The sequence below is a fragment of the Flavobacterium pokkalii genome, from assembly GCF_014596575.1.
Classification (GTDB): Bacteria; Bacteroidota; Bacteroidia; order Flavobacteriales; family Flavobacteriaceae; genus Flavobacterium; species Flavobacterium pokkalii.
In genome coordinates, this window is the sequence record NZ_NASZ01000003.1 from 1 (window position 1) to 115,343 (window position 115,343).

Here is a 115,343-nt window from a genome sequence, read left to right on the forward strand (position 1 = left end):
CAGTTGTAAATCAACGACTAAATATACGAAATAACTTATGTTAAACCAAATATAAAGCACAAAAAAAACCGCCTCAGTTTTGAGACGGCTTCTTTTTTTGTTTTATGTTTCTTTCTTAAGAAAGCGCCTGCTCTAAATCGGCTATAACATCTTTTACTGTTTCTAAACCAACAGAAACACGAACTAAACCTTCGGTAATTCCAACCGCTAGTTTCTCTTCCGTTGATAATTTACTGTGTGTTGTAGAAGCCGGATGCGTCACAATCGTTTTAGCATCTCCAATATTTGCTGAAAGCGAACATAATTTAATTTTGTCCAAAAACGCTCTTCCAGCCTCAATACCACCTTTAATTTCAAAAGCAATAATATTTCCACCTAAAAGCATTTGTTTTTTAGCCACTTCATATTTAGGGTGCGATTTCAGGAAAGGATATTTCACACTGTTTACATTCGGGTGATTTTCTAAAAACTCAGCCACTTTCATTGCATTTTCACAATGTCTTTCTACTCTCAAAGCTAAAGTTTCGATACTTTTTGACAATACCCAGGCATTAAATGGTGACATTGCCGGACCTGTATTTCGAGAGAAAAGATAAATCTGACGTATCAAATCAGCGTTACCCACAGCAATTCCACCTAAAACACGTCCTTGTCCGTCCATTAATTTCGTTGCCGAATGAATCACAATATGTGCGCCGTATTTCATCGGTTGTTGAATATATGGCGTTGCAAAACAGTTATCCACAATTAAAATCAAATTGTGCTTTTTAGCAATCTGTCCCAACAATTCCAAATCAATCACATCCACACCCGGATTCGTTGGCGTTTCAACGTATAAAATTTTAGTATTTGGCTGAATGAAACTTTCAATGGTATCCGGCTCATTAATATCAAAATACGAAGTTGTGATATTCCATTTTGGAAAATAAGTCATAAACAACGCATGCGTAGAACCAAAAACACTTCCTGCCGAAACAATATGATCTCCTGAACTCAACAAAGCCGCCAAAGAAGAATAAATCGCCGCCATTCCGGTTGCAAAGGCATAACCTGCCTCAGCTCCTTCCATAGCACAAACTTTATCTACAAACTCCGTTGTATTAGGATTCGAAAATCGGCTGTAAATATTACGTACTTTTTCCTCTGTAAACGAAGCCCTCATATCCTCAGCATCTTCAAACACAAAGCTTGAAGATAAAAACAAAGGCGTTGAATGTTCCTGATAAGACGTTCTGTCGATATGTGTACGAATGGCTTGAGTTTCAAAACCAAATTCTTGTTCTTCCATTTTAATTTAATTTAAAGTTTAAAGTTTACCGTAATCACGATACAACTTAAACTAATTATTTTTAATCTCTTATAATAATCAGTGATTATTTCGCTAATTCTACTCCGTTCAAAATTACTTTGTAATGAATAGTCGCAGTAGGCTCTACCGTTTTAGAAACGGAACAATATTTTTCAAAAGACAATTGAGCTGCTTTAGCCGCTTTGTCCTCTTTAATGTTTCCTTCTAATGAGAAAACCACATAAATATTTTTAAACGGTTTTGCTTCTCCCACCTGAACTCTTTCTCCTTCAACCTCAGCTTTGAAAGAAGTAATTTCCTGACGTTGTTTTTTCAAAATCGAAATCATATCAATTCCGCTGCATCCCGCAACACCCATCAAAACCAATTCCATCGGACTTGGCCCCATATCATTTCCTCCAAAATCCGGACGTGCATCTACATTTACTATATGTCCTCTTTCGTTTTTTAATTGAAAGTGGAAGTTTTCGTTTACTCTGTCTAATGTTATTTTCATAATACTTTTTTTTTAATCTGAAATCAATCCCGATAACTATCGGGACGTTAATCTGCAATCTAAAATCCTAACCTTTATCTGACAATCTTAAAATATCACCAAAAACACCTCTAGCTGTTACTGCCGAACCTGCCCCGGCTCCCTGAATTACAATTGGTCGGTCACCGTAAGATTCGGTGTAAATTTCAAAGAAAGAATCCGAACCTTTCAATCCGCCTAAAGCCGTATCTGAAGAAACTGAAACTAATTTCACTTCTAAAATCCCTTTGTCATTTTGTAAATCACCTGATAATTCTCCAATGTAACGCAACACATGATTTGGCTTTTGTTCTTCTTTTATTTTAGCATAAATCGGATCAAATTCTTTTAATTTGGTTAAGAAATCCGCAGCACTTCCTTCACGTAAATGCTCCGGAATTAAATTCTGAATAGCTACTTCTTCGAATTCGTTTTGCAAATCCAATTCTCTTGCCAAAATCAATAATTTTCTACCTACATCGTTTCCACATAAATCCTCACGCGGATCCGGCTCCGTATAACCATTATCAATTGCTTCTTTCAAAATTTCGCTAAACGGAACCTCTTTAGCAGAAAAATTATTGAATAAATAACTCAATGTACCCGAAAACACTCCTTTAATTTTAGTGATATTTTCACCTGAAAGATGTAATAATTTAATCGTATCAATCAATGGTAAACCGGCACCAACATTGGTTTCATACAAATAGTTCTTTTGATTTTCTGCCAGTACTTTTCGTAATTCTTTATAAAAACCATAACTTAACGTATTAGCTACTTTATTAGAAGAAATCAAATCAAAACCATTTTCAACCAATGGAATATAATTTTCCACAAAGGCTGCGCTGGCAGTATTATCAACCGCAATTAAGTTTTCTAAATGATTCTCATTTGCATAAGTGATAATATCCTTAATGTCATAAGCAAATCCGTTAGTCTGGATTTCGTTTACCCAATTAGGCGACACACCGTCTTTGTTTAGCAACACATTTTTAGAATTAGCAATAGCAAAAATATTCAGTTTGATATCTTTTCTTTTTTCAATTGCCTTAGCGGATTCTAAAATCTGATTAATCAAAGTTCCTCCCACTAATCCGTGACCAAAAACAGCAATATTTATTTTTTTAGAAACCCCGAAAATCTCCCCGTGAATTACATTCAGAGCTTTGTGAAGTTCGTGCTTTTTAACAACCAAACTCACGTTTTTCCCCGTAACGGTATTATTGAATAAAATCGGGATGATTTTATTGCGAATTAAAGCCGTATAAGGTTTATGAAAGGTACTCAAATCCTGACCGATAATCGAAATTACCGAAACATCATCGGTTACCGAAATCTTATTGACATCTTTAGAATAGAAATCATTTTCAAATTCTTTTTCTAATTCAATCATCGCTTTAGTAGCCTGAGATTCGGCCACAACCAAACCTATTCCTCTTTCGGAAGATCCCTGAGAAATAATACTCACACTGATATTATTATCGCCCATTACTTTAAAAATTCGGGCGTCAACTCCGGTTTTACCAAGTAACCCTCTTCCTTCTAAATTCACCAAAGCCAAATCTTCCAAAACAGAAAGCGTTTTAATACCTCCTGAAGTTGAAGTAGCCGTAATTAAAGTTCCTTCATTTTCGTGATTGAAAGTATTTAATATTCGCAACGGAATATTTTTTTCCAACAACGGAATAATGGTTTTAGCATGCAAAATAGTCGCTCCAAAATTAGCCAACTCATTTGCTTCATTAAAAGTCAAATGATCGATTTTCTTAGCATCGGCTACCAAATCAGGATTGGCCGTATAAATACCATCTACGTGCGTATAATTCTGAAGTTCGGCTGCATTTAAATAATTAGCTAACAAAGAAGCCGTATAATTACTACCGTTACGTCCCAAAGTTGTGGTAACATTATTAATATTAGAACCAATAAAACCGGTAACTATATTGACATATACCGCATTATCTTTAAAATACTGAATCACATTTTTCTTTGAAACCTGTTCTAAAGGCTGTGCATCGCCAAATTTTGAATCGGTTTTTAGAAAAATTCTGGAATCAGCAAACTTGGCATTGATTCCTTTTTCAACTAAAATTGCTGTTAATAATTTTGCCGAAAGCAATTCGCCAACAGACAAAATCTGATCTTTAATTTTAGAACTATAATCGCCTATTAAACTTACTCCTTCATATAATTTATCCAAAACAGCAAATTCTTCCGACAAATCAACCGCGCTATAATCATTCTGCTGATACTGTTTGAATTTTTCGAGCAACGATTTATAATCGCCATTTTTAGCCGCTACAGCAAGAATTGCTTCTAATTCATCCGTCGCACTTCCACGAGCCGAAACCACAACGGCAATTTGCTCTCCCTGATTCACTTTATCAGTAATTATGGAAACCACTTTATTGATGCCTTCTCCATTCGATAAAGATTTTCCTCCAAATTTTAATATTTTCATCTCAAATATATTTTGTATTGCTGCTAAAAAATAGGAGCAAGTAAATTGTTTAATTGTTCATACTCAATCAAAAAAGCATCATGGCCATGAATAGATTTTATTTCTTTATAAGAAACATTTACATGATGCTTTTTTAACTCTTCATAAGTATCTTTATTTTCCTGTGCGGTAAAAAACAAATCTGAATTTATACCAATAATATGTATCGTAGCTTCAATCTTAGAAGCAAAAACTTCAAACGAATCGCTATTTCGGGTAACATCTATGGTTTTCAATAACTGATTCATCATTTTATATGAAGCTAACTGAAACCGTTTTTGCAATTTTTTCCCATGATGCAACAACCAGCTTTCGATATTAAATATAGCTAATTCTTCATTAATGGTTCTGTCAAATTTCAATTTAAAAGATTCCGGCGTTCTGTAACACAGCATGGCATGAATACGGGCATCTTCAATTGGATTAGACGAATTTTTTAAAATTTGTTCCTGCAAAAAACAATTTGCAATCAACCAATCGGTCGATTTCCAGTCGGTTGCAATAGGGATTAGATTTAGTGTCAATTTAGGTTCCAAAGCAATCATTTCCCAGGCAATTCCTCCACCTACTGAGCCACCAATAATAGCATACAATTGCTGAATTTTCAAAAATTTGACTCCTTCAACAAAAAGTCGGGCAATGTCTCTGGCTGTAAAATCAGCATAGTTTTCTATAATTACTTCATCAAAACCATTTCCCGGAACATTAAAAGCCAGAATAGAATATTTATGGGTATCAATCGTTTTATTTTCACCAATTAAATCATTCCACCATCCATTCTCTCCAATAACCTGAGCGTTGCCCGTTAAAGCATGATTAACTAAAACAACAGGAGCCGTATGAAGCTCCGGACCAAAAATCTGGTAACTTAAATTGATAACAGGATAAAATGCACCACTCTCGGTAGTGAAATTTTTTATGATAATAGGATTGGGATTATTTTCCAATTTCAAATCTTTAAATAGGTTTGATGATGGAAACATTAAAAAGAAGGCTCAATAAACTAGAAGAATTTGCGTTGTTATCTTTCCACATTTTTTTGTGGTAGAATGCAGCACCTTCTTCGACAAATCGAAGGGTTGCTAAGGCATCATCGGGTCTAATCCCTCGTCCTTTCTTTATAACATTTCAATACGTTTATGAACTTAAAGCCACAAAGTAACTACTATTTTTTCAAACAAACAAATTTTGCCGACCCAGTTTTAAATCAGCAACTATATATCAAACAAACGCAAGTCATCACTGAACACAAAATCCAGAAATCACCTGCGTTTGAGCCCTATATTCAAAATACTACAATTAGATAAACAGTGCTTCATTTTCCTTAGAATACATCATAAACGTTAATGAATTAGATGCTTTTTTTTGATCTTTCAAATCTGCATCCGTATTAATACCAAATCTGCTGTCGGTTAATTCTATCCTATTTTCTTTTTCTGCATTGTTAGTAGCCCTTATTTCTCTTATAAAGTCTAATGCCCTTGTGATCATTCTTTTTGTGTTCATGATGTTTAAATTTAATTTATTTGACTTATTTATTGTTTGTTATATTATTTTTTGTGTTATAAAAAAACCCTTTTGATACTGTACCAAAAGGGTTTATATAATTTTATAAACGAATCTTTTGGATATCAACAGACCAGCTTTTGCACACAAAGTACAGCCGCCGAAAATTGCTTATTCATCTTAATGTTATTCTTAATACTAATCATCTGTTGTAATCTTGAAATCTTATTATTTGTGCTTTAAACAAAAAACCTCCTAAATTTCTTTAGGAGGCTTTTGCTATATTTTTATCTTATTTGAATAAAAAGAATTAAGCTACTGCACTCCTGCAGACCTCCTTTGCTTTAACCATCGATTTTTTACAAATAATAAAATTCATTTTTTCTTTTTCTTTAGTGACACAAAGATATAAAAAAATCTTTATCACCAATTACATTTTTAAAAATTTTACAACCAAATAAACTAATTAACAGTTTATTATGGATTTTTATATCTATTTTAAGACTCTGTCTGCAAAAACAAATCAAAAAAGAGCTTTTTCGCTCGGAAAATTCACTAAATCATCCTTATTCCACTCTCCTGATTTGATGTATCAAAGATACACACAAACTCCTGTTGTCATGTTAACTTAATTTTAAATTAAGATTATCAAAAAAATTCAAATCTTTAGCTATTACAACCCAAAACCACACATCAATTCTTTATAGAAAACCAAACTGCATCACCTCAAAAATTTAATATTAAAATTTTAGCTAAGTTTAATTTACAATTCAAAAATGGTTTTATACCTTTGCACCACAAAATACAAGAGGAAAAATTTGAACTGATTGCAACCTCTTCGTAACGAAAGCTCTTCGTTATGAGTACTGAAAAAATTCAGTAGAAAAAAAAATGCTAAAGCAGAAACCCTCCTTTAGTCTTTTTCGGCAGTCTGTTTTCCTCGCTTAATTTTAAAAAAATTTTATTATGGCTTATTTATTTACGTCAGAATCTGTGAGCGAAGGACATCCGGATAAAGTAGCAGATCAAATTTCAGATGCACTAATTGATAATTTCCTGGCATTTGACGCAGACTCAAAAGTTGCTTGCGAAACATTAGTAACTACGGGTCAGGTTATTTTAGCCGGTGAGGTAAAATCAAACACTTATTTAGATGTACAACAAATTGCCCGCGATGTAATCAAAAAAATTGGATACACGAAAAGCGAGTATATGTTTGAAGCTAATTCCTGCGGTGTTCTTTCAGCTATCCACGAACAATCGGCTGATATTAACCAGGGAGTTGACCGAAAAACTCCTGAAGAGCAAGGTGCCGGAGATCAGGGAATGATGTTTGGTTATGCCACTAACGAGACTGAAAATTATATGCCATTGGCACTTGATTTATCACACAAACTTTTAAAAGAATTAGCTGCTTTAAGACGCGAAAATACAGCAATCACGTATTTACGTCCTGATGCGAAATCTCAGGTAACTCTTGAGTATAGCGATGACAACGTACCAGTACGTATCGATGCTATTGTTATTTCTACTCAGCACGATGACTTTGATGAAGAAACAGCTATGCTGGCTAAAATCAAAAAAGATATTATCGAAATTTTGATTCCTAGAATCATAGCTAAAAACCCGGAACACGCACATTTATTCAACGATAAAATCAACTACCACATTAACCCAACAGGAAAATTCGTAATTGGAGGACCTCACGGTGATACTGGTTTAACAGGAAGAAAAATTATTGTGGATACTTATGGTGGAAAAGGAGCTCACGGTGGTGGTGCTTTCTCCGGAAAAGATCCAAGTAAAGTAGACCGAAGTGCTGCTTATGCAACCCGCCATATTGCTAAAAACTTAGTTGCTGCCGGTGTTGCCGATGAAATCTTAGTTCAGGTTTCTTACGCAATTGGTGTAGCTGAGCCAATGGGAATTTTTATAGAAACTTACGGAACTTCAAAAGTAAATTTAACTAATGGAGAAATCGCTAAAAAAGTAGCCGCTATTTTTGATATGCGTCCTTATTTTATCGAACAACGTTTGAAATTAAGAAATCCTATCTATAGCGAAACTGCTGCTTACGGGCACATGGGACGTACTCCTGAAGTAGTTACTAAAACTTTCTCTGCTCCTGGTGGCGAAGAAAAAACAGTAACCGTAGAATTATTCACTTGGGAAAAATTAGATTACGTTGACCAAATCAAAACTGCTTTTGGTTTATAATCACTCTTCAATAATTTCAGAAGGCCATTCGCAAAAACGAATGGCTTTTTTATTTCACAAACCTCCGCGATAAAATTCAAAATCAATCTAATTTCTCCAGACAAAGACTATTTTTTTTTCTATTTTTACAACTTAAGTTAAATACAAATTATAAAACGCTAACAACATAATGCACATAGCAGTAGCAGGAAATATAGGTTCAGGAAAAACAACATTAACCGCTTTACTATCCAAACATTTTAAATGGGAACCTCATTATGAGGACGTAGTAGACAATCCTTATTTAGATGATTTTTACCATCAAATGGAGCGTTGGTCATTTAATCTTCAAATTTACTTCTTAAACAGTCGATTTCGTCAGGTGATGCAAATTCGAGAAAGCGGTAAAAAAGTAATTCAGGACAGAACCATTTATGAAGATGCTCATATTTTCGCTCCCAATCTTTATGCAATGGGCTTAATGACTACACGTGATTTTCAAAACTATTCTTCTCTTTTTGAATTGATGGAGTCTACAGTTAAAGCCCCTGATCTATTAATATACCTAAGAAGTTCCATTCCAAATTTGGTTGGACAAATTCATAAGCGAGGACGTGAATATGAAAATTCGATTTCAATTGACTACTTAAGTCGATTAAACGAACGCTACGAAGCTTGGGTTCAAACCTACAACAGAGGCAAATTATTAGTAATCGATGTTGACAAAATTAACTTTGTCGACAATCCGGAAGACCTTGGAAATATAATTGAGAGAATCAATGCCGAATTAAACGGATTGTTTTAATCAAAAAAATAATTACAAAAGAAATACCCCGAAATTTCGGGGCATTTCTATTTTTATTATCAACTTACTTTTTATGAACACAACAATTCTTCTTTAAAGACGAAGCCGAACCAACAAACTTACCATTCACATCATAATGAGACAAACAAACTTCTTTTTGCTCTGGTGTACAACGCAAACTATCACACATTTTCGCGCATTCTTCCTTAGTCATCGTTATCATTTTAGACATATCACAATGCAACATTTTAGCTGAATGCATTTCAGTTTTTTCACAACAGGAAGCCAGTGCTCCTGATTCACTTCCACTACCTAAAATTGGCGCAATAACCAAACCAATTAAACAAGTCAGTTTAATTAAAATATTCATCGAAGGCCCTGAAGTATCTTTAAACGGATCTCCTACCGTATCTCCAGTAACAGCTGCCTTATGCGCATCAGATCCTTTATAAGTCATTTCTCCATTTATCATAACACCAGCTTCAAATGATTTCTTCGCATTATCCCAGGCTCCTCCGGCATTATTTTGAAAAACAGCCCAAAGCACACCTGAAACCGTAACTCCGGCCATATACCCACCTAACATTTCCGCTATCAACTGATTGTTATCTGCATAAACCAATTTACCGATTAAAACTATAGCTATTGGAAAACCAATAGTCAGAATCCCCGGCAACATCATTTCACGCAAAGCTGCCTTGGTCGAAATGGCTACACATTTACCATATTCCGGTTTTACCGAACCTTCCATAATTCCAGGAATTTCCTTAAACTGACGACGCACTTCGTATACCATATCCATCGCTGCTTTACCCACTGAATTCATCGCCAGAGCCGAAAAAACCACTGGGATCATTCCACCAACAAACAACATCGCTAAAACAGGTGCTTTGAAAATATTGATCCCGTCAATTCCGGTAAAAGTTACATAAGCCGCAAATAACCCCAAAGAAGTCAAAGCTGCCGAAGCAATAGCAAAACCTTTTCCGGTTGCGGCAGTTGTATTCCCTACAGAATCCAAAATATCAGTACGCGTACGAACTTCTTTAGGCAATTCACTCATCTCAGCAATTCCACCGGCATTATCCGAAATTGGTCCAAAAGCATCAATGGCCAACTGCATAGCTGTAGTTGCCATCATTGCCGACGCCGACAAAGCTACTCCGTAAAAACCGGCCAAACTATAGGAAATCCAAATTGCACCTGCAAATAATAAAACCGTTGGAAAAGTAGAAACCATCCCTGTTGCCAAACCGGCAATCACATTCGTCCCAGCTCCGGTTGACGATTTTTGAACAATTTCCAGCACTGGTTTCGTCCCTAAACCGGTATAATATTCCGTAACCGACGAAATTACCCCGCCTACAATCAATCCAACGATAGTTGCATAAAAAACACGCATCGATGAAACTTCCTGACTTCCTTCACCAAAAAATTCCATTTGCATGGTTGAAGGCAACATATATTGCACTAAAAAGAAACAACTAACAGCAGTTAAAATAATCGCAATCCAGTTCCCTTTATTCAAGGCTTTCTGAACCTGTGCTTCCTTTGCATTATCATCAGTAATTTTCACCAATAATGTTCCGATAATTGAAAATAAAATCCCAAAACCAGCAATAGACATGGGTAACAAAATTGGCCCAACACCATTAAAAGCATCATTAATATTTCCTCCCATATCTTTAATGACATAATTTCCCAAAACCATTGCCGCTAAAACGGTAGCCACGTAAGAACCAAATAAATCAGCCCCCATTCCCGCTACGTCACCCACGTTATCACCTACGTTATCAGCAATAGTTGCCGGATTTCGAGGATCATCTTCCGGAATTCCGGCCTCCACTTTTCCTACTAAATCAGCACCTACATCGGCAGCTTTAGTATAAATTCCGCCTCCAACGCGAGCAAATAACGCAATAGATTCAGCACCTAACGAAAAACCGGCCAGTGTTTCTAAAACTACAGTCATGTCTTCGGTAGAAGTCCAGGAACCATTCATAAAAAAATGAAAAAAGAAAATAAAAAAAGAAGTCAAACCTAAAACCGCCAAACCAGCCACTCCTAAACCCATCACTGTTCCTCCGCCAAAAGAAACTTTTAAAGCCTGGGGCAAACTACTTCGGGCAGCCTGCGTGGTTCGGACATTAGTTTTCGTGGCAATTTTCATTCCCATATTTCCGGCTAAAGCAGAAAAGAAGGCTCCAACTATAAAAGCAACTACAATTAATAAATGTGTTTTAACTCCTGGCAAAAAAGTGATTCCGGCTAAAACAATACTGGCAAAAAGGACAAAAACTGCCAATAATCGGTATTCCGCTTTCAGAAAAGCTAAGGCTCCTTCGTAAATATAATCCGAAATGGCCGCCATTTTTCCGTCTCCGGCATCTTGTTTTAAAACCCAGGCTCTTTTTAAGAACATAAAAGCCAATCCTATTAATGCCATGATTACAGGCACCCAAATCATAATTGTATTCATAAATTCGTTTTTGGTTAAGGTTAATAATCAACAGTATACAAACGAATTTAAACAAAAAAAGCAATACTCTTACAGAATATTGCTTTTTTTACATTTTTATAAACTTGAATTATTTGATACTAAATAATCCTGCTGGTTTGTTTTCAATTTGCTCGAAACGCTCTGTACATTGTCTTAAAATCTCAAGAGCTTCGTTAACATCTCCCCAACCTTCAACATCTACCTGTTTGTTTTCAAGGTCTTTGTACACTTGGAAAAAGTGTTCAATTTCTTTTAATAAGTGAGGATTAACATCTGATAAATCATTTAATTTATTCCAAATTGGATCTGAAACCGGTACACAAACAATTTTTTCATCCGGACCTTTATCATCTGCCATGTGGAAAACACCAATTGGTTTAACTTCCATAACACATCCAGGGAAAGTTGGCTCATTTACTAAAACCAAAACATCTAACGGATCTCCGTCTAATGCTAAAGTTTCAGGAATAAATCCGTAATCAGCAGGATACATCATTGAAGAGAATAACATTCTGTCAAAACGCATTCTTTTGATTTCGAAATCATATTCGTATTTATTTCTACTTCCTCTAGGAATTTCGATCAAAACATCGAAAGTGTTTATTTTGTCTGCAGTCATTTTTTAATTATCTTAAGTTGAATTTATTTGGGCACAAAAGTAATTTAATTCCTCATTTATAGCAAAACATTTGTACTGAAAAAGAAGAACAAAACTTTTATTTAATGTTTTAGAAATAAAAACCAAATGAACCTTTTACAGAAAATTTCTGTGCATCAGGAGCGTTCAAATAATTCCCTCTCCAGGTAAAATCGATTCGGAAGACTTTAAAAATATTTCCAATTCCGGCACTGTACTCCCAATATCCACTTTCAGGCGACTGATAAATTAAGCCGGAAGCATTAATAGCTCTGTTAGCATCCGAAATAGTTCCAAAAACACCTCTGGCACCAACAATCTCCCTCCAGTTTAACTTTCTCATAAAAGGAATTCTGGAAAACAAACGTCCTCCAAAATTATGCTCCCATTGCAAAGTAGCATATTGATCTGCTACAAACTCATAGAAATTAAGGTTTGTAAAAGTATTTTCAATGGTAAAATACGACTGATTCCCCGGAATCACACTCATCAAGCCTAAGGGAATAGTTCCAAATGTTTTTCCTAATTCCAAAGTCAAATTAGTACGTCCGAGAGGCCCGATAATAATAGGCTGCTTATAATACAATTGCAGTTTATCGTAATCAAAATCGCTATTAAACAAGCCTTTAAATCCATGACTGTAATTGATATAAAAACGACTAAACGGACTATCTACCACATTTCTTTCCACACCAAAACCTATCATTTTTCGATTTGGCGCCAATTCGACCTGAAAATTCACTTCGGATTGTTTTACATCGCTTCTTGTTGTAGTTTGAGTTGCATCTGTATAATAATCTAATTTGAAAGTATCTGAAGCCGATTCTAAAGTTCTATAGGAAAACCCTGCCTGAAACATCAGGTTTTTAACCGGCTCGATTTCAACTGCCAAATTCGACAAATTAATATTCGTCAATTTTCCGTTACTACTAGTTGAAACCAATGAAGACGAAGCAAAACTTCTTCCTAAAACATCATTTGTTGTAGTTAAGCTCGCCCCGATTTGTTCTACATCCCGACGGTTTCCTCCCGAAATAATGATTCGGTTTTTCTTATCCACCATCCATTTTCCGGAAATACCGTATTTGAATTTATTATCATCAAATCCATAAGCCGTATAACCTTGCAATCTCCACAGATCATTTGGACCAAAATAAGTTCGTCCACCTGTTCGGATTCGGATTCCTTCCACCTCATTGTATCCAAAGGTGGAAAATATTGGTCCATAATCAAAATGCCCAAATTGAACATAACCACTTCCAAGAATCGAAACCAGATTGTACAAACGCTTGAATTTCTTCACCGTTTGTAACGTATCCAGCATTTTATAAATCCCTTTTTCGTCTTTATTCAGATTTTCAAAACGGTTTTCTTCCCAATATTTATCCGATTTATTATAAACGTCATTATCGATATAATTCACCTCCTCTTTATAAAAAGAAGCCGGTTTCTCGATATTAAATTTATGATTTTGATACAAAGTAGTACGTTTTCCATAAACTCCTCTGGATTCATCTTTTTTTCTCAAAGCAAAATCCGACATCATATAATCACGAGTTAACAAGAAAACCGAATCATTTTCTACCTCAAATTCCTGCTCGATGTAAATATCTTTCACCCAGTTAATATTAGCACTTTTAGTAACAGCCATATTAATTTTCTTAATGGCAAAAGTGGTATCATTTACCCAAAAATCACCTTTAAAAGTCAGCTCATTTTTTCTTCTCGGATAAAAAATAATGTTGTAACACCATTTTTTATCAATAAAAGCACTATCTCTTAAAACATAATTATAAACATCAATACCTGTTTTAGATAATGGACTAGTAAAACTTTTATCAAAAAAAGTCATGTGATTATTGTAAATATCATAATCGGAATACAAGTCTTTTACAAAAGATAAAATCTGCTGATTATCACTAAATCCGGAGTTTTTATTAGCCTTAAGTTTCTCTTTTACCTTTTTAAGTTTATTATTTCCATAAACATCCATTAAAGACTCATTGATAAAAATAGGCAAATAGGTTTTTCCGGTAACTCTCGAAGTATCAACATGTTTAAAAACAAATTCCATCCCTTTGAAAAGTTTGCTTTTCATAAAAGCACTATCGATAGTATTCATATCGAATTCTACTTTTTCGTACTTCTCCATTTGGTATTGATCAAACTGATACAAGCCGTTTTTCCGTTTTCTTTCCCAAATTTTTCGAAGAATATCTAAAGCCGGATTATTCTTTTTAGAAGTTTTTCCGGCATAAATAACTACTTCTTTGAGTTCTTCAACATCCTTTAAAATCACTTTAAAATTGTAATTCACTGCTTTCTCCAAAGTAATTTCCCTATCCGAAAAACCTACCGAAGAAACCAATAAAGTAGTATATGTATTAGGTGATTCGATATAAAAACGTCCGTCTTCATTAGACATCACTCCCCGATTAGAACCTTTCAAAACAACATTCGCAAAAGGAACCGGCTGATTGTTTTTATCTACAACCATCCCGCTCACTTTAGTTTGGGCAAAAAGTGTTGTAAAAACAGAAAAAATAAAAACCAATGCTAAAAACAAGTACTTCTTACTCATATAGTAAATTTAAAAAAAAAGCTTCATCAAACTAACGTAAGATGAAGCCTTCATAGTATTTATGATGTATTATTTATACATTACTTTCTTTACCGCTTTTACAACATCAGCTGCATTAGGCAACCATTCTTTTAATAATACCGGAGAATATGGCGCCGGAGTATCAGCTGTTGTGATTCTTTGAATAGGTGCATCCAAGAAATCAAAAGCCTGCTCCTGAACGATATACGTAATCTCAGAAGAAATACTTGCTACTGGCCAGGCTTCTTCAAGAATTACTAAACGATTTGTTTTCTTCACTGATTTCAAGATAGCTTCCTGATCCATTGGACGAACGGTTCTCAAGTCGATAATCTCACAAGAGATTCCTTCTTTAGCCAATTCATCAGCAGCAATAAAAGCTTCTTTGATAATTTTTCCAAAAGAAACGATAGTTACATCTGTTCCTTCTCTTTTGATATCCGCAACTCCAATTGGAATTACATATTCTCCTTCAGGAACTTCACCTTTGTCACCGTACATTTGCTCAGATTCCATGAAAATAACAGGATCGTTATCACGAATAGCTGCTTTTAAAAGACCTTTTGCATCATAAGGTGTAGAAGGCACAATCACTTTAAGCCCCGGAGTATTTGCAAACCAGTTTTCTAAAGCTTGCGAGTGTGTTGCTCCTAACTGACCAGCAGAAGCTGTTGGTCCACGAAAAACGATAGGCACGTTAAATTGTCCACCTGTCATTTGACGCATTTTAGCAGCATTATTTATAATTTGATCAATACCAACTAAACAGAAATTGAAAGTCATGTATTCAACAATAGGTCTGCAACCATTCATTGCTGAACCTACAGCAATACCTGAAAAACCTAACTCTGCAATTGGAGTATCAATAACTCTTTTATCTCCAAATTCAGCAAGCATCCCTTTAGACGCTTTATAAGCTCCATTGTACTCTGCAACTTCTTCACCCATTAAATATATGGACTCATCACGACGCATTTCCTCACTCATCGCTTCGCAAATGGCCTCTCTAAATTGTATCGTTCTCATATTAGATATAGTATGTATATAATTTTCAAAGCAGCAAAAATAAATATTTTAAACCATTTAAGCATCAATTAAGCTAAATATTCCGCTTTAAATTCTAACATCTTATTATCGGTATGTGAATATCTTCTGTTTATCGCTCAATTTCGCAGCTAAAAAACAAACAAAAACAATTTTCAAAACCGCTAAGTAGTTATTAATAACAAATTATTCGAAATATTGTTCTAATTTTGTGACTCAATCTACGAAATATATAAAATATTCAAACATGAAAATACTAGTTTGCATCAGTCATGTTCCTGATACTACCTCAAAAATTAATTTTACCAACAACGATACTGAATTTGACACCAATGGTGTACAATATGTTATCAATCCTAATGATGAATTCGGATTAACCCGTGCCATTTGGTTCCAAGAACAACAAGGCGCAACTGTAACCGTAGTAAATGTAGGCGGTCCGGAAACCGAACCAACTTTAAGAAAAGCTTTAGCCATTGGAGCAAATGAGGCTATTCGCATCAACGCAACTCCTACAGATGGTTTTTTTGTAGCCAAACAATTAGCGGAAGTAGTTAAAAACGGCGTATACGATTTAGTAATTGCTGGTAAAGAATCATTAGATTATAATGGAGGAATGGTTCCGGGAATGACCGCAGCGCTTTCAGGATATAACTTTTTAAATTCATGTATTGATATTGCAGTTGACGGAAACAATGTAAAAGCCGTTCGCGAAATTGACGGAGGAAAAGAAACTGTTTCTACTTCATTACCATTAATTATCGGTACTCAAAAAGGAATCGTTGAAGAAAAAGATTTACGTATTCCAAACATGAGAGGAATTATGACTGCCAGAACGAAACCTTTAAATATTACAGAAGCTGTTGATGCTCCTGCAAATACCAAAGCAGTAAAATTTGAAAAACCGGCTCCAAAATCAGCGATCAAAATGATTTCTCCTGATAATTTAGACGAGCTAATCGACTTATTACACAACGAAGCGAAAGTAATTTAGTATTCCGTTAGCAGTTGCAGTAATCAGTTTTTCATTGCGACAAAAGACCGAATAAACAAATAACCGAATAAACATAAAGAATATGTCAATATTAATATATACCGAATCAGCTGAAGGAAAATTTAAAAAAGTAGCTTTTGAAATTGCTTCTTACGCAAAAAAAGTAGCTGATTCTTTAGGTACAACTGTAACCGCCTTAACTATAAACAATGACAATGTTGCTGATTTAGCAAAATACGGAGTTGACAAAGTTTTAAAAGTAACCAATGACAAACTTGCCTCTTTCAATGCTAAAGCTTATGCCGATGTAATTAAGCAAGCTTCAGAACAAGAAAACACAAAACTTGTAATTTTATCTTCAAGTACTGACAGCATTTACCTTTCGTCTTTAGTTGCAGTAAATCTTGAAGCTGGTTTTGCTTCAAATGTAGTAGGCTTACCAATAAGTACTTCACCTTTTCAAGTAAAAAGAAATGCTTTTTCTAACAAAGCTTTCAACATTACCGAAATTAATACGGACGTAAAAGTAATTGGACTAGCCAAAAACTCTTATGGCCTTTTTGAAAATGCCTCAACATTAACCGAAGAAGCTTTTAATCCAAATCTTGGAGACAATGATTTCGGAATCAAAGTAGAATCTGTTGAAAAAACATCCGGAAAAGTTTCCATTGCCGATGCTGACATTGTGGTTTCAGGAGGACGTGGATTAAAAGGACCTGAAAACTGGGGATTAATCGAAGATTTAGCCGCTGTTCTTGGCGCTGCTACCGCCTGTTCTAAACCCGTTTCCGACTTAGGATGGAGACCGCACGGAGAGCACGTAGGGCAAACAGGAAAACCGGTTGCAACCAATTTATACATTGCTATTGGAATTTCGGGAGCAATCCAGCACATCGCCGGGATCAACGCTTCTAAAGTAAAAGTAGTTATCAACACTGATCCGGAAGCACCTTTCTTTAAAGTTGCCGATTACGGAATTGTAGGCGATGCTTTTGATGTAGTTCCAAGACTAATTGAAAAACTAAAAACATTTAAAGCACAAAACGCATAATAGTATTTTCCAATTGAAAATTCTGCCTAATAAAATAAGATAATCGTATCTTTGTTTATTGGCAGATTTTTTAGTTAATATTGCAACCCAAATCAGTTTAAAGTAAAATCCAAAATAAAAAACGATACTTTTCATTTCAACAATTATGAGCTTAGTTAAATTATCCATAAAAGGAATTTCATACAGCCAAACACAAAATGGAGCCTACGCTTTGATTTTGAATGAAGTAGATGGCGAACGAAAACTACCTATCGTAATAGGTGCTTTCGAAGCTCAGTCTATTGCTATTGCTTTAGAAAAAGAAATAAAACCACCGCGTCCGTTAACTCACGATTTATTTAAAAATTTTGCCGAACGATTCGACATTGTGGTCAAACAAGTTATTATCCACAAATTAGTTGACGGTGTGTTTTACTCAAGTATTATTTGCGAAAGAGATAAAATTGAAGAAATAATAGACGCCAGAACCTCTGACGCCATTGCTTTGGCATTACGTTTTAATGCACCAATTTTCACCTATAAAAACATTCTTGATAAAGCCGGTATTTACCTAAAAACAAATCCTTCCGAGTCTGAAAAAGAAGAACCGGTAGACGATGTTATTTCTAATCCCGAATCTTTTTCAACCGAAGCTGAAAGCGGCAGAGCCTATATCAAATACAGCTTACAGGAATTAAACGATTTATTAATTCAGGCTGTGGAGCAGGAAGATTACGAAAAAGCCGCAAAAATAAGAGACGAAATTTCAAAGAGAGAATCATAAAACAATGTTTAAACGTGGATTTGTTTATTCGATTAATCGATAAAAACTCCACATTAAGCAATTAAACGGCTAAACACGTTATGAAGCAATACCTAGATTTAGTAAAACATGTAATGGAAAACGGCTGCCAAAAAGGCGACCGAACAGGAACAGGAACTAAAAGTGTTTTTGGTTACCAAATGCGTTTTGATTTAAGCGAAGGATTTCCAATGGTTACCACCAAAAAATTACATTTAAAATCTATTATCTACGAATTGCTTTGGTTTTTGAAAGGCGAAACCAACATTGGTTACCTTAAAGAACACAACGTAAAAATATGGGATGCCTGGGCTGATAAAAATGGAGACTTAGGCCCGGTTTACGGACACCAATGGCGTAATTGGAACAGTGAAGAAATTGACCAAATCTCTGATTTAATCAAGGAATTAAAAACCAATCCAAACAGCCGCAGAATGCTGGTTTCGGCTTGGAATCCTTCGGTACTACCGGACACTACAAAATCATTCGAAGAAAATGTAGCTAATAATAAAGCCGCTTTACCGCCTTGCCACGCTTTCTTCCAATTTTATGTTGCCGATGGCAAACTTTCCTGTCAGCTCTACCAAAGAAGTGCCGACATCTTTTTAGGTGTTCCGTTCAATATTGCATCTTATGCACTATTAACCATGATGATTGCTCAGGTGTGCGACTTAGAACCTGGAGAATTTATTCACACTTTTGGTGATGCACACATCTACAACAATCATTTTGAGCAATTGGAACTGCAATTATCGCGCGAACCAAGACCATTACCGAAAATGATTTTAAATCCGGAGATAAAAAACATCTTCGATTTTGACTACAACGATTTTACACTCGTAGGCTACGAACCACACGAGACTATCAAAGGAAATGTTGCCGTATAAACAAATAAAAAAAAGCGTTTTAGATTAAACCTCTAAAACGCTGTTTTCTGCTCCTGCAAATTCGTTCCATTTATAAGAATCTGCTTCGCTTTCGTTAATATATTCTCCGTCAACCAGATATTTAAATTCGTAGGCAGCATCTTTATCTAAATCAAAAACACCTTTAAAAGTACCATTTTTTAATTTATTTAAAGCTCCTTCTTCCGGATTCCAATTATTAAAATCTCCAACTACTGAAGCCTGAGCAGCTTCTTTAGCTTCAATAGAAAATGTAACTTTACAAACCGGTTTTGATTTTACAAACTGTTTTTTAATTGACATAACTGTTTCATTTTTAGTTGTTATAAAACAAAGTAAGTCATTTTATTCGAACTAAGAACATCCGAAAGACACTTTTAGCAAAAACTTAATAAAACGTTAAAATTAAAGCAATTCAACAAATTAACTTTCGTATTTTTTACAATAAACAAAAACCTAATCCAACCTTTTTATTATTTTTTTAAGCATAAATAAGGATTTCAAAATTAAATTTTATCTTTATAAACAAAAAAAACTAACCTATGAAATCCGAACAACATGAATTATACGAATATGCCAGAAGACGTATAAAACAAAAAAAAAGGGTTTATTTTCATTTTGTTTTATTGTTTTTAGCCGGTATATTTTTATTTATTGCTACTAAAGTTTTTAATTTCAACCAAGATGCCCATTGGCACATTTGGCTCATAACAGCCTGGCTCTTTTTATTTATTTTACATTTTATCAAAGTTTTCATCACCGATCGCTTTATGGACAAAAATTGGGAAAGAGAACAAATCGACCGCTTAGTTGCACTACAGGAAAAGAAAATAGCCGAATTAAGCGACCAAATCAACGAAGAACCTCCTACTAAATAAACACGAATGATTACAATGATTGCTGCTGCTGCCGAAAACAGAGCACTAGGAAAAGACAACCAATTAGTTTGGCATCTGCCAAATGATTTTAAAAGATTCAAAAACTTAACCACCGATCATCATATAATTATGGGAAGAAAAACCTTTGAAAGCTTCCCAAAACCATTACCTAACCGCACTCACATTATTATTACCCGACAAACTAGCTATCAGGCCGAAGGCTGCATAGTTGTTGGCAGCATTGAAGAAGCCATTGAAAAATGTCCAAAAAACGAAGATGCGTTTATTATTGGCGGAGGTGAAATTTACAATCTGGCAATGCCTTTTGCCGATAAAATAGAACTAACCGTAGTTCATCACCTTTTTGAAGCCGATGCATTTTTTCCGGAAATAAAAACAGAAGACTGGGAACTCATCAACAGTGATTTTCAGGCAAAAGATGACAAACACCTTTATGATTACACCTTTGAAACTTACATAAAGAAACAAAAAACACCTCAATAAAAGAGGTGTTTTTTTTGACTCATTGCAATACTTTTTAGAACTGCTGTTCTATTCCTGAAAAATAATTTGACACATCAATACCAAATTCACAAATAATAAACTCATTCCCGAAACGAGAATAATAATATTTGCAATTTTTCGAGAAAACATCTCGAAATAACCTTTTATACCAAATACCACAAAGGTGCAAAAGGCAATGAAAATTAAAATTTCCAAAAACAAATTTAATCCTAAGAACGTGTTTTGCGCCTGAACCCTAACACCACTTTTAATCAAAGCGGCACCGTCAAAATAACCCACAAGAACAAATGAGATTGCCAACGCAAAAAACAACCATTTGAGCTGAACAAGTAATTCTTTATTATGTATTGCAAAGAAATTCATTTGGTAAATTTAGAGACAAAGCATTTGTCATACAATACCCACTTTTAGTGATATTTCAAAAAACCAAAAATTGCTATTTCAGTCAAATTGAAACTCAATTTAAAGACCAACTTAAAAGGCATTGTACTATATTTGTCAAAATTTAAAAAATGGCAAAAAATATCACTCCTTATAAAGATTCCACTTTAGGCAAAAAAGAACAGGTTACAAAAATGTTTGACACGATTTCCGGAAATTACGACAATTTAAACCGTGTAATTTCTTTTGGAATTGATGTTAAATGGAGAAAGAAAGTTCTCAAAATAGTTGCCAACACCCAACCAGAAACCATTTTGGATATCGCAACCGGAACCGGCGACCTGGCAATTTTAATGGCAAACAGCAGCGCAAAAAAAATTACCGGTTTAGATATTTCTTCAGGAATGCTGGAAGTTGGAGTAAAAAAAATTGCTCAAAAAAACTTATCCGACCGAATCGAAATGATTTTAGGAGACTCGGAAAAAATTCCTTTTGACGACAATCATTTTGACGCTATAACTGTAGCCTTTGGTGTTCGAAATTTTGAAAATCTGGAAAAAGGTTTAGCGGAAATATTGCGCGTTCTAAAACCAAACGGCACATTTGTAATCTTAGAAACTTCAGTTCCTGAAAAAACACCTTACAAGCAAGGCTACCACTTTTACAGTAAAAACATCCTTCCAATCATTGGAAAATTATTCTCAAAAGACAATGTTGCCTACGGTTATCTTTCAGAATCAGCAGCAGCATTTCCTTATGGTGAAGCCTTAAACAATATTTTAAGAAAAATTGGGTTTATAGAGGTGAAAGCATTACCACAAACATTTGGTGTCGCCACGATATATACAGCTTCCAAAAAATAACCTAAGTTACTTTAAAATGAAAAAAATAGTTGTCTTTCTTCTACTCCTACTTTGTTTTAGCGCTCATTCGCAATCTAAAGGTATGTTTAGCAAAGACCCTATTATCAATTTGGAGAACTTTCAAAAACAACGCCTGTATTTTGGCTACTACTTAGGATTTAGCTCTTTTGATTTTAAAATAGACTACAAAACCGTAGGACCTGATATTCAAACACAAAAATCCACCGGTTTTAATGTGGGTGTAGTAGCCGATTTAAAATTGCAGGAATACATCAATCTTCGTTTTGAACCCGGATTGTATTACACCAAAAGAACACTGCATTATCCTAATTTCACCAACGAAAATGACGCTTTGAGAGAAGTAAGCAGTACTTATATTCATTTTCCGCTGTTATTAAAATTTTCTGCGCTGCGAACAGGAAACATCCGTCCTTACATTGTGGGCGGATTATCGACAACTTTAAATTTATCCGGAAATTCTAAATCTATAGACGATAATCAACAGCAAAAATTCAGAGTAAAACCCTGGAGTACAAATTACGAATTGGGGTTTGGAATTGATTTTTTCTCCGAATATTTTATTTTCTCGCCTTCTATTCGAGGTTGTTTTAGCTTAAAAGACGAACTTATCCGGGACAACGACCCTAACAGTCCCTGGACAGGAAATATCGAATCGATGAAAAGCAGAGCTATTTTCATCAACTTTACTTTCCACTAAAAACTAAGCTAATTTTCGTTTAAATTCACTCAGAATAATAGCCGTTGCAGTGGCTACATTTAAACTTTCGGTTTTTTGTAAATCTCCAAATCGGGGAATTGAAATTCTTTTTTGAACCAAATTCTCAATGGATGCAGAAATACCATTAGCTTCATTTCCCATAACCACAACTCCCTCCTGAGGCAAACTACTTTTATAGATATTTTCACCATCCATAAAAGTTCCAAAAACCGGCAATTTAGTTTGAGACAGATAATCTTCTAAATCCGTATAAGCAATAGTAACTCTACTTATAGAACCCATCGTTGCCTGGACCACTTTTGGATTATAAACATCCACCGTTTCTTTCGAACAAATCAGCTGTTTCACTCCAAACCAATCGCACAAACGCAAAATAGTTCCTAAATTTCCGGGGTCTCTGATATCATCCAGAGCGATAACCAAACCGGAATCGATAATATTTTTTTCCTCGGGAATTTTAAACACTGCCAGACAACTATTGGCTGTTGCCAAAGCACTGATTTTTTTTAAATCATTTTCGTGGATTAATGATTTTTTATGGGATGAAACTTCCTCAAAATCGTCCTGAGTCGTGTACAAATGTTCTAATTCAAAATTAGACTGCAAAAGTTCCTGAATCACCTTGACACCTTCTGCAAAAAACAAATGATGCTGGTTTCTATACTTTTTTTGCTGTAAACTAGTTATAAGTTTTATTTGGTTTTTACTAACCATAAAAATATGTACTTTTGAATTAAATTTTTTAGACCTCTTGAGAAAAGTTTCGACAAAAATATCACTATTTATTCTAATAGGAATAATAATATCCGCCTGTAACGCCGAAAAAAGAGTTCCGGACGGAAAACAACTCCTTGCCAGCAACCAAATTATTGTAAATGGCAAAAAAATCAATGATGAAGACGTTCATAATCAATTGTACCAAAAACCAAACGGCACTTTTTTAGGTTATCGTTTGCGATTAAATTTATACAATTTAGCCAATTTAAATCCCGATTCTACTTATCAGGCAAAATTTACCAATCATCCCGGGAAATACGAACGCAAAGCCAAATGGCTTTCGGCAAAACAGGTGGATCGCCTTGGAAAATCATTTTGGTATCACGGCATTCACGATTTCCTGAAAAAAACAGGAGAAGCGCCGGTAATTATCGATTCTGTCAAAACACAAAAATCGGTTTCCCGATTACAATATTATTATTTCAACAATGGTTTTTTTGATGTAAAAGTCAACTCTCAACACGACACAATCCGTCCCAAAAGAGGAAAAATAAAATACGAAATCACCACAAATGAACCTTATATTCTGGATTCGATAAAAGCCACCATTAGTTCGGTTGCCTTAGATTCTTTGTACCAAAAAACTAAAGAAGACGCACTAATTAAATCAGGAGACCAATACAAAACAGTTGATTTCTCGGATGAAAAAAATCGCCTTTCGGCCTATTTCAGAAATCACGGCGCTTATTATTTCCAACCGACTTCGATTGTTTTTGATATTGACACCATTGGCAAAAAACACAAAGCCGATGTCAATGTTAACATTGGTAATTATAGTTATCAGGACAAAGATTCTACAAAAACAGAACCTTTTAAACTATACAAAATCAGCAGCGTCGATATTTATACCGATTATGCACCGAATACCAGCAAACAAAATATCACCGACAGTGTTTCCTATCAAAATTTCAATCTCTACAGTCGTGAAAAATTAAAATACAAACCGCATGCAATAACGGATGCTATTTTTATTACCAAAGGAACTTCCTTTGCCGATTACAAAACTGTTTTAACGTCGCGCTATTTAACCAATCTTAAAATATTCAATCCACCAAGTATTCAATATGAAGTAGACAAAAAAGATACGCTGAACAATTCGCTTATCGCAAAAATTTACCTGACACCAAGAAAAAAATACAGTTTTCAGGCTTCATTTGACCTTACACACTCTAATATTCAAGATATTGGAATTTCGTTTAGTCCGTCGCTTACCATCCGAAATATTTTTAACGGAGCTGAAACTTTGGAAATTTCGACCAGAGCCAATCTTGGATCTTCCAAAGATTTGGCTAATCCGAACAATCAGTTTTTTAATGTTTCGGAATACGGACTAAATTTCAAACTGAATTTTCCCAGAATATTTCTGCCTTTTTCTACCGAAAAAATCATCCCGAAAAGTATGATTCCTTCAACCCAAATCAGCGTGGGTTATGCTACTCAAAAAAATATCGGATTGGACAAAGAAAACTTCACCGGAATTTTCTCTTACAACTGGAATCCAAAAAGAAACAACACGGCTCGTTTTGACCTTTTTAACATCCAATTTGTCCGCAACTTAAATTCACAAAATTACTTTAACGTTTACGGCTCTTCCTATAATGCACTCAACGAAATTGGACAATTATACAACACTAATCCGGATTATTTTAACAGCAACAACAATTTGATTATTGAATCCGGAACTTCAGGATTTACCAAAGACGTTTTAAACGGAACCATAAACGTACCGCAAAGCAGTTATAATGATGTAAAAAGTATCGAAGAAAGACGAGTGCGTCTAACTGAAAACGATTTTATTTTAGCGACTAATTTTACTTTTAGCAAAACCACCAAAACCGATTTAGCCGATAATAATTTTTATTTATTCAAAACCAAAATCGAATCGGCGGGTTCTTTATTATCGCTTATTTCTAATTTGAGTAATCAAAAATTAAATTCTAACGGACATCATGAATTCTTTAATTTAGAATATTCCGAATACATTAAAACCGAATTTGATTTTATCAAACACTGGGATTTAAGCAAGGAAAAAATTCTGGCGGTACGCAGCTTTTTTGGTATTGCCATTCCGTTTGGCAACTCTGATTACATTCCTTTTTCCCGAAGTTATTTCTCAGGAGGTTCCAATGATAATCGTGCCTGGCAGCCCTATAGTCTGGGGCCTGGGCGCACCGGAGCGACAAACGATTTTAATGAAGCCAATATGAAAATTGCTCTTAGCGCCGAATTTAGATTTAAAATTCTGGGCGATTTAAAAGGAGCTTTTTTCGCCGATGCCGGTAATATTTGGAATGTATTTGACAATGTCACCGATGAAAAGGCAACTTTCAAAAATTTTTCCAGTTTAAAAGATATTGCTTTGGGTTCGGGATTTGGTCTTAGATACGATTTAAATTTCTTTGTAGTCCGCTTTGATTTTGGTTTTAAAACCTATAATCCGGCTGAAGAAACTGGCAAAAAATGGTTTAGAGATTACAATTTCGGACACTCCGTTTTAAATTTTGGAATAAATTATCCGTTCTAATCCTAATAAATTCTTATTTTTGCGGTCTTAATCTAAAAACAAAAAATCTAACTAAAAACAAAAAACAAAATGGGACACAACATTAAGCCTGGTGTAGCAACTGGAGACCAAGTACAGGAAATATTTAACTATGCTAAAGAAAAAGGCTTTGCACTTCCTGCTGTAAACGTTACAGGTTCTGACACTATCAATGGTGTACTTGAAACAGCTGCAAAATTAAATGCGCCTGTTATCATCCAATTTTCAAACGGAGGAGCGCAGTTTAATGCAGGAAAAGGACTTTCAAATGCAGGTGAAAAAGCAGCTATCGCCGGAGCTATTGCCGGAGCAAAAAGCATCCACACTTTAGCAGAAGCTTACGGAGCTACTGTAATTTTACATACTGACCACTGTGCAAAAAAATTATTACCTTGGATTGACGGTTTATTAGACGCTTCTGAAGCACATTTTGCTGCTACCGGAAAATCTTTGTTCAGTTCTCATATGATTGACTTATCAGAAGAACCAATCGAGGAAAACATCGAAATTTGCAAAACTTACCTAGAAAGAATGAGCAAAATCGGGATGACATTAGAAATCGAACTTGGAATCACCGGAGGTGAGGAAGACGGAGTTGATAACTCTGATGTTGACAGCTCAAAATTATACACACAACCAGAAGAAGTAGCTTATGCTTATGAAGAACTTTCTAAAGTAAGCCCAAGATTCACTATCGCTGCTGCTTTTGGAAACGTCCACGGAGTTTACAAACCTGGAAACGTAAAATTGACTCCAAAAATCTTAAAAAACTCTCAGGATTTCGTTCAACAAAAATTCAACACAGGACACAATCCGGTTGATTTTGTATTCCACGGAGGTTCTGGTTCTACATTAGAAGAAATCAGAGAAGGAATTAGCTACGGAGTAATCAAAATGAACATTGATACCGATTTACAATTTGCTTTCACTGAAGGAATTCGTGATTTCATGGTAAACAACATTGAATACTTAAAAACCCAAATTGGTAACCCAACTGGTCCTGATGCTCCAAACAAAAAGTATTATGACCCAAGAAAATGGCTACGTGAAGGAGAAGTAACTTTCAACGCAAGATTAGAGCAAGCATTTGCTGACTTGAACAACGTAAACACACTATAATTTTAGATTTTAGATTTTAGATTTTAGATTCCTTTGCGAATTCTAAAATCTGAAATCTGAAATCTGCAATCTGAAATAAAAATGGCCTGGTTTAAAAGACAAGAAAAAGGGATCACAACTCCTACCGATCAAAAAATGGATGTTCCAAAGGGACTTTGGTACAAATCTCCAACCGGAAAAATTATTGATGCAGAAGAATTGGAACGCAACCTGTTTGTGAGTCCGGAAGATGGTTTCCACGTGAGAATAGGTAGTGCTACTTATTTTGAAATCTTATTCGATAACAATGAGTTTACCGAATTGGATCCAAACCTGACTTCAAAAGACAGCTTGAATTTTGTGGATACCAAAAAGTATTCTGATCGTTTGAAAGATGTAATGGACAAAACCAAGCTCAAAGATGCCGTACGAACAGCTGTTGGTAAATCCAAAGGAAAAGACTTGGTAGTTTGCGCGATGGATTTTGCCTTTATCGGAGGATCTATGGGAGCAGTTGTGGGAGAAAAAATTTCCAGAGGAATTGATTATGCCATCAAAAACAAATTACCTTTTGTGATGATTTCAAAATCAGGTGGTGCCCGTATGATGGAAGCTGCTTATTCTTTGATGCAATTGGCTAAAACTTCGGTTAAATTAGCCCAACTTTCTGAAGCTAAATTGCCTTACATCTCTTTGTGTACCGATCCAACAACTGGAGGGACAACGGCTTCTTACGCCATGTTGGGAGACATCAACATCGCTGAGCCGGGAGCCTTAATTGGTTTTGCGGGACCACGTGTGGTAAAAGATACAACTGGTAAAGATTTACCAGAAGGTTTCCAAACTGCTGAATTCCTTTTAGAGCACGGTTTCTTAGACTTTATTACCGCCAGAAAAGAATTGAAAGACAAGATTAACTTGTACTTAGATTTGATTCAGAATAACGAAATTAGATAGTTTTATACTTCTAGATACATCAAATCCCGTTTGCATGGCAAGCGGGATTTTTTTTTTTGCAGCCAACTTTCCAAAAAAAACCTTTATTTTTTTTAGAAGCAGAACAGCTACCTTTCTTCAATAAACATCCCTCCTGCTCTGCGCTATATCTTTGTCTCGTTAAAAAAACGAGACAAAGGATGCCGCTTCGATCAGGGCTATCCAATTCGTTTTGATTCCCAAAACACATTTGTAAGAATATTTTAATATATTTAAAAACAAATAAAACTAAACAAACGAATTACCTGCAAGTTTCATTAACATTCGATTAAAAATGGAAAAAATACAAGAAATATTTTCAAACCGCGAAATTGCATTAATAATTTGGTCTGCGTTGTTTCTGCTTTTCTTTATATTAAAAGGCATCGGGAATTCATTGAAAGGATTAATTAAATCATTTTTCACTTCTCAACTTTCAATAATTTATCTATTGATGGTTTTATTTACCATTGGTATAATTTACATTCTGCACAACATAAATCTTTGGAACAAAAATTTAATCAAAGATTCTTTAATTTGGCTCGTGACTTTTGCATTTGCGAATCTTTTAAAAGCAATTAACAAAAGAACTTTGAATGAATTTCTCGGAACAGTCAATGAAATTTTCAAACTAACGCTTTTTACAGAATTTATAATAAATTTCGAAAGTTTCGGTTTATTAACTGAGCTAATTATGTTACCGCTAATTACATTTATCGACCTTGCGCAATTTCTATCTAAAACAGAGAATAACAAAAGTGCAGAGAATTTCTTTGCAAAAATTTTATCACTAATTGGTATTTTTTACTTAGCTTTTTCATTATATAAAACTATCAAAGAACATGCAATATTCTTTTCCGTTGAAAACTTAAATTCTTTAGTCCTACCTGTAATACTAAGTTTTCTTAGCCTACCTTTCTTTTATCTTTTAACAGTGTATTCAGAATATGAACAATTATTCATGAGAGTTAAATTCATGTCTCGCGACAAAAAAAATCAACGTAAAATAAAATGGCAAATATTCAAAACTGCTAAACTAAATTTAAATATGATTTCAAAACTTAGAGACAAACTTATTTCATTTGATTTATATGAAACAAACGATATAAAAATTTATCTCAAAAAAATTAAAGAAACCAGCAGGTAAAACCTGATAGCGTGGATTTGTAATCCGTGCCCGCAAAGAGAAATCTCTTTGTCGAGTTACTTGTTGAGATCCTTCCTCCGTCAGAATGACAAGTTTGTGTTAAATTACTAACCCATCGTGAGCGAAACCCTTCGTGTTCGAAACAGTAAATTTTCACGCAGATTTTGCAGATTTGAGCAGAAAAACCATTCAGTGATCTGCGAAAATCTACAAAATCTGCGTGCTATTTTCTAATACCAAATTTGACAACTTTCTAAAAGTTGTCAAATTGCCTCCATGCTACCGCACGCATCTTACTTATGTCTACAAAAAAAATCAAAACTAAACGGAATTTAATAATGAGATTGCTACGTTCCGATAGCTATCGGAACTCGCAATGACTCAGAACACTGAACGCGAAAAAACTACATTCCTGTTCTAATCGCTTCCACAGGATCTAATTTGGAAGCTGAAATAGCCGGTACGATACCGGAAATCAAACCAATGATTCCTGCCAGTCCGGCACCTAAAAGAATATTATCCAATCCCAATACAAACTGAAAATCTAAAGCTTTGGTCAGGCCAACAGCAATTCCCCAAACCATCAGTAAACCAACCACTCCGCCAATTACAGATAGAATAATCGCTTCAAACAAAAACTGAAATAAAATAAATCGGTTTTTAGCACCTAATGATTTTTGAATTCCTATTAAATGGGTTCGTTCTTTTACCGAAACAAACATGATATTAGCAATTCCGAAACCACCTACCAACAACGAAAATCCGCTTATCACCCAGCCTCCTAATTTCATACTCCCGATGATTCCATCTATAAAATCCGTAAATCCGGAAAAAACATTGATAAAGAAATTGTCAATTTCACCGGCTTTAATTCCGCGAAAGGCTCGCAGTTTTTGAGAAATCTCCGCTTTATAAGCTTCCATATCTACGCCATCTTCGGGTTTAAAAATAATCACATTGGTTAACGAATCATTATTATCGCCAAATTTCTGCCGAACAAAATTCACCGGAATAAAAACTGCCGAATCATTACTATCTCCAAAAAGCCCCGCTCCTTTTTTCTTCAAAACACCTATAACCGTAAAACGCTGCCCGTAAAGTCGAACATCTTTACCTATTGGATTAAAATCATCAAAAAGATTAGTCGCAATATCATTTCCCAACACAATCACCTTGGCTCCGGAATTTGATTCCGATTCATTATAAAAACGTCCTTTTTCAAATTCCAATCCCTGAATATCGATAAATTCATGCGAAACCGGAACAATATTCACATCACTTACCACCTTAGAATCGTACTTAATATTCTCCGTTTTGGTGAAAATTTGATAGCCTAATTCGGCAGTATGCGTCATTGCTCCTTTTAAATACACATACTCGTCATATTTCACATTTGGAAATTGTTCTCTTTTCCATTTTGGAATCTCCGAAGGACCAAAAGAAAATTTCATCAAATAAATGGTATTCTTATCCAAACCACTCAAATCGCCGGCTATTTTCCGATCCAAAGAATCCACGGCAGCCAAAACCGCAATGATTGAAAAGATTCCAATAGTTACACCAAGCAAAGAAAGTAAGGTGCGTAATTTATTATTTCGCAAGGCATTAAGCGCAAAAGCAAAACTTTCTTTGAGTAATCGAAGATATAACAACATAAAAAAATGATTTTTAATAAGGTAAAATTCTGTAAATAATATTCAATTTCCTAATAAAAAATTCTTTTAACACAATAAAACACAGCGTTTTCAAGAAGTTTTAATAAAAATAAATTAATTAAAAATTATCTCATTTTTTGATAGCCAATTTTAACATTAAAAAACTATTTTTGCATTTTATAATTTAAACTATTCATGAGCACATCAAAAACAATTCAATCTGCATTAATTTCGGTTTTTTCGAAAGAGGGTCTTGAGCCTATTGTTAAATTATTACACAGTCAAAATGTTACTCTTTATTCTACAGGAGGAACTGAAGAATTTATCAAAAATCTAGGCATACCTGTTGTTGCTGTTGAAGACATAACTGCATTTCCTGAAATTTTAGGCGGAAGAGTAAAAACATTACACCCAAAAATTTTTGGAGGAATTTTGAACCGTCAGGACAATGAGAGTGATGTGCAACAAATGACGGAATTCAACATTCCGCAGATTGACTTAGTTATTGTAGATTTATATCCATTTGAAAAAACAGTAGCTTCCGGAGCCAGCGAACAGGATATTATTGAAAAAATTGACATCGGTGGAATCTCATTAATCCGTGCCGCTGCTAAAAACTTTAAAGACACTGTAATTGTACCTTCTATGAACGAATATGCTTTGTTCTTAGACATGATTACTAAACAAAACGGAGCTACCACTCTTGAAGACCGAAAATTATTAGCTACCAAAGCGTTCCACGTTTCTTCTCACTATGACGGAGCTATTTTTGGTTATTTCAATACTGACGAAACGATTTACAAAGCAAGTATTGCCAACGGACAAGTATTGCGTTACGGAGAAAATCCACACCAAAAAGGATTTTTCTTTGGAGATTTTGACGCAATGTTCCAAAAATTACACGGAAAAGAATTATCATACAACAACTTATTAGATGTAGATGCTGCAGTGAATTTGATTAACGAATTCAAAACTGACGGGCCTACATTTGCAATCTTAAAACACAACAACGCTTGCGGATTAGCTTCGAGAAATACGATTGCAGAAGCTTACTTAGCAGCTTTAGCTTGTGATCCAACTTCGGCTTTTGGAGGCGTTTTAATTTCGAATACTAAAATTGACGTTGCTACTGCAACTGAAATCAATAAATTATTCTGTGAAGTGGTGATTGCTCCTTCTTATGATGATGAAGCTGTAACAATTTTACAGGAAAAGAAAAACAGAATTATTTTAGTTCAAAATGATGTTGAATTACCACAAAAACAAGTACGAACTTGTCTTAACGGATTGTTAATTCAGGAAAGAAACAACATCACAGACAATAAAAAAGATTTAACTACCGTTACCATAACAAGTCCAACAGAGCAAGAAATTGAAGATTTGATTTTTGCTTCTAAAATTTGTAAAAACACTAAATCAAACACAATTGTTTTTGCTAAAAACGGAACTTTAATTTCCTCAGGTACAGGTCAGACTTCAAGAGTAGATGCTTTACAACAGGCTGTTGAAAAAGCAAAACATTTTGGATTTGATTTAAAAGGTGCTTCCATGGCAAGTGATGCTTTCTTCCCTTTCCCTGATTGTGTTGCCTTAGCAAAAGAAGCCGGAATTACAGCTGTAATCCAACCAGGCGGATCTATTAAAGACCAATTAAGCATTGACTATTGCAACGAAAATAATTTGGCAATGGTATTTACAGGGACCCGTCATTTCAAACATTAATTTGTTTAACTTTGTGTGCTCCTAATTTTTAACTTTTAAACCCCTAAAAATCGTATGGGATTTTTTGATTTCATGACCGAGGATATTGCAATTGACCTTGGTACCGCTAATACACTAATCATTCACAATGACAAGGTAGTTATTGATAGTCCGTCAATCGTTGCCAGAAACCGAATAACGGGAAAAATCATTGCTGTTGGTAAAGAAGCCAACCTAATGCAAGGTAAAACTCATGAAAACATTAAAACCATAAGGCCTTTAAAAGACGGTGTAATCGCTGATTTTGATGCTTCGGAACAAATGATAAAAATGTTTATCAACAGCATTCCTGCATTGAAAAAAAGAATGTTTACTCCGGCTTTAAGAATGGTGGTTTGTATTCCATCCGGAATTACCGAAGTAGAGATGAGAGCCGTAAAAGAATCCTGTGAACGCGTAAACGGAAAAGAAGTTTATTTGATTCACGAACCAATGGCAGCCGCAATCGGTATTGGAATTGACATCATGCAACCAAAAGGGAACATGATTGTAGATATCGGAGGGGGTACTACTGAAATTGCTGTAATTGCTTTAGGCGGAATTGTGTGTGACAAATCGGTAAAAATTGCCGGTGACGTTTTCACTAACGATATTGTGTATTACATGCGTACACAACACAACTTATTTGTTGGAGAAAGTACTGCTGAGAAAATTAAAATTCAAATTGGTGCCGCCATTGAAGATCTGGAAACACCTCCTGAAGATATGTCTGTACAAGGTAGAGACTTGTTGACGGGAAAACCAAAACAGGTTGATGTTTCATACAGAGAAATTGCTAAAGCTTTAGACAAATCAATTCAACGAATTGAAGATGCTGTAATGGAAACTTTGTCTCAAACTCCTCCTGAATTAGCAGCCGATATCTACAACACAGGTATTTACCTTGCCGGTGGAGGTTCGATGTTAAGAGGATTAGACAAACGTATTTCTCAAAAAACAGATTTACCAGTTTACATTGCCGAAGATCCGTTAAGAGCTGTAGTAAGAGGAACAGGAATGGCTTTGAAAAACATTGGGAAATTCAAAAGCATATTAATAAAATAAGCTTAAAAAATGTGTTTAATTCTTAAGCTGTACTGGTTTTAAGAATTAAACACATTACAGCATACCCTTAAATTTATAACCTAATAAGAGAATGCAGCAAATATTTAATTTTATATTCAAAAACAGTAGTCGATTACTGTTTTTGCTGTTATTAAGCGTTTCGCTTTTGCTTACCATACAGTCTCATTCTTACCATAAAAGCAGAATTATCAGTTCGGCTAACTTTTTAACGGGCGGTGTTTATGAAAAAATAAACAACATCACCGAATATTTAAATCTTAAAACAGAAAATGATGCTTTGGCTCTTGAAAATGCAAGGCTCAAAAGCATCCTTTTCAACATGAAAGATACCGCCTCTGTCAAAAAAGTTGAAAATCTTAAAGGTGTTGCTCCCGAAGACATTGTTGTTTCAAAAGTAATTCACAACACTTACAACACACACGAAAACTTCCTGACTTTAAATTCCGGAGCTAATGACGGAGTAAAACCGGATATGGGAGTAATTAATAGTTTAGGAATCATTGGAATCGTTGACAAAACTTCTCCTAAATATTCGACAGTGGTAAGTATCCTGAATGTAAAATCTCAGATTAATGCCAAAATCAAAAAGTCCAATCATTTTGGTTCGCTGACCTGGAATGGAAAAAGCACCGGTTTTGTTCAGTTAATCGATGTACCAAGATTAGCTTCAGTTAGAAAAGGCGATACCATTGTAACCGGTGGACAATCGGTGATTTTCCCGGAAAATATTAATATTGGAACTATCGATAAAATTTACATCGACAACAAAACCAATTATTACACTTTAAACATCAAATTGTTTAATGATATGACTAATTTAGGTCACGTTTATATCATTAAAAGTAAAGACAGAGACGAAGTTAACAACCTGGAAAAAGAAAGCAAATCAAATGAATAGCACGCTGTTAGTTAATATTTTAAGATTTATCTTATTGCTAGCCCTTCAAATTGGCGTATTCAACAATATGACTTTTTTAGGCTATATCATGCCGTTGCCTTATATGTTGTTTATCATCTTATATCCAGTAAACTCTAATCGTTCGGCTTTGTTAATCAGCAGTTTTTTTCTTGGATTAATAATGGATTTATTTTCTAATTCAGGAGGAATTCACGCTACTGCCTGCCTTCTTTTAGCCTTTTACCGACCTTATTTGTTTAAATTTGCATTTGGTGTGAGTTACGAATACCAAACCATTAAATTAAATGAAGCACTAACCCCTGAAAGATTTACATTTATTCTTCTGGCTGTGGTAATTCATCATTTTACCTTATTCATTCTGGAAGCCTTTCAGGTTAGTTTTATTTGGGACATTTTACTCAGAACAGTATTAAGTACCATATTTACAATCATTAGTTGTATTATCATAATATACCTTATTAAGCCAAACAAACGATGAGAAAACTTCTGCTGCCTTCTATTATTATTGTTGCAGCATCCCTGCTCCTGATTCGGATTTTTTACTTGCAGGTTATCAATGATACTTTCAAATTAAAATCGGAAAACAACGCTATTAAAATAAAATACGAATATCCGGAAAGAGGTTATATCTACGACAGAAACGGTAAACTTTTAGTAGCTAATCAGGCTTCTTATGACATTATGGTTATCCCGAGAGAAATTAAAAATCTGGATACCGTAGAATTTTGTCAGTTATTAGACATTACCAAAGACGATTTTTTAAAGAAAATTGCCAAAGCAAAAATTTTTAGCCCGCGATTGCCTTCTGTTTTCTTAGCCCAATTAAACAAAAGCGAATATGCCGCTTTTCAGGAAAAAATCAGAAAATTTGAAGGTTTCTATGTCCAAAAACGTTCCCTTCGTGATTATGAAGTCGATTTTGGCGCGAACATCTTTGGATTCATTACTCAGGTTAACGAAGGAATTATCGAAAAAAATCCGTACTACAAAAGCGGAGATTTAATTGGGAAACAAGGAGTTGAAGAATATTACGAAGAAATTCTACGAGGAATCAAAGGAGTAAAATACATCCAAAAAGACAAATACAATCGTGAAATAGGTTCGTACAAAAACGGAAGATACGATACAATTGCCGTTCAGGGAGAAGACATCAACCTGACTATTGACGCCGAAATTCAGCGTTACGGAGAACAATTAATGATTAACAAACGAGGCGGAATTGTAGCTATCGAACCTAAAACAGGAGAAATTCTGGCATTAGTAACAGCTCCTTCTTATGATCCATCTATTTTAGTAGGAAGACAACGCTCTAAGAACTACACACTGCTTTATCACGATTCGATTGCCAAACCTCTTTACGACCGTGGATTATTAGCCGAGTATCCTCCTGGGTCTCCTTTTAAAATAATGACCGGATTAGTAGCTTTGCAGGAAGGGGCAATTGATGAAAACACAACTGTATTTTGCCATCACGGTTTCAGTTACGCCAGAGGTCGCTTTATGCGTTGTCACTGTCATGGAGGTGCTTTACAATTGCATCGCGGAATTTATGAATCCTGTAATGCTTATTTTGGAACCGCTTATATGCGAACTATCAATAAATATGTAAAACCATCTTATGCGGTGGATGTTTGGAGTAAGCATGTTAAAAGTTTTGGTCTAGGACAATTCATGGGTTACGATTTGCCTACCGGAAGAAGAGGAAATATTCCGGATTCTAAAACCTACAAGCGCATCTACCCGAATGGTGGCTGGAGAAGTACCGCGATAGTTTCTAACGGTATCGGGCAAGGAGAAGTTTTAATGACGCCAATTCAACTGGCTAATATGATGGCTACGGTTGCTAATGAAGGTTATTACTACACACCTCATATCATTAAGAAAATAAAAGGCGGCACAATTGATCCTAAATTTAAAGAAAAACACGTAACAACCATCAACAAAGAATTATTCAAACCCATTATAAGTGGATTATTTGATGTATATAATTTAGGAACGGCTCGCGGCGTTCGTGTGGAAGGAATTGACATCTGCGGAAAAACCGGAACCGCTGAAAATTATACTAAAATTGACGGTAAAAGAGTCAAACTTCAAGACCACTCTATTTTCGTGGCTTTTGCTCCAAAAGATAATCCTAAAATTGCTATTGCTGTTTTAGTTGAAAACGGAGGTTTTGGTTCGACCATCGCAGGACCAATTGCCAGCTTGATGATTGAGAAATATTTGAGAAAAAAAATCACCAGAACCGATTTAGAAAAAAGAATTTTAGAAACAAGTCTTAGAGACCGTTATGCGATTTTAGGAGGAATGAAGGAAGCCAGCGCAATCGAAAGTTCTCCAAAAGACAGTGTGCTTAAAAAAAGAGTTTTCCAACCCAAAACCGTAAGCACAACGGCAACTAAAGACAGTACACCAAAAATTAATTAAGCCATTCTTTTACAAATGAAAAATCAAAGTGTAAAGAAAAATATCGATTGGATATGTGTTATTATTTACAGCGTTTTAGTTATAATGGGCTGGCTTAACATTTATTCTTCCTCTTTATCTTCAATGGAAGGAACTTCAAACAAACAATTGATGTTTATTGTTCTGACTATTCCCTTGATTTTTATTTTACTATTTGTCGATGGAAAATTCTACGAAAAATATGCCAGCGTCATCTATGTCATAGGACTGCTCTCTTTGGCCGGTTTATTCGTTTTTGGAAAAACGATTAAAGGTCAGGCCAACTGGTATTCCTTTGGTTCTTTTGGTATTCAGCCTTCTGAGTTTGTTAAATCAGCTACAGCTCTGGCTTTGGCTAAATATCTGAGTGATTCACAAATTAACTTAAAAGATGTTAACCGACAGTTTCAGGTATTAAGCATATTAGGATTACCTATTTTGCTGATTGTTTTTCACGATCCGGGAAGTGCTTTAATCTATTGTTTTCTTATTATTGTCCTTTACCGCGAAGGTCTGCCTGCCTGGTATATCTGGACAGTATTTATAGCCATATTACTCTTTGTACTCACACTCATACTCCAGCCGCAATATGTTATTTTATTGGCGTTTATTACTACTGTAATTGTTTATTGGAGATCGCGTTTAGCTAACAGAAATATCATAGCCAGCACCCTTTTGTTTACTTTGATGTCCGGATTTGTTTTTTCGGTAAATTATGTTTTTGAAAACGTGTTCAAGCAACACCATAGAGACCGTTTCAATATTTTATTAGGTAAAACTGTTGATTTAAAAGGAATCGGATACAACACCAACCAATCTGAAATCGCGATTGGTTCCGGTGGTTGGTTTGGTAAAGGATTTTTAGAAGGCACGCAAACCAAAGGCGGTTTCGTCCCTGAACAACACACCGATTATATCTTTACCACTGTGGGTGAAGAATGGGGTTTTGTGGGTTCGGTTGTGGTAGTTGCACTCTTTGTAACTCTTTTTCTAAGAATTATTTATCTGGCCGAAAGACAAAAAACCAAATTCAGCCGCGTGTATGGCTACTGTACTGCCGCCATCTTATTCATTCATTTCTTTGTAAACATTGCGATGGTTATTGGAATTTTCCCAACTATCGGAGTACCATTACCTTTCTTTTCTTATGGAGGTTCCGGACTTTGGGGATTTACCATTTTGCTGTTTATCTTCCTTAAAATGGATGCTAATAAAGTAAACGAATGGTAGTTTTTATTAATTCCTGATTTATTTCACAAACCAGGAATTAACATTAACACTCTTTTCCAGACTATTTTCAATTTTGTCATTTAGTTTAGGAAAAAAATCAATTCCGGTTTTTGACTCAATTTCATCAACCGAAACCACATAATCAAAAATAGATTTACTGCTTTTTTTATTGGGAACTAAAAAAGCAATGACTTTATAATTCCCTTTGGTATAATTCAAAGCTATTTTATAAAAATACTCAGGCACTTTTACATTTTCGCTGCCAATTGTTTTCAAATTTCCTTTCAAAACACCGCCGGTAACCACAATCAGCCCGTCATATTTAACGGCCCAAAAACGAATTTTCTGTTCCAATCGGTTCCAGATTCCGGAATTAAAATCGTGGTTTTGCGGACTGATATTCGAAGTAAAAAAAGTGTCGTTATAAGCCGAAAGATTAAATTCCATGTCGGCCGCCGGACACAAATGCCCTTTATCATAGCCCGAATTTTTATAATTTCTCCAATCTGCCGATTGCGAACTCACTTTGGGATCTTCGATAAAAAAAGGACGTTTAAAATCACTATTTTTCACATAATCTTTCTTCAGTTCATAAGCGACCCATTCGGCCTGTTCGGCTTTTTCATTATACGACAAAGTATAATAAGAATGTTTTACAATTTGAGCATTAGCCGATTTGGGCAAATAAAAATTTAAATCCTGCGCGGATTGCTTCCCTTCTATATCAACTACTTTTATCTTTTTATCTGAAAAATTTAGGGTTTCCTTCTGCTTACAGGCTAAAAAAACAAACCCCAAAACGACGAACAGTACACCAAACTTTTTATTCATAGTCTTTTTTTAAATAAAAACGCTCTGAAAACCGAATCAATTTCCAGAGCGTTCCTCATTATTCAATATTTTATTATGATTTCGCTAAATTAGCTTTTTTCAGTTTATTAGACGGAATCGTATTGTTTTTCAAATTTACTTTGGTTTGTAAATCATCTAAAATATTTAAGGCTTCTTCAACATAAATATCTTTAGACAAACTTTCGTGCCAACGATCTCTTTTCTCTTTCAAAATATTGTCTTTACTCATTTGCTCTGTTTCATAAGGCAGAGAAGTAAATTTCAAATTATTTTTATATTCAAAAATTGGCTTAAATTTCTTAGCTTTTTCCTCAATGGCACTCTGAGCTTTTCTAAACTTATCAATGTTTAAACTATACTCATTTTCTTCGCTACGGGCATCAATCCATTTGGCATTCTCCTCAATCAGCTTAAATTGTGGATTAGCCTCAATTCGCTCTTTACTGTGTGAAATAGCCTTGCTGAAATTAGCATTGTTATTCCAAACACTATAATCAGCAGCATCAATCTTATCCCAAGGCATTGCATTTTCTACATCGCGCTCTCCCATTTTTAAATAAGAATAACGATCCGGCATCACCACATCACTGCTCACACCTTCTAACTGAGTTGAACCTCCGTTGATTCTGTAAAACTTCTGTGTCGTAGTTTTTAGCGCCCCTAAATCGCCCACCGCACTGTTACGAACAAACTGGTTTAAATCAATCACATTCTGCACCGTTCCTTTACCATAAGTTTGCTTACTACCAATGATAACGCCACGTTTATAATCCTGAATAGCAGCCGCCAAAATCTCTGAAGCTGAAGCCGAAAAACTGTTTACCATAACCACCAGCGGTCCGTCCCATTCGATTTTCTTATCTCTGTCATACAAAACTTCTTTTTTTCTTCCGGAAGATTTGATTTGAACAATTGGTCCCTGCTCGATAAACAATCCGGCGATGTCCACAACTGTAGATAACGAACCTCCACCATCATCACGAACGTCCAGTACAATTCCGTCTACTTTAGCCTGTTTCAGTCTTTCAACCTCTAAAGCAATATCCTTACCGGCATCTCTTCCGTCTTTGTTTTCAAAATTGATATAGAATTTAGGCAAATAAATCACCCCGTATTTCAATCCGTTTTTGTTTACGATACTTGATTTAGCATAAGTTTCTTCAATCTCAACAATATCTCTGATAATCGAAATTACTTTAATCGTACCATCAACTTTTTTAACGGTTAAACGAACTTCAGTTCCTTTTGGACCTTTGATTTTTTTCACTACATCGTCTAAACGCATCCCAACAACATCAACCGGCTGACCTTCGCCCTGAGCCACTTTCATCACAAGATCTCCGGCTTCCAGCTCTTTTCCTCTCCAAGCCGGTCCACCAGAAATCAATTCGGAGATTTCAGTATAATCGTTTTTCTTTTGTAAACGGGCACCAATTCCTTCCAGAGTTCCACTCATACTTACATCAAAACGCTCTTTTTCTTCCGGTGCAAAATAATTGGTGTGCGGATCAAAACGAGCTGTAATAGAATTGATATAAACCGAAAACCAGTCGTTACGGTTTAAATCTTTCATAAAACCAAAATATTCGTCCAAAGATTTAGAAGTACTCTCTCTGGTTTCTTTTTCTAATTCGGCAAAAGATTTAGGTTTGCTGTCTGCAACAATGTCTTTTTTAGTTTCAGTTGGAACAACGGTCTCGCCGTCATTTTCTAAAGGATTAGAAAGCAAATCCGTTTCTTCTTTAGAAAGTTTTCCTTTATTTTCCTGCATTTTCAAGCGATCAGTCAAAGAAGAAAGCGCTGTTAATTTCAACTGTTTTCTCCAACGCTCTTTAAGCTCCGCTTCATTTTTTGCGTAAGGCGCTTTTTCATAATCCGTATTAAAACTTTCATCGACATTAAAATCAAAAGGAGCTTTTAAAATTTCCTTATACAATCCCTGACTTTCTTTCATACGTTGCATCAAACGTTCGTAAGTCAACGTAAAGAACGTTAAATCTCTGTTCATCAACTCATCATCCAATTCTAATTCGTACTTAGAAAATTCGTCAATATCCGATTGTAAAAAGAAACGTTTGGAAGGATCCAACGCCTGAATGTAATCTTTATAAACGCCTTTAGAAAAATTATCATCTATAGCTGCCGGACTATAATGTCCTTTTTCAATAACAAAAGTCAATAATTCTAAAAGTAATTTATCTTTATCCGGATCGACATCTGAGGCCGATTTTATTTTAAATGCAAATAGCGCTACCGATAAAAAAACAACGGTAAGAAGTAATTTATAATTTCTCTTCATAAGACTAATAATAGTATTCATTCATTTTTTTAAACTAAGTTAAGGGAAAAACCAAGTCAAGAATGATAAGGCTTCCATAATTTTTTGTTAAAGATATAAAATTGTTTTTTTCTTAATCCCAATAATCCGCCAACTGAATAAAATTTGTTTACTTTGTTTCAAATATGACTTTTTATCTGTCAAAAGTTCACAAAAATCATTCCTAAAAATGAAACAAAACAAACCCTTAATTTTAATCACAAACGATGATGGTGTTTCGGCTCCGGGAATCAAAGCTCTAATTGAAGTAATGGCCGAAATTGGCGAAATTGTAGTTGTTGCCCCTGATAAACCACAAAGCGGCATGGGACACGCTATCACGACCAACGAGACTTTGTACCTGAATCCTATTTCGACCGAAAACGATCCGATTCGCATTTACAGCTGTTCCGGAACTCCCGCCGATTGTGTGAAAATTGCGGTTAACGAAGTTTTAAAACGAAAGCCGGATTTGTGTGTTTCAGGTGTAAATCACGGTTCCAATTCGTCGATAAATATCATTTATTCGGGAACAATGAGCGCTGCCATTGAAGCCGGAATTGAAGGAATTCCAGCGATTGGTTTCTCACTTTTGGATTTTGACTGGAATGCTAATTTTGAAGAAATCAAACCGTACATCAAAAAAATAACTCTGGAAGCTTTAGAAAACAAACTTCCGAAAGATGTAGTTTTAAATGTAAATTTCCCAAAATTAAAAAAAGAAGAAATCAAAGGAATTAAAATTTGCCGTCAGGCTAAGGCTTTTTGGAAAGAATTATTCCATAAACGAAAAACGCCGCAGGGACGTGATTATTACTGGCTTTCAGGCGAATTTGTAAATCAGGATCACGGCGAAGATACTGACGAGTGGGCATTGAAAAACGGATACATTTCGGTTGTTCCTGTACAATTTGACCTGACCGCTTATCATGCCACACAACAACTCAACAGCTGGAATTGGAACGAATAATTCCAGTATTTTTACGATTTTAAATTAAACAATAACAATGAAATACTACATTATAGCCGGAGAAGCCTCGGGTGATTTACACGGTTCTAACTTAATGAAAGCGCTGCTTAAACAGGATTCCAATGCCGAAATTCGTTTTTGGGGCGGCGACTTGATGCAGGCTGCCGGCGGAACTTTGGTCAAACATTATCGGGATTTGGCTTTTATGGGATTTGCAGAAGTATTGTTTAATTTGAAAACCATTTTAAACAATATCAAATTTTGCAAAGAAGACATTCTTCAATTCCAACCTGATGTCATTATTTTCATTGATTATCCGGGTTTCAACATGCGTATTGCGCAATGGGCTAAAGAAAAGGGTATTAAAACCCATTATTATATTTCGCCACAAATTTGGGCATGGAAAGAAAACCGCATCAAAGCCATCAAAAGAGATGTGGACAAAATGTATGTGATTTTACCTTTTGAAAAAAACTTTTACGAAGACAAACACCATTATCCGGTGGAATTTGTGGGACATCCGCTAATTGATGCGATTCAGAATCAAAAACCAATTGATAGTACCACTTTTAAAGCAGAAAATAATCTAAACGAAAAACCTATCATTGCCTTACTTCCCGGTAGCCGAAAACAGGAAATTACCAAAATGCTTTCGCTAATGTTGAGTGTAGTAGACGATTTTCCTGATTACCAATTTGTCATTGCGGGAGCTCCCAGTCAGGAATATGATTTTTACAAAAGCTTTATTACCAAAAACAACATCAAATTCATTTCGAACAAAACTTATGATTTGTTAAAAATAGCTCATGCTGCCTTAGTTACTTCGGGAACAGCGACTTTAGAAACAGCACTTTTTAAGGTTCCGGAAGTGGTTTGTTACCGTGGAAACTGGATTTCGTACCAAATTGCCAAACGCATTATTACCTTAAAATACATTTCTTTAGTCAACTTGATTATGGACAAAGAAGTCGTAACCGAATTAATTCAGGATGCCTGCAATACTAAAAACATAAAAAAAGAGTTAACTAAAATATTGAATCCGGAATACCGAAAGAATCTTTTGACTAACTATGATGCTTTAGAACAAAAATTAGGAGGAACCGGAGCCAGCGAAAAAACAGCCCAATTAATTATTGCCGATTTGAATGCGTAACACCAGTCTCTTAAAACCGTTATTTACTTTAATTTTTATTTCAATTCTTTTTGCTTCCTGTAAATCAGCTTCGGGAATAAACAGCAACACCAGAAACCGCAATCATCTGGCGGATGAAATCATCCACTCGGCTTCGGAAAACATTGGCGTTCCTTATAAATATGCCGGAACTACCAAAGCCGGATTTGACTGTTCGGGATTGGTATTTACAACCTTTAATCAATTTGACATTAAACTACCCAGAAGTTCATATGAACAGGCAAAAATTGGCACTGACTTAGGAAAAAATGTTTCAAAAGCACAAAAAGGCGATTTGATTTTTTTCAAAACCAATAACCGAAATCGGATTAATCACGTAGGAATTATTGTTAACACCAAAGATGACGAACTGCAATTTATCCATGCTTCAACTTCCAGAGGCGTTATCATTTCCTCAACCAAAGAAGCTTATTACGAAAAAGCTTTTGCTCAACTAAACAGAATTCTGCCTTAAAAAAACTTTCTATTGCCGAAAATTCGTACTTTAGAATTATGAAAGTACTACAATATCCTTTGGCAAAAATCACAATGGGTTTCTTATCAGGAATCCTGATTGCTTTTTATTGGCAAGCGGATATTTATTTGGTCTTTGGCACATTATTGTTGCTATTAATGGTAGCAGCTATTTTATTTTTTGGAGCACGATATATCAAAAAAAGTAAACTCTTTTTTTCACTCCTCACCTACGCGATTTCTTTTTTAACAGGAATGAGCAGCTTGATTATTCAAACTGAGGCTTTCCGGAAAGACAATTACAGCAATTTAAAATCGGTTTTTGAAAAAGAATCCAAAATAAATCTGGTAATCAGAGAAAAACTAAAAAGTTCTCCGTACCATCAGCGCTATATCGCTGTAATTCAAGCCATCGATCGCAAAAAATACAGCGGTCGCATTTTACTGAATCTTCCTAAAGAAACGATACCAAATCCATTCCGGGTGGGAACAATTATGGAAATTGAGGGTCATTTGCAAAAAAACCGAAAACCGGACAATCCCATGCAGTTTGATTATAGCAACTACCTGAACAAGAAACAAATTTACGCCCAACTATACAGCACTCCGGAACATCTTAAAATTGGAATCCATCTTCAAAAAGACATTTGGTTTTACATTGCTCAAATCAGAACCGGAATAATTTCCAACTTAGAGCAGAGCGCTTTTAATACAAATGCTCTTGCGGTTGCATCAGCACTCATTTTAGGACAACGACAGGAACTTTCTTCTGAAATTATTCAGGATTACCAATATGCCGGCGCTATTCATATTTTATCGGTTTCAGGTTTACATGTGGGATTTATTTTCCTGTTCCTTAATTTTATACTCAAACCCATTCCAAATCATCGAAAAGGTGCCACCATCAAACTGACAATAGTTCTGACAAGTTTATTTTTATTTGCGTTGCTTGCCGGATTATCCCCTTCAATCGTTCGTTCAGTCACAATGTTTTCCTTTATGGCAATCGGTTTATACCTACGGAGAGGCGTCAATATTTTTCACACTTTGTTAGTTTCAATGCTGATAATATTGCTTTTTGAACCTTACTTTTTATTCGATGTTGGGTTCCAACTGAGTTATCTTGCCGTATTTTTTATTGTTTGGTTTCAACCGGTTTTAGCTTCTTTTTGGAAACCTGAAAATAAAATCACAAAATACTTTTGGGATATCCTGAGTGTTTCAATTGCGGCTCAACTGGGTACACTTCCTCTGAGTTTGTATTATTTTCATCAATTCCCGGGATTGTTTTTTGTTACCAATTTGATTGTTATCCCTTTACTCAGCCTGATTATGTTTGTTGGAATTATAGTAATGTTTCTGGCAGCATTAGGACTCACTCCTTTTTGGCTTCTAAAAGCTTTTGAATGGAGTATTCTTTCCCTGAATAAAATTATTAACGGAATTGCTTCCTTAGAAAATTTTATCATCAAGGACATTCCTTTCAACTTTTACCTGGTTATTAGTAGTTATCTGCTTATTTGTGCGATTATCATCTGGCTCACAAAACCTCATTTTAAAAGACTTTCGATGCTTTTATCTGCAATACTCTTTTTCCAGCTCATGCTATTATTCAATCATTGGCAGATTCAAAATCAGAACGAATGGATTGTTTTGAATGCAAAAAGAAAAACAATCCTTGTAGAACGACATGGACAGGAAGTCTTTCTGTATTCCAATGACAGTTTGATTAAAAACCACAAACTCCTGAAAAACTATTTAACGGGGAACTTTAGCCATTTGGTAAAACAACAAAAACTGAGACATACCGCTTATTTTAAAGGCGCTAAGATTTTGATTTTGGACAGTCTTGGACTTTTTCCAAAAAATTGCAAGCCTGACATTATCCTGCTTACACAAACTCCAAAAATCAATATTGACCGAATGTTACGCACCTTAAAACCTAAATTGCTTATTGCCGACGGCTCTAATTACAAATCCGTTTTAAAGCATTGGGAAAGCAGTTGCCGAAAACAAAAAATCCCTTTTCATGCTACTGCCGAAAAGGGATATTTCCAATTAAAGTAAATTTACTTTTTATTTCTGATTTAAAATTCCATTAGCCACTTCCAACCAGGCTACCGGACCTCCGGGAACATAACCTGTTTTTCCAAGTCCCTGAAAATTTATTTTACCATCTTCACGAGTGGAAGCTGTAGCAAAATAAACGGTTGGGTAACCCTGCACACCAAAGGCATTTTGCAATTCGTAATTTTGTCTTTTAACCTCTTGGGTTTGAGGTACGCTTCTTGGATAATCCAATTCAACCAAAACTACTTTCTCTTTAGCCCATTTAGTGAACTCCGGCGTTAACAAAACTTCTTTTTGCAAACGAATACACCAACCACACCAGTCACTTCCTGTAAAAAACAACAATAAAGGTTTATGCTCTTTGTTCCCAATAGCAATTGCTTCCTTAACATCAGTATGCCATTTGAGTTCCTGAGCCTGAGTTACAACCAGACCTAAAAAGAAAACAGCAATTAAATATATTTTTTTCATAATTATTCTTTTAAATAACAAGAACAATATTAGTAAAATAAAATCAATTCACACCATGCATTAACTTTTTCATCACAGGTGTTAACAACAACATGATTACTCCTAATCCTATTGGAATAATCGTAAAAATCAAAAAGAATGTTGACAAGCTGTACTCCTGACTAATCGTTTCTATTAAACCTCCCATAGAACCGGCTAATTTATTCCCCATTCCTAAAAACAGATAATACACTCCAAACATAATGCCAATCCAGCTGGCCGGAATTAATTTACTGATATATGACAAACTCACCGGAGAAATACACAATTCTCCCAAAGTATGGAATAAATAAGCCGCAATAAGCCAAACCATACTTACACGCACCACAGAATCAGTGCTAATACCCATACTTCCGTAAGCCAAAAATCCGAAACCTAGCCCTAACAAAGTTAAACCAAGTCCAAATTTCATTGGTCCGGAAATATTATACTTGCTTTCCCACCATTTTGAGAAAAAAGGAGCAAAACAAATAATGAATAAAGAGTTTAAAATTCCAAACCAGGAAGCCGGCACTTCAGCTTCTGTTGCTGAGAAATCCCTGTTGATTTTCCAAATTACAATTCCCCAGATAATAATAAAACTCAATGCCAGAATACTGTTTCCTAATGCGTATTCTTTTACAGTTTTGGAGAACAATTTCACTAAAACATAACTAATAACCAATAACGGCATAATAGTTAATAAAGCATCCACAATCTTGAAAGTCCAGGCAGCATTCCCAAACAATTCTCTTTGAGTAAATTTTTCTGCAAAAATAGTCATCGAACCTCCGGCCTGTTCAAAAGAAGCCCAGAAGAAAACCGAGAAAACCGAAAAAATAACCACTGCGATGATTCGGTCACGAATAATATGTGGCGCATCATTTTCTTCTGCTTCCTTATCTTTAATCGCCTTTTTGGTTTCGGCTGTTGGCGGCAATCCAATATTTCCAAAAATATTTTGTGTAAAATAAAATTGTAACATTCCAAAAAACATAAAAATTCCGGCTAAACCAAAACCTAAACTCCAGGAAACTTTTTCGCCAATGTATCCGCAAAGCATAATTCCTAAAAAGGCTCCGGCATTTACTCCCATATAAAACAACGAATAAGCTCCGTCTTTTTTCTCCGGATGTTTAGCATAAGCATTTGAAATAATAGAAGTCATATTAGGCTTAAAAAAACCATTTCCTATCATCAAACAAACGATACCAATATATAAAAACGTAGGGGTTTCAATTGCCATCGAAGCATGTCCTAAGGTCATAATCAAAGCTCCAATAACTACAGCACGACGGTACCCCAAAAAGCGATCGGCTAGATAACCTCCAATAATTGGTGTAAAATAAACCACCATGGTGTAGGTTCCGTACAAAGCCATAGCGTTTTCTACATTCCATGCCCAACCTCCATCTGCGATTGAAGTTGTTAAGAATAAAACCAACAAGGCACGCATTCCGTAATAAGAAAAACGCTCCCACATTTCGGTAAAGAAAAGCACAAATAAACCTGCAGGATGTCCCAGAACAGATTTTTTAAAAAAATCATTTTGATTGTCTTGATTCATAAACTTCAATATTAAATTTTCTCCTTCTTTCTATTTTTATCGCAAATATTTTAAAACTAAACGTTTTTAGCTAGCTATAAATTTTCATGAATAAAATTGGTTATCTTATTAAACAACTGAATGCGCGTCATTCCCCCGTAAATCCCATGATTACAATCCGGATAAATTTGAGATTCAAATTGTTTATTAGCCTGAATTAAAGCCGACATCATTTGCATTGTATTTTGCAAATGCACATTATCATCGGCGCTACCATGAATCAAAAGATATTTTCCCTTTAATTGTTTGGCAAAATTAATCGGCGAATTATCGTCATAACCTCCCGCATTTTCCTGGGGTGTGTGCATGTATCTTTCGGTATAAACCGAATCATAAAAACGCCAATTAGTCACCGGAGCCACCGCAATAGCCATTTTAAAAATATCATTTCCTTTCAAAATACAATTAGAAGCCATAAAACCGCCATAAGACCATCCGAAAATTCCAATTCTGTTTTTGTCCACATAAGTATAATTCCCTATTGTTTTAGCAGCATCAATCTGATCTTCCACTTCGTATTTACCTAATTGTAACTGTGTTACTTTTTTAAAAGCAGCCCCCTTAAAACCGGTTCCGCGTCCATCCACACAAACGACAATATAACCCTGCTGCGCCAACATCATGTACCAATAATCATCGATTGTGTTCCATGTATTAGCCACCTGTTGCGAACCAGGTCCCGAATACTGCGTCATGAAAACCGAATATTTTTTGTTGGCATCAAAATCTTTAGGTTTTAAAATCCAGGCGTTTAATTCGTTTCCTTTCTCCGTTTTTAACACAAAGAATTCTTTTTGAGGCAAATTAAAGCTTTTTAAACTGGAACTAAGTGCCGTATTATTCTCAATAACTTTTAATTCTTTCCCGGATTTAGTTTCATTTAAAGTATAAGTTGTAGGCTGACTAGCACTTGAAAAGGTCTGAATAAAATAACTAAAATCAGTACTAAAAGTAGCTTCATACGTTCCTGTTCCATTTGACAAAGCTACTTTATTATTTCCTTTTAATCCTATTTTATAGATGGCTCTGTTTATCGAACCATTTTCGGTTGACTGATAAAAAAGCGTATTGGTTTTTTCATCCAATCCGTAAAAAGAAGTTATTTCCCAGTTTCCTTTGGTTACTTGATTTTTCAATTTGCCGTTTTTATCATAATAATAAATATGATTAAAACCGTCTTTTTCGCTGGTCCAAATAAAGCTATTGTCTTTTAAAAAGGTTAAATTATCGGTTACATCAATATAAGCTTTGTCTTTTTCGTTCAAAACAACTTTTGCACCGGCTGTTGTCCCGTCAATAAAAAGTAAATCCAAATTATCCTGATGGCGGTTTAAAACCTGAGCCGATAAAACATTGGCATCATTAGTCCATTGCATTCTGGCAATATAAAAATCGGAGTAATTACTCAGATTGACTTTTTGCGTTTGCTGGGAATTAATATCAAAAATATGAAGAGAAACTTCTGAGTTTTTTTCTCCGGCTTTTGGATACTTAAAAGTTAGCATTTGTGGATACAAACTTTCTCCATAAACCGGCATAGAAACTTCCGGAACTTGAGATTCATCAAATCGGATGTACGCAATTTTCTTGCTGTCTTTGGACCAGTCAAAAGCTCTGACAAATGCAAACTCCTCTTCGTAAACCCAATCACAAATCCCGTTGATTACAGCATTTTTAACTCCGTCTTTGGTAATTTGAATCGTATTTTTAGAGGCAATATCATATACAAATAAATTATTATCACGAGCAAAAGCTATCTTTTTGCCGTCAGGAGAAAAAGTAGGTTCCTGAATTTGAAAATCAAATAATTTGGTTATTTGCTTATTTGAAAGATCATACAAATAGTAATCGGCAGTAAAAGAGTGACGATACACCTGACTGGAATTACAAGCCAACAACAACATCTTTTCATTCGAATCAAAAACATAACTATCAATCATCGGCATACCTATATGATCTTTAGTATCGATAATCGTGGCTTTTTTTTGCAAAGTAGCAAAATCATACAAGTTAATCTGCGTGGTCAGAGCCGAGCCATTGTAATTCAAAACGGTATATTGATTGCTTTTCTTCAGCGCCTGCAATTCATCCATATCCTGAGTTCTAAATCGTCCTCTGTAAATGGATTCGACGGTGATATTTTGTTGTGCTGCAACAACCAAACTCATCAAAAAGAAAACAAATGGATACAATTTATACTTCATAAACTTATACTCTAATTAAAATCTATTCAATTTTAATAAAAAAATAACAATAACACTTCATTTAACACCTAAAAATACATTTGGTAAATTACTACAATCTCATTATTGACACTAAATTAATGGCAAATAAAGGCTGTAAAACGTATATTTGCCGCACATTACTTTATAATTCATTGAAAATGAACAAAGCCGTAACAGGATTCTCAAAACTATCAAAAGAAGAAAAAATAAGCTGGATTGCCTCTACCTATTTTTCTAATCCCGGAAACACTATTCAATTATTAAAAAAATACTGGAACAGTGACGAAAAACTTCAAAAACTACACGATGAATTCATAGAAAACACCATCAGTAACTTCTATATTCCGCTGGGAGTAGCTCCAAATTTCGTCATTAACGAAAAAAATTATACCATTCCAATGGCTATTGAGGAAAGTTCGGTAGTAGCTGCCGCTTCCAAATCGGCTAAATTTTGGGCAACAAGAGGAGGCTTTAAAGCAACTGTTCTGAACACCGAAAAAATCGGTCAGGTTCATTTTATTTACAAAGGAGACATTTCGAAATTAGAGCTATTCTTTGCTCAAACCAAGTCCAAGTTTTTCTCAGAAACCGAAAGTCTGACCAAAAACATGCAACAGCGTGGCGGCGGAATTCTGGACATCACTCTGGAAGACAAAACCCAATTGTTGCCAAATTATTTCCAACTGCATGCTACTTTTGAAACCAAAGACAGCATGGGAGCTAATTTTATCAACTCCTGTTTGGAACAATTTGCAACAATTTTAAAAATCGAAGCACAGGCTTACGAACTTTTTTCGGAAGAAGAAAAAAACATCGAAGTAGTGATGAGTATTCTTTCGAATTATGTTCCAAACTGCATTGTCAGAGCTGAAGTTTCCTGCCCGGTTGAAGCCCTAGCCGAAAAACATATTCCAGATCCGCAGGCATTTGCCGAACGTTTTGTTCAGGCGGTTCAAATTGCCGAAGTTGAACCTTTTCGCGCTGTAACTCACAACAAAGGAATCATGAACGGTATTGACGCCGTTATCCTGGCTACCGGAAATGATTTCAGAGCTGTAGAAGCCGGTGTTCATGCTTATGCCGCTAAAAAGGGACAATACAGCAGTTTGTCACATGCTAAAATAGAGAACGGCATTTTTAGCTTTTGGCTCGAAGTTCCTTTAGCCTTAGGAACCGTAGGCGGATTGACAACGTTGCATCCTTTGGTGAAATTATCATTAGAAATGTTAGAAAACCCTTCTGCCAAAGAACTCATGGAAATTGTAGCCGTAGCAGGACTGGCACAAAACTTTGCCGCTTTGCGTTCGTTGACCACTACAGGCATTCAGGACGGACACATGAAAATGCACCTGAACAACATTTTAAACCAATTAGAAGCCACCAACGAAGAACGTCATTTGGTACAAAAACACTTTAAAAATCATGTAGTTTCACACAGTGGCGTGGTAAATTTTGTGAATGATTTAAGGAAAAAATAAGTTCCACCAAAGAATAACCCAATTCGTAAATGGATACAAAACAAACTTTTTACAGCAACGGAAAATTATTAATTACTGCCGAATACCTGGTTTTAGACGGTGCAAAAGCATTGGCTTTGCCTACAAAATTTGGTCAAAATTTAATTGTAGAAAAAAATAACACTGCACAAATCAGTTGGAAAAGCTACGATGCTGATGGCAGTATTTGGTTTGAAGACAATATTAGCTTTACTGAAATAGAAAACCCCAGCACGACCGATGAGGAATCGGTTAGAAAAACTTTAATCAAAATTTTGCACGAAGCTTTTCTTTTAAATCCGGATTTTATAAAAGAAAACACGGGTTACCAAATCACCACCGAATTGACTTTTCCAAAAAAATGGGGATTAGGCACTTCGTCAACGCTTATCAACAATATTGCCCAATGGCTCCAAATTGACGCTTTTACTTTATTAGAAAATAGTTTTGGCGGCAGCGGATACGATATTGCCTGTGCGCAGAATAACAGCCCGATTATCTACCAACGGAAATCAGGAAAACCAAAAGTAGAAACCATACATTTCCACCCTAATTTTACGGACAGTATTTATTTTGTGTATTTGAATAAAAAGCAAAGCAGCAAAACAGCCATTGCCAATTATCAAAGAAACAAAACCTCAGATAATGAAAAAAACATTGCTAAAATAGACAAACTAACTCAGGAAATCATTCACGCAAAAACAACTCATGCTATGGCAGCTTCCATCGCCAAACACGAAGCTATTATGAGCACCATTTTAGAAACCAATACAGTTAAAGAAGATTTGTTTTCTGATTTTATTGGCGAAATAAAAAGCCTTGGTGCCTGGGGTGGCGATTTTGTGATGGTACTATCCGAAATTAATCCAAAAACCTATTTTATTTCCAAAGGATACCAAACTGTCATTCCCTACAAAGACATGATTTTAGAATAATTTAAAATCCACCAAACATAAAAAAAATGTCCCGATAGTTATCGGGACATTTTTTTATGAAATTAAAATTAATCTATACTATAAAAATTCTAGAAATTAAATTGCTTTCTGTTATCTTTAATATCAGCAATATCTTTAAGAGCAGGTAAAACTCTGTTTACATCAGCCGCAGATTGCGCTTTTACTTTTGCCACATAAGGAGCAACATCTTTAACAGCAGGAGCTTTCACAATACTAATTGTTTTCACTACATAAACACCTGTATTTCCTTCGATAGGCGCCGACATTTTGTTAGCTGCCAAAGCAAATGCATTTCCAACTACTCTTGGTTCCTGACCTACTCCTCCATTTAATACCGGATTATCTAAGGTAATATTCGTAGCCTGTTCTACTTTACTTCCTGTTGCTTTAGCGATAGCCTCTAAAGAAGAAGCTGTCATTTTAGCTTTCAACATTTCAGCTTTTTTCGCTTTTTTCAATTTTGACTCAATAAACGGTCTTACCTGTTCTATCGGAGCTAAACCTGAATCGTCAATGTTTTTCACCGTAGCAATTACATGACCTAAATTAGCTACTTCAAAACGTTTTACTGAACCTATTTTAGTATCGTCATCAAAAGCCCATCTTACAATAGCTCTTTGATTTCCTAACGGACCAAAATTTTCATCCAAAGCCCCTACAGTTACAGCCGGAGCAACTGTTAACTTCATTTCTTTAGCTACTTTTTTGAAATCATTATCAGCAGCTTCCATTTCAAATTTAGTTGCCTGAGTAAACACTTTATCAGAAGTAGCTTCTGAAGCTTCTAATTTTTGAGCCACAGTTGCCAAACGAATACCATCTTGTTTATCGGTAATTTTAATAATATGGAATCCAAAAGGAGTTTCTACCATCCCAATTTTTCCAATTCCGTTATTAAAAACAAAATCATTGAAGTTCTTCACCATTTGACCAGGTCCGAAATAACCTAAATCACCACCTTGTTGTGCAGATGAATCATCAGAATATTGGAAAGCCAACATCATAAAACTATCCGGATTAGCCATTACCTGAGCTAATACTTCTTCGGCTTTTGCTTTTGCTTCTTCTTTCGTTCTTTTCTCTCTTTGGTTAGGAACCTGAGCTCCTTCATAACTAATTAAGATATGACTTGCTTTAGCATTCACCCCTAATTTTTTACCCAAAGATCTTGAAATACAGTAGTAGTTACCAAAAACATAAGGTCCGTAAACCTGTCCCGGAGCTAAGTTAAATAACTGATCAGCATCAACAGCAGGCAAATCTTTCTTAGCTACATAAGTAGAATCATAAGGAATATCCGAATTCGCATTTACAAATTCTATTGGGTTAGCTGTAGTTCTAAAACCAGCCAAAGTATCGTTTTTACCCGTTGCCTGATTGTAAACCACACTTCCTGATAACAAACTGCTGATTTTAGCTTTTACCTCAGCAATATCTTCTTTTGAAGCTTTGTCTTCTACTAAAACATATTCAATAGAACGAGATTCCTCCGCTTTATATCTTTTTTCGTCTTTCTTCATGTAATCTAAAATCTCAGCATCAGTAACTTTTACATCACTGTCTTTGATAGAAGAATACATAGCTCCAACGTAAGAGAAATTAGCTTTGTTAGCTTCCATTTCGTATTTCAATTTCCCTTCGGCTTTTGTAGTATATGAAGCCGCTCTTACCAAAGTACTGTAAATTTGGTATTTAGCATTCAATTCAGCGTCTTTTTCTCTTTCTTTAAGGAATTCAGCCTGAGCAGGATTAGCTTTGAAGTATTCTTTAAATTTAGCCAAATCAAACATTCCCGCAGCATTAAGGAACATAGGATTTTGACCAATATTTTGATCAGCTTTTAAGATTTCAATAATGTGTTTTTCACCCACTCTCAATCCTAATTTATCAAATTCAGAAGTTAATAAAGCTACAGAAACTTCCTGTTCCCATACTCTATTTGCCGCAGCTGTTGCAGTGATTCCCTGACCACTTTTTTCAACATTGCTTACTTTAATTCTAAAATCCTCAAACGAAATATCTTTTCCGTTGATGCTTCCTACATCTTTCGAAGTACTGCTAAAGCTACCGCTTTTGAACAAATCTCCGATGATGAATGCAAATAAAGCTAGCGCAATAACTGCAATCATTAAAGCAGATCGTTGTCTAATTTTTGATAAAACTGCCATTTTTATTATTGTTAATTTTATATTCAGTTTGCGAAAATACAATTATCTCGCTAATAACAATACAAGTAACGTTTTATTTTAAAAGATTTTTCACTTTTCTAAAAAAATCACTCTTTTACTGTCATTTTTACTAATTCGATTTTTTTGTTGGTCGCCTCTTCTATCACAAAATGATAGTTCCCAATGGTGATTACATCTCCTTTTTGCGGGATTTCTTTGGTAAAATCGACAATAAATCCTCCTAAAGTTCCGTAAGAATCACTTTCCGGAATTTGAAATTTATAGGTTTGATTTAAATATTCCACATCAAAACGGGTTGAAAAGAGATATACATTTTCTTCCAATTCTTTCTCTATCAATTCCTCATCCGAATCGTGTTCGTCTTCAATTTCACCAAAAAGCTCTTCCACAATATCTTCAACGGTAATAATTCCCGAAGTTCCGCCGTATTCATCCAAAACCACCGCGACACTTTTTCGCTTTTTAATTAGCAAATCCATCACATCTTTGATAAAAATAGTTTCCGGAACAAATTCTACAGGAATTACGACCTTTTTTATATTTTTTGGTTTTTTGAACAAATCAAAAGAATGCACGTAACCTACCATCTCATCCAAAGAATTTTCGTAAACCATAATTTTAGAATAACCGGTTTCTACAAATAATTCTTTTAATTCCGAAACCGAATCAAACAAATCCACAGCCACAATTTCCGTACGCGGCGTCATAATATCACGGGCTTTCACTCCTGAAAATTCTAAGGCATTTTGAAAAATCTGGATTTCCGAATCCACTTCTTCATCATCTTCCACCGTACTCATTTGTTCGGTAATGTAATTCCCTAATTCTACTTTAGAAAAATACAATTGCACCTGATCGCCTTCGGTTTTAAAAAATCGTTTTAAAACAAAATCGGAAACCCACATGAAGAAAGACGAAATAAAATAAAACAACAGATAAAAAAAGTAAGCCGGAACGGCAAAAAACTTAATTAAGGTATTGGAATAAATTTGAAAAAAAACCTTGGGAAAAAACTCCGCCGTAATCAAAACAATCAAAGTGGAAAGTGAGGTTTGAACAAACAAACTCACCACATCAGAAAATGGATAACTAAACGATTTTATCCATTCCATCAAAAGATCGCCCATAAAAAAACCATACACAACCAGGGCAATATTATTCCCGATGAGCATGGCCGCGATAAACTTAGAAGGTTTCTCGGTAAGTTTAGTTAAAATTTTAGAAACAAATCCTTCCTGTTTTTTTTCAATTTCAAGATAAATCCGGTTCGAGGAGACGAAAGCAATTTCCATCCCCGAAAAAAAAGCAGACAGTATTAGGCATAATATGATAATCCCAATTTCCATACATTAGGATTTTGGGTTACGGTTTTGCATTTTTTTAGCAAAATTTCTTCGGAAGAAAAACATAAAAACACCTAAAGCCGCAATGAAAAGACTCAAATAAGGCGTTTCATTAGGCATGTTCCATTTTTCGTAAGCATCGTAAACAAAAAAAGCGGCAAAAACTAAATAAAAATAAGGGGTATATTTTAAATAACTCATAGTCTAATAAATTAAAATTATTCGGCGGTAAGTACTTCACCGGTTATTCTTTGCGAATTAATCACTTTAAAGTCTTTACTAAAGTCAATTCCCTGACCGTTAGAACCTCCTTTTAAATCGGTAAATTTATATTTTCTCTCAGTAAAAAACCATTCGTTTTTCTGGTCAAAATACAATTGTTCCGTTTCCAGCATCTGTCCGTCCTGAGAAACAATTTTTACTTTTCCCTGCAAATCGATGATATGGGTAAACTTGTACGAAATCGCATAATTAGCGGTGATGTGCGTTTTTTTAGCTTTGCTATCATACACCGTCACATCAATTCCATTTGGAAATTCGGTGAACGGAAAATCTACCGCAGCATAATCTAACATTTTAGAACTTACCAAAACCGCTTTAATCAAACCCGAATCGGTATATTTCAGATTCACATTATCAGCATCACCTGTTGGGGTAAATTCGGTAAAATTATTTTGCTGAACTTTTTTAAAATTACTTTCGCACCCAAAAAAGAGAGTCACGGCTATCGCCATGACTGCTATAAAAAATTTATCTTTTTTTAATAAAAACATAAACAAGTACTACTAATTACAACTATTAGCACGGATTGATTAATCATACTTTCTCTTCACAAACCATCTGTCGTTTAATGAAAGTCCTACGCTAAATTTAGCATAATTTTCCTGAATTAAACCTGCCGAAGTTGTTCCGCGTTTTCCAAATTCAAATCCAAAATTCACATTAGAAAAACTTCCTGTAATTGGCAATCCTAATCCTAAACTAAAACCTTTATCCTTAATTGATTCTGAATTCACAACCAATCCTGTTTCTTCATATTTCAAACCGGCTCTGTAAACCACTCTCTTGAAATATCCGGAAAAAGCACCGTAATTAGGAATAAAATAACCCCCAACACTATATTTCATCGCTTTTTCATACGACACATTTGGAGCTGCGTTATAGGTGTTTTCTAAATCACCTTTACTTGCTGAGATAACCTGAGCACCTACCAACCATTTTTTTGACTCTCCAATTCCCAAACCAAATTTCAATTCGCCAGGCAACGTCAGGTTTTTTCTGGAACTATCATCACCTTCTGTTTGTACAATTGAATAATCATAACCTGAACTATAACTGATTGTAGCAATATTTCGGGTATTACGAGAAGCTAATTTACTTTCAAATCGGTAACTCAAACTACTAAAAAGCGTTAACTTCTTAGCTAATTTAGCCTGATACATCGCCCCGAAAGTAAAGTTCACTCCGGATAAATCGGCTTTATTCAATTCGCGACTTCCGGTAGATACTCCGTTTACAAACTGTAAATTCGTCGTTTCAATTGTTCCGAAATTATAATCTACGCTGGCACCAAAATTAAGTTGAGGCAACAACTTATAAGATGCTGCAAAAAATGCCTTATTCATTCCTCCGCTTCCATAATCACGAGAACTAACATCTCCAGGTTCAGTAGTGTAGGAATTAATTTTATAACCTACGGAAGAATACGGAACCAAACCAAATCCAACGCCTAATTTACCCATTGGCAAACCTACCGCCAAATAATCAAAAGTGGTTCTCTTTGCTTTTTCAGAACTGCTTTCGTTTTTCAAAGTAGTTAAATTATAAGTCCCTCCTACGGTAAAAGTAGTCAACTTCAAATTAGAGAAACTCGCCGGATTATCCAAATTGATATGAATACTATCCTGCTCTACCTGAATTCCGGCCATCGAACGACTTTCTATAGTTCCTTTAAACCGGACATCTCCAATTCCGTAAAAAGAATAAGGAGACGACGTTCCTTCCTGAGCAAAAGACACTACCGAAAAAAGCAAGCAAAGACCTGATATAATTTTTTTAATCATTGTTGATTGTGTATTGAAATGTTTGGTTCAAACTCTCCAAAAGGAAATTTGAATTGGCAAATATGGTATTTTTTAATCGTTTAGCCAAAAAATCTGCATCACCACCCGTTAAAATTATGATAATTTTCGGATAGACCGCCTTATATTCCTCTATAAAACCATCAATCTCATAGACCAAGCCGTTTACCACACCCGAATGCATCGACGAAGCTGTCGATTTTCCGATATAACTTTCAGGACTTTCTAAATTCAGTAACGGAAGTTTTGCTGTATAATGATGCATCGATTCGTATCGCAAACGCAATCCCGGAGAAATAGCTCCACCCTGATACACATTATGTTCATCAACAAAATCATAGGTAACACAGGTACCAGCATCTATCACTAACCGATTTTGACCCGGATACAACAAAGTTGCTCCGGCAGCCAGCACCATCCGGTCAATCCCCAGTGTTTTAGGTGTTCCGTAATTATTTACAAAAGGAAATACATCTTCGTGAGAAACAAAATGAACTTTTAGTTTATTCTCGAATTTCCGAAAAGCTTGCTTTTCGACCTCTCCCACCGAAGAGACCACTAAAGTTGCAACCAATGGAAAATCTGCTATGATTTTTTGAACACTTTCCTGAAGCCTCTCTTTTTCAAAAATAAAGCTTTTCAAAATAGTATCTCCCTCAAAAACAACAGCTTTAATTCGGGTATTCCCCACATCAATGGCTAGTATCATATTTCTCATTTTGAAGTCACGAAGATACAAATAGATTTTTTCTTAAAATTGTTTTGCATATATTAAAAATGGTTCTATATTTGCACCCGCAACAAGCACGGTACCTTAGCTCAGATGGTAGAGCAATGGACTGAAAATCCATGTGTCCCTGGTTCGATCCCTGGAGGTACCACAAAACCCGAATTCTTTGAGTTCGGGTTTTTTGTTTTATAAATTTTTGAAAAAATTGAACTTCTAAAAACAAAAAAACCTCCCGTTTCCAGGAGGTTTCTTTAACTACAATTTAAAACTATTTCATCAAACGCACTTCGTAAATACCCGTAATGGACGAATTAGATTTCGCCTGAAATTTTACTTCCAGCAATTTTGAATTCGATTTTAAAACCTCAGCAGGAATTGCAATTATCTTATCAATAAACTGATTCCCTTCTTTTCCATCCATTGCTATCGAAGCAACCAAAACAGAATTTAAATAAACATCAAAATTCCTGTTCTTATCCGAACCAAGATAAGTGATTCTTAAATTGCGCGCTTCCTGTTTTGGGTTTTTCAATTCGTAACTAAAAAATCCGGTTCCATTTCTATAATGACGCTCTTTATAAATACCCGTATCGGTTTTTTCACCCTTAAAATTATGATCATTCTCCGGTTGCTGTTCCCCGGCAGTAATCATATCGACAGTCTGGGCTTCCAATTGCATTTTAGCCACTTCTCTTTCTTTTATTGCTGCCTGTAATTCCGGTAATTTTTCTTTTGTGGTATAAGGCCAATATAACATATATCGGGCATCGTGAATTTGGAAAAAAGGAACTAATTTTAAATTTTTAAACTGATCCTGATACGTAATATCCGAAACCGAAAAACTAAACGGCTGGTTTTTTATTTCTTTCAATGATTGCGCTAAATCATTTTTATTTGAAACTAACATTGGTGCTTCTTCAATTGGATAAAGAGGTCCGCTGGCTATATGTCCCATTCGGCTGCCGTCGGCTATTAAACCTTTTAAATCCGCGGTATCGGTTACGGCTGCTAAAACAATTGGTCCATGCACAAAGGAAACCCAGGCTGATTGATCCGGTAATTGTTCTGCGGAATTATGCATAGGCAACTGTATCGAAATCACATCTCCCGATTTCCATTTTCGATTAATCGAAACATACGAATTCGCATCTTTCTCAATCGCTACTTCCTTTCCATTGACTTTAATTTTTAATGCTCCGTTAGTTACCCAGGAAGGGTATCTGAATTTAACAGCAAACTTTTGTGCTTTTTTCAAATCCAAAGTAAAAACAGATTGTTCTTCAAAAGGAAACTTGGTATTTTGTATCACTTTCAAACCTTTTTCTTTCCATTCTAGGGTAGAAGGAATAAAAAGATTCACATACAAATCGCTTGCATCGTGAGCATAAATCATTTCGCCATATTTTCCGTGATTTTCCAATCCGGAACCTACACAACACCAAAAAGATTCCTGCGGTTCAGAATACACACGGTAATGACGCGGACGAATAGGTGTAAAATACACAAATCCGCCATCCGGATGCTGCGATGATAAAATATGATTGTAAGTGGTACGCTCGTAATAATCCATGTACTTTGCCTGCGGATGTGCCAGAAACAAATGCTTACTCAACTTGAGCATATTGTAGCTGTTACAGGTTTCCGGACCTTCCCGGGATTCTAACATGGACGAGAAATCATTGGTAGGGTTAAAATGCTCTCTTACACTATTCCCTCCAATAGAAATTGTTCGGTTTTCGACTACGGTATTCCAAAAAAAGTTGGCTGCATCCGCCCATTTCGCATCACCACCTGCTTCGGCAACCCGCATGAAACCAATTACTTTAGGAATTTGCGTATTGGCATGCATTCCGTTCAACTTATCCTCATCCTTTAATAAGGGATCTAAAATAACCTTATGTGAAAATTTTTCAGCTAAAACCAAATATTTTTTGTCTCCTGTAAAATCGGCTACGTCAGCCAACACTTCGTTCATTCCGCCATGTTCGCTTTTTAGCATCGTCTGGATTTGTTCATCAGACAAATTCGCCGTCAATTTCAAACACCAATCTGATAAATGAATCAGCATTTTTTTAGCTTTTTCATTCCCTGTCAAGCGATAAGCATCGTCCAATCCGGCAAAAATTTTGTGAATATTATACCAAGGCACCCATTTTCCATTCAACGAAAAACCACCCGCATCAATTTTGCCTTTAGCAATATCAGCCCATAAAGCTTTGCTTCCCGGCACACCTCCAATGTAACCATCTCCATTTTTTATCTGGCACTTTTCCAGCCAGTCCAACATATAATCGAGACGATCTTTTATTTGTGGATTTCCCGTTGCAGCATACATCTCCGACAAAGCCGACACATAATGTCCGCCAATATGCCCATCGAGCCCTGTATTTTCCCAGTTGCCGTAATTGTCTTTTAAAGACGTAATCCCTGCCTCTTTTAAATACGGTGCCAATAATCGGTCGACATCAAGTTCTAAAATATATTTCATATCGGTTTGTTGTGCCTTTTGAAAAGGACTTTCTAACAAACGAACCGAGGACAATGGAAAACTTTGCAATTGCCCTTGTTGCCCATAAGCAGCAACACTTAAAGTAACTAAAACAACCGACCACAGATTGTTTTTCGTTTTTTTTAATATCATAATTTTTGGTTTAGGTTAATTTTAAGAAAAACAAATACTCCCTTAGCTATTTTTCAAATTCCGATTATACAATTAAATCTTAACTCCTTATCAAAAAAACAAAAAGCCTGAATTAACAAATGTAAAAAAAACATTTATTAATTCAAGCTTTACAAAAAAATAAAATGCTTGTGCCCATGCCTTCTAAAAGAATACATGAGCACAAAAACACTCTAACCAAAAAAGAAACTATTTTAATATCCAGGATTCTGAGGATATTCTCCACTATCCAGCGATATAACTGCCAAAGGAATAGGACGTAAAATTTTCAATTGCCCACCAACACCTACAAACGGATTTGTCCCTCCATCAAAAAGAGCTTTAATATCCGGATTTCTCACCTTAGTATAATCAACCAATTTTCCTGTACGCTTTAGATCCAACCATCTGAAACCTTCACCAGCCAATTCTCTAGCTCTTTCATCTAAAATAAAATCAAGAGTAACATTAGCTACAATAGAAGCCCCAGCTCTCTGTCTAACGGTATTCACACGAGCAACAGCGTTAACCGGATTATTAGATTGCAAATAAGCTTCAGCAGCAATTAAATAAGTTTCACCTAATCTGGCCAAATAAATATCATGTGTATATTGCACTGAAGGAGTAGCTGTTTGAACTCTGTCAAATTTCTTCAAAGCAGGATAATCTACCTGATTCAATCCATCCCACCAATGCGCACCAATAGGCGAAATAATAGTATTTATTCTATTTACCGGATCAGCTGCTCTCCAGGCTGGTACTGCTGCAATCTGCGTCGCAGTTCTTGGATAATAGTATTCAACAGGTGTAGTTGTCGGGTTCAAAATATAACCACTATAAGGAGCCGTTTTTATATTTAAAAAAGTTCCCTCAAAACGTGTATCATTATCTTCAAATAAAGTAAACAAATACTCTGTTGGATGTAAAGCATTTTTCTTCACAACTCCATCATTAGCTCCTTGAACTAAAGGCCCCCAAGGATAATCCCAATTATGAGAAATCTCTCCGGACAAAGACTTATTATACTGAACTGACCATAAAATTTCCTCATTTTTATCATTCTTATATTTAAACAAATCTCCAAATGGCAAATTAAGCCCTTGTCCATTTATTGCTGTATCCGCCAAAGAAGCTGCCATCTCAAAATCTTCGGTTCCATTTCCATAAGTTTCATAAGCTCTTGTCAAATATACTTTTGCCAAAATGTGTTGTGCAGCGCGTTTAGTAACTCTTCCAAAATTAGTTTGAGCAGGTGGCAATATTGCTATAGCTTCATTCAATTGATCAATAATAAACTGATAAACTTCACTAGCTGGTTTTCTCTCAAAATGTGTAATTGGTTCATTTACTAAATTTTCAACAATAGAAACGTCACCAAATTGCTGAACCAGCATAAAATAATAATAAGCTCTCAAAGTTTTAACCTCAGCAATTCTGCTCTCCAATTCAGGAAAATCCTCTGTTTTATCAGCATGATACAAAGCTAAATTGGTAATTTGAATACTTTGATACAAGCTTCTGAACAATCTTTCAACATTAGACTCTCCAGGAGTCAAAGTTTGATAAGAAGCTAATCCCAGAGGCACTTCAGCATGAGCAGCGAAAAACAAATCAGTACCTGCACAAAAAACATAAGGTGTTGGTTCATAAACATCACGTAAAGTAGCATAGGTAGCATTTACCAAACCTTCATAACCATTTTTTGTTCCATAAAAATTTTCTGCCGTTGTATTTCCTAAATTCTCTTCATCTAAATACCCTGAACAACTTATAATAGATAACCCTAAGAGGATTGCATATATTTTTGATTTTATACTTTTCATAATCTTAAAATTTAATATTTACACCCAGTTGATAAATAGCATAACCTGTATTACTAGCATCAACACCTGACATATCTGCTCCTGCCCATTCCGGGTCAAAACCATCGTATTTAGTAAATGTAAATGGATTTAAAGCATTCACATACAAACGTATGCTAGCCAAACCTATTTTTGACAACAACTCCTGATTAAAATTATAACCCAATGTTATATTTTGAATACGTACAAAAGAAGCATCTTTACTAAATCCAGGGTACCCATAAGCATCAGCATCCTCTCCCCAATATTGTCCCATATAAGAAGCCTGAGGATAGGTATTCGATTTTCGGGCTGGTGTAATAGGGTTTTCCCTTACATAGTAAGGCACATCTAAAATCACCTTACTATTAAAATCGGTAAATTCTTTATGAAACGGACTGTACTGAAAAACGCCTTGTTTTGTAAATACTGTAGCCGAAAGATCCCAATTTTTATAAGTAAAGGTTGTTGAAAAAGTCCCTATCCAATCTGGATTTGGCGACCCTAACACTTTCATGTCATGATCAATATCAATTTTACCATCTCCATTTAAATCTTTCACTTTAGCCGTTCCTTCTAATGCCTGCTGGTCTGCAGGAGCTAATTCGTCTTTTTGCCAAATTCCATCAAAAACCATTGAGTAAACTACATTTACAGGTTGACCAATAAACCATCTGTTAGGCACATCATCTTCTTTTTTACCGTACAAATCAACAATCTTATTTTTGTTAGATGAGAAAATAAAACTAGTCTCCCACTTAAAATCCCCTTTGTCGATATTTACCGTTTTCAACTGAACTTCAACCCCTTTATTACTAATCGAAGCTACATTATCAAACATAGAAGTCCAACCTGTTGGCACAGCCAGCTTTCTATTCAAAATAGTTCCTTTTGACAATCGATCGTAAAGGTTAATTTCTCCTGTTATTCTGTTACCAAAAAAACCAAAATCAGCACCAAAATTCCATTCTCTTGTACGCTCCCAAGTCAAATTAGTATTAGCTAATTCACTTGGCACAAATCCATTTGCTGTAGTGCCATCCCAATCATAATACTTTTGTTTGTTTAATGACGACTGTGTTGCATATGCCCCTATTGGCCCATAACCTCCTGTATAACCATAACTTAAACGTAATTTTAAATTATCGATTTGAGAAACATCTTTTAAGAAGTTTTCCTCATTCATATTCCAAGCGGCAGCTCCCGAAGGAAAGGAAGCCCATTTATTGCCTTCTGCTAATCTTGAAGCACCATCCCATCTTATCGTTCCGGTTAACAAATACTTTCCTTTATAAGAATAATTTACACGATTTGTATAAGACAAAATAGTACTCTTGCTATATCCTGTTTCAGCATCACGTTGTGGTGCACTTTGAACGTTATAAAAGGAAGAGTTGAAAGGAACATCCCTACCATATGAAAAAGAACGTTCCATACGGTCAAAAGTAGCCGACTGAACAAAATCATAAGAAATATTATGATCTCCAAATTCCTTAGTAAAATTCACCTGATTATCCCATACATAAGAAAGTCTGTTATTTGTCCAGAATCGGGCAATAGAAATAGACCTTGTAGCAAAGCGGTCTTTATACTCTCCATCTCTTTGCATCCTTGCATTTGGAGAGAAAGTAGATTTAAAAGTCAAACTTTTTACAGGATTGAATTTTAAATAAAAATTAGAAATAATATTAAACTGCTCCACATTCCACCCAGACTTACCATCTGCAAAGGTGTATGGACTTACATTACTAGATATTCCTAACATTGGAGACTGAATCACACTTCCATCAGCATTAAACGAAGGAGCAAATGTTGGCATTCTAAACAATTGTTGTGTATAGCCTTGTCTTGAAACCAATTCCTGCTCTGAAAATGCTAAATTAATATTGGTACCAATTGAAAATTTATCATTTACCTTAGCATCTACACTCGCTTTAAAGTTGTATTTTTTATACCACTGCCCTACAGCATTTCCGTTATCTCCTTGATAACCAAACCCTACTACATAATTAACCATATCTGAACCGCCATTTGCAGAAATAAAATGATTTTGTTGTGTACTATTTTTCAAAAATGCATCCAACCAGTTTGTTCCGTTTCTCTCAGCTAAATTTTTTGCCCAATAATTTTCTCCATTAACTAAAACATTTGGAAATCCGTATGTTGGTGAATCAACAATTGGCACACCCTGAACCAAATCTCGGGCTACCTGTCTGTCTTTTTGCCATAAAACACTCTCATCATAACTGTTTAAAAAATCCGGCATGTTAACTACTTTTCTAACTCCTACATAACCTGAATAAATAATAGATGGCTTTCTGTTTTTAACACTTTCCCCCGATTTAGTAGTTACAATCACTACACCATTAGATCCTCGGGAACCATAAATAGCTGTTGAAGAAGCGTCTTTCAAAATATCAATTTGCTGAATATCCTGAGGATTTAAAAAATCGATACTCTCTGTAACAATCCCATCAACCACAAATAATGGTTGCTGGCCAGCAAAAGAATTAATTCCACGAATATTAATATCAAAACCAGCTCCTACTGAACCCGTTTTTTGAGAAATATTCACCCCGGCAGCGTTAGCCTGTAAAGCCTGCATTGGACTTGTGGCTCCAACTTTATTAATATCTTTATTCCCTATCGAAACAATAGAACCTGTAATATCTTTTTTCTTTACAGTACCATACCCTACAACCACTACCTCATTTAATGTTTGTGAAGATTCTTTTAATGTAATTTTAAAATCTGTTATAGTTCCAATAGGCACTTCTACCGTATTATAACCAATAAAAGAAGCCACTAAAACTCTAGCGGCATCATCCACTCTAATACTAAATTTCCCATCAAAATCGGCAGAAGCACTATTAGTAGTTCCTTTTACTAATATACTGGCACCCGGTAAAGAAAGCCCATTTTCATCAAGTACCACCCCAGTTAATACTTTTTGCTGTTGTGCTACGACTACATTTTCTGTGACTTTTGAATTTATCTTTTGCAAGACAATTTGATTACTCACCAGTGTATAGGTAATATTAAGTGGTTTTAATATTCTGGAAAGTACAGCCGACAACACTTCATTATTTGCTTCAACACTTACTTTTTGATCAAAAGAAACCATTCTGGAATTATACGAAAACTTAACATCGGCTGTTTTTGATAATTCTGTCAAAGCCTTATTTAAATTCACATCATTTATAGAAATAGTCACTTTAGTGTCTAATTTCCCCTGCCCATTTAAGCTATTTGCAAAAGTAACAGTCGAAAAAATTAGCGCCAGTACAAATTGATACAATGTCATCTTCATGAGTCGGATTAGTAATCGTTGTTTAACTACGGTTTTTTTCATAATTTTGGTCTGTTTTGATTAATACTATTTTGAGGGTATTTAAGAAACATTTCAAACCCACTTTGCAGAGTGAGAATGAAGCTTCAGGCGTCGATTATGTTGCAGCATAACGACGCTTTTTTTTAATTTCATAGGCAATTAATTACATCCTTTTGTGGATATGGTTATTTGGTTTCCATTCATTGTATAAGTTGTATTATTTCCAATACACTTACAAATAATTTTTAATTTTTCAGGTAATGGCTGATCACTCAAAGAAGTTGTTAAATGACAATTTTCTAATTTTTTTACCGGAAAATCAACCTCAACGGAATAAGCCTGCTCAATAGTTTTAAAGATCTGACTTACAGGAATATCGGTAAATTCAAAACTTAACTGTTCAATACTTCGCACCGAATTACTTATTGATTTTTCGGTGGTTATATCGGTAATTTTATCAAAAGTTCGCTCCTTACGCATAAAACGCAAAGCCTGATTAGGCAATAACACAATTTCTTTTTGACTAGTTTTATCAACATTTTTTTCCGAATTTACTTTTACTTTTCCTGTTCGGACTAACACTTCTACATCTGATTGATTTGCATAAGCCTTAATTCTAAAACTAGTTCCCACCACCTTAGTTACAATCTCATTAGCATGTACAAAAAAAGGCTTTTTGGGATTTTTGCTAATTTCAAAAAAAGCTTCTCCGGACAAATACACCTTTCTTTCGTTTCCGGTAAAAACTTTAGGATAACTCAATTTACTCTTAGGCTGTAACAACACCGAACTTCCATCAGAAAGAGTCACAATCTGAGGCCTGTTAGAATTATTAATTTGTTCCAACAAACCATCTTCATCAAGACCTTTTACAATTTGACTGTAATCATAATACAATTGCTCTGCAGTAAAATACTTTGTATAAGCATAAAAAGAAAGCAACCCAATAACAAAAATGGCAGCTATTTTTCTGAACCAGCCCGTATGCCATAATTGGATAAGTTGAATTTCCATTTTACTTTCCCGTTCTCTTTTCTCAATTTTCATCCAGGCATTTTGCAAAGCAACATCTACCTCTTCCTGAGACAAATCATCATTTGGCACTTTCATAGCAAGCAACCACAAACGGGCTTCTTCTACCAATTTGGCTCTTTTGGGATGTTCTAAGGTCCATTCTTCCCAACCATCAACATCTTTTTTAGAACGCATCCACAATCGGAATGACTCATCTTCCAAAAAATCTTCTATTTCTCTATATTGACTACGTTTTTTCATTTTCTTAAAAAATTACAACTATCTTAATAAAGGACAATTATCTTATTACATACTCACCAACAAATCCTTTATTCAAATCCAATTGGCCAATAAAATCATTATTAAAGCCAAATTTCCTTTCCATTCTTTTCGAATATTAATCAAAGCACGATGCAATAAATTACTAGCCGATTGATAATTAACATTCAAAATTCCCGCTATTTGATCAACACTCAATCCATGATGATACCTTAAATACAAAGCTTCTTTTTGTCTGGCCGACAAATCATTCAATAATTTATTTAAATGCTTCACTTTTCCCGCTGTCAATTCATCAGAAATCAACTGCTGCTCTACCGAAAAATCAAATAAAAAAGTCACTGAATCCATAGAAGTCGATTTATTAAAAATACGATCACGTTGCTGCAAACGAACTATTCGTTTCCGAACACTCGACAACAAATATGCTTTTACAACTACCGAATCACTCAGACTATGACGATATACCCATATATCCGTAAAAACATCCTGAACACAATCCTGTACTTTTTCAGCAAATGGCAAAAACGAATTCCCATACTGAATTAAATAACCATAATATTTTTTAAAGAGTATCGAAAAAGCCTTTTCATCTCCCGCCTTCAATTGACTCCACAACTCATTATCCTCCTGAACCAGCTTTTGTAAAGTTTGATTTTCCAAATTCGTTTTTTTAATTCATTAATTTATTCTCTTGCAAATTTCATCATCTGTGATGTATTATAAAGAAGAGTTACTACCTAAGCAGCAACTCTTTTTACGAAACACAACTAATATGACTAACCAAAATCACATTTTTAAAAAGAACTCTTTTATACATAAAGGACAAGTTTTTTATTATATACTCATTAAATTATAATTTTTTTTTAATAAAATTAAAAAATACCAAATATCCATTTCGTAACACATAAAAAAACGGCGATTTTCCAAAAACAAATTCAAAAAAAAGCATAAAAAAACAAGTCTCAAAAAACTTATTTGCTAAATTAGTATATTTATGCAAAAATTATATACATGGAATCCATCAGCTGTCCCAAATGCCAAGGCAATAAAATTGTAAAAAGCGGCATTATCAACGAAAAACAAAGGTATTTATGCAAAAACTGCAACTACTTTTTTACCGTAGCTAAAATTGGAAAAAAAATAGACGACTACTATGTTACCAAAGCTTTACAGCTATACCTTGAAGGATTAAGCTATCGGGAAATCGAACGTATTATTGGCGTTTCCCATGTAAGTATCAGTAACTGGATCAAATCCTTTAACATAAAAAAACCAGCCAACACCAATTACCACCCAACTTACAAAATTCTAAACCATTTAGAATTAATAGAATACATCCGGGTTAAAGACACCCTTTCGGGAGCCGGAATGATTATAACCGAATTAGGAGACAAATTCATGGTCATTAAATGGGAACGTTTTAAAAAATAACTATAGCATTAACACATATATATATCCTATTTTTTTTTATTAACAAAAAAACTGAATTTGGTATTCTATTTAAAAAACCATTAATTGAATATTAATTTTTAAAACCAAAATCAACCTTAACATTTTAACCCCTTATGGAACAAATTTTTAAAGACACGACAGCTAATCCGGCACCGCTGGGCCTTTTTGGATTCGGAATGACTACTATGTTATTAAACATTCACAATGCCGGATTCTTCGAACTCAATTCGATGATTATGGGAATGGGAATCTTTTTTGGAGGAACTCAACAAGTGATTGCCGGAATTATGGAGTGGAAAAAAGGCAATGGTTTTGCTATGGCTGCATTTACCTCTTATGGCTTTTTCTGGATTTCACTCGTAACACTATGGCTGCTTCCTTTAATTGGAGTAACTAAACCGGACGGCGCTTCTATGGGATGCTATTTAGGAATTTGGGGATTATTCACTCTGGCTTTTTTCATTGGCACATTGAACGGAAATACCATTGGAAAATTGATATTTGGGTCATTAGTGATTCTTTTTGGATTGCTATCGGCAGCCAGTTTTACAGGAAGCGAAAGTATTCATACTTTGGCAGGTTACGAAGGAATTTTATGCGGATTTTTTGCCTTTTATGAAGCTGCCGCAATTGTTATCAATGAAAAATTAGGCAAACAAGTTTTACCTTTATAATACAATGATGAAAAAATACACAATAGCTGATTCTTAAAGGCTATTGTGTATCATATTTAAATGAAAAAGAGACACGAACAGAAACTAATTATTCTGTCAATGCTGATGATTTTAGCATTGAACATTCCTCTTATTCTCTTATTTGACAGTTCCAAACCATTATTTGGCTTCCCGATTATCTACATTTACTTTTTTTCGGTCTGGCTATTTTCAATTGGTATAACCTACTTAATTATCAAAAAATATTATGAGTAGTTTAGGGCTGTTGTTTATTTTAGTCGTCTATGTGGTCATTCTGTTTTACATTGCCCACTGGTCAGAAAAAAGAAGCCATTCTAAATGGACGAACAATCCCTACATCTACTCTTTTTCTTTAGCCGTTTATTGTACCGCCTGGACCTATTACGGAAGTATCGGAATGGCAGCTAAATCCGGATTGGATTATTTACCCATTTATTTAGGGCCAATAATCATCATCCCGACCTGGATTATTATTCTTAAAAGAATTATTCGAATAACGCGAATTAACAAAATAACCAGCATTGCTGATTTTATTTCGCTTCGCTATGGCAACAGCCGCTCACTGGGAGCACTGGTAACATTAATCTCAATTTTCGGGATTGTACCTTATATTGCTCTACAGTTAAAAGCCATTTCTGACACTTACCATATTGTCACTAAAACCCAACCGCATTCTGATATTTTTACCGATAACACCACTTATATTTGTATTGCTCTGGCTTTATTTGCTTCTTATTACGGCAATAAATATGTAGATGCTTCCGAAAAAAGACGCGGAATTGTAACCGCAATTGCTATAGAATCAATTTTAAAACTCGTTTTCTTTTCTATCATCGGGATTTATGTTACCTATTTTGTTTTTGACGGTTTTGATGATATTTATACCAAAGCTTCCGTCTTGGAAGACTTTAATCAAAAAAACACCATTGGGTCTTTAAGCAACGGAATCAACTGGTTCTTTTTGTGCCTTATTTCTATGTTTGCCATTTTTATTTTACCAAGACAATTTCACACTGCCATCGTAGAAAACAATCAGGAAAAACACATCCGAACAGCCATTTGGCTCTTTCCGCTTTATTTATTACTGTTTAATGTTTTTGTTTTCCCAATAGCCTGGGGAGGCAACATTCTTTTTGGGTCGCAAGGACTGAATTCGGACACTTATTCCCTATTAATTCCGCAGCATTTCAATAATAACTTCCTGACTGTTATTGTATTTCTGGGTGGATTTTCGGCTGCGATTTCTATGATTATCGTTTCATCAATCGCACTGGCCACTATGCTAAGTAATAACCTTTTAATTCCGTATGGTTTTATTGGTTCTCTAAAAAATATTTCTCCTGAAAAAAATACCAAAAGAATTGTTCTCAGCAGAAAAATTGGAATCTTTTCGCTCATTATTTTAGCTTACATTATTTATCGCGTTTTTATTTTAGATTACACTTTGGTCTCCATCGGATTACTTTCGTTTGTTATCATCGCCCAATTAGCACCCTCATTTTTTGGTGCTTTATTTTGGAAACGCGGTTCTAAAAAAGGCGCTATGACCGGAATTATTCTCGGATTCTTAGTTTGCTTCTACACATTATTAGTTCCTTATGCTATTGGCACCACAAAATCAGCCAGTACTTTTGTGCAGGAAGGTCCCTGGGGAATGGAATTATTAAAGCCTTTTCAGCTTTTCGGATTGGATTATTTGGATCCAATTCCGCAGGCGGTTTTTTGGAGTTTATTAGTCAATGTTTTGAGTTATTTAGCTATTTCTGTTAGTTTCAGCGGTAATTACAGAGAACGAAATTATGCCGAAATGTTTGTGGATATTGACAAATACATCACCAATCATGAAAATGCTTATGTATGGAAAGGAACCGCTAACATCTCTGATATTACAAAAATCCTGGAACGCTTTTTAGGAACTGAAAGAACCCAACGTGCGCTTACTATTTTTAACCTCAAATACAATATTGACAAAAACAACAATATTGCCGATGCCCGTTTTATCAAATTTGCCGAAAATTTACTCACAGGACATATCGGAACGGCTTCTGCCAAAATTGTAATTTCCAGCGTAGCCAAAGAAGACAAAATCAGTTTGCCGGAAGTACTGCGAATTTTGGAAGAATCCAAAGAAAATATTATCATCAATAAAATGCTGGTTGAAAATTCGAACGAATTAAAAACCTTATCCGAAAAACTACAAAGAGCCAATCAGGAACTCATTAACAAAGACATTCAAAAAGACGAATTTCTGGATACCGTAACCCATGAATTACGAACTCCGATTACAGCCATTAGAGCCGCAACCGAAATTTTGCACGATGATGAAAACATTCCGACCGAAGTGCGTCAAAAATTCCTCCAAAACATCATTACTGAATCAGACCGACTGAATCGTTTGATTGACAAAATATTAGATTTAGAAAAATTTGAAACCGGAAAACAAAAAATTTATCTGTCTAAAAATAACATTTGTCAAACGATTAACAACACTTTAGAATCTTTACAACAATTAATCGTTAACAAAAAAATCAAGGTAGATTTTGAGGCAAAAGCCTTTGAAATAAAAGCCATTTATGATGAAGAACGTATTATTCAGGTGTTAAATAATTTATTTTCAAATGCTATCAAATTTAGTTCTGAAACTGAAGGGAAAATAAAAATTACCATTACAGAAAACCATGATTTTACGGCGGTGAGCATTCATAACAACGGTAAAGCAATCAATCCGGAAGACTTGGAAGCTATTTTTGATAAATTTTATCAGGCCAGAAATCAAAATATCAAAAAACCAATTGGAAGCGGCTTAGGATTAGCCATTTGCAAAAAAATAATAGAACATCATAAAGGAAAGATTTGGGCCGAAAGCAACGAAAGTGCCGGAACAACCATTACCTTTACATTACCCAATTACAATACTAGTGAAACATGAAAAAAATACTAATTGTAGATGACGAACCTAACATTGTCATGTCGCTGGAATACACCTTCAAAAAAAATAATTTTGAAGTCTTTATTGCCCGCGATGGACAGGAAGCGCTGGATACTTTAGAGCATCAGCATCCTGACCTCATCATTCTTGATGTGATGATGCCAATGGTTGACGGTTACAGCACTTTGGAACAAATTAAACAAAACCCGGAACTGGAAAACTGTAAAGTCATTTTTCTTTCGGCAAAAAACAAAGAACAGGATATTGAAAAAGGGCTTTCATTGGGCGCCAATCTCTATATTACCAAACCCTTTTCAATAAAAAAACTGGTTGAACAAGTACAGAATTTATTAAACTAACAAAAACTATATAAACACAAAATCATGAGTCGTTACAAAATAAGCAATTTTGAAGAGTACTTTAAAGAATACAAAAAATCAATAAAAGACCCTAAAAAATTCTGGGATAAGATTGCATCCGAAAACTTTACCTGGTACCAGGAATGGGACAAAGTTGTCGATTTCAACATGGCCGACGCCCAAATTAAATGGTTTGTTGATGCTAAAGTAAACATCACTAAAAACTGTATTGATCGTCATTTGGCTAAAAAAGGAGATAAAACAGCCATCATTTTCGAACCTAACAATCCGGACGAAGCAACACAATCCTTTACTTACAATGAATTACACCAACAAGTAAGCAAAATGGCCAATGTACTGTTAAGTGAGGGCATTCAAAAAGGGGACCGCGTATGTATTTACCTGCCTATGATTCCCGAGCTAGCAATTACCACATTAGCCTGCGCCCGAATTGGAGCTATTCACTCGGTTGTTTTTGCCGGTTTTTCTGCCTCAGCACTTGCGGCCCGAATTAACGACAGCGAATGTAAAATGGTCGTTACTTCTGACGGAGCTTACCGTGGTAATAAAACCATCGACTTAAAAGGCATTGTGGACGAAGCATTAACCAACTGCCCTTCGGTAGCAAAAACATTAGTAGTAAAAAGAACCAATGCTGATATCCAAATGAAAGAAGGTCGTGACCAATGGTTAGCCCCACTTTTCGATCAGGCTTCAGACAACAATACTGCCGAAATTATGGATGCCGAAGATCCATTGTTTATTCTATATACTTCCGGTTCAACGGGAAAACCAAAAGGAATGGTACACACCACAGCAGGTTACATGGTTTACACCGCTTATACTTTCCAAAATGTATTTAATTACGAAGAAAATGACATCTTTTGGTGTACAGCCGATATTGGTTGGATTACTGGGCACTCCTACATTCTATACGGACCTCTGTTAAACGGAGCAACTACTGTGATTTTTGAAGGTGTTCCTTCTTATCCGGATTTCAGTCGTTTTTGGCAAATTATCGAAAAACACAAAGTAAACCAATTCTATACAGCACCAACAGCCATTAGAGCTTTGGCTAAAGAAAGTTTAGATTATGTCCAAAAATATCCGCTAAGTTCTTTAAAAGTTATCGGATCGGTAGGAGAACCAATCAACGAGGAAGCCTGGCACTGGTACAACGACCACGTAGGAGGCAAACGTTGTCCGGTTGTAGATACCTGGTGGCAAACAGAAACCGGAGGGATTTTGATTTCTCCAATTCCATTTATCACACCAACGAAACCAACTTATGCCACCCTTCCATTACCGGGAATTCAGGCAGTTTTAATGGATGAAAAACGCAACGAAATCGAAGACAATCAAGTAGTAGGAAGCTTGTGTATTAAATATCCTTGGCCTGGAATTGCCAGAACTATCTGGGGAGACCACCAACGTTATAAAGACACTTACTTCTCTACTTTCCCGGGAAAATATTTCAGTGGTGACGGTGCTTTACGTGACGAAGTAGGTTACTACCGTATTACCGGACGTGTGGATGATGTCATTATTGTATCCGGACATAACTTAGGAACAGCACCTATCGAAGATGCCATCAATGAGCATCCTGCAGTTGCTGAAAGTGCCATCGTAGGTTTCCCTCACGATATTAAAGGAAATGCCTTGTATGGTTTTGTGATCCTAAAAGAAACAGGAGAGAAACGAGACAAAACAAACCTTGCAAAAGAAATCAATCAGCACATTTCGGAACACATTGGGCCTATTGCCAAATTAGACAAAATCCAGTTTGTTGCCGGTTTACCCAAAACCCGTTCCGGAAAGATTATGAGACGTATTCTTCGCAAAATTGCCGAAGGAGATTTTTCTAATTTCGGAGACACAACCACCCTTTTAAATCCGGAAATTGTTGAAGAAATTAAAGAGGGACGTCTTTAAAAATCAATAACTAAAACCTAAAGCTGCTCGTGATCGGGCAGCTTTTTTTGTTTTAAAAAAAGCTTCTCCAAATAATAACACGGTAAAAAAAATATTTTTAGTAAATTCGTTTACAACAATACCATTATTTGGGAAACAACCAAGAATCAGGTCGGATTATGAAAACAGCCTCCAAAAACCTTATCCAGAGAATCGAACCTCCTTTTTGGTTTTCCGATATGCACAATCCGGAACTTCAAATTCTTTTTTATGGTAAAAATATCTCGCAATGTCAAATTACGATTGAAAACAGTTCAGCTATAACCAACGTAAAACGAACTGACAACCCCAATTTTATTTTTGTAACAATTAACACCAGAATAATACAAAACAAAATATTTGAATTCATTTTTAAGCTCAAAAACAAAATTGTATTCATTCAAAAATATGAATTAAAAGAGCGAAGGAAAAACTCCGCAACACGCAAAAGTTTTGATGCTTCAGATGTAATTTACCTCCTCATGCCGGATCGGTTTGCTAACGGTAACGACAACAACCAAAACGATAGTCATTTAAACGAAAAATACAATCGGGAACTCCCCGGAGGACGACATGGCGGAGATATCGAAGGAATCATTCAACATTTAGACTACATTCAATCCCTAGGAGCAACGGCTATTTGGTGTACACCACTTTGCGAAGACAACGAAAAAGAATTCTCCTATCACAGTTATGCCCAATCAGATGTTTATAAAATAGACCCCCGCTTTGGAACTAATGAAGATTACCTTCGTCTAGCCGAAGAAATACATCGCCGGGGTTTAAAATTAATCATGGATTATGTTACCAATCACTGGGGACTGGAACACTGGATGGTTAAAGATTCACCCACTCCGGACTGGATTCACCGCTTTGAAAACTACACCCAAACCAACCATAAACGCAGCACTATCAGCGACATCAACGCCGCTGAAATTGACCGTTTCGTTTGTCTTAACGGCTGGTTTGTGCCCACCATGCCCGACCTCAATATTAGCAATCCGTTAGTCTTTACTTACCTTTGTCAAAATGCCATCTGGTGGATTGAATATGCGAATCTGGACGGTTTTAGAGTGGACACTTACAATTATTCCGAACCCGAATATATAGCCCAATGGACCAAAGCAATTACCGACGAATATCCAAATTTCAATCTGGTGGGCGAAATTACCATGCGTAATCAGGGACTGCTTTCCTATTGGCAAAAAGACAGTCCTATTGGAAAAATCCAAAATTACAATTCCAATTTACCTTCGGTCATGGATTTTGCACTTTCAGACGCCTTGCAAATTGTTTTTAACGAAGATGATGATAGCTGGGATCAGGGAATTACCAAAATTTATGATTTGTTATCCAAAGATTTTTTATTTCCAAATGTCAATAATTTATTAATTTTTGGCGAAAACCACGACAGCAAACGACTGAATCAGATTTACAATAACGATATTCGAAAATACAAATTAGCCATGACCATGCTGGCTACTTTACGCGGCATTCCGCAACTCTATTACGGCTCCGAAATTGGCATGGCCGGCGATCAAAACTTAGGCGATGCCGATATTCGCAGGGATTTCCCCGGAGGGTCGAAAGGAGACGAAAACAATGCTTTTAATCCGGAAACACGAACCGAATGTCAAAATGCATATTTTAATTTTACTTCCAAATTATTCCACTGGCGTAAAACAAATCAAGCAGTTCATTTTGGAAAAACCACCCATTACATTCCGGAGAATAATATTTATGTTTACTTTAGGCACAACAGCAACCAAACCGTCATGGTTATCATTAATAATCATCCCGAAAATCAAGAATTTGACACAAAACGATTTGAAGAAAATATAAAAAATTTCACCGTCGGAAAAGAAGTTCTAAATCATCTCACTTTCAAATTATCAGCTCCTATTTCCATTGAAGGAAAATCGGCTTTGATTTTAGAATTAGAATAAACCTTAATTCCCCTATTTATTATCTTTGCAAAAAACACAATTTATGTTCAAAATAGGTCATCGTGGTGCTAAAGGTTACGAACCCGAAAACACCTTGAGAAGTTTTCAAAAAGCTATTGATTTACATGTTGACCGAATCGAACTGGATGTCCATCTAAGTTCCGACAAAGAAATCATCGTCATTCACGATGAGACAGTTGACAGAGTTACAAACAAAACAGGATTGATAAAAGAATTAACTCTCCCCCAAATAAAACGATTACGAATTGAAAAAAAATATCAAATTCCAACTTTGACACAGGTCTTAAACCTTATCAATCAAAGATGTGAAGTTAATATTGAAATAAAATCTTTTGAAGCCACTAAAAAAGTAGTGACACTGATTGAAAAATATATTGAAGAAAAAAAATGGAATTACAGTCAATTTATCATTTCCAGTTTTGATTGGAATGCTTTGCGAGAAGTCCATTTTTTGAATCAGAATATCCGTATTGGGGTATTAACAGAAAGCGATTTAGATTTGGCTTTTTCTTTTGCTCAAAGCATTCATGCCAAATCCATTCATCCTTATTTTCACTTACTGACTGCCGAAACTACACAAAAAATGCAGCAAGCCGGCTTTGAAGTATATCCCTGGACGGTAAATGAACCGGAAGATATACAACAAATGAAATCTTTTAACGTAAACGGAATTATCTCTGATTTTCCAGACAGAATATGACACAAAACTTTGATATAATTATTGTAGGCGGCGGTGCAGCAGGTTTTTTTACAGCCATCAATATTGCCGAAAAAAATCCGAAATTAAAAATAGCGATTTTGGAACGCGCTGCCGATGTTTTGCAAAAAGTGCGCATTTCGGGCGGTGGTCGCTGCAATGTAACCCATGCCTGTTTTGAACCGAATGAATTAGTCAAATTTTACCCTCGGGGCGAAAAAGAATTACGCGGTCCTTTTCATCAGTTTTGTTCCGGAGACACCATTGAATGGTTTGAAAAACACGGGGTTGAACTCAAAATTGAAGAAGACGGCAGAATGTTTCCGGTTTCCAATGCATCCCAAACCATCATTGATTGTTTCCTCAAAGCGACTCAAAAACCGGGTATTCAGGTACTTACCGGACAAAGCGTTCAATCTATTTTTAAAAAAGATTCTATTTGGAAAATTGATACCCGAAACCAACAATTCATTTGCGAAAAATTGGTTTTGGCCACAGGCAGTAACCCAAAAATTTGGGATATGCTGCAACAACAAGGTCATGCAATTATAGCTCCGGTTCCTTCACTATTTACTTTTAACATCAAAGATAGCCGCATCAAGGAATTACCGGGCGTTTCTGCACAGGTTTCGGTAAAAGTAAAAGATAGCAAATTAGCATCAACAGGCCCTTTATTAATAACGCATTGGGGTATGAGTGGCCCGGCTATTTTAAAACTTTCGGCTTGGGGCGCTCGAATTTTACATGATAAAAATTATCAGTTTACAATTTATATCAATTGGTTGAACGATGTAGACACCGAAGAAGCCGAACAACTTTTGAAAGATTTAAAACAAGATCAAGCAAAGAAAATGGTTTCTAAAAAATCACCTTTTGAACTAACCAATAGACTTTGGGAAAGTTTAGTATTGTCTTCTGGAATTTCATCAGAAACCAAATGGGCTGATTTGTCTAAAATCCAAATTCAAAATTTATCCAAACAACTTACCAATGCAAGTTTTCAGGTTAATGGGAAAAGCACTTTCAAAGAAGAATTTGTTACTGCGGGCGGAATCGATTTAAAAGAAATCAACTTTAAAACCATGGAAAGTAAAATTCACGAAAACCTCTATTTTGCTGGAGAAATTATGAATATCGACGCTATAACCGGAGGTTTCAACTTTCAAAATGCCTGGACGAGTGGTTTTATAGTGGCTAATGCAATTTAATCAGATTTAGCATTATTAACATAAATTTACAGTCAAGACCGCTTTATTTTGGCACAAATCCAGTAACTTGTACTTACAAATCTAATTCTCATGAAATCAAAATTGTTCTTACTTCTGTTTGCCTGTTTAAGTCAGTTTACGTTTGCACAAACGCATAAATTACTTCGGGGAAAAGTAATGTCGGATCATTTTGTATTAGAAAATGTAGATGTGATTAATAAAAACACTGAAATGGTTACCAAAACCAATGAAAAGGGAGAATTCATTCTGGCTGCAAGTGTAAATGACAGTATTTTATTTTACGATAAGGATTACCATTTGAAAGGTATCAAATTGAGTTTGGAAGATTTAGAAGCTAACAATATGATTGTTACTATTGATCAAAAACCGGAAGAATTAAAAGAAATTGTGATTCGGAAAGTAAGCGTTGATTGGGAATTTGACAAAAAGTGGGAACAACTCAAAAGAGACGAAGTAGCGGTTTACAGACAGTCCAATCAATTAAAAAATCCCGGTGTAAATGACGGAACTATTACTAACGGAATGGATTTTGTAAAAATTGGAAAATTACTTTTTGGCGACAAACTGAAACGAAAAAAGAATGCGGTTGCCAATGTTGAATTTAAAAATGTCGCTGCCAATAATTTTGACGAAAAATTCTTTACCGAAACCCTGCAACTCAAAAAAGAAGAAATTGACGCTTTCTTAACTTTCTGCGATTTTGATCCGGAATCAAAAAAAATTTTAGAAGACAAAAATTCCAATTCGCTTGTATTAATGGATTATTTGTACCAAAAAAGCCTGGAATATAAAAAGGCAAATACTATTGAATAATTCCATATCAGAAACCAAACTCAAAATAAAATTAACAAGATTTTACATATTTACTAAGTTTTCATTAAGAAGAATCTAATAATTTTACTTTCAAGTTATTAGACCTAAACCTATGAAAATAAAACTACTAAGCACCTTAGTTTTTTTCAGCTCGCAAATTAGTTTCTCACAAATAATAGGAGGAAAAGTTGTATCCAACAATTACACAATTCCAAAAGTAGATATTATCAATGCAAACTCAAAAGCACTAACTGTTTCTGATGCAAATGGTCGTTTTTCAATAGCAGCAAAAATGGATGATACTCTTACTTTTATAGCCAAAAACTATGAGCTAAAAAAAATTGTGATCAATCCATTCATAACAGATGATACAGATTTAACTATTGAATTAACGTTAAAAGCCGAAGAATTAAAAGAAGTGATAGTTCCTAAAATTGAACACAAAATGACTTGGCTTACCAAAGAAGAAATTGAACAAATAAAATTAAATTCTTCCCGTCCAAAACAGGACTTAAGAATTATTGATTATAAAGAATCACCTCAACTTTTTGGCATCGATTTTATTCGCATTGGAAGACAATTCAATAAATTATTTAAAAAAGACAAAGCAACTAAATCAAAATCTCAAAATTCAAATTTTAAAAACTTCACTAAAGAAAATTGCAGTCAAACTTATTTTTTAGAAACCCTAAAATTAAAATCGGAGGAAATAGAAATATTCCTTATTTTTTGCGAAACCGATCCTAAGTCCAAAACAATCGCAGAAGAAAAAAACATTTTAAGCATAATGGATTTTTTATTCAACAAGAATCAGGAATTCAAAAAATTACAGATTTCAGAATAAATCACCCCTCATTAAAATTCTTATTGAAATTGTCATTGCTATTGATTTTTTAACGGTTCAACCACCAAATACTGGCATTCAAAACCGCCGCAAAACTCACCCAAGTCAAATAAGGAATAAACAGATAACCCGAAATTTTATTGATTTTAGAAAATTGTAAATAAGTTTCATAAATTATCAACCATAAAAGAATAATTTCTAATCCGGCTAACATCGGATTATGCAAGCCAAAAAACAAATACGACCAAAGGGCATTTAAAGCTAACTGAATTGCAAAAACAATCAGGGCTTTTTTAACTATTTCTTTTTCAAAATCTATTCGGTTCCAAACCAATCCGGCAGCTACTCCCATCATAATATACAACAGCGTCCAAACCGGAGCAAAAACCCAATTGGGCGGATTAAAACTTGGTTTTATCAAAGTGGGATACCAATCTACAATAGCCGAACGGGTTACAATTCCGGAAAAATAACCAACAGCCAGACAAGTGACCACAACCGTGAGGATTTTTGTAATTTTATTCATTATCAAAATTATTTTTGACAAAAATAAGAAAACCGAACACTTTTCAGCTTACACAACATTATTTTAAAAACACTAATTATTTCGGAGTAAACGAGTAAAAAATCTGTGAATCTGCAGTTAGAAAAAAGTATCTTTGCGACAAATTTTAGCACAAATGTTTACAGCAAACGATTTTATTCCTTCCGCATATTCGCAAACTATCGAAAACGGTTCTTTTGAATGGAGCGCACCCAGCAACATTGCGCTGGTAAAATATTGGGGAAAAAAAGCAAACCAAATTCCGGCCAATCCATCGGTGAGTTTTACTTTGAAAAATTGTAAAACCATTACCAAATTAGTTTTTACTAAAAAAAACAATTCTGAGAATTTCTCCTTTGACTTGTTATTTGAAGGAAAACCCAAAGAAGATTTCAAACCTAAAATTCAGAAATTCTTTGAACGAATTGAACAATATTTACCTTTTTTAAAAGAGTATCATTTTACGATTGACACTCAAAATACTTTCCCGCACAGCTCCGGAATTGCTTCTTCGGCTTCGGGAATGGCAGCTTTGGCAATGAATTTAATGAGTTTGGAAAAAGCTTTAAACCCTGAAATGAGCGAAAAGTATTTTTATCAAAAAGCTTCTTTTTTGGCGCGTTTGGGTTCCGGCAGCGCTTGTCGAAGTGTAAAAGGTCAAATCGTTGCCTGGGGAAATCACGCTAATATTGAAGGAAGTTCGGATGAATTCGGCCTTGAATTCCCGTATTCGATTCACGAAAATTTCAAAAAATATCAGGATACTATTTTATTGGTTGACAAAGGCGAAAAGCAGGTTTCCAGCACTGTTGGTCATGATTTAATGCACAACCATCCTTTTGCCGAAAAGCGATTTGCGCAAGCGCATAAAAACTTAGATAAATTAATAAACATTTTCGAAAACGGAAATCTGGAAGCATTTATCGAAATTGTAGAAAGCGAAGCCTTGATTTTACATGCCATGATGATGACTTCGATGCCTTATTTTATCCTGATGAAACCCAACACACTGGAAATCATCAATGCGATTTGGAAATTCCGAAAAGCAACCCAAATTCCGGTTTGTTTTACACTGGATGCCGGAGCTAACGTACATGTTTTGTATCCGGAAAATGTAAAAGACGAAGTGTTGCAATTTATTCAGAAAGAATTAGTTGGCTATTGTCAAAATGCGCAGTACATTTGTGACGAAATTGGAGAAGGTGCTACTAAAATCAATTCATTTATTTAGTATCTTTAATGAAAAATTAGATTATGGATATTCAATTAGAAAAATTAGAACTAATAAAATTATTGGCCGAAACCAATGATGAGTCTATTATTCGGTCTATCAAATCTATTTTCAACAAGAAACAAAAAGATTTTTGGAACGATTTAACAGAGGAACAAAAATTTGAAATAGAGGAAGGAGAAAGACAAATAGAGCACGGAGAATTTATACTTTTTGAAGATTTAATTAAAAAGTACAAATAATGAGAAGAGAGATAATCTTTTCAAAAAATGCAGAAAAAAGATTAATTGATTTATTGGATTTTTTAGAATCAAAATGGTCTTCAAAAGTTAGAGAAAAATTCATTTCAAAACTGGAAAAGTCAATTTACCTGATTAAAAATGAACCGGAAACATTTCCTAAATCAGCTATAAATACAAAAATTCATAAATGTGTTATTACAAAACAAACTACTTTATTTTACAGCTACACAACTAAAAGAATAAATGTAGTTTCAGTTTTTGATACCAGACAAAACCCAAATAAACTAAAAGATTTAAAATAAATATGAAAGGACCTTTATTTTATTCAAAAATATTACTCTTTGGTGAATATGGAATTATCCGTGATTCGAAAGGGCTTTCTATTCCGTATAATTTTTATAACGGAGCCTTGAAAAAAAATGAAAATCCTTCGGCAGAGGCTTTAGCTTCGAACGCCAGTTTAAAGCGTTTTGCTGATTATTTAGAAAAATTGGAAAACGAAAAAACCAATTTGGTTTCTTTTGATTTACCATCTTTAAAAAACGACATTGATACGGGAATGTATTTTGATTCCAGTATCCCGCAGGGTTACGGAGTTGGAAGCAGCGGCGCTTTGGTTGCTGCTATTTACGACAAATATGCGTTGAACAAAATCACCGTTTTAGAAAATTTAACCCGTGAAAAATTATTAGAGTTAAAAAATATATTTTCTCAAATGGAGAGTTTTTTCCACGGAAAAAGCTCCGGATTGGATCCTTTAAACAGCTATTTGAGTATTCCAATTTTAATTAACTCCAAAGATCACATTGAAGCAACAGGAATTCCTACCCAAAGTTTCGATGGCAAAGCTGCCGTTTTCCTTTTAGATTCCGGAATTATTGGCGAAACAGCCCCAATGATTAACATTTTTATGGAAAACCTGAAAGACAAAGGATTCCGCGCTATGTTAAAAAATCAGTTTGTTAAATATACCGATGCCTGTGTGGAAAATTTCCTTGGAGGCGATATGAAATCATTGTTCAGCAATACCAAAAAATTGTCCCGTGTGGTTTTGAATCATTTCAAACCAATGATTCCGGAACAGTTTCATGAAATTTGGCAAAAAGGAATTGAAACTAATGACTACTATTTAAAACTTTGCGGTTCCGGAGGCGGCGGTTACATCCTTGGTTTTACCGAAGATTTAGAACGTGCCAAAGCTTCTCTAAAAGATTATAAACTGGAAGTTGTTTATCAGTTTTAAAAAAACTTCATTCTGACACCAATAAAGCATTAGATAACTGATGCTTTATTGGTGTTTTCATTTAACTAAGGAAAAACATTTCCACTTCTAATCAATAGTTTTTATTTCACTAAACAAATTGATAAATTCTTACATTTCAATCAAAAAAACGATGTATCTTTAAGTTACAGTTTTCATTTGTTAAACTAAAATAAAAACGATATGCTTAACAATACGCTCCTCAAAAAAATTAAGCTAGGCAATGTTTTCATTCCGTTACTAATCGTTACTCTTTCCTGCACTTTACTAATAATAAGTAATTATTTTACCATAAAAATTCTGTCAGCTTCCAGAGCCTATATTAATGGAGAATCACATTATTCCAAAGGACAAAATAATGCAACACGTCACTTAACCACTTATCTTTTTACCAAAGATGTTACCGAATGGAAATCTTTCAATAGAGAACTTAATGTTCCTTATGGAGACCAAATTGCCCGAATGGGTTTACTCAAAAATGCACCAATAGAAACAGTGGAAGCCGGCCTTAGAGCAGGACGAAACAATCCTAAAGACTTTGACGACTTAATTTGGCTTTTTAAAAATTTCAAATCGGTTTCTTTTTTTGAAAAAGCAATAAAAGAATGGAAAAAAGGAGATTTATTAATTGAAGAATTAAATCTTTTAGGACAGGAAGTGCATCAAAAAACAACCACAAACAATTTAAGTAGTACTGACCAACAAGACATTCTAAAAAAAATTAGCCGATTAAGTATTAAAATTAATCAACACGAAAGAGCTTTTTCGGAAAAACTGAGTTCAGGCTCACGTGCTATCAAAAGCCTTCTTTTAATAATCAATATTTTTTTTTCACTAATTATTATTGGAAGTGTCAGTATTTATTATCTGGTAATAGTTAACCGACTGAAACGTTCCAAAACAGAAACCGAGGAAACTAACAAAAACCTGACTATCGTCAACACCGAACTGGACAAATTTGTGTACAGTGCCTCACATGATTTAAGATCGCCAATTTCTTCTTTAAAAGGATTAATCGAAATCATGAATACCGAAAACAACATTACTCAATTGCGTGCATATTTGGCACTTATGAATCAAAATCTGGATAAACAAGACCAATTTATAAAAGACATCATTAATTATTCCAGAAATAAAAAAGCCAAAATGACTATAACCAATGTAAGTCTAGTGCAAATAATAGAAGATGCCATCAGCCTAAATCAATACAGACAGGAAACCCAGCAAATAAAAATTAACAAAACACTGCATATTGACAACATTCTTAGCGATGAATTGAAACTAAAAACCATCATCAACAATTTACTGACTAATGCTATCAAATATTCGGATAACGGAAAAGAAAATCGCTACATAACCATCAACACTTATGAAGACCATCAGAGTAATAAAATTGTAATTTCTGATAACGGCATTGGAATAAAACCGGAATACCAACAAAAAATATTTGATATGTTTTTTGTAACCAATAATAACAACAAAGGCACCGGTTTGGGACTTTATCTGGTAAAAGACGCTATCAAAGCACTTAACGGAACTATCGAAATCTCTTCAAAAATTGACATTGGCACAAAATTCACCATAAATTTGCCTAAAAAATACGATTCTCTCATCTTGTAATCCCAATAATGGAACTCATAATTATTAGTTATTTTATTCAATTGAAGTGTATTTTAAAAAACAAACCCTTAAATTTGATTTAAAAATTACTCTTTCGGTAAATCACGACAAATCAATTGACTAAAAAACAGTAATGTTTAGTAGAAAAAACAGACTCTTAGCGTTAAAAATTATCAGTTTGTTCTCTGTAGTTAGAGGCTACAATATTCCAATTATCATTCTGGCGCAATACTTATCGGCCATATTTATTCTGGCTCCCGAAATAAGGGCTTTGGATATTTTACTGGATTTCAACCTGTTTTTAATTGTTTTTACTTCCTCGTTAACCATTGCTTCAGGCTACATCATCAATAACTTTTACGACAGTAAAAAAGATTTAATCAATCGTCCTAATAAATCGATGCTGGATCGATTGGTAAGTCAGTCAACCAAACTTAAAGTTTATTTTAGCCTAAACTTTATTGTAGCTATCATTGCCTGGTTTATTTCCTGGCGGGCTTTATTATTTTTTTCTGTGTATATTTTTTTGATTTGGTTTTATTCCCATAAAATCAAAAGATACCCTTTAATTGGAAATCTCATAGCCGCATTAATGGCAGTATTGCCTTTTTTTGCCATTTTGCTGTATTATTACACGAAACTGCCTTTGTACGAAATTGAAAGTTACAAAAGCCAGTTCATGGTTATTTTTGCCCACGCCACATTTTTATTTTTATTGTTACTCATTAGGGAGATGATTAAAGATTTAGAAAACATCAAAGGTGATATTGCCGACAATTACCAAACCATTCCGGTACTTTACGGCGAGCAGACTTCTAAAAAAATAATTACTTTATTAACCTTTTTAACATTATTCCCTATTTACATTTTAATCGAAATTTACGATGTAGGCTACATGGACATCTATTTTTATTCCAGCCTGATTATCCTGATTTTTTTCCTGATGTATTTATGGAAATCCTCGACTAAAATCCAGTTCTTGATACTTCATAACGTACTGAAATTTCTAATCGTATCGGGAGTTTTTTGTATCGTATTGATTGACCCGAACGTTTTATGGCATGGTAAAAAATTACTATTGTCGTTTTAAAAAAAGTCATAATTAACAAAAACCACTTTTTCTAAACACACTTTCAGTTTTATAATTTCCTTTTATCACTTAGCAATCATATAAATAGTATCTTTGCAAAAATTATCTACGATTATGAATAATAAGGAAGGCAATAATAAAAGAGGTGGTTCCAGACCAAATAGTTCCAGACCAAGCTCTAACAAGCCGAAAGCTGCGTTGCCAAAAAGAGCACAAAGCCCTAAAAAAGCAAAAACACATACAAAAGCTACTGAAGTTTCTTCAAATAAAGTTGAGAAAAAACCAAATCCAACTGCTAAAAGACCAAAAGCAAAAGACGAAATTCGTTTAAACAAATACATCTCAAATTCAGGAGTTTGTTCCCGACGTGATGCCGATATTTACATCCAGTCAGGAAATGTAAAAGTCAATGGAGTTCCGGTAACCGAAATGGGTTATTTAGTAAAACCAGGCGATGTAGTAAACTTTGACGGCGTAACCTTAACCCCTGAAAAGAAAGTTTATATTTTATTGAACAAACCTAAAAACTTCACCACTGCTCTTGACGAAGGTCAGGAATACCGCAATGTATTAGAATTAGTAAAAGGTTCTACCACTTCTAAAATTGCAGCTGTGGGAAGAATGGACAAAAATACAACCGGTCTTTTATTGTTCACAAATGACACCGATTTGATTCGTAAATTTTCGCTTCCTAATCAAAAATCATCCAAAATATATCAGGTTTCTTTAGATAAAAATCTAAAATTTGAAGATTTGGAAAAAATCACCAAAGGTTTGTTTATTGATGGTCATCGTGTTTTTGTAGAAGAAGTAAGCTACATTGAAGGAGAAGCCAAAAGCGAAATTGGACTTAAACTAAAAACTTCCAATATCAAAGTTGTTCGTAACATTTTTGAACATTTAGATTATGATGTTTTAAGAGTAGATCGCGTTGCCTTTGCTGGATTGACCAAAAAGAATTTACCACGCGGTAACTGGAGACTCCTTACCGATCAGGAAATCATTAATATCAAGAACGCTTAAAGTTCTTCCTAATATTTTTAAAAAAAGGCTGCTTTAGAATAATTCTGAAGCGGCCTTTTTTTTGGTTAGTCTGAGATTAAAATAAAGGTTTAATAGTCAAAATAAAAAAACCGCTCCAATACAGGAACGGTCTTTTACTACTATATTATTATTATTTAAATTTTACCAGTTAAAAGGTAAATACCAGTTATTTGGATTCATTAATTTAGTACGAACATCAGCTGCATTTGCATTACCTTCTTTACTTAATTTATCATAAATTTTATCAGCCAAGAAAGAAGGGTCATTTCTACGTCTGGCAATACGTACTAAGTCTTCCCATCGGTTTCCTTCATAAGCCAATTCTAAAGCTGCCTCATCAATAAGATTGTTTTCTATAGAAATCAAACTATCACCTACAACTTCTTTTCTTAGTAAATTTGCTCTACCTCTAACACCTAATGAAGCACGATACCAATCATCTCTGTAATAAGGAAACTGACCTTCACGACATTTAAAATCATAAGGAAATGGCTTATGAGTTTGCATCTCATTCGTAACATCATCTGAACCAGTATTCAGACCTGGACGCGTAAAAGCTCCCCTAATTCCACCTCTATTATATATCCCATCAGCAATTCTATGCTCATTATCTCTATTAGCCGCTTCAGCATAACGCAAATGCAATTTGGCTGCACGGTATAAAAACCAATCTCCTTCTGTTTTAAAAGGATCAGCAGCCGATTCATATTTATACAAATACTTCATGATAACCGGTTCGCCACCAACCATTTTATAAGTATATTTAGGACCACGTGCATCATATGGAAATCCATTAGTCTGAGTTTCTGAATCCCATCTATCCATAGCACTTTGTGATGGTTTTGCCTGATAATCCCCGGAAGTTTTCGAGAAAAAAGAAATAAAAGGATTAGTAGGAGCAAATTCACTATCAAAAGGAAGAGACCAAATCCATTCGTAACTCCATTGCGCGTCATTTGGTCTGGAAAAAATAGACCTCCATCCCTCAGTATCAGAATTTAACAAGCCATTAGTATCTAATTCTCGTCCACTTATATAACTAACCATTATATTCGCAGCAGACCAACTTAAACGGTATTTATCATATAAATATGCAGAAGATGCGGCTCCAGTAGATGTTTCCATCACTTTTTTATAATAAGAGGCAGCCATAAGATAGTCACCTTTCCATAAATTCAAATCTCCTAATAAACATTCTTTATTGACAAAGAAATATTCGGTACTGTAGCCATCAACAGAAGTTCTTAAATTCGTACCTTCAGGATAAGGTTTTTTAAAAGGCAAGGCTTCAGTAAAATCAACCAAATTTTCAATCAATTGGGTAAATGAAATTCTTGGATATTTAGAAATATTCTTTACATCATCAATATTTTCAATCGGCTCGGTAATATAAGGAACACTACCATATTGAATTCCTAACTGTAAATACACCCAGGAACGAATACATCCAATATCTGAATAACGTTGATTATACTCTTCCTGCTTAAATCTTTTTTCAGCTAGCATAATATCGAAATTCTTTAAAGCATCATTACAATTAAGAATCAATTCATAAAAATCCTTAGGACTAACATAAGGATTATCAGCAGTTTCATTATGTTCTGATAATTGTTTCAAATAAGGGCTGGAATTAGCAGTAGTCGTCATCAAATCGGCACGCATTTCATTCAAAATAACGTATTTTTTAGCCAATCCCATAAATTTCCCATAAATCCCTATTACGGCCGCATCGGCATCATTAACATTACGATACATCTGCTCCTCTGCTAACTTATCTTCCGGTTGAACATCCAAAAAATCCTGACAGGAACCAAGGCTTAACAGTAGTGTCATTGCTGACACCACTGATATAATTCCCTTAGTAGTTTTTGTTTTAATTGTTGTTATCATCTGTAAATTGTTTCTTGAATTAAAAAATTATAGTCCTAAACGTAATCCTAACTGAAGTGTTCTGAACTGTGGAGCTAAACCAATATCTGTTCCCTGTCCAAAAATTGATGAAGTAGGACTAAACTCAGGGTCATAACCTAAATACTTCGTAAAAGTTAGCAGGTTATTAGCCGTTGCATAAAGTTTAATGTACTTAACATAATTAGCATCATTCACTTTAAAGTCATAACCTAAAACTAAGGTTTTTAGTCTTAAGTAAGAACCGTCTTCAATCCAACGACTTGAGAAATCTGCATTCCCCATTGGATCTCCCCAGGTTGCTCTAGGAATATCCGTTTGTTGACCTTCGGCTCTCCATCGATTAGCTACAGCAACAGTTTGATTTTCGTAACCACTCATTTTCTCTAAATTATTACGTAAGCCATTGTAGATATCATTTCCTACTGAGAAATTAAACAAAGCCTGTAAACTAAAACGCTTATAAGTAAAATTAGCCGAAACATTACCTGTTAAATCCGGATTTGGATTTCCAATTACCATGCGGTCATTTTCGTCAATAATATTATTACCATCAACATCTGCATAATGCATATCCCCTGCTTCAAATGGAACTAAATTACCGTTTTCCAAACGCTTATTTAAACCTGCAGCATTTGCTTCTGCAGTAGTACTAAACACACCCAAAGATTTCAATCCATAGAATAAATTAGCATCCTTACCCACTGAAGTCAAATAAGTAGCACCAGCAAACTGAGTCAAGATATCACCATCAGGTAAGCCTTGTATTTCATTTTTATAACGACTCAGATTAATACCCAAATCAAAAGTAAAATCAGTAGATTTGATAACACGGGCGTTCAATGCTAATTCAGCACCAGTTGTACGCATTGCTCCACTATTAACAGGCATAAAATCAAAACCTGTAGCATTTGGGATTGATTTATAAACAATCATATTACGAGTTCTGTTAGTAAAATAATCCATGGAAGCATTTAATCTTTCGTTAAAAATCCCAAAATCGACACCTACATTAAATTTCTTTACTGTTTCCCATTCTAAGTCTGGATTTGCAATATTGCCTCTTACTAAACCTTGCATTCCAAGAAAATTTTGAGACACATAATATTGTTGAGCTGCAAAATTCCCTATATCATTATTTCCACTGTAACCATAACTAGCTCTCAATTTTAAATAATCAACAGCCTTCATATTTTTCATAAATCCTTCTGAAGAAACCATCCAGGCTCCTGACAATGAGGACATCAAAGCATATTTATTAGCTCCATTCATTTTATCTCCAAAACGGCTGGAACCATCTACTGCATAATTAGTAGTCAGGAAATATTTATTTCGATAATTATAATCGGCATTAGCATAAATATTTAACCAGTTCCACTCATTTAAAGCTCCCCCAACCTGACGCAATAAGCTGGAACTTGCCCCAACTGTAGTAAAATCATCAGTAGAAGAATTAAAACCTAAACCTAAATCACTTTCCGATTTATTACTTTGGGTTCTAACCCCAAAACGGGCATTAAAATTATGATCATTATTGATATGCTTGATATAATTAGCATAAGTATCGGTATAAATACTTTTGTAAAGCTGAACCTCACTACCGGATTGATTAGTGCCAATAGCTGTTGGTAAAACAAAAGAAGCTATACCATAGTCCGGAATAAAGAAAGTTTCTCTCTCTTTATTATAAGTCAAACCTAAAATGGTGCTGATATCCCAATCTTTATTTATGGCATAAGTAAATTTCAAATCACCAAAGAAACGATAGTTCTTATTCAATCCAAAACCATTTTCCAAAATGGCATTAGGATTTCCAATGTTAAAATAATCTACATCAGCTAAATTAGGAGAAACCTCACCTACATCATCAACTAATTGCTTAGTAAGCAAAGGTGATTTTGTCAAGGATAAATATAACGGGCTTGTAAAAGAAGCGCCCTGATTCCACTGATTTTGTTGATTTTGAACAAAAGATAAATTAGCATCTACAGTTAATTTATTGGTCAATTTTAATGCAGCATTCAAACGGGTACTGTAACGCTTACTCTCTGTTTTATCGATAGTACCTTTACTATCCAAATAACCTACCGATAATCCGAATTTTGCAATATCATCTCCACCACGAATCTTAACATAATAATTTTGATTTACACTGGATTTCAAGACTTCATTCTGCCAGTTCGTATTATTATGATAAGCATAATAACCAGTTGAACCTACCTCATCATTCATATAAGGCAAAGCAGCAATTTGCGACTGTGTCAAACCTCTACTTGCTTCTAATTGTGACATATAAGTACGATACCCATTAGCTCCCAATAATGGCAATTGATCCGGAGCCTGATTCACTCCGCCATACATCGTAAAATCAATTTTGGTAGTCAACTCTGTTGGGCGTATTGTAGTAATCTTGATCACTCCATTAGCTCCTTTAGTTCCATATAATGAAGATCCATCTTTAATTACGGTAATATCTTCAATATCTTTTACATCAATATTAGCTAATGGTGATGAAGAAGTATTTTGAATAATTCCTGAACCATAATCCTCATCATCATAGATCATCCCATCTACAACAATCAACGGTTTATTAGTTCCATACAAGGAGGTCATTCCACGAAGTGATAAATAACTACCTGTACCAGGAGTTCCGGAATTACGCACTGTATTTAAACCTGCTACTTTCCCCTGAAGAAAACCTCCTACGGACTCATTAAGCGGATTAGACCATTGGTCTTTATCAAAATCAACTACAGTGGCAGCATGGGTATTGTTGTATTGCATTTTAGAACCCTGTGCCATATCTGCGATTTGGTAAGCAGCTGCATAATTTGGCTCACTTAAATAAATTTCAATTCCGTCTTTCTGATTACGCAAAGGATGAACTTCAGTTTGGTAATTCTCCCCACTAATTTTAAGCAAGGCTTCCAAATTAGGTACTTTAATTTCAAAACTTCCATCGTCATTGGTAATTGCTGAAGAAAACCCTTCTACAGCAACATTGATTCCGGATAAAGCTTTATTATTGGCAGCACTTTTAACCACCCCTTTTACCAAAATCCCTTTTGTTTTATTATTTATAGTTGTATTTGCTGTAGTTTTTGGCTTTTGAGTTTCCTGCGCATACATTGGTAGATAAAGACCACCGGCAAAAAAAAGACCCGCTAAGCAGCTTATTTTTATATTTTTTAGCATAACTGTTTTTTTATAGATGTTATTTAATAACAGGAACAAATTTCAAATAATCCAATGTAAGCGAGTTATTTCCGTTTGTGGTTGTATTTGCAGCGATAAGTGAAATTGCATTTAAATCACGTGCTGAATCCAATGTAAACTCACCAATATAAACCTCTGTATAAACATTGGGTTGAACAGCTATTGGTCCAAAATCACCGACTTTATCTGAAACTGTCCTTGTGTCCCCTTCAATCAAAAAATCTCCAGCTACTCTTAAACTTTGATTGATAACATTAGTCTGAAAATCATTGATTGCTCTCCAATACACTTTATAAGTTGTACTGTATAAATCTTTTGCACTATAGTCTAGCATAAACAAAGCGGTCCCTGGATTAGTCACAATTACATCATAAAATAATGTTGGTTCTGGATAAAAAGCTAATGAATTATCCTTCTTATCACGATATTTAATTGCACTTCGAGCACCATTAGCATAACTTATATTCTTTTCTCCTTCAATCTGTCTTGTTAATAAACGACTGCTAAGAGGTACTTCCACCTGATCCATAATGTAAACAATTCCGTTACTTAAATGAATTTCTTCAATAATTTTAGTTTGATCAATTGGTACTTCAACTCCAAATCGCGATACTAAGGAAGCCGGTAATTCACTCTTTTTATATTTTTTGGCATAAGCCAAATCTCTAGCAGTAAAATAATTGGCATAAATTGCTGTTGAATCTCTATCTACATCATTAGAAGTTTTTATCGTATAAGGTTTCATCTTATCAACTTCTGTAGAATAACCAGCATCTTTCATTAAGAAAAGCGTATAATTATTTCTTTCATTATTCAAATTATACACATTCTTTAAATAAGAATTAGTCAATGAATCGGCACGATAACCCGCGCCTTGCTCTTCGGAAAGAGCTTTAGCAATACTATCAGATTTATAAATACTAAACTCTTTTAAACTCAGCAAATAATCAGCCATAGCCGAGTTACCTGCCTGAGAATTTACATATTCCCAAATATTTAATTTTGGGGTTAAGGCATGATCAATAATATGAAACACTCCATTTGCTGCATAATGATCCGCAGTAATAATAGTAGCTCCGTCTATATCAGAAGTTCCTTCAAAATCCAAATATTTATTGCTCAACATTCTTACACGAACATCTTCAGAGCGCACCGAAGAATAAGCCGTTAAAGCAATATGATTGGCTACAAATTGTTTCAATGCATCAGCATCATCCAATATCGCAGTATCTACTTCAGCCATAGCTGCATTTGTTGGTACAAAAACAGTATACGTCTTAGATGCAGCTAATACTTTATCGTAACCTGTTTCTTTTAATAAAGCTGCGAATTGCGAAATTTCGGAACTATTAGAAATTGCTTCTGTTAAAGTAACATTCAGGTTTGCATCGCCATTGTTTTCACGATCATCCCAAGGGTTAGAACAGGAGATTACTGCCAGTGCTAAAACACCGGCAAATAATCTTTTATAGTTATTTTTTAATGATATCATTTGTTGTTGATTAGTTTGTACTTATATTCTATTATAATTTTAATAACCACTATTTCCATTATCACCTCTGTCAGCCTCTTCTCTGGAAATCAAATAATCTCCATTTAAGTCGTTCCCACTTGCCTGACCTGGCTGATTCTTGTATCCTGATCGAAATTTCGGCCATATTTGGTCCATATCTACAGGACGGAATTCAACAACATCCCATCTGTCTGCATCATTCCCTCCACTACCTGAACCTGTGGTGGTAACAAATTTAATTTTATGTCTTCCGGTTGTTTCCACTTCTACGATACCTGCTAATCTGGAATACAATCTGCTGGATTGAACATGTGGAAAGATATAACGTTTATACCCCTGCGATTCCAATACTCTGTCTGCCAAACCTCTTGTAAGATCAGCAGGGTCATTTGGAGACTCACGCTGATTAATAAGTCTGGAGGTTTGTACTCCATTAAAAAACACCTTGGTATCAATAGAAGCTCTAGGATTTTGACAATAAGAAACCCAAATTTTATAACGTCCTTTGATAATTACCGGAGTAGTAAACTCAATGTCATTTAATCCTCCAGAACCTACACGGAAACGAAAAGCTCTACAAAGATCTCCATTAGTTGCAGTTCCATAAGGATTCCAATCTAAAGTATAACTACTACTTCCTGTCCAGATTACGTCGGTCATTTGTCCCTTAGCAAATCCAAAACTCGATCCTCCGTCCTTTCGGTAATTAGCGGTATTGTTTGCATATTCCGGCTGGTCACACAAATCAAAATAAACAGGAGATGGTAAACGTTTTTTAATAGAGAAATTTTCATCTACATAATGCAACACCCCGTTAGAACAGGTCTCATCGCTTAATGTTCTTATCATTCCAACTCCTTCTTCAAGAACACCATTAAAAACATCCTCATTCAATAAAATATTTTGTCCTTTTAACTTAGAACTGATTACTTCCAGAGGAGCTTTTGTTAAAAATACGGGAGTAGTAGCAAAATCAGCCAGATAATTTAAGCCTGGTATAATACGGTATTGCACATATAAATTCAAACTATCAGCAGGATTAGTTGGATCTGCCGGATTATCTCCTATAGGTTTACTATATCTTAATTTTAAATTCTCTAAAGTATTCAACGTTATTGTTTGATTATTAGCCGGATTTTTCCATGTAGTAGTATTATACACTTCATTAGACTGAGCCAAAACAGTTAAAAAACTACTTATATTATTCTCATCCGAAGTAATAGGTTTATTTAATTTTTCATACCATCCGGTAGCTTTTAAAACCTCTGTAAATAATGAAAGATTTGGATCGGCTTCAATACGCTCTGCTAAAGTTTTAGTAGCTACATGTAAAACCTGATCAATCACATGGATAATTCCATTACCTGTTTCAATATTCGAAACAACAATATTTGCTGTTTTATTAACCGTTGTACTGGAAACATTATTATTATTTGCAGCTCCGGTAATTAAATATTGTCCATACATACTAGGAGTGGCCAGCTTTCCATCAGTAAACTCAGTAGTATTTATCTTTTGTTCCAGGATATGTAATTTAACTAAAGCCTGTAAATCATCTAATGGAATTTGTGATAAAGAATTTACTCCCAAATCACTCATATACTCCTCTACAGCCTCATTGGTAGGCAAAAACATCGTATAAGTCCCATAGGTATTCATAAAGGAGGCATAATTAGTAATATCCAAAATTTCTAAAAAAAGAGAATAATCCGGATTAGCTCTTATAAACTCGGTAATATTTGGAGTTTCATCGGTACTTTCTTTTATTTTTTGCTCTGAACAACTTTGAATAACTAAAGTGATCAAAAACAATAAAGTAAGTCTCCACACACTAGGTAATCTTAATAATCTTTTCATGACTTATTTTTTTATTATTTATAAAACGGGTTTTGCTCAAGAGCTTTATTGGTATAAAGTTCATATGTATTAATTGGTAAATAATGACTGTTATAATCTCTTAATTTAGCAATAATAGACTGTTGCTGATTAGGTGGAGCTGTTTTTACCGCTAAATCAATTAACAAATTCAAACGGGCATAATTATTAGCACGGGCAATACGCAACACATCAAACCAACGTTTCCCTTCAAAAGCCAATTCTCTAGCACGTTCAGCCAAAATGTAATCAATAATAGCTTCTGCTTCCGCTGCACTTACATTCTGTTCTGTTTGAGGAAGTGCTTTACGTTTTAGTCTAAGATCAGCAATAATATCAAGAGCCTCTTGTCCCTTACCTTCTTGACCTTGACCTTGTAATCTCGCCAAAGCTTCAGCCTGCATTAACAATACATCAGCATAACGATACACAAACCAATGCGTATCTGAATCCTGTAAAGCTTTACGCTCTTCATTATTCAATCCAGTAAATTTATAGATCTCTCCGGTAGCACCCACCAATGACGCTCTATCTCCACGAATATCCTTTGTGTTTACCGGATCATCAAAATCGATTCCAAAAACCTCTTCCATTACTAAAGCCCCAGCTCTAAATTGTGGTCTTTGGAGAAAAATATTGTAAAAAGGAGGTAAATTTGAGGTGGTATATTGAAACTCAAAAATACTTTCAGAAGAATTACCTACAGCAAAAACACTGTTAAACCAGGTTGAGGCTGAAGCTTCTATCAAAGCAAATTCTCCTGAATCTGTCACTTTTTTAGTAGCATCATAAGCTTCCTGATAGCTTTCTGTCCATAAATACGCATCAGCTAACATAGCATTAATAGCATAAGTAGTAATACGTCCTTTGTTTGAAGCATTATCTCCGTAATCTGCAACAGCATATTCATCAGCTAATTTTAAATCTTTAATTACCTGAGCAAAAACCTCTGCCTGAGTACTTACAGGAATTTGATAATTATCCTGATCTGTCAAAGTAGCTTTTAATTTCAGAGGTACATCCTTAAAAGTACGCGCCAAAGTAAAATACAAATACCCTCTTATCGCCAAAGCTTCAGAAAGAAAATGATTCAACTGTGTTTGGGTTAATGTTGGGTCTTCATTACGTACTCCGGGAGCCAAATCGATTACCGTGTTACAATAGTTAATAGTTCTGTAAAAAGCGGCCCAGGATGTTAATTCATTAGAGGCGATAATATTCGCGTTCATAATATCTCTTTGATCCTCACTTATATTAGGACCTGCAAGTAACATATCTCCTCTTAATTCCCCGTACATAAAAAGATATTCAGTCAATGTTAAATCACTAACATCTGGTGGTGAATTCAACATTGAGGAATAAATTCCTATTACTGCTGCCTGTATGTCCTCTTTTGTTTTCCAAAATTCATCTCGTACAATGCCATTCTCAGGGCGTAAATCCAGATAATTATCACAGGAACTTGCCGAAACAAACAGGATAAATAAGACTATTATTGTTTTTATTTTAGTTCGCATAAATCAAATATTTTGTATTAAAAACGTGTTGTTAAACCAAATGTGAAACGTTTAGTAGGTGGTGTAGCTTCTCCATCGATTGCAATTCCAAAAGGATCTCCACCCTTCATACTTACTTCAGGATCCTGACCGGTATATTTCGTAAATGTGTATAAATTATCAGCAGTTACCCAAAAACGAAGATCCTCTAAATTTAACTTTTTCAACAATTTTTTCCCTAAATTATAACTAAGTGTTACCGAACGTAAACGACAGAAAGAAGCATCTTCAACATAACGGTCAGAACCTAACCAGTTATATCCTGAACCAAAAACAGCTCTGGGCATATTAGTTACATCGCCAGGATTACGCCATCTGGCTAAAACGGCTGTACTTTGATTACTCCATCCGTACATATTAGTAGTATTCATTTCAGTTCCATTTACAATATCATAATTCAAACGATAGGTAAAATACATCAACAATTTAAATTTATCATAACTTATTGACGGTCCAAAACCTCCGGCTAATTTAGGATTACTGTTTCCTAAATAAACCACATCACGGCTATCTATATTTCCATCTTTATTAATGTCTTCATAAATAGCATCCCCTGGTTGGAAAGTATAATCAACTGCTGGATAATTAAAACGCATAAATACTTCCTGACCATTTGGCCCTGTAATAATATTTCCGGCAGCATCTCTGGCTTTTGTAGCCTCTAAATCAGTATAAACTCCTTTGAAACGGTATCCATAAAACGACCCAAAAGGATTATCAACTTGTAGAAAACGCTTGAACTGCCCATTTCTATCGGTATTCCCGCTTTCGCTTGGATAATATTCAGAAATCTCTTTAATTGTATTCTGATTAGCAGAAATATTAAAATTAAAATCTACTCTCCATTTTTTTGATTTATAAGGAGTACTGTTTAAACCAATCTCCCATCCCTGATTTTGCATACTACCAACATTTTGATCAGAAATACTAGAATAACCAGAAACCGAACTAATATCAAGATCTCTAAACAACATATCTTTAGTCGTATTACGATAAATCTCAGCATCGATAGACAAACGCTTATTAAACATTTGCAAGTTAAAACCTAAGTTAGTACCTATTAATTTTTCCCAACGCAAATTACTTAACTCCATATTACCGGGAACAACTCCGTTTAGTCCTAAATATTGAGTATTGTAATTATCATATACATTAAAAAAACGATAATCATAACGCGGTGCTCTACCCGAATGACCATAACTCAATCTCATACTTAAATCATCAATACTGGTAAATTTTTCCATAAATTTCTCTCCTGAAATTCTCCAACGGGTAGAAATAGATGGAAACAATCCATATCGGTTATTCGCAGCAAATTTTGAATTCCCATCCCCACGTAAACCTACGTTAACAATATAACGATCTAACAATCCATATTGTAAGCTTACTAAAGCACCTACATCTCTTGATTGTCCATTTCCGTTTGACAAAGCGGTTCCTGAACCAGATGTCCTTCCAGGAACAGAAGGATCAGTTAATAAAGACGAAGCTGTATTGGTAACCATTGCATAATGACCAGAACTGCGATAATCATTAGACTGTAAAGACAATAAGGCCTGTAAGGTCTGATTCTTTCCAATACTTGGTGTATAAACAAAATTAGTTTTGGTTGTAATACCAACACCATCAGAATCAGAATCCCCCGCTTGGTTTACTACTGATTCTGTAAATGGCCTACCGGTTGCACTCTGAGGTAAAAAGTTGTGTACTTTTAATCCCCTGAAATCAAATTGTATGTCAAAAGTTGAAATTAATCTATCCGGAATAAGATCCACTTTTACATTAAAGTGAGGTACGATACGATCTTCTGTTTGGGTATTTAAAGCATACTCACCCATCGCTACCGGGTTATAAGTCCCTGAATAAGTTCCCTGTACATTGGAAGCTGGTGTAAAATAATTAGGCGTTAAATTTCCCATTTCATCGTATTCATAAATGCTCATGTTTGGCATTTTTGTATAAGCTACCCCTCTTAATCGGTCTCTATCTGTAGTACCATAACTATTTACATAATTACGTAAGGTTTCCGAATGGGTATAAGCAATATCGGTTCGAAAACGAATACGGTCTGATACTACATAATCTAAATTTAAACGGGCATTCAATCTCTCTAAACCAGTTCCAATAGTAACTCCTCTACCTTTATAATAACCTACAGAGGTAAAATATCTGGCTTTTTCACCTCCTCCTTGAAGCGAAAGGTTATGATCTCCTGTTAAAGCAGTTTGCGTAATAGCGTCTATCCAATTGGTATTTTGGCTGTAATTTTTATAATAATATACATCTTGCGGATCGTATTGAAACTCTTTAACCGTAAGTGTATTCAAAGGCACTCCGTTTCTGTTCATATATGCTTCCGGAATTAACTGTGAATATTGATCTCCTGTTAACATTGGAATAGTAGGAGGCAATTTAGAATAAGACCCTCTAAAACTATAGGAAATTTTAGGTGCAGAAACCCCTCCTCGTTTGGTAGTAATCAACAAAACCCCACTGGCAGCACGAGCTCCCCAAACTGCCGTTGCAGCGGCATCTTTCAAAATGGTAATCGTTTCAATATCTGAAGGAGCAATGTTCAATAAAGCCGCATAACCCTGTTCATCAGCCGACCCAAAGTTAAAATCATCCGGAACAGATGTTTCATAAGGCATTCCATCCACCACAATTAATGGATCAGAAGAACCTGTAATAGAAGAAGTACCACGAATACGAATTTGCATCCCTGCTCCGGGATCCCCGCTATTCGCAACGATATCCACCCCTGGCATACGTCCTTGCAGAGCTTCATCAATAGAAGCTGCCTGAGTATTTTCCAAGTCGGCAGCGTTAATAGAAACCGCAGCGGTAGTACGGTTACGATCGGCAATACTCATCAAACCATTATCTGACATTTTTTCTGATCTTACCACAATTTCTTTTAATTGTTCTGTACTGGATACTAAAGAAATTTTAATAGAGGTCTTACCATTGATAGCTACCGTTTTAGTTTTATAACCGATAGTTGATATTTGTAATTTATTATTTGGATTCTTTACACGAATGGCGAAGTTTCCATCAAAATCGGTTACAACACCCCCTACGGTTCTATTATCTGAATCCTGCTCAGCAATAGTAGCCCCCGGAATCGTTTGATTGTCAGAAGCATCAATTACCTGACCGCGAACCAACAAAGTTGCAGGCTGTTGTTGCGCAATTACCGGTAAGGCTGCCAAAAATAATATAGCAAATGTAATTTTATAAATATATTGTTTCATTTTATTGCTGAGGTTTAGGGAATTTAAGATAGTTATCTACTAAATGAATTAAGGATCTATCTGCTAAGTTATTACTACTGGCCAAAATAAAATTAGCCGCTGGATTTCCACCTGAAGTAGCTTCAGGTGTACCATCTTTAAAAGACAATGAACCTCCTGAACTCGCTATATTCACATAAGTTTTTTCTCCAAATTCATCTTTCCTTAAGGTTTCACGTAATCCGGTAACCAATCCGTCATTTGAAGCTGTTGCGTTAACAATAATATGGTAACGGATAAAATCAGCCACAACATCTCTTTCTCCTGCAGTTCCGGGATTATTAGAAGCCGGAAGTTCCCCATCTAAGACTGCTCTGGCAATAGCTGCGTTATTAGGAACTACAAAAGTACAGGATGTACCTAGTTCAATTCCCTCAATTTTCCCTGTAGAACTGTTATAGACTGAAGAATTTCTTAAATACTGAAAAAAACTATTAAACTCCGTATTTGAAGTTGCCAAACGCTCAATTACTTTACCTTGTAAACCAGGATAATCAATAGAAAATTGTGGTACATTATCAATGTAATAAGCCGTTCCATTTTCCTGAACATCACTACCTACAATAGTAGCATAAGTACCTTTCTCAATATTACCTGCTGCCTGAATTCTATTATTGTCATATCTAATGTATTCTCCCGGAAGATCATAATCTCCTGTGCGAATTACTCCTGAAGAATTCGCAATATTATCCAATTCCCCATTAGGCGTATAAACAATACAGTTATATAATAATCTTACCAATCGGTTTCTTGCTGCTGTAGCTCCGTCAGCTGTTCCATTAGAAGGATTCACATAAACCCATTCCTGACGAAGTGAATTATACTCAAAACCTAAACCTCTTAAAACATTATCCGAAGGCAAGAAAATAGTGAATTTTTGATGAATATTACTAATCATATCTCTATATCCCGAACCATCATTAAAAATTCTGGTCGCAAAAGAATATTTAGGATCTAAATAAGCCGAAGTATAAACACTATAAAACAAATCGGAATGTTGAACCTTACTTGAACCATAAAAGAATCCGTTACTCAACACTTTTTTATCGGTAATATCAGTATTGATATTGAATCTTAAATCTTCTTTTAAATAATTATTATAATCTCCGAATTTGGAAGGCCATGCAACCCCCTGAACCATATGAGCATTTATGAAATCCTGAAAAACATAAATTGGCAACTGAGCTACGTTATCAAAATGCTTCAACAACACTGTATCTATAAATTCTTGTAAAGCATTATTTTCAGGAACTATCATCGTATAAGCTTCCGATTGACCATCATTATCTTCCGCTTTTAAATAATTCTCATTATTAGGAGCAAAAGCAAGGGTTGGATCATAAACTTTCACAAAGACATCATCTGACTTTCCTGTATAATTACGATAAGCCGTTGTTGCTGACTGATCAAAAACATACTTAACTAAGTAATCTTCCATTATACTTCGAAAGGTGCTATAATTAGAATTTCCTTCTAAGTATTGGTCTAAATTTAGTTTTGGAAGATTAACTTTGTCCACCTCATGAATCACTCCATTTTCGGCAACAATGTCTGCCTCAGTAACCTTTCCATCAAAAAGATTCAAACCGGTATATTCTGCACCAGGATAAAAGAAATTGAAATCATTTGCAGTCAAACCTCGCTCTGTAAAGTAATCCTCAGCAAAATAGGTTACATACTTATTATTATTATCACCTGGAATATAATAAGTTACTCCGTTTCTGTTAGAACCAACAATTACTTTAGGTAATCCATTAATCGTTTTTGAAACAAAACCGTCATAAAAAGCAGTTCTTCTTCTGAATCCGGTATTTTCAACCCATCCTCTTGAGGATTGATAATCTGAAAGCTGATCTTCTCTAAACTTATTGTAAACTAAGGCATATTTTACAATTTTAGAAGCGGTAGCGTCATCAACCTCACTTACATCAGATATTCCGTTATCCTGAAAATACTGTTCAAAAGCAGCATCATTAGGAGCAAACATAGTCCAATACCCTGCTTTCCCTAAAATATCCTTATAACCGGCTTTTTCAATTAAAGTAGTTAAATTTTTAAAATTCCCTCTGGCTTCCAACTGCTGATAAATAGGATCTTCCAGATAATCAGGGCGACCGTAGAACTCATTAAATGCGTCTCGGCTACAACTGGCAAACAAAGCCAGCAGCGGTAGAATTAATAAATAGTTAAATTTTCTCTTCATTATTTGGTTAGCTTTATAAAATGGTGAATAAATTAATTTGTGTTTTTTTTAACTTTTCAAATTTATAGGTTCAACTTTTCACATCTATCCTGCACTATCCTGTTTTTTATTATATATATAAAAAAAAACCATAATAAATACACACAATACATTCTTTATGTTAGTATTTTAGCAATAGTAAATCCTCCATATTTATTGAAACTAAAGCACATTGCCAACATATTGTTAAAATTCAAAAAGCTATATATATCAAATTAACACTTATTTTATATTTTTTTAGAAAACTACAGGAAACAACAGGAAAATATCTTTAACACTTTGCTTACACTTCTTTTTTATAAGATTAAATACTTAAAAAAAACATTCAACCCAATAAACACTAACATTATTTATTTATTTGCAACCAATCAAAAAAAGCAACAAACTAAAAATCAAATCACTACACTAAATAAATTTCAAGCACAAACCCGCACAACAACAGAAAACATTTACCAATAAAAAAAATCGACTATTTTTGGCGTAAAATATAAACAGCACACACATGAATACAAAAACAGCTATTGTAACCGGAGGAAACTCAGGCTTGGGTTTTGCTACTGCAAAAAAATTATGCGACAACGGAATCAAGACTTATATAATAGGTAGAACAAAAGACAAAACAGAAGCTGCCTGCAACGAAATTGGTCCGAATGCGATTCCGGTTATTTTTGACTTAAATAATCTGGAAGGAATCCCTGGCATGATTGCCGAACTTTGTAAAGAAGCACCAATAGACATTCTTGTTAACAATGCGGGAATCAATTTAAAAAAAGAATTCACCGATGTTACTGACGAAGATTTTCTATCTGTGATTCACACCAATCTCTTAAGTGTTTTTGCCGTAAGCCGCGAAGTAGTAAAAAACATGAAAACACAAAATAACGGAAGTATTATCAATATCAGTTCTATGGCCTCGCAATACGGAATCCCAAAAGTTATCGGATACTCGGCCAGCAAAGGAGCTATTGAAGCTATGACCCGCGCTATGGCAGTCGAATTAGCACAATTCGGGATTCGTGTTAATTGTATTGCTCCGGGATTTATCAAAACTAAAATGTCTGCCAAAGCACTAGACAACGATCCGGAAAGAAAAAACAAAGTTTTAGGACGTACCCCTATGGGATTCTTAGGAGAGCCGGATGATATTGCCGACGCCGCCTACTTCTTTGCTACAGCCGAATCTAAATATGTAACCGGAACTGTCCTGCCTGTTGATGGCGGAAACAGCATTGGTTTCTAAAATAATTTCTCTAACAAAGTACAACAACTTTAAACTCCAGCCTCATTTCTTTTTAGAAAATGAGGCTGATTTTTTTTAGAAATTTTCTAAAAATATTTTTTTAAAACAAAAACTAATCTATATTTGCATACCGGAACAGAACAGCATGGAAAAATCATTTAACTTTACAATCAATCACGACAGTGATACGCCAAAGTACCAGCAACTCGTGGACGCTATTAACAATGCGATTGCCGAGAACATTTTAGCCAAAGGAGATCAACTTCCTTCGGTAAACAACATTTGCATCAAAAACAAATTATCAAGAGACACTGTTTTCAAAGCCTATTCTTATTTAAAAGAACAAAAAATCATTGATTCTGTCCCAAACAAAGGTTATTTTGTAGCAGGCGAAACCCGAAAAGTACTTTTGGTTTTAGACACTTTCAAAGCTTACAAAGAAGTGCTCTACCACTCTTTTGTAAACAATCTGTCCGAAAATATTATTGTTGATGTTCAATTCCATCACTATAACATAGATAACTTCAAAACTATTATTAACAATAGCATTGGAAAATACTACAAATATGTAGTAATGACTTTTGATCATAAAGAAATTGCACCAACCCTTTCAGTAATTTCAAATGAAAAACTGTTATTAATTGACTGGAACATTCATTCAAAATCTAAAAACAACTATGTTTTTCAGGATTTTGGCAAAGCCTTTTATCAAGCCTTAAAAGAAGGGGAAAGCTTTTTTAAAAAATATTCTGAAATCGTTTTTGTGTATCCAACATATACTTTTCACCCAAAAGAAACACTAACTTATTTTAAAAACTTTTGTACTGATTTTAATTTCAAATATCAAATCATTACCAATCCAAAAGATTTTAATATCGAAAAGGGAATCGCCTACATTAGTGTTAGCGACCGGATTTTAGGAAACTTTCTGGAACAGTGTCGGGAGAAAAATTTAGAACCCGGAAAGGATGTTGGCTTTCTATCCTACAACGAAACCCCGATGAAGAAATTCATCTACAAAGGAATCTCTGTTATAACCACCGATTTTGAAGCTTTAGGAAGCAAATCGGCGGAATTCATCAGCAATGAAGAACCAATGCAACTATACATACCAACTAAATTAATTTTACGCGAATCATTATAAATTATGTATTACATAGGATACGATCTGGGAAGTTCTTCCGTTAAAGTCGCCATCGTAGAAGCGGCAACAGGAAAAAAAATCATTAGCCTTAATGAACCGGCTAACGAAATGGAAATTATTGCTTATCACAAGGACTGGGCCGAACAGGATCCTGAAATGTGGTGGGAATATTGCTGTATAGCTACCAAAAGAGCCATCAAAGAAGCCGGTATTGATGCTTCCAAAATAACCGGTGTTGGTATTTCTTATCAAATGCACGGCTTGGTAGTAGTTAACAAAGAAGGGAAATCACTGCGCAATTCCATCATTTGGTGCGACAGTCGCGCTGTTGAAATTGGCGACCACGCTTTTGAAGAAATCGGAGAAGAACAATGTACTTCTCATTTGCTGAATTCTCCCGGAAATTTTACCGCATCCAAATTAGTTTGGGTCAAAGACAACGAACCTGAAATTTACAATCAAATTCACAAATACATGCTTCCGGGTGATTTCATTGCCTTTAAGTTAACCGGCGAAATCAACACTACCAAAAACGGTCTTTCGGAAGGTATGCTTTGGGATTATAAAGAAAATGAAGTTGCCGAATGGCTTTTAAGATACTATGGAATAGATTATTCTTTAACGCCAACAATTGTAGAGAATTTTACCAACCAATGTTTTTTAGACGAAAAAGGAGCTGCGGCATCCGGTTTACCTGTTGGAATTCCGGTGGTTTACCGTGCCGGTGACCAGCCAAATAACGCCCTTTCGTTAAACATTTTAAAACCCGGTGAAGTCGCTGCAACAGGCGGAACATCCGGAGTGATTTATGCGGTTACCGATCAGTTAAAATCCAAAGAATCTTCCCGAATTAACAGTTTTGTACATGTAAATTATACACAATCAAAACCAACCGTGGGAAAATTATTATGTATCAACGGATCGGGAATTCAATACCGCTGGCTGCGCAACCATTGCGGATTAGATTCTTATGAAAACATGAATCAAAAAGCCGAAGAAATCGCTGTAGGTTCTGACGGTGTTATGGTGATTCCTTTTGGAAACGGCGCCGAACGTATGTTTAACAACAAAACCATCGGCAGTCATTTCCTGAATCTGAACCTCAACAAACACAGCCACGGGCATTTGTACCGCGCCACACTGGAAGGAATTGCCTTCTCATTTGTGTATGGAATGGAAATTTTGAAAAATGATAACGCTCAAATCAACGTTATTCGTGCCGGAAACGACAATTTATTCCGCTCCGAAATTTTCTCAAATACAGTTGCCACACTCATTGGTCACGAAATAGAAATTTACAACACCACCGGAGCCGTAGGAGCAGCGAGAGCAGTTGGTTTAATCGACGGCGATTACGAAACCTTTGGTAACAATATCATCAAAAACGACCACGTCATGACTTATATGCCGTTGCAAAACAGTCAACCCTATCAGGAAGCCTATCAAAACTGGAAAAAAGAATTAGAATACATTATAAACAAATAACTAAAAATAAAAAAAAATGGCACTAATCGGAAACAAAGAATACTTTAAAGGTATTGGAGAAATTAAATTTGAAGGAAAAGAATCAGACAATCCTTTAGCATTCAAATATTACAACCCGGAACAAATTGTAGCCGGAAAAACGATGCGCGAGCATTTTAAATTTGCAATTGCTTACTGGCATACTTTCTGCGGACAGGGTTCTGACCCATTTGGTCCCGGAACTCAAAATTTTGCATGGGATCAGGCTAATGATCCTATTCAGGCAGCTAAAGACAAAGCAGATGCCGCTTTTGAATTTATCACTAAAATGGGTTTTGATTACTACTGCTTTCACGATGTAGATTTGGTAAGCGAAGGAAATTCATTAGCTGATTTAGAGACTAATTTAGCTCTGATTACTGAATATGTAAAAGAAAAACAGACTGCTTCTGGGGTGAAATTGCTTTGGGGAACTGCTAATTGTTTCTCCAATCCACGTTATATGAACGGAGCAGCAACCAATCCGGATTTTAATGTTTTGGCAAGAGCTGGTGGACAGGTAAAATTGGCGATTGATGCGACAATTGCTTTGGGTGGTGAAAATTATGTATTCTGGGGAGGTCGTGAAGGTTATATGTCTTTGCTAAATACAGATATGGGACGTGAACTAGACCACATGGGACAATTTTTGGCCAAAGCCAGAGACTACGCCCGTGCGCAAGGATTCAAAGGAAATTTCTTCATTGAACCAAAACCAATGGAACCAATGAAACATCAATATGATTTTGACTCGGCAACGGCTATCGGATTTTTACATAAATATGGTTTAGAGAAAGATTTCAAAATCAACATCGAAGTAAACCACGCAACTTTAGCACAACACACTTTCCAACACGAAATTGAAGTGGCTGCCAATGCTGGAATGCTAGGAAGTTTGGATGCTAACCGTGGGGATTACCAAAATGGTTGGGATACAGACCAATTTCCAAACAACATTCAGGAAATTACCGAAGCGATGTTAGTTTTCTTAAAAGCTGGCGGATTGCAAGGCGGAGGAGTTAATTTTGATGCTAAAATCAGAAGAAACTCAACCGATATGGAAGATGTTTTCTTAGCTCATATTGGTGGTGCAGATACTTTTGCAAGAGCCTTATTGACTGCTGACAAAATCATTTCCTCTTCACCTTATGACAAATTAAGAGCGCAACGATACAGCTCATTTGATTCCGGAAAAGGAAAAGATTTCGAAAACGGAAAATTAGGTTTAGAAGATTTATACAAAATCGCTCAGGAAAACGGAGAATTGCAATTGCAAAGTGGTAAACAAGAGCTTTTTGAAAACATTATTAACCAATACATCTAAAAGTTTTTCTTTTAAAATTACCAAAACACCCCGTCAGAAATGTCGGGGTATTTTTTATTACTCCATTTCAAAATTAATTTTCACAAAAGCAGGACAGTACAGGATTCTAAATAAAAAAAACAATAGTAATATTGAATAGTTCAAAAATTTACAACAAATTCTTTTTTTGAATAGTTATAAATTTAGTTTTTAGTTTAGTTTTAGTGTGAGTTTTTTAGTTCTAAGCCCTGGCAACTGTTAGGGCTTTTTTTAATAAAAACCATTTCTTAAAAGGAATTTAAAAACTGCTTTTTGAAAATGCTGCCAAAATTTATGATTTTTTTGAGTCAAAACAACGGTCTCTTTAAAGAAAAACAAATCTAAAAACATCATGATTAGCTTACGCCAGACATTCTTTTACCAAGCCCTGAAAAATAAATTTCTGCTGTCCTGCTGTGCCGTTTTAGCTATTATTTTTCAAATAAAAGCACAAGACAACAGAAGTTTTCAAATTTTTCAATTTCCTGCCAATAAAATACCGACGATTGACGGAAATACAAACGATTGGAAAATAGTTCCCAAAAATTACGTTGTGGGCATGAATGAATTATGGGATGACAGTGGCAAACAACCGAAAGCCGATCCTAAAAATCTGGATATTAGTGTAAAAGTGGGATGGGTAAAAGGACTCAATCGTTTGTATTTTCTCTATGAAGCCTATGATGATTATTGGGATTTTTCTTCGTCCGGATTACATAATGACACCTTTGAACTAATAATCGATGCCGATCAATCCGGTGGTCCGTTTATTGATCGTTTTCACCCAAATAAAAGCCTGACCAATACGATGGCGGCTTATTTTTCCTATCATGGCGTTCATGCACAAAACTATCATATTTTTACTCCCGCCGTAGAAAAAGACTGGACGATGGTTTGGGGCAGCCAGCCTTGGATTAAAAATTTACCTTATGCCAATGCTGCTTATCATTACGATTTCAAACCGGGACAGGCTGGAAAATTAACGTTGGAATTCTGGATTACTCCTTTTGATTATGCAGGAAATGATCCTTCAAGAGCAATCGAATCTATTTTAGAAGAGAACAAAAACATTGGCCTTTGCTGGGCAGTAATCGATTATGACGATGTAAATAAAACCGAAAATAATGGTTTTTGGAACCTTTCCAAAGAACACACTATGTACGGAAATGCTTCTTTCGCTTTACCTTTTAAACTAATGCCTCTGGAAGCGCAATTCAAAAAAGAAATTGAAGCCAAATGGACGCATAAAATCATCAATATGGAAAAACGGGAAATCGCTTTTATAGATGAATCAGAAGGAGAAATCAACTCCTGGAATTGGGATTTTGGTGACGGAAGCACTTCTTCTGAACAAAATCCAATTCACCAATACAAAGAAGCCGGAAAATATGTTGTAATTTTAAAAATTCGTGGTCCAAAAGGCGAATCTAAATTTTCAAAAGTCTGGGATGTAGCCGTAAAATAACCAACCTAAAATTTTTCTTTACTTAAAAACAAACTATCAAACCATTAATACCAAACCAAAATGAAAACCACCTTAATTACCCGCGGAATCAAAATGGCTGTAGCTTCTGCTATGATTACGATTCCTTTTAACGCTTCGGCACAAAACCCTGTAAATGATGCCACTACTCCCCTGCATCTTTTACAACCTGATTATCCTACTCCTTACGGTGCCAAAACCCCTCAGGAAATCAAAGCAACTATTGACAAAATATATGATTTCCTTGAAAAAACAACCCCGGCGGGATTAATCAACAGTAAAACCCAACAACCCATTACGGATTTAAAAAAGCTGGACGAAAACAGCATTTTTACGCCCGGAACTTTCCGACTGACCAGCTACGAATGGGGAGTAACCTATGCCGCTATGCTCTTAGCTACCGAAGCAACCGGAGATCAAAAATATGCCGATTACACCAATAAACGCCTACAATTAATGGCAGATATTGCTCCTTATTACAAAAAACAACTGGCTAAAAACAACAAATTTCCTTCACCTATTCACGGCTTTTTAATGCCACACGCTTTAGATGACGGCGGTGCTGTTACTGCTGCCATGATTAAAGCACAACGAGCCGGATTAAAAGCGGATCTAAAACCTTTGATTGACCATTTCATGGATTATATCAGCAATAAGGAATTTCGCTTAACCGACGGAACTTTAGCCAGAAACAGACCGCAACCGAATACCTTATGGCTGGACGACATGTTTATGGGCGTACCTGCTTTGGCACAAATGGGGAAACTAACCGGAGATGTAAAATACTATGATGATGCGGTAAAACAAGTGAAGCAATTTTCCGAAAGAATGTTCAACAGCCAAAAAAACTTATACATGCATGGCTGGGTGCAATCGATGGAAGAACATCCTCAATTTCACTGGGCTCGTGCCAATGGCTGGGCCGTGATGACTTTAGTCGAATTACTAGAAGTATTACCAAAAGACCACCCGGGGTACAATATGGTTTTAAACCAATTAAGAGCACACATCAAAGGATTGGTTGCTTATCAGGACGGAACCGGTTTTTGGCATCAGTTAATTGACCGCAATGATACTTATCTGGAAACATCGGCAACAGCAATTTATGCTTATTCCATTACAAGAGCCATTAACAGAGGCTATATTGACAAAGCCGCTTATGCTCCTGCAGCATTATTAGCGTGGAATGCTGTAGCTACCAAAGTAAACAACAAAGGTCAGGTTGAAGGCACCTGCGTAGGAACCGGAATGGGATTTGACCCTGCTTTTTACTACTATCGTCCCATCAATGTTTTTGCTGCACATGGCTATGGTCCTGTAATTTTAGCCGGTTCAGAAATCATTTTAATGCTTAAAAACAACGAATTCGAAATTAACGACAGTTCACTACAATTAAAAACCCGTAAATAATCTTAAAAATACATTTCATGAACAGACTCATCATCAGCAGCTTTGTCTTAGTCAACTCGTTTTTATCTTTTGGTCAATCAATCGAAAAATCAAATGATTCACACAAAAAGCCTAATTTCGTAGTAATCGTTGCTGATGATGCCGGCTGGAATGATGTGGGCTATAACGGTTCGGAAATTCATACCCCGAATATTGACTGGCTGGCCAAAAACGGAACACAACTCAACCGCTTATATGCCGCTCCAACCTGTTCCCCTTCTCGAGCCAGTTTCTTTACCGGAAGACCTTCCAGCCGTATGGGGATTGTAGCACCTATAAGCGATAAAAGTAATTTAAGTCTGCCTAATGATGTTATCACTTTACCGCAGGCTTTGCATCAGCAAAATTACCAAACTGCTTTGTTTGGCAAATGGCATTTAGGACTCAATCCGTCCAGCGGACCAAAAGCCTATGGTTTTGATTATTCTTATGGCTTTTTGCACGGACAAATTGACCAATACAGTCATGAATACAAAAACGGCGACCCAAGTTGGCATCGAAATGGTGTTTTCATCACCGAAAAAGGTCATGTAACCGATTTAGTAGAAAAAGAAGCCATCAACTGGTTGAAAACCCAAAGAAATTCAGACCAAAATTTCTACATCCAATTGAGTTACAGCGCCCCACATTTTCCTTTACAGGAAGAAGATAAATGGAAGAAACCTTATCTAAAAACTATCAAAAACAACTCCAGAAGAGATTTTGCCGCCGCCATGTCTCACTTGGATTACAGCATTGGACAAGTTTTAAAAGCACTGAAAAAACAACATTTAGATCAAAACACCATAGTCATTTTTATGAGTGATAACGGTGCTATGGACAAATGGATTCCGGGTAATCAATACCAGAGAAGACATGCCGCTAATGATGTTTTGGGTAGTAATTATCCGCTTCGTGACTGGAAAACTACTAATTATGAAGGAGCTGTAAGAGTCCCTGCAATTGTCTATTGGAAAAATAAAATAGACCATTCTCTGAACCAAAATTATTTTTCAGTAAATGATTTAATGCCAACTATTTTAACTTTGGCCGGAGCCAAAACGATTCCGGCAACAGTAGAAGGAAAAAACATTTGGAATGCCATTAAAAACAATGATTCTATTCCAAATCAGCAAATTTACATTAGGGGACATTTACAAGAAAGCATTATAGAAAAACCTTGGAAATTAATCCGTACCCGACACAAAAATGCACCAACAGTTTTCGAACTTTTTAACCTCGAAAAAGATCCTGAGGAAAAAGAAAACCTGATGCAGTCACACCCAAATATTGCAACTAAATTACAACAGGATTTAGAAATTCAGTTCAGTAAAGATGCCAAAGAAGTCAATCTGGGCATCGAATAAAATCATTCATCCGCTATTCGAAAATCACAATAAAATTATCCAAAACTATCTCAATTTTATCCATTCAAACATTTTTAATCAAAAAACAGACCAGTACAGGATAGTTTTTAGAAAGGAAATAAAGATTTTCGGAAATAAAACATATTCAAATGAAAATCGCTCCCCTTTTTTTAAATATACTGTGCTGCTTATTTTTTTCCTGTAAAGAAACCGCTCAAATTACGAAAAGCACACCCAATTTTGAACCCAAATGGATTAATAAAGTGGGTGCAAAAGAAAATACTTTCAGTTCAAAAACCTATTATCCCAATGATTTTGGTGCAGTAAATGACGGTGTAACACTCTCCACAAAAAGCATTCAAAAAGCCATCGACGAATGCAGTAAAAATGGTGGTGGAACCGTCACTTTTAAACCTGGAAAATATCTGATTGGTTCTTTATTTATAAAAGAAGGCGTTCATTTTAATGTTCCGGAAAACGTAACACTTTTAGGAAGTGAAAACATAGCTGATTATCCTGAAATTGACACTCGTGTTGCCGGAATTGAGATGAAATGGCCGGCAGCTTTAATCAATGTTTTAGACCAAAAAAATATCACTTTGGATGGCGAAGGAACCATTGACGGACAGGGCAAAGTCTTTTGGGATTATTATTGGAATTTACGCAAAGAATACGAAGCCAAAAATTTACGCTGGATTGTAGATTATGATGCCAAACGCCCCCGAACGATTTTAATTTCTAATTCCAAAAATGTATTTCTTAAAAATTTAAATATTCAAAAAGCGGGCTTTTGGACGGTGCAGGTATTGTATTCAGAGTATGTGACTGTTGACGGAATCAAAATCAGAAATAACATTGGCGGTCACGGTCCAAGTACCGACGGGGTTGATATCGATTCTTCCCGATGGATTTTGGTTCAAAACTGTGATATTGATTGCAATGATGACAATTTTTGTCTGAAAGCGGGTCGTGATTGGGACGGACTTCGTGTCAACAAACCAACCGAATATGTTGTGGTTCGTAATTGCATTGCCAGACAAGGTGCTGGATTGTTTACAGTAGGTAGCGAAACTTCAGGTAGTATTCGTCACGTTTATGCCTCAAATATTCAAGGTTTTGGCACCAAAAACGGCCTTAACATCAAATCGGCAACCAATCGGGGAGGAACCGTAGAAGATGTGTATCTGGAAAATATCAAAATGGAAAGCGTAGGAACTTTTATCACCATTTCGATGAATTGGAATCCCGCTTACAGCTACTCCAAATTACCGGAAGGATACACCGAGGAAAGCTTGCCTCCGCATTGGAAAAAAATGCTGAATAAAGTTGAACCAGAGTCTAAAGGAATTCCAACTTTCAAAAATATCTACTTAAAAAACATCGACATCAAAGGCGCTAAAAAGGCCATTTCAGTGAGCGGATTAAAGGAATCAATTGTGGAAAATGTCCATCTAAAAAATGTTCAGATTACGGCCCAAACCGCCGGAAGTATCAATTTTAGCCAAAATTGGTTTTTAGACGATGTAAGCATAAATGCCTTAGATAATTCGACACTAAAAATTGAAAATTCCACGAATGTAGATTTTTCAAAAGTTGCAAACAGATAATAAAAAATAAAGACACAAATTCACTATAAAAATTATAAATAACATTCGTGAATTAACGGTAAAAAACAATTATTCTATAATGAAATCCAAAATCTCTATTTCCCTGTTACTTCTTTCTCTTTCTATATCTAATTTGTCTGTTCAAAGTCAAAATTTATGGCATGGAGAAAAACGAAAAATCCATTACAGCCCGGAAGGGAAAAGTTTTGTTTTACAAAA

Annotated in this window: 89 protein-coding genes, 1 tRNA gene and 1 riboswitch (1 of these 91 running past the window's edge); of the genes, 53 read left to right on the top strand and 37 right to left on the bottom strand. The window is 35.2% G+C overall.

Going from position 1 to position 115,343, the window contains the following annotated elements; genetic code table 11:
* Nucleotides 1–115: 115 nt before the first annotated feature.
* From B6A10_RS03070 to B6A10_RS03090, 5 genes are all read right to left on the bottom strand, one after another.
* Nucleotides 116–1,288 (bottom strand): trans-sulfuration enzyme family protein, encoded by a 1,173-nt coding sequence (locus B6A10_RS03070; RefSeq protein ID WP_188219673.1) that lies wholly within the window; start codon nucleotides 1,286–1,288, stop codon nucleotides 116–118.
* Nucleotides 1,289–1,373: 85 nt separating this feature from the next.
* On the bottom strand, nucleotides 1,374–1,805 hold the full coding sequence (locus B6A10_RS03075) for an OsmC family protein (RefSeq protein WP_055094582.1): 432 nt from the start codon (nucleotides 1,803–1,805) through the stop codon (nucleotides 1,374–1,376).
* A gap of 67 nt (nucleotides 1,806–1,872) precedes the next feature.
* A complete protein-coding gene (gene thrA / locus B6A10_RS03080) occupies nucleotides 1,873–4,284 on the bottom strand; it encodes a bifunctional aspartate kinase/homoserine dehydrogenase I (protein ID WP_188219674.1) in 2,412 nt (803 codons plus the stop codon).
* A 23-nt stretch (nucleotides 4,285–4,307) separates the two neighbouring features.
* Nucleotides 4,308–5,270, bottom strand: a complete 963-nt coding sequence (locus B6A10_RS03085; protein WP_238929356.1) for an alpha/beta fold hydrolase — start codon at nucleotides 5,268–5,270, stop codon at nucleotides 4,308–4,310.
* A gap of 71 nt (nucleotides 5,271–5,341) precedes the next feature.
* Nucleotides 5,342–5,450, bottom strand: a riboswitch (SAM riboswitch).
* 172 nt (nucleotides 5,451–5,622) lie between these two features.
* A complete protein-coding gene (locus B6A10_RS03090; RefSeq protein ID WP_026712824.1) occupies nucleotides 5,623–5,829 on the bottom strand; it encodes a hypothetical protein in 207 nt (68 codons plus the stop codon).
* A gap of 966 nt (nucleotides 5,830–6,795) precedes the next feature.
* Here B6A10_RS03090 and metK point away from each other — a divergent pair.
* Nucleotides 6,796–8,046, top strand: a complete 1,251-nt coding sequence (gene metK, locus B6A10_RS03095; RefSeq protein ID WP_188219675.1) for a methionine adenosyltransferase — start codon at nucleotides 6,796–6,798, stop codon at nucleotides 8,044–8,046.
* Between the two features lie 169 nt (nucleotides 8,047–8,215).
* The gene (locus tag B6A10_RS03100; protein ID WP_188219676.1) at nucleotides 8,216–8,830 is read left to right on the top strand and encodes a deoxynucleoside kinase; all 615 of its coding nucleotides are present in this window, start codon (nucleotides 8,216–8,218) and stop codon (nucleotides 8,828–8,830) included.
* Between the two features lie 64 nt (nucleotides 8,831–8,894).
* On the opposite strand, the gene B6A10_RS03105 is transcribed toward B6A10_RS03100, so the two are convergent.
* The 4 genes from B6A10_RS03105 to B6A10_RS03120 all read right to left on the bottom strand — a co-directional run bounded on the left by B6A10_RS03105 (nucleotide 8,895) and on the right by B6A10_RS03120 (nucleotide 15,604).
* Entirely contained in the window at nucleotides 8,895–11,309 is a 2,415-nt protein-coding gene (locus B6A10_RS03105) for a sodium-translocating pyrophosphatase (RefSeq protein WP_188219677.1), read from the bottom strand.
* 109 nt (nucleotides 11,310–11,418) lie between these two features.
* The gene (locus B6A10_RS03110) at nucleotides 11,419–11,949 is read right to left on the bottom strand and encodes an inorganic diphosphatase (RefSeq protein ID WP_055094570.1); all 531 of its coding nucleotides are present in this window, start codon (nucleotides 11,947–11,949) and stop codon (nucleotides 11,419–11,421) included.
* A gap of 109 nt (nucleotides 11,950–12,058) precedes the next feature.
* Complete coding sequence (locus B6A10_RS03115) at nucleotides 12,059–14,548, bottom strand: DUF5686 and carboxypeptidase-like regulatory domain-containing protein (protein WP_188219678.1); 2,490 nt, start codon at nucleotides 14,546–14,548, stop codon at nucleotides 12,059–12,061.
* Between the two features lie 69 nt (nucleotides 14,549–14,617).
* Complete coding sequence (locus tag B6A10_RS03120) at nucleotides 14,618–15,604, bottom strand: pyruvate dehydrogenase complex E1 component subunit beta (protein ID WP_262493877.1); 987 nt, start codon at nucleotides 15,602–15,604, stop codon at nucleotides 14,618–14,620.
* Between the two features lie 256 nt (nucleotides 15,605–15,860).
* Between B6A10_RS03120 and B6A10_RS03125 the strand changes: the two genes are divergently transcribed.
* The 4 genes from B6A10_RS03125 to B6A10_RS03140 all read left to right on the top strand — a co-directional run bounded on the left by B6A10_RS03125 (nucleotide 15,861) and on the right by B6A10_RS03140 (nucleotide 19,326).
* Complete coding sequence (locus B6A10_RS03125; protein WP_188219679.1) at nucleotides 15,861–16,607, top strand: electron transfer flavoprotein subunit beta/FixA family protein; 747 nt, start codon at nucleotides 15,861–15,863, stop codon at nucleotides 16,605–16,607.
* Nucleotides 16,608–16,689: 82 nt separating this feature from the next.
* The gene (locus tag B6A10_RS03130; protein WP_188219680.1) at nucleotides 16,690–17,658 is read left to right on the top strand and encodes an electron transfer flavoprotein subunit alpha/FixB family protein; all 969 of its coding nucleotides are present in this window, start codon (nucleotides 16,690–16,692) and stop codon (nucleotides 17,656–17,658) included.
* Between the two features lie 145 nt (nucleotides 17,659–17,803).
* The gene (locus tag B6A10_RS03135; protein WP_026712816.1) at nucleotides 17,804–18,421 is read left to right on the top strand and encodes a bifunctional nuclease family protein; all 618 of its coding nucleotides are present in this window, start codon (nucleotides 17,804–17,806) and stop codon (nucleotides 18,419–18,421) included.
* An 80-nt stretch (nucleotides 18,422–18,501) separates the two neighbouring features.
* Nucleotides 18,502–19,326, top strand: a complete 825-nt coding sequence (locus B6A10_RS03140) for a thymidylate synthase (RefSeq protein WP_188219681.1) — start codon at nucleotides 18,502–18,504, stop codon at nucleotides 19,324–19,326.
* 24 nt (nucleotides 19,327–19,350) lie between these two features.
* Here the strand turns inward: B6A10_RS03140 and B6A10_RS03145 are convergent, their stop codons facing one another.
* Nucleotides 19,351–19,647: an isoamylase early set domain-containing protein gene (locus B6A10_RS03145; protein ID WP_055094559.1), complete on the bottom strand. Its 297-nt coding sequence runs from the start codon at nucleotides 19,645–19,647 to the stop codon at nucleotides 19,351–19,353.
* A gap of 239 nt (nucleotides 19,648–19,886) precedes the next feature.
* Between B6A10_RS03145 and B6A10_RS03150 the strand changes: the two genes are divergently transcribed.
* Together B6A10_RS03150 and B6A10_RS03155 are read left to right on the top strand one after the other, a co-directional pair.
* Nucleotides 19,887–20,222: a 2TM domain-containing protein gene (locus B6A10_RS03150; protein WP_188219682.1), complete on the top strand. Its 336-nt coding sequence runs from the start codon at nucleotides 19,887–19,889 to the stop codon at nucleotides 20,220–20,222.
* Nucleotides 20,223–20,228: 6 nt separating this feature from the next.
* Nucleotides 20,229–20,726, top strand: a complete 498-nt coding sequence (locus B6A10_RS03155; protein WP_188219683.1) for a dihydrofolate reductase — start codon at nucleotides 20,229–20,231, stop codon at nucleotides 20,724–20,726.
* A gap of 48 nt (nucleotides 20,727–20,774) precedes the next feature.
* Here B6A10_RS03155 and B6A10_RS03160 read toward each other — a convergent pair whose 3' ends face one another.
* Nucleotides 20,775–21,110: a hypothetical protein gene (locus B6A10_RS03160; RefSeq protein ID WP_055094553.1), complete on the bottom strand. Its 336-nt coding sequence runs from the start codon at nucleotides 21,108–21,110 to the stop codon at nucleotides 20,775–20,777.
* A 149-nt stretch (nucleotides 21,111–21,259) separates the two neighbouring features.
* Here B6A10_RS03160 and ubiE point away from each other — a divergent pair, with 149 nt between their 5' ends.
* Both ubiE and porT read left to right on the top strand, forming a co-directional pair.
* Nucleotides 21,260–21,991 carry a bifunctional demethylmenaquinone methyltransferase/2-methoxy-6-polyprenyl-1,4-benzoquinol methylase UbiE gene (ubiE, locus tag B6A10_RS03165; RefSeq protein ID WP_188219684.1) on the top strand — a complete coding sequence of 244 codons (732 nt, stop codon included), beginning with the start codon at nucleotides 21,260–21,262 and terminating at the stop codon, nucleotides 21,989–21,991.
* A gap of 16 nt (nucleotides 21,992–22,007) precedes the next feature.
* A complete protein-coding gene (gene porT / locus B6A10_RS03170; RefSeq protein ID WP_188219685.1) occupies nucleotides 22,008–22,709 on the top strand; it encodes a type IX secretion/gliding motility protein PorT/SprT in 702 nt (233 codons plus the stop codon).
* Between the two features lie 3 nt (nucleotides 22,710–22,712).
* On the opposite strand, the gene B6A10_RS03175 is transcribed toward porT, so the two are convergent.
* Entirely contained in the window at nucleotides 22,713–23,444 is a 732-nt protein-coding gene (locus B6A10_RS03175) for a TrmH family RNA methyltransferase (RefSeq protein ID WP_188219686.1), read from the bottom strand.
* 37 nt (nucleotides 23,445–23,481) lie between these two features.
* On the opposite strand from B6A10_RS03175, the gene tamL reads away from it, so the two are divergent.
* The 4 genes from tamL (at nucleotide 23,482) to B6A10_RS03195 (ending at nucleotide 29,269) form a co-directional block, all read left to right on the top strand.
* On the top strand, nucleotides 23,482–26,031 hold the full coding sequence (tamL, locus tag B6A10_RS03180) for a translocation and assembly module lipoprotein TamL (protein ID WP_188219687.1): 2,550 nt from the start codon (nucleotides 23,482–23,484) through the stop codon (nucleotides 26,029–26,031).
* A 69-nt stretch (nucleotides 26,032–26,100) separates the two neighbouring features.
* Complete coding sequence (fbaA, locus tag B6A10_RS03185) at nucleotides 26,101–27,168, top strand: class II fructose-bisphosphate aldolase (protein WP_188219688.1); 1,068 nt, start codon at nucleotides 26,101–26,103, stop codon at nucleotides 27,166–27,168.
* An 81-nt stretch (nucleotides 27,169–27,249) separates the two neighbouring features.
* Nucleotides 27,250–28,104 (top strand): acetyl-CoA carboxylase, carboxyltransferase subunit beta, encoded by an 855-nt coding sequence (accD, locus tag B6A10_RS03190; RefSeq protein WP_188219689.1) that lies wholly within the window; start codon nucleotides 27,250–27,252, stop codon nucleotides 28,102–28,104.
* Between the two features lie 313 nt (nucleotides 28,105–28,417).
* Nucleotides 28,418–29,269, top strand: a complete 852-nt coding sequence (locus tag B6A10_RS03195) for a hypothetical protein (RefSeq protein WP_188219690.1) — start codon at nucleotides 28,418–28,420, stop codon at nucleotides 29,267–29,269.
* A 404-nt stretch (nucleotides 29,270–29,673) separates the two neighbouring features.
* On the opposite strand, the gene B6A10_RS03200 is transcribed toward B6A10_RS03195, so the two are convergent.
* Nucleotides 29,674–30,924, bottom strand: a complete 1,251-nt coding sequence (locus B6A10_RS03200; protein ID WP_055094539.1) for an ABC transporter permease — start codon at nucleotides 30,922–30,924, stop codon at nucleotides 29,674–29,676.
* A gap of 195 nt (nucleotides 30,925–31,119) precedes the next feature.
* Here B6A10_RS03200 and purH point away from each other — a divergent pair, with 195 nt between their 5' ends.
* The 6 genes from purH to rodA all read left to right on the top strand — a co-directional run bounded on the left by purH (nucleotide 31,120) and on the right by rodA (nucleotide 38,344).
* The gene (purH, locus tag B6A10_RS03205; protein ID WP_188219691.1) at nucleotides 31,120–32,646 is read left to right on the top strand and encodes a bifunctional phosphoribosylaminoimidazolecarboxamide formyltransferase/IMP cyclohydrolase; all 1,527 of its coding nucleotides are present in this window, start codon (nucleotides 31,120–31,122) and stop codon (nucleotides 32,644–32,646) included.
* A gap of 54 nt (nucleotides 32,647–32,700) precedes the next feature.
* Nucleotides 32,701–33,729 (top strand): rod shape-determining protein, encoded by a 1,029-nt coding sequence (locus B6A10_RS03210; RefSeq protein ID WP_026712801.1) that lies wholly within the window; start codon nucleotides 32,701–32,703, stop codon nucleotides 33,727–33,729.
* A gap of 91 nt (nucleotides 33,730–33,820) precedes the next feature.
* A complete protein-coding gene (gene mreC, locus B6A10_RS03215) occupies nucleotides 33,821–34,648 on the top strand; it encodes a rod shape-determining protein MreC (RefSeq protein ID WP_188219692.1) in 828 nt (275 codons plus the stop codon).
* Nucleotides 34,641–35,147 carry a hypothetical protein gene (locus B6A10_RS03220; protein WP_026712799.1) on the top strand — a complete coding sequence of 169 codons (507 nt, stop codon included), beginning with the start codon at nucleotides 34,641–34,643 and terminating at the stop codon, nucleotides 35,145–35,147. The genes mreC and B6A10_RS03220 overlap by 8 nt, the downstream gene beginning before the upstream one ends.
* The gene (gene mrdA / locus B6A10_RS03225) at nucleotides 35,144–37,096 is read left to right on the top strand and encodes a penicillin-binding protein 2 (protein WP_188219693.1); all 1,953 of its coding nucleotides are present in this window, start codon (nucleotides 35,144–35,146) and stop codon (nucleotides 37,094–37,096) included. The genes B6A10_RS03220 and mrdA overlap by 4 nt, the downstream gene beginning before the upstream one ends.
* Before the next feature lie 15 nt (nucleotides 37,097–37,111).
* Complete coding sequence (gene rodA, locus B6A10_RS03230; RefSeq protein ID WP_188219694.1) at nucleotides 37,112–38,344, top strand: rod shape-determining protein RodA; 1,233 nt, start codon at nucleotides 37,112–37,114, stop codon at nucleotides 38,342–38,344.
* An 18-nt stretch (nucleotides 38,345–38,362) separates the two neighbouring features.
* On the opposite strand, the gene B6A10_RS03235 is transcribed toward rodA, so the two are convergent.
* Both B6A10_RS03235 and B6A10_RS03240 read right to left on the bottom strand, forming a co-directional pair.
* Nucleotides 38,363–39,175 carry a DNA/RNA non-specific endonuclease gene (locus B6A10_RS03235; protein ID WP_188219695.1) on the bottom strand — a complete coding sequence of 271 codons (813 nt, stop codon included), beginning with the start codon at nucleotides 39,173–39,175 and terminating at the stop codon, nucleotides 38,363–38,365.
* A gap of 73 nt (nucleotides 39,176–39,248) precedes the next feature.
* Nucleotides 39,249–41,516, bottom strand: a complete 2,268-nt coding sequence (locus B6A10_RS03240) for a carboxy terminal-processing peptidase (protein WP_188219696.1) — start codon at nucleotides 41,514–41,516, stop codon at nucleotides 39,249–39,251.
* 187 nt (nucleotides 41,517–41,703) lie between these two features.
* On the opposite strand from B6A10_RS03240, the gene surE reads away from it, so the two are divergent.
* From surE to B6A10_RS03260, 4 genes are read left to right on the top strand one after another with little or no spacing between them, the layout of a single operon-like run.
* On the top strand, nucleotides 41,704–42,483 hold the full coding sequence (surE, locus tag B6A10_RS03245) for a 5'/3'-nucleotidase SurE (RefSeq protein WP_188219697.1): 780 nt from the start codon (nucleotides 41,704–41,706) through the stop codon (nucleotides 42,481–42,483).
* A gap of 37 nt (nucleotides 42,484–42,520) precedes the next feature.
* A complete protein-coding gene (lpxB, locus tag B6A10_RS03250; RefSeq protein WP_188219698.1) occupies nucleotides 42,521–43,636 on the top strand; it encodes a lipid-A-disaccharide synthase in 1,116 nt (371 codons plus the stop codon).
* The gene (locus B6A10_RS03255; protein ID WP_188219699.1) at nucleotides 43,629–44,129 is read left to right on the top strand and encodes a C40 family peptidase; all 501 of its coding nucleotides are present in this window, start codon (nucleotides 43,629–43,631) and stop codon (nucleotides 44,127–44,129) included. Before lpxB ends, B6A10_RS03255 begins: the two co-directional genes overlap by 8 nt.
* 38 nt (nucleotides 44,130–44,167) lie before the next feature.
* The gene (locus B6A10_RS03260) at nucleotides 44,168–46,195 is read left to right on the top strand and encodes a ComEC/Rec2 family competence protein (RefSeq protein ID WP_188219700.1); all 2,028 of its coding nucleotides are present in this window, start codon (nucleotides 44,168–44,170) and stop codon (nucleotides 46,193–46,195) included.
* Between the two features lie 9 nt (nucleotides 46,196–46,204).
* Here the strand turns inward: B6A10_RS03260 and B6A10_RS03265 are convergent, their stop codons facing one another.
* The 3 genes from B6A10_RS03265 to B6A10_RS03275 all read right to left on the bottom strand — a co-directional run bounded on the left by B6A10_RS03265 (nucleotide 46,205) and on the right by B6A10_RS03275 (nucleotide 50,497).
* Complete coding sequence (locus tag B6A10_RS03265) at nucleotides 46,205–46,669, bottom strand: thioredoxin family protein (RefSeq protein ID WP_055094520.1); 465 nt, start codon at nucleotides 46,667–46,669, stop codon at nucleotides 46,205–46,207.
* A 43-nt stretch (nucleotides 46,670–46,712) separates the two neighbouring features.
* Nucleotides 46,713–48,254 carry a peptide MFS transporter gene (locus tag B6A10_RS03270; RefSeq protein WP_188219701.1) on the bottom strand — a complete coding sequence of 514 codons (1,542 nt, stop codon included), beginning with the start codon at nucleotides 48,252–48,254 and terminating at the stop codon, nucleotides 46,713–46,715.
* Between the two features lie 74 nt (nucleotides 48,255–48,328).
* Nucleotides 48,329–50,497: a S9 family peptidase gene (locus B6A10_RS03275; protein ID WP_055094517.1), complete on the bottom strand. Its 2,169-nt coding sequence runs from the start codon at nucleotides 50,495–50,497 to the stop codon at nucleotides 48,329–48,331.
* Between the two features lie 179 nt (nucleotides 50,498–50,676).
* On the opposite strand from B6A10_RS03275, the gene B6A10_RS03280 reads away from it, so the two are divergent.
* Both B6A10_RS03280 and B6A10_RS03285 read left to right on the top strand, forming a co-directional pair.
* Complete coding sequence (locus tag B6A10_RS03280; RefSeq protein ID WP_055094515.1) at nucleotides 50,677–51,996, top strand: hydroxymethylglutaryl-CoA reductase, degradative; 1,320 nt, start codon at nucleotides 50,677–50,679, stop codon at nucleotides 51,994–51,996.
* Nucleotides 51,997–52,025: 29 nt separating this feature from the next.
* Nucleotides 52,026–52,949: a GYDIA family GHMP kinase gene (locus tag B6A10_RS03285; protein ID WP_188219702.1), complete on the top strand. Its 924-nt coding sequence runs from the start codon at nucleotides 52,026–52,028 to the stop codon at nucleotides 52,947–52,949.
* Between the two features lie 89 nt (nucleotides 52,950–53,038).
* Here B6A10_RS03285 and B6A10_RS03290 read toward each other — a convergent pair whose 3' ends face one another.
* The 6 genes from B6A10_RS03290 to B6A10_RS03315 form a co-directional block, all read right to left on the bottom strand.
* A complete protein-coding gene (locus B6A10_RS03290) occupies nucleotides 53,039–55,138 on the bottom strand; it encodes a peptidylprolyl isomerase (protein WP_188219703.1) in 2,100 nt (699 codons plus the stop codon).
* A 107-nt stretch (nucleotides 55,139–55,245) separates the two neighbouring features.
* Nucleotides 55,246–56,505, bottom strand: coding sequence for a hemolysin family protein (locus B6A10_RS03295; protein WP_055094509.1), 1,260 nt, complete (start codon nucleotides 56,503–56,505; stop codon nucleotides 55,246–55,248).
* Nucleotides 56,506–56,508: 3 nt separating this feature from the next.
* Nucleotides 56,509–56,703 (bottom strand): hypothetical protein, encoded by a 195-nt coding sequence (locus tag B6A10_RS03300; RefSeq protein ID WP_055094507.1) that lies wholly within the window; start codon nucleotides 56,701–56,703, stop codon nucleotides 56,509–56,511.
* A 17-nt stretch (nucleotides 56,704–56,720) separates the two neighbouring features.
* Complete coding sequence (gene lptC / locus B6A10_RS03305; RefSeq protein WP_026712769.1) at nucleotides 56,721–57,275, bottom strand: LPS export ABC transporter periplasmic protein LptC; 555 nt, start codon at nucleotides 57,273–57,275, stop codon at nucleotides 56,721–56,723.
* A 39-nt stretch (nucleotides 57,276–57,314) separates the two neighbouring features.
* A complete protein-coding gene (locus B6A10_RS03310) occupies nucleotides 57,315–58,565 on the bottom strand; it encodes a hypothetical protein (protein WP_188219704.1) in 1,251 nt (416 codons plus the stop codon).
* The gene (locus B6A10_RS03315) at nucleotides 58,558–59,292 is read right to left on the bottom strand and encodes a type III pantothenate kinase (RefSeq protein ID WP_188219705.1); all 735 of its coding nucleotides are present in this window, start codon (nucleotides 59,290–59,292) and stop codon (nucleotides 58,558–58,560) included. Before B6A10_RS03315 ends, B6A10_RS03310 begins: the two co-directional genes overlap by 8 nt.
* 99 nt (nucleotides 59,293–59,391) lie before the next feature.
* Between B6A10_RS03315 and B6A10_RS03320 the strand changes: the two genes are divergently transcribed.
* Nucleotides 59,392–59,464 (top strand) — tRNA-Phe (locus tag B6A10_RS03320).
* A 117-nt stretch (nucleotides 59,465–59,581) separates the two neighbouring features.
* Here B6A10_RS03320 and B6A10_RS03325 read toward each other — a convergent pair.
* From B6A10_RS03325 to B6A10_RS03345, 5 genes are all read right to left on the bottom strand, one after another.
* Nucleotides 59,582–61,954: a glycoside hydrolase family 127 protein gene (locus B6A10_RS03325; protein WP_188219706.1), complete on the bottom strand. Its 2,373-nt coding sequence runs from the start codon at nucleotides 61,952–61,954 to the stop codon at nucleotides 59,582–59,584.
* Between the two features lie 233 nt (nucleotides 61,955–62,187).
* Entirely contained in the window at nucleotides 62,188–63,795 is a 1,608-nt protein-coding gene (locus tag B6A10_RS03330; RefSeq protein ID WP_188219707.1) for a RagB/SusD family nutrient uptake outer membrane protein, read from the bottom strand.
* Nucleotides 63,796–63,799: 4 nt separating this feature from the next.
* Complete coding sequence (locus tag B6A10_RS03335; protein ID WP_188219708.1) at nucleotides 63,800–67,165, bottom strand: TonB-dependent receptor; 3,366 nt, start codon at nucleotides 67,163–67,165, stop codon at nucleotides 63,800–63,802.
* Nucleotides 67,166–67,303: 138 nt separating this feature from the next.
* Nucleotides 67,304–68,419, bottom strand: a complete 1,116-nt coding sequence (locus B6A10_RS03340) for a FecR family protein (RefSeq protein ID WP_188219709.1) — start codon at nucleotides 68,417–68,419, stop codon at nucleotides 67,304–67,306.
* Between the two features lie 72 nt (nucleotides 68,420–68,491).
* Entirely contained in the window at nucleotides 68,492–69,100 is a 609-nt protein-coding gene (locus B6A10_RS03345) for an RNA polymerase sigma factor (RefSeq protein ID WP_188219710.1), read from the bottom strand.
* Nucleotides 69,101–69,451: 351 nt separating this feature from the next.
* Between B6A10_RS03345 and B6A10_RS03350 the strand changes: the two genes are divergently transcribed.
* The 10 genes from B6A10_RS03350 to B6A10_RS03395 all read left to right on the top strand — a co-directional run bounded on the left by B6A10_RS03350 (nucleotide 69,452) and on the right by B6A10_RS03395 (nucleotide 81,375).
* Nucleotides 69,452–69,871, top strand: coding sequence for an IS1 family transposase (locus B6A10_RS03350; RefSeq protein ID WP_188219711.1), 420 nt, complete (start codon nucleotides 69,452–69,454; stop codon nucleotides 69,869–69,871).
* A gap of 134 nt (nucleotides 69,872–70,005) precedes the next feature.
* Nucleotides 70,006–70,566 (top strand): acetate uptake transporter, encoded by a 561-nt coding sequence (locus tag B6A10_RS03355; RefSeq protein ID WP_055094494.1) that lies wholly within the window; start codon nucleotides 70,006–70,008, stop codon nucleotides 70,564–70,566.
* Between the two features lie 247 nt (nucleotides 70,567–70,813).
* Nucleotides 70,814–73,516, top strand: coding sequence for an ATP-binding protein (locus tag B6A10_RS03360; RefSeq protein ID WP_188219712.1), 2,703 nt, complete (start codon nucleotides 70,814–70,816; stop codon nucleotides 73,514–73,516).
* Nucleotides 73,513–73,875, top strand: coding sequence for a response regulator transcription factor (locus tag B6A10_RS03365; RefSeq protein ID WP_188219713.1), 363 nt, complete (start codon nucleotides 73,513–73,515; stop codon nucleotides 73,873–73,875). The genes B6A10_RS03360 and B6A10_RS03365 overlap by 4 nt, the downstream gene beginning before the upstream one ends.
* 24 nt (nucleotides 73,876–73,899) lie before the next feature.
* Nucleotides 73,900–75,807 carry an acetate--CoA ligase gene (gene acs, locus B6A10_RS03370; RefSeq protein WP_188219714.1) on the top strand — a complete coding sequence of 636 codons (1,908 nt, stop codon included), beginning with the start codon at nucleotides 73,900–73,902 and terminating at the stop codon, nucleotides 75,805–75,807.
* Between the two features lie 158 nt (nucleotides 75,808–75,965).
* Complete coding sequence (locus tag B6A10_RS03375) at nucleotides 75,966–77,771, top strand: glycoside hydrolase family 13 protein (protein WP_188219715.1); 1,806 nt, start codon at nucleotides 75,966–75,968, stop codon at nucleotides 77,769–77,771.
* A gap of 43 nt (nucleotides 77,772–77,814) precedes the next feature.
* On the top strand, nucleotides 77,815–78,492 hold the full coding sequence (locus tag B6A10_RS03380) for a glycerophosphodiester phosphodiesterase (RefSeq protein WP_188219716.1): 678 nt from the start codon (nucleotides 77,815–77,817) through the stop codon (nucleotides 78,490–78,492).
* Nucleotides 78,489–79,697 (top strand): BaiN/RdsA family NAD(P)/FAD-dependent oxidoreductase, encoded by a 1,209-nt coding sequence (locus B6A10_RS03385; protein ID WP_188219717.1) that lies wholly within the window; start codon nucleotides 78,489–78,491, stop codon nucleotides 79,695–79,697. The genes B6A10_RS03380 and B6A10_RS03385 overlap by 4 nt, the downstream gene beginning before the upstream one ends.
* Nucleotides 79,698–79,787: 90 nt before the next feature.
* Entirely contained in the window at nucleotides 79,788–80,531 is a 744-nt protein-coding gene (locus B6A10_RS03390) for a hypothetical protein (RefSeq protein ID WP_188219718.1), read from the top strand.
* A gap of 112 nt (nucleotides 80,532–80,643) precedes the next feature.
* The gene (locus B6A10_RS03395) at nucleotides 80,644–81,375 is read left to right on the top strand and encodes a peptidase associated/transthyretin-like domain-containing protein (RefSeq protein WP_188219719.1); all 732 of its coding nucleotides are present in this window, start codon (nucleotides 80,644–80,646) and stop codon (nucleotides 81,373–81,375) included.
* Nucleotides 81,376–81,424: 49 nt separating this feature from the next.
* Here the strand turns inward: B6A10_RS03395 and B6A10_RS03400 are convergent, their stop codons facing one another.
* Nucleotides 81,425–81,901, bottom strand: a complete 477-nt coding sequence (locus B6A10_RS03400) for a TspO/MBR family protein (RefSeq protein ID WP_188219720.1) — start codon at nucleotides 81,899–81,901, stop codon at nucleotides 81,425–81,427.
* Nucleotides 81,902–82,055: 154 nt separating this feature from the next.
* Here B6A10_RS03400 and B6A10_RS03405 point away from each other — a divergent pair, with 154 nt between their 5' ends.
* From B6A10_RS03405 to B6A10_RS03435, 7 genes are all read left to right on the top strand, one after another.
* The gene (locus B6A10_RS03405; protein WP_188219721.1) at nucleotides 82,056–83,150 is read left to right on the top strand and encodes a diphosphomevalonate/mevalonate 3,5-bisphosphate decarboxylase family protein; all 1,095 of its coding nucleotides are present in this window, start codon (nucleotides 82,056–82,058) and stop codon (nucleotides 83,148–83,150) included.
* A gap of 23 nt (nucleotides 83,151–83,173) precedes the next feature.
* Nucleotides 83,174–83,392, top strand: coding sequence for a hypothetical protein (locus tag B6A10_RS03410; protein ID WP_055094473.1), 219 nt, complete (start codon nucleotides 83,174–83,176; stop codon nucleotides 83,390–83,392).
* The gene (locus B6A10_RS03415; RefSeq protein WP_055094471.1) at nucleotides 83,392–83,694 is read left to right on the top strand and encodes a type II toxin-antitoxin system RelE/ParE family toxin; all 303 of its coding nucleotides are present in this window, start codon (nucleotides 83,392–83,394) and stop codon (nucleotides 83,692–83,694) included. The genes B6A10_RS03410 and B6A10_RS03415 overlap by 1 nt, the downstream gene beginning before the upstream one ends.
* A gap of 2 nt (nucleotides 83,695–83,696) precedes the next feature.
* Entirely contained in the window at nucleotides 83,697–84,635 is a 939-nt protein-coding gene (locus B6A10_RS03420) for a mevalonate kinase family protein (RefSeq protein ID WP_188219722.1), read from the top strand.
* Between the two features lie 201 nt (nucleotides 84,636–84,836).
* Nucleotides 84,837–86,273, top strand: a complete 1,437-nt coding sequence (locus B6A10_RS03425) for a sensor histidine kinase (protein ID WP_188219723.1) — start codon at nucleotides 84,837–84,839, stop codon at nucleotides 86,271–86,273.
* A gap of 133 nt (nucleotides 86,274–86,406) precedes the next feature.
* Nucleotides 86,407–87,363: a geranylgeranylglycerol-phosphate geranylgeranyltransferase gene (locus tag B6A10_RS03430; RefSeq protein ID WP_188219724.1), complete on the top strand. Its 957-nt coding sequence runs from the start codon at nucleotides 86,407–86,409 to the stop codon at nucleotides 87,361–87,363.
* Between the two features lie 114 nt (nucleotides 87,364–87,477).
* A complete protein-coding gene (locus B6A10_RS03435) occupies nucleotides 87,478–88,386 on the top strand; it encodes a pseudouridine synthase (protein ID WP_055094463.1) in 909 nt (302 codons plus the stop codon).
* Nucleotides 88,387–88,548: 162 nt separating this feature from the next.
* Here the strand turns inward: B6A10_RS03435 and B6A10_RS03440 are convergent, their stop codons facing one another.
* Genes B6A10_RS03440 through B6A10_RS03470 form a run of 7 tightly spaced genes read right to left on the bottom strand, consistent with a single transcriptional unit; the run spans nucleotide 88,549 to nucleotide 103,971 of the window.
* Nucleotides 88,549–90,297 carry a RagB/SusD family nutrient uptake outer membrane protein gene (locus B6A10_RS03440; protein ID WP_055094461.1) on the bottom strand — a complete coding sequence of 583 codons (1,749 nt, stop codon included), beginning with the start codon at nucleotides 90,295–90,297 and terminating at the stop codon, nucleotides 88,549–88,551.
* Between the two features lie 27 nt (nucleotides 90,298–90,324).
* Complete coding sequence (locus tag B6A10_RS03445) at nucleotides 90,325–93,510, bottom strand: SusC/RagA family TonB-linked outer membrane protein (protein ID WP_055094677.1); 3,186 nt, start codon at nucleotides 93,508–93,510, stop codon at nucleotides 90,325–90,327.
* Between the two features lie 19 nt (nucleotides 93,511–93,529).
* Complete coding sequence (locus B6A10_RS03450) at nucleotides 93,530–95,023, bottom strand: fasciclin domain-containing protein (RefSeq protein WP_055094459.1); 1,494 nt, start codon at nucleotides 95,021–95,023, stop codon at nucleotides 93,530–93,532.
* A gap of 39 nt (nucleotides 95,024–95,062) precedes the next feature.
* Nucleotides 95,063–96,901: a fasciclin domain-containing protein gene (locus B6A10_RS03455; RefSeq protein WP_084817154.1), complete on the bottom strand. Its 1,839-nt coding sequence runs from the start codon at nucleotides 96,899–96,901 to the stop codon at nucleotides 95,063–95,065.
* 14 nt (nucleotides 96,902–96,915) lie between these two features.
* Nucleotides 96,916–98,436, bottom strand: a complete 1,521-nt coding sequence (locus B6A10_RS03460; RefSeq protein WP_055094457.1) for a RagB/SusD family nutrient uptake outer membrane protein — start codon at nucleotides 98,434–98,436, stop codon at nucleotides 96,916–96,918.
* A 17-nt stretch (nucleotides 98,437–98,453) separates the two neighbouring features.
* Nucleotides 98,454–101,729, bottom strand: coding sequence for a SusC/RagA family TonB-linked outer membrane protein (locus B6A10_RS03465; RefSeq protein ID WP_055094455.1), 3,276 nt, complete (start codon nucleotides 101,727–101,729; stop codon nucleotides 98,454–98,456).
* 1 nt (nucleotide 101,730) lies between these two features.
* Nucleotides 101,731–103,971, bottom strand: coding sequence for a fasciclin domain-containing protein (locus B6A10_RS03470; RefSeq protein WP_055094453.1), 2,241 nt, complete (start codon nucleotides 103,969–103,971; stop codon nucleotides 101,731–101,733).
* A gap of 541 nt (nucleotides 103,972–104,512) precedes the next feature.
* Here B6A10_RS03470 and B6A10_RS03475 point away from each other — a divergent pair.
* The 9 genes from B6A10_RS03475 to B6A10_RS03515 all read left to right on the top strand — a co-directional run.
* Nucleotides 104,513–105,250, top strand: coding sequence for an SDR family NAD(P)-dependent oxidoreductase (locus tag B6A10_RS03475; RefSeq protein WP_055094451.1), 738 nt, complete (start codon nucleotides 104,513–104,515; stop codon nucleotides 105,248–105,250).
* A gap of 145 nt (nucleotides 105,251–105,395) precedes the next feature.
* Entirely contained in the window at nucleotides 105,396–106,394 is a 999-nt protein-coding gene (locus B6A10_RS03480) for a GntR family transcriptional regulator (protein ID WP_188219725.1), read from the top strand.
* Nucleotides 106,395–106,397: 3 nt separating this feature from the next.
* Complete coding sequence (locus B6A10_RS03485; protein WP_188219726.1) at nucleotides 106,398–107,879, top strand: xylulokinase; 1,482 nt, start codon at nucleotides 106,398–106,400, stop codon at nucleotides 107,877–107,879.
* Nucleotides 107,880–107,895: 16 nt separating this feature from the next.
* Nucleotides 107,896–109,221: a xylose isomerase gene (xylA, locus tag B6A10_RS03490; protein WP_055094445.1), complete on the top strand. Its 1,326-nt coding sequence runs from the start codon at nucleotides 107,896–107,898 to the stop codon at nucleotides 109,219–109,221.
* 370 nt (nucleotides 109,222–109,591) lie between these two features.
* Nucleotides 109,592–110,704, top strand: coding sequence for a PKD domain-containing protein (locus B6A10_RS03495; RefSeq protein ID WP_188219727.1), 1,113 nt, complete (start codon nucleotides 109,592–109,594; stop codon nucleotides 110,702–110,704).
* Nucleotides 110,705–110,764: 60 nt separating this feature from the next.
* The gene (locus tag B6A10_RS03500) at nucleotides 110,765–112,132 is read left to right on the top strand and encodes a glycoside hydrolase family 88/105 protein (protein ID WP_231633690.1); all 1,368 of its coding nucleotides are present in this window, start codon (nucleotides 110,765–110,767) and stop codon (nucleotides 112,130–112,132) included.
* A gap of 17 nt (nucleotides 112,133–112,149) precedes the next feature.
* Nucleotides 112,150–113,517 (top strand): sulfatase-like hydrolase/transferase, encoded by a 1,368-nt coding sequence (locus B6A10_RS03505; protein WP_188219728.1) that lies wholly within the window; start codon nucleotides 112,150–112,152, stop codon nucleotides 113,515–113,517.
* 149 nt (nucleotides 113,518–113,666) lie between these two features.
* Nucleotides 113,667–115,124, top strand: coding sequence for a glycoside hydrolase family 28 protein (locus B6A10_RS03510; RefSeq protein WP_188219729.1), 1,458 nt, complete (start codon nucleotides 113,667–113,669; stop codon nucleotides 115,122–115,124).
* 79 nt (nucleotides 115,125–115,203) lie between these two features.
* Nucleotides 115,204–115,343, top strand: the 5' portion of a protein-coding gene (locus B6A10_RS03515; protein WP_188219730.1) for a DUF4450 domain-containing protein. It continues 3,487 nt past the right edge of the window; the window shows 140 of its 3,627 coding nt (coding positions 1–140); it begins with the start codon at nucleotides 115,204–115,206; the stop codon falls past the right edge of the window.

What these genes read in the sequence shown, in the direction of transcription:
- B6A10_RS03070 (WP_188219673.1), bottom strand. Translation starts at nt 1,288, where the DNA reads ATGGAAGAACAAGAATTTGGTTTTGAAACTCAAGCCATTCGTACACAT.
- B6A10_RS03075 (WP_055094582.1), bottom strand. Translation starts at nt 1,805, where the DNA reads ATGAAAATAACATTAGACAGAGTAAACGAAAACTTCCACTTTCAATTA.
- thrA (WP_188219674.1), bottom strand. Translation starts at nt 4,284, where the DNA reads ATGAAAATATTAAAATTTGGAGGAAAATCTTTATCGAATGGAGAAGGC.
- B6A10_RS03090 (WP_026712824.1), bottom strand. Translation starts at nt 5,829, where the DNA reads ATGAACACAAAAAGAATGATCACAAGGGCATTAGACTTTATAAGAGAA.
- metK (WP_188219675.1), top strand. Translation starts at nt 6,796, where the DNA reads ATGGCTTATTTATTTACGTCAGAATCTGTGAGCGAAGGACATCCGGAT.
- B6A10_RS03100 (WP_188219676.1), top strand. Translation starts at nt 8,216, where the DNA reads ATGCACATAGCAGTAGCAGGAAATATAGGTTCAGGAAAAACAACATTA.
- B6A10_RS03105 (WP_188219677.1), bottom strand. Translation starts at nt 11,309, where the DNA reads ATGAATACAATTATGATTTGGGTGCCTGTAATCATGGCATTAATAGGA.
- B6A10_RS03110 (WP_055094570.1), bottom strand. Translation starts at nt 11,949, where the DNA reads ATGACTGCAGACAAAATAAACACTTTCGATGTTTTGATCGAAATTCCT.
- B6A10_RS03115 (WP_188219678.1), bottom strand. Translation starts at nt 14,548, where the DNA reads ATGAGTAAGAAGTACTTGTTTTTAGCATTGGTTTTTATTTTTTCTGTT.
- B6A10_RS03125 (WP_188219679.1), top strand. Translation starts at nt 15,861, where the DNA reads ATGAAAATACTAGTTTGCATCAGTCATGTTCCTGATACTACCTCAAAA.
- B6A10_RS03130 (WP_188219680.1), top strand. Translation starts at nt 16,690, where the DNA reads ATGTCAATATTAATATATACCGAATCAGCTGAAGGAAAATTTAAAAAA.
- B6A10_RS03135 (WP_026712816.1), top strand. Translation starts at nt 17,804, where the DNA reads ATGAGCTTAGTTAAATTATCCATAAAAGGAATTTCATACAGCCAAACA.
- B6A10_RS03140 (WP_188219681.1), top strand. Translation starts at nt 18,502, where the DNA reads ATGAAGCAATACCTAGATTTAGTAAAACATGTAATGGAAAACGGCTGC.
- B6A10_RS03145 (WP_055094559.1), bottom strand. Translation starts at nt 19,647, where the DNA reads ATGTCAATTAAAAAACAGTTTGTAAAATCAAAACCGGTTTGTAAAGTT.
- B6A10_RS03150 (WP_188219682.1), top strand. Translation starts at nt 19,887, where the DNA reads ATGAAATCCGAACAACATGAATTATACGAATATGCCAGAAGACGTATA.
- B6A10_RS03155 (WP_188219683.1), top strand. Translation starts at nt 20,229, where the DNA reads ATGATTACAATGATTGCTGCTGCTGCCGAAAACAGAGCACTAGGAAAA.
- B6A10_RS03160 (WP_055094553.1), bottom strand. Translation starts at nt 21,110, where the DNA reads ATGAATTTCTTTGCAATACATAATAAAGAATTACTTGTTCAGCTCAAA.
- ubiE (WP_188219684.1), top strand. Translation starts at nt 21,260, where the DNA reads ATGGCAAAAAATATCACTCCTTATAAAGATTCCACTTTAGGCAAAAAA.
- porT (WP_188219685.1), top strand. Translation starts at nt 22,008, where the DNA reads ATGAAAAAAATAGTTGTCTTTCTTCTACTCCTACTTTGTTTTAGCGCT.
- B6A10_RS03175 (WP_188219686.1), bottom strand. Translation starts at nt 23,444, where the DNA reads ATGGTTAGTAAAAACCAAATAAAACTTATAACTAGTTTACAGCAAAAA.
- fbaA (WP_188219688.1), top strand. Translation starts at nt 26,101, where the DNA reads ATGGGACACAACATTAAGCCTGGTGTAGCAACTGGAGACCAAGTACAG.
- accD (WP_188219689.1), top strand. Translation starts at nt 27,250, where the DNA reads ATGGCCTGGTTTAAAAGACAAGAAAAAGGGATCACAACTCCTACCGAT.
- B6A10_RS03195 (WP_188219690.1), top strand. Translation starts at nt 28,418, where the DNA reads ATGGAAAAAATACAAGAAATATTTTCAAACCGCGAAATTGCATTAATA.
- B6A10_RS03200 (WP_055094539.1), bottom strand. Translation starts at nt 30,924, where the DNA reads ATGTTGTTATATCTTCGATTACTCAAAGAAAGTTTTGCTTTTGCGCTT.
- purH (WP_188219691.1), top strand. Translation starts at nt 31,120, where the DNA reads ATGAGCACATCAAAAACAATTCAATCTGCATTAATTTCGGTTTTTTCG.
- B6A10_RS03210 (WP_026712801.1), top strand. Translation starts at nt 32,701, where the DNA reads ATGGGATTTTTTGATTTCATGACCGAGGATATTGCAATTGACCTTGGT.
- mreC (WP_188219692.1), top strand. Translation starts at nt 33,821, where the DNA reads ATGCAGCAAATATTTAATTTTATATTCAAAAACAGTAGTCGATTACTG.
- B6A10_RS03220 (WP_026712799.1), top strand. Translation starts at nt 34,641, where the DNA reads ATGAATAGCACGCTGTTAGTTAATATTTTAAGATTTATCTTATTGCTA.
- mrdA (WP_188219693.1), top strand. Translation starts at nt 35,144, where the DNA reads ATGAGAAAACTTCTGCTGCCTTCTATTATTATTGTTGCAGCATCCCTG.
- rodA (WP_188219694.1), top strand. Translation starts at nt 37,112, where the DNA reads ATGAAAAATCAAAGTGTAAAGAAAAATATCGATTGGATATGTGTTATT.
- B6A10_RS03235 (WP_188219695.1), bottom strand. Translation starts at nt 39,175, where the DNA reads ATGAATAAAAAGTTTGGTGTACTGTTCGTCGTTTTGGGGTTTGTTTTT.
- B6A10_RS03240 (WP_188219696.1), bottom strand. Translation starts at nt 41,516, where the DNA reads ATGAATACTATTATTAGTCTTATGAAGAGAAATTATAAATTACTTCTT.
- surE (WP_188219697.1), top strand. Translation starts at nt 41,704, where the DNA reads ATGAAACAAAACAAACCCTTAATTTTAATCACAAACGATGATGGTGTT.
- lpxB (WP_188219698.1), top strand. Translation starts at nt 42,521, where the DNA reads ATGAAATACTACATTATAGCCGGAGAAGCCTCGGGTGATTTACACGGT.
- B6A10_RS03255 (WP_188219699.1), top strand. Translation starts at nt 43,629, where the DNA reads ATGCGTAACACCAGTCTCTTAAAACCGTTATTTACTTTAATTTTTATT.
- B6A10_RS03260 (WP_188219700.1), top strand. Translation starts at nt 44,168, where the DNA reads ATGAAAGTACTACAATATCCTTTGGCAAAAATCACAATGGGTTTCTTA.
- B6A10_RS03265 (WP_055094520.1), bottom strand. Translation starts at nt 46,669, where the DNA reads ATGAAAAAAATATATTTAATTGCTGTTTTCTTTTTAGGTCTGGTTGTA.
- B6A10_RS03270 (WP_188219701.1), bottom strand. Translation starts at nt 48,254, where the DNA reads ATGAATCAAGACAATCAAAATGATTTTTTTAAAAAATCTGTTCTGGGA.
- B6A10_RS03275 (WP_055094517.1), bottom strand. Translation starts at nt 50,497, where the DNA reads ATGAAGTATAAATTGTATCCATTTGTTTTCTTTTTGATGAGTTTGGTT.
- B6A10_RS03280 (WP_055094515.1), top strand. Translation starts at nt 50,677, where the DNA reads ATGAACAAAGCCGTAACAGGATTCTCAAAACTATCAAAAGAAGAAAAA.
- B6A10_RS03285 (WP_188219702.1), top strand. Translation starts at nt 52,026, where the DNA reads ATGGATACAAAACAAACTTTTTACAGCAACGGAAAATTATTAATTACT.
- B6A10_RS03290 (WP_188219703.1), bottom strand. Translation starts at nt 55,138, where the DNA reads ATGGCAGTTTTATCAAAAATTAGACAACGATCTGCTTTAATGATTGCA.
- B6A10_RS03295 (WP_055094509.1), bottom strand. Translation starts at nt 56,505, where the DNA reads ATGGAAATTGGGATTATCATATTATGCCTAATACTGTCTGCTTTTTTT.
- B6A10_RS03300 (WP_055094507.1), bottom strand. Translation starts at nt 56,703, where the DNA reads ATGAGTTATTTAAAATATACCCCTTATTTTTATTTAGTTTTTGCCGCT.
- lptC (WP_026712769.1), bottom strand. Translation starts at nt 57,275, where the DNA reads ATGTTTTTATTAAAAAAAGATAAATTTTTTATAGCAGTCATGGCGATA.
- B6A10_RS03310 (WP_188219704.1), bottom strand. Translation starts at nt 58,565, where the DNA reads ATGATTAAAAAAATTATATCAGGTCTTTGCTTGCTTTTTTCGGTAGTG.
- B6A10_RS03315 (WP_188219705.1), bottom strand. Translation starts at nt 59,292, where the DNA reads ATGATACTAGCCATTGATGTGGGGAATACCCGAATTAAAGCTGTTGTT.
- B6A10_RS03325 (WP_188219706.1), bottom strand. Translation starts at nt 61,954, where the DNA reads ATGATATTAAAAAAAACGAAAAACAATCTGTGGTCGGTTGTTTTAGTT.
- B6A10_RS03330 (WP_188219707.1), bottom strand. Translation starts at nt 63,795, where the DNA reads ATGAAAAGTATAAAATCAAAAATATATGCAATCCTCTTAGGGTTATCT.
- B6A10_RS03335 (WP_188219708.1), bottom strand. Translation starts at nt 67,165, where the DNA reads ATGAAAAAAACCGTAGTTAAACAACGATTACTAATCCGACTCATGAAG.
- B6A10_RS03340 (WP_188219709.1), bottom strand. Translation starts at nt 68,419, where the DNA reads ATGAAAAAACGTAGTCAATATAGAGAAATAGAAGATTTTTTGGAAGAT.
- B6A10_RS03350 (WP_188219711.1), top strand. Translation starts at nt 69,452, where the DNA reads ATGGAATCCATCAGCTGTCCCAAATGCCAAGGCAATAAAATTGTAAAA.
- B6A10_RS03355 (WP_055094494.1), top strand. Translation starts at nt 70,006, where the DNA reads ATGGAACAAATTTTTAAAGACACGACAGCTAATCCGGCACCGCTGGGC.
- B6A10_RS03360 (WP_188219712.1), top strand. Translation starts at nt 70,814, where the DNA reads ATGAGTAGTTTAGGGCTGTTGTTTATTTTAGTCGTCTATGTGGTCATT.
- B6A10_RS03365 (WP_188219713.1), top strand. Translation starts at nt 73,513, where the DNA reads ATGAAAAAAATACTAATTGTAGATGACGAACCTAACATTGTCATGTCG.
- acs (WP_188219714.1), top strand. Translation starts at nt 73,900, where the DNA reads ATGAGTCGTTACAAAATAAGCAATTTTGAAGAGTACTTTAAAGAATAC.
- B6A10_RS03375 (WP_188219715.1), top strand. Translation starts at nt 75,966, where the DNA reads ATGAAAACAGCCTCCAAAAACCTTATCCAGAGAATCGAACCTCCTTTT.
- B6A10_RS03380 (WP_188219716.1), top strand. Translation starts at nt 77,815, where the DNA reads ATGTTCAAAATAGGTCATCGTGGTGCTAAAGGTTACGAACCCGAAAAC.
- B6A10_RS03385 (WP_188219717.1), top strand. Translation starts at nt 78,489, where the DNA reads ATGACACAAAACTTTGATATAATTATTGTAGGCGGCGGTGCAGCAGGT.
- B6A10_RS03390 (WP_188219718.1), top strand. Translation starts at nt 79,788, where the DNA reads ATGAAATCAAAATTGTTCTTACTTCTGTTTGCCTGTTTAAGTCAGTTT.
- B6A10_RS03395 (WP_188219719.1), top strand. Translation starts at nt 80,644, where the DNA reads ATGAAAATAAAACTACTAAGCACCTTAGTTTTTTTCAGCTCGCAAATT.
- B6A10_RS03400 (WP_188219720.1), bottom strand. Translation starts at nt 81,901, where the DNA reads ATGAATAAAATTACAAAAATCCTCACGGTTGTGGTCACTTGTCTGGCT.
- B6A10_RS03405 (WP_188219721.1), top strand. Translation starts at nt 82,056, where the DNA reads ATGTTTACAGCAAACGATTTTATTCCTTCCGCATATTCGCAAACTATC.
- B6A10_RS03410 (WP_055094473.1), top strand. Translation starts at nt 83,174, where the DNA reads ATGGATATTCAATTAGAAAAATTAGAACTAATAAAATTATTGGCCGAA.
- B6A10_RS03415 (WP_055094471.1), top strand. Translation starts at nt 83,392, where the DNA reads ATGAGAAGAGAGATAATCTTTTCAAAAAATGCAGAAAAAAGATTAATT.
- B6A10_RS03420 (WP_188219722.1), top strand. Translation starts at nt 83,697, where the DNA reads ATGAAAGGACCTTTATTTTATTCAAAAATATTACTCTTTGGTGAATAT.
- B6A10_RS03425 (WP_188219723.1), top strand. Translation starts at nt 84,837, where the DNA reads ATGCTTAACAATACGCTCCTCAAAAAAATTAAGCTAGGCAATGTTTTC.
- B6A10_RS03430 (WP_188219724.1), top strand. Translation starts at nt 86,407, where the DNA reads ATGTTTAGTAGAAAAAACAGACTCTTAGCGTTAAAAATTATCAGTTTG.
- B6A10_RS03435 (WP_055094463.1), top strand. Translation starts at nt 87,478, where the DNA reads ATGAATAATAAGGAAGGCAATAATAAAAGAGGTGGTTCCAGACCAAAT.
- B6A10_RS03440 (WP_055094461.1), bottom strand. Translation starts at nt 90,297, where the DNA reads ATGATAACAACAATTAAAACAAAAACTACTAAGGGAATTATATCAGTG.
- B6A10_RS03445 (WP_055094677.1), bottom strand. Translation starts at nt 93,510, where the DNA reads ATGCTAAAAAATATAAAAATAAGCTGCTTAGCGGGTCTTTTTTTTGCC.
- B6A10_RS03450 (WP_055094459.1), bottom strand. Translation starts at nt 95,023, where the DNA reads ATGATATCATTAAAAAATAACTATAAAAGATTATTTGCCGGTGTTTTA.
- B6A10_RS03455 (WP_084817154.1), bottom strand. Translation starts at nt 96,901, where the DNA reads ATGAAAAGATTATTAAGATTACCTAGTGTGTGGAGACTTACTTTATTG.
- B6A10_RS03460 (WP_055094457.1), bottom strand. Translation starts at nt 98,436, where the DNA reads ATGCGAACTAAAATAAAAACAATAATAGTCTTATTTATCCTGTTTGTT.
- B6A10_RS03465 (WP_055094455.1), bottom strand. Translation starts at nt 101,729, where the DNA reads ATGAAACAATATATTTATAAAATTACATTTGCTATATTATTTTTGGCA.
- B6A10_RS03470 (WP_055094453.1), bottom strand. Translation starts at nt 103,971, where the DNA reads ATGAAGAGAAAATTTAACTATTTATTAATTCTACCGCTGCTGGCTTTG.
- B6A10_RS03475 (WP_055094451.1), top strand. Translation starts at nt 104,513, where the DNA reads ATGAATACAAAAACAGCTATTGTAACCGGAGGAAACTCAGGCTTGGGT.
- B6A10_RS03480 (WP_188219725.1), top strand. Translation starts at nt 105,396, where the DNA reads ATGGAAAAATCATTTAACTTTACAATCAATCACGACAGTGATACGCCA.
- B6A10_RS03485 (WP_188219726.1), top strand. Translation starts at nt 106,398, where the DNA reads ATGTATTACATAGGATACGATCTGGGAAGTTCTTCCGTTAAAGTCGCC.
- xylA (WP_055094445.1), top strand. Translation starts at nt 107,896, where the DNA reads ATGGCACTAATCGGAAACAAAGAATACTTTAAAGGTATTGGAGAAATT.
- B6A10_RS03495 (WP_188219727.1), top strand. Translation starts at nt 109,592, where the DNA reads ATGATTAGCTTACGCCAGACATTCTTTTACCAAGCCCTGAAAAATAAA.
- B6A10_RS03500 (WP_231633690.1), top strand. Translation starts at nt 110,765, where the DNA reads ATGAAAACCACCTTAATTACCCGCGGAATCAAAATGGCTGTAGCTTCT.
- B6A10_RS03505 (WP_188219728.1), top strand. Translation starts at nt 112,150, where the DNA reads ATGAACAGACTCATCATCAGCAGCTTTGTCTTAGTCAACTCGTTTTTA.
- B6A10_RS03510 (WP_188219729.1), top strand. Translation starts at nt 113,667, where the DNA reads ATGAAAATCGCTCCCCTTTTTTTAAATATACTGTGCTGCTTATTTTTT.